Source organism: Streptomyces paludis (assembly GCF_003344965.1).
Lineage (GTDB): Bacteria > Actinomycetota > Actinomycetes > Streptomycetales > Streptomycetaceae > Streptomyces > Streptomyces paludis.
Map to the genome: position 1 here is coordinate 1,086,564 of NZ_CP031194.1, position 115,343 is coordinate 1,201,906.

Annotated in this window: 95 protein-coding genes, 3 rRNA genes and 3 pseudogenes (2 of these 101 cut by a window edge); 32 read left to right on the top strand and 69 right to left on the bottom strand. The window is 71.3% G+C overall.

The window, feature by feature from the left end; translation table 11 throughout:
- Nucleotides 1-147 carry the beginning of a DNA polymerase III subunit alpha gene (locus DVK44_RS04700; RefSeq protein ID WP_228446991.1) on the bottom strand. The gene continues 3,615 nt to the left of window position 1, outside the view, so 147 of the gene's 3,762 nt are visible here — the first part of the coding sequence; the start codon lies at nucleotides 145-147; its stop codon lies beyond the left edge, outside the window.
- Nucleotides 148-333: 186 nt separating this feature from the next.
- Nucleotides 334-1,767, bottom strand: a complete 1,434-nt coding sequence (locus DVK44_RS04705; protein WP_114658467.1) for a S1 family peptidase — start codon at nucleotides 1,765-1,767, stop codon at nucleotides 334-336.
- A gap of 392 nt (nucleotides 1,768-2,159) precedes the next feature.
- Between DVK44_RS04705 and DVK44_RS04710 the strand changes: the two genes are divergently transcribed.
- Entirely contained in the window at nucleotides 2,160-3,026 is an 867-nt protein-coding gene (locus DVK44_RS04710; protein WP_114658468.1) for an alpha/beta fold hydrolase, read from the top strand.
- Between the two features lie 114 nt (nucleotides 3,027-3,140).
- Here DVK44_RS04710 and fxsT read toward each other — a convergent pair whose 3' ends face one another.
- From fxsT to DVK44_RS04735, 5 genes are read right to left on the bottom strand one after another with little or no spacing between them, the layout of a single operon-like run.
- Complete coding sequence (gene fxsT / locus DVK44_RS04715) at nucleotides 3,141-7,226, bottom strand: FxSxx-COOH system tetratricopeptide repeat protein (RefSeq protein ID WP_114658469.1); 4,086 nt, start codon at nucleotides 7,224-7,226, stop codon at nucleotides 3,141-3,143.
- Complete coding sequence (gene fsxC, locus DVK44_RS04720) at nucleotides 7,210-8,604, bottom strand: FxsC protein (protein ID WP_114658470.1); 1,395 nt, start codon at nucleotides 8,602-8,604, stop codon at nucleotides 7,210-7,212. Before fsxC ends, fxsT begins: the two co-directional genes overlap by 17 nt.
- 40 nt (nucleotides 8,605-8,644) lie before the next feature.
- Nucleotides 8,645-9,421 carry an aminoglycoside N(3)-acetyltransferase gene (locus DVK44_RS04725; RefSeq protein ID WP_114658471.1) on the bottom strand — a complete coding sequence of 259 codons (777 nt, stop codon included), beginning with the start codon at nucleotides 9,419-9,421 and terminating at the stop codon, nucleotides 8,645-8,647.
- Entirely contained in the window at nucleotides 9,414-11,675 is a 2,262-nt protein-coding gene (fxsBH, locus tag DVK44_RS04730; protein ID WP_181957402.1) for a radical SAM/SPASM protein FxsBH, inactivated beta-hydroxylase extension form, read from the bottom strand. The genes DVK44_RS04725 and fxsBH overlap by 8 nt, the downstream gene beginning before the upstream one ends.
- Nucleotides 11,676-11,684: 9 nt before the next feature.
- Nucleotides 11,685-11,849: an FXSXX-COOH protein gene (locus DVK44_RS04735; protein WP_114658472.1), complete on the bottom strand. Its 165-nt coding sequence runs from the start codon at nucleotides 11,847-11,849 to the stop codon at nucleotides 11,685-11,687.
- Nucleotides 11,850-12,079: 230 nt separating this feature from the next.
- Here DVK44_RS04735 and DVK44_RS04740 point away from each other — a divergent pair, with 230 nt between their 5' ends.
- The gene (locus DVK44_RS04740; protein ID WP_114658473.1) at nucleotides 12,080-12,988 is read left to right on the top strand and encodes a DUF4231 domain-containing protein; all 909 of its coding nucleotides are present in this window, start codon (nucleotides 12,080-12,082) and stop codon (nucleotides 12,986-12,988) included.
- A 64-nt stretch (nucleotides 12,989-13,052) separates the two neighbouring features.
- Here DVK44_RS04740 and DVK44_RS04745 read toward each other — a convergent pair whose 3' ends face one another.
- From DVK44_RS04745 to DVK44_RS04775, 7 genes are all read right to left on the bottom strand, one after another.
- Nucleotides 13,053-13,532: a hypothetical protein gene (locus DVK44_RS04745; protein ID WP_114658474.1), complete on the bottom strand. Its 480-nt coding sequence runs from the start codon at nucleotides 13,530-13,532 to the stop codon at nucleotides 13,053-13,055.
- Between the two features lie 136 nt (nucleotides 13,533-13,668).
- On the bottom strand, nucleotides 13,669-14,568 hold the full coding sequence (locus DVK44_RS04750; RefSeq protein ID WP_114658475.1) for a S1 family peptidase: 900 nt from the start codon (nucleotides 14,566-14,568) through the stop codon (nucleotides 13,669-13,671).
- Nucleotides 14,569-14,752: 184 nt separating this feature from the next.
- On the bottom strand, nucleotides 14,753-15,553 hold the full coding sequence (locus DVK44_RS04755; protein ID WP_114658476.1) for a DUF1684 domain-containing protein: 801 nt from the start codon (nucleotides 15,551-15,553) through the stop codon (nucleotides 14,753-14,755).
- A 6-nt stretch (nucleotides 15,554-15,559) separates the two neighbouring features.
- On the bottom strand, nucleotides 15,560-16,867 hold the full coding sequence (locus DVK44_RS04760; RefSeq protein ID WP_228447564.1) for an NtaA/DmoA family FMN-dependent monooxygenase: 1,308 nt from the start codon (nucleotides 16,865-16,867) through the stop codon (nucleotides 15,560-15,562).
- 98 nt (nucleotides 16,868-16,965) lie between these two features.
- Nucleotides 16,966-18,051, bottom strand: coding sequence for an LLM class flavin-dependent oxidoreductase (locus DVK44_RS04765; protein ID WP_114658478.1), 1,086 nt, complete (start codon nucleotides 18,049-18,051; stop codon nucleotides 16,966-16,968).
- 8 nt (nucleotides 18,052-18,059) lie between these two features.
- The gene (locus tag DVK44_RS04770) at nucleotides 18,060-20,111 is read right to left on the bottom strand and encodes an FAD/NAD(P)-binding protein (protein ID WP_114658479.1); all 2,052 of its coding nucleotides are present in this window, start codon (nucleotides 20,109-20,111) and stop codon (nucleotides 18,060-18,062) included.
- Between the two features lie 364 nt (nucleotides 20,112-20,475).
- Nucleotides 20,476-21,687 (bottom strand): DUF5685 family protein, encoded by a 1,212-nt coding sequence (locus DVK44_RS04775; RefSeq protein ID WP_114658480.1) that lies wholly within the window; start codon nucleotides 21,685-21,687, stop codon nucleotides 20,476-20,478.
- A 260-nt stretch (nucleotides 21,688-21,947) separates the two neighbouring features.
- Here DVK44_RS04775 and DVK44_RS04780 point away from each other — a divergent pair, with 260 nt between their 5' ends.
- Nucleotides 21,948-22,382: a cell division protein SepF gene (locus DVK44_RS04780; protein ID WP_114658481.1), complete on the top strand. Its 435-nt coding sequence runs from the start codon at nucleotides 21,948-21,950 to the stop codon at nucleotides 22,380-22,382.
- A 68-nt stretch (nucleotides 22,383-22,450) separates the two neighbouring features.
- On the opposite strand, the gene DVK44_RS04785 is transcribed toward DVK44_RS04780, so the two are convergent.
- Nucleotides 22,451-23,668, bottom strand: coding sequence for an acyl-CoA dehydrogenase family protein (locus DVK44_RS04785; protein WP_114658482.1), 1,218 nt, complete (start codon nucleotides 23,666-23,668; stop codon nucleotides 22,451-22,453).
- A 123-nt stretch (nucleotides 23,669-23,791) separates the two neighbouring features.
- Nucleotides 23,792-25,543, bottom strand: a complete 1,752-nt coding sequence (locus DVK44_RS04790) for an MFS transporter (RefSeq protein WP_228446992.1) — start codon at nucleotides 25,541-25,543, stop codon at nucleotides 23,792-23,794.
- A 457-nt stretch (nucleotides 25,544-26,000) separates the two neighbouring features.
- Between DVK44_RS04790 and DVK44_RS04795 the strand changes: the two genes are divergently transcribed.
- Nucleotides 26,001-27,020 (top strand): phosphatase PAP2 family protein, encoded by a 1,020-nt coding sequence (locus DVK44_RS04795; protein WP_114658483.1) that lies wholly within the window; start codon nucleotides 26,001-26,003, stop codon nucleotides 27,018-27,020.
- 140 nt (nucleotides 27,021-27,160) lie between these two features.
- On the opposite strand, the gene DVK44_RS04800 is transcribed toward DVK44_RS04795, so the two are convergent.
- A complete protein-coding gene (locus tag DVK44_RS04800) occupies nucleotides 27,161-27,376 on the bottom strand; it encodes an I78 family peptidase inhibitor (RefSeq protein WP_114658484.1) in 216 nt (71 codons plus the stop codon).
- Between the two features lie 565 nt (nucleotides 27,377-27,941).
- On the opposite strand from DVK44_RS04800, the gene DVK44_RS04805 reads away from it, so the two are divergent.
- Together DVK44_RS04805 and DVK44_RS04810 are read left to right on the top strand one after the other, a co-directional pair.
- Nucleotides 27,942-28,730: a hypothetical protein gene (locus DVK44_RS04805; protein ID WP_114658485.1), complete on the top strand. Its 789-nt coding sequence runs from the start codon at nucleotides 27,942-27,944 to the stop codon at nucleotides 28,728-28,730.
- A 149-nt stretch (nucleotides 28,731-28,879) separates the two neighbouring features.
- Complete coding sequence (locus DVK44_RS04810; RefSeq protein WP_408055287.1) at nucleotides 28,880-29,176, top strand: hypothetical protein; 297 nt, start codon at nucleotides 28,880-28,882, stop codon at nucleotides 29,174-29,176.
- A gap of 106 nt (nucleotides 29,177-29,282) precedes the next feature.
- Here DVK44_RS04810 and der read toward each other — a convergent pair whose 3' ends face one another.
- The 5 genes from der to aroH all read right to left on the bottom strand — a co-directional run bounded on the left by der (nucleotide 29,283) and on the right by aroH (nucleotide 33,800).
- Complete coding sequence (der, locus tag DVK44_RS04815) at nucleotides 29,283-30,743, bottom strand: ribosome biogenesis GTPase Der (RefSeq protein WP_114658486.1); 1,461 nt, start codon at nucleotides 30,741-30,743, stop codon at nucleotides 29,283-29,285.
- Nucleotides 30,744-30,805: 62 nt separating this feature from the next.
- Entirely contained in the window at nucleotides 30,806-31,510 is a 705-nt protein-coding gene (locus DVK44_RS04820) for a lysophospholipid acyltransferase family protein (protein ID WP_408055288.1), read from the bottom strand.
- Nucleotides 31,468-32,181: a (d)CMP kinase gene (gene cmk, locus DVK44_RS04825; RefSeq protein WP_114658488.1), complete on the bottom strand. Its 714-nt coding sequence runs from the start codon at nucleotides 32,179-32,181 to the stop codon at nucleotides 31,468-31,470. Before cmk ends, DVK44_RS04820 begins: the two co-directional genes overlap by 43 nt.
- Before the next feature lie 174 nt (nucleotides 32,182-32,355).
- A complete protein-coding gene (locus tag DVK44_RS04830; RefSeq protein WP_114658489.1) occupies nucleotides 32,356-33,441 on the bottom strand; it encodes a prephenate dehydrogenase in 1,086 nt (361 codons plus the stop codon).
- Nucleotides 33,438-33,800: a chorismate mutase gene (gene aroH, locus DVK44_RS04835; protein ID WP_114658490.1), complete on the bottom strand. Its 363-nt coding sequence runs from the start codon at nucleotides 33,798-33,800 to the stop codon at nucleotides 33,438-33,440. The genes DVK44_RS04830 and aroH overlap by 4 nt, the downstream gene beginning before the upstream one ends.
- A gap of 117 nt (nucleotides 33,801-33,917) precedes the next feature.
- On the opposite strand from aroH, the pseudogene DVK44_RS04840 reads away from it, so the two are divergent.
- Nucleotides 33,918-34,674: pseudogene (locus tag DVK44_RS04840) on the top strand (nucleotidyltransferase domain-containing protein).
- Here DVK44_RS04840 and DVK44_RS04845 read toward each other — a convergent pair.
- From DVK44_RS04845 to DVK44_RS04905, 12 genes are all read right to left on the bottom strand, one after another.
- Nucleotides 34,594-35,361 carry a nucleotidyltransferase domain-containing protein gene (locus DVK44_RS04845; protein ID WP_114664905.1) on the bottom strand — a complete coding sequence of 256 codons (768 nt, stop codon included), beginning with the start codon at nucleotides 35,359-35,361 and terminating at the stop codon, nucleotides 34,594-34,596. The pseudogene DVK44_RS04840 and the gene DVK44_RS04845 sit on opposite strands and share 81 nt — an antisense overlap.
- An 18-nt stretch (nucleotides 35,362-35,379) precedes the next feature.
- Nucleotides 35,380-36,402: an ADP-ribosylglycohydrolase family protein gene (locus DVK44_RS04850; protein ID WP_162793663.1), complete on the bottom strand. Its 1,023-nt coding sequence runs from the start codon at nucleotides 36,400-36,402 to the stop codon at nucleotides 35,380-35,382.
- Nucleotides 36,399-37,163 carry an NUDIX hydrolase gene (locus DVK44_RS04855; protein ID WP_114658491.1) on the bottom strand — a complete coding sequence of 255 codons (765 nt, stop codon included), beginning with the start codon at nucleotides 37,161-37,163 and terminating at the stop codon, nucleotides 36,399-36,401. The genes DVK44_RS04850 and DVK44_RS04855 overlap by 4 nt, the downstream gene beginning before the upstream one ends.
- 139 nt (nucleotides 37,164-37,302) lie before the next feature.
- The gene (locus tag DVK44_RS04860) at nucleotides 37,303-38,712 is read right to left on the bottom strand and encodes a pseudouridine synthase (RefSeq protein WP_114658492.1); all 1,410 of its coding nucleotides are present in this window, start codon (nucleotides 38,710-38,712) and stop codon (nucleotides 37,303-37,305) included.
- The gene (gene scpB / locus DVK44_RS04865; RefSeq protein ID WP_408055289.1) at nucleotides 38,712-39,383 is read right to left on the bottom strand and encodes an SMC-Scp complex subunit ScpB; all 672 of its coding nucleotides are present in this window, start codon (nucleotides 39,381-39,383) and stop codon (nucleotides 38,712-38,714) included. The genes DVK44_RS04860 and scpB overlap by 1 nt, the downstream gene beginning before the upstream one ends.
- A 4-nt stretch (nucleotides 39,384-39,387) precedes the next feature.
- Nucleotides 39,388-40,368 (bottom strand): segregation and condensation protein A, encoded by a 981-nt coding sequence (locus DVK44_RS04870; RefSeq protein ID WP_114658493.1) that lies wholly within the window; start codon nucleotides 40,366-40,368, stop codon nucleotides 39,388-39,390.
- Nucleotides 40,369-40,485: 117 nt separating this feature from the next.
- Nucleotides 40,486-41,112 (bottom strand): hypothetical protein, encoded by a 627-nt coding sequence (locus DVK44_RS04875; RefSeq protein WP_228446993.1) that lies wholly within the window; start codon nucleotides 41,110-41,112, stop codon nucleotides 40,486-40,488.
- A complete protein-coding gene (locus DVK44_RS04880; protein ID WP_114658495.1) occupies nucleotides 41,097-42,218 on the bottom strand; it encodes a ParA family protein in 1,122 nt (373 codons plus the stop codon). The genes DVK44_RS04875 and DVK44_RS04880 overlap by 16 nt, the downstream gene beginning before the upstream one ends.
- Before the next feature lie 382 nt (nucleotides 42,219-42,600).
- Entirely contained in the window at nucleotides 42,601-43,716 is a 1,116-nt protein-coding gene (gene ald / locus DVK44_RS04885) for an alanine dehydrogenase (RefSeq protein ID WP_114664908.1), read from the bottom strand.
- A gap of 157 nt (nucleotides 43,717-43,873) precedes the next feature.
- A complete protein-coding gene (locus DVK44_RS04890; protein WP_114658496.1) occupies nucleotides 43,874-45,997 on the bottom strand; it encodes a tetratricopeptide repeat protein in 2,124 nt (707 codons plus the stop codon).
- A gap of 671 nt (nucleotides 45,998-46,668) precedes the next feature.
- Nucleotides 46,669-47,295: an NUDIX domain-containing protein gene (locus tag DVK44_RS04900; RefSeq protein ID WP_114658497.1), complete on the bottom strand. Its 627-nt coding sequence runs from the start codon at nucleotides 47,293-47,295 to the stop codon at nucleotides 46,669-46,671.
- 95 nt (nucleotides 47,296-47,390) lie between these two features.
- Nucleotides 47,391-49,088, bottom strand: coding sequence for a CTP synthase (locus tag DVK44_RS04905; RefSeq protein WP_114658498.1), 1,698 nt, complete (start codon nucleotides 49,086-49,088; stop codon nucleotides 47,391-47,393).
- Between the two features lie 436 nt (nucleotides 49,089-49,524).
- On the opposite strand from DVK44_RS04905, the gene DVK44_RS04910 reads away from it, so the two are divergent.
- Together DVK44_RS04910 and DVK44_RS04915 are read left to right on the top strand one after the other, a co-directional pair.
- Nucleotides 49,525-51,333, top strand: a complete 1,809-nt coding sequence (locus DVK44_RS04910) for a glycoside hydrolase family 15 protein (RefSeq protein WP_114658499.1) — start codon at nucleotides 49,525-49,527, stop codon at nucleotides 51,331-51,333.
- A gap of 141 nt (nucleotides 51,334-51,474) precedes the next feature.
- Nucleotides 51,475-53,109 (top strand): PucR family transcriptional regulator, encoded by a 1,635-nt coding sequence (locus DVK44_RS04915; RefSeq protein ID WP_114658500.1) that lies wholly within the window; start codon nucleotides 51,475-51,477, stop codon nucleotides 53,107-53,109.
- A 356-nt stretch (nucleotides 53,110-53,465) separates the two neighbouring features.
- Here DVK44_RS04915 and DVK44_RS04920 read toward each other — a convergent pair whose 3' ends face one another.
- From DVK44_RS04920 to DVK44_RS04940, 5 genes and pseudogenes are all read right to left on the bottom strand, one after another.
- On the bottom strand, nucleotides 53,466-54,557 hold the full coding sequence (locus tag DVK44_RS04920; protein ID WP_114658501.1) for a glycosyltransferase family 4 protein: 1,092 nt from the start codon (nucleotides 54,555-54,557) through the stop codon (nucleotides 53,466-53,468).
- A gap of 239 nt (nucleotides 54,558-54,796) precedes the next feature.
- The gene (recN, locus tag DVK44_RS04925; protein ID WP_114658502.1) at nucleotides 54,797-56,548 is read right to left on the bottom strand and encodes a DNA repair protein RecN; all 1,752 of its coding nucleotides are present in this window, start codon (nucleotides 56,546-56,548) and stop codon (nucleotides 54,797-54,799) included.
- Between the two features lie 166 nt (nucleotides 56,549-56,714).
- On the bottom strand, nucleotides 56,715-57,644 hold the full coding sequence (locus tag DVK44_RS04930) for an NAD kinase (protein WP_114658503.1): 930 nt from the start codon (nucleotides 57,642-57,644) through the stop codon (nucleotides 56,715-56,717).
- The gene (locus DVK44_RS04935) at nucleotides 57,641-58,456 is read right to left on the bottom strand and encodes a TlyA family RNA methyltransferase (protein ID WP_114658504.1); all 816 of its coding nucleotides are present in this window, start codon (nucleotides 58,454-58,456) and stop codon (nucleotides 57,641-57,643) included. Before DVK44_RS04935 ends, DVK44_RS04930 begins: the two co-directional genes overlap by 4 nt.
- 34 nt (nucleotides 58,457-58,490) lie before the next feature.
- Nucleotides 58,491-58,721 (bottom strand): annotated as a pseudogene (locus DVK44_RS04940) (hypothetical protein); the annotation flags it as partial.
- A 54-nt stretch (nucleotides 58,722-58,775) separates the two neighbouring features.
- Here DVK44_RS04940 and DVK44_RS04945 point away from each other — a divergent pair.
- Nucleotides 58,776-59,123, top strand: coding sequence for a sterol-binding protein (locus DVK44_RS04945; protein ID WP_114664909.1), 348 nt, complete (start codon nucleotides 58,776-58,778; stop codon nucleotides 59,121-59,123).
- Nucleotides 59,124-59,150: 27 nt separating this feature from the next.
- On the opposite strand, the gene DVK44_RS04950 is transcribed toward DVK44_RS04945, so the two are convergent.
- The 3 genes from DVK44_RS04950 to DVK44_RS04960 form a co-directional block, all read right to left on the bottom strand.
- Nucleotides 59,151-60,053 (bottom strand): ABC transporter ATP-binding protein, encoded by a 903-nt coding sequence (locus DVK44_RS04950; RefSeq protein WP_114658505.1) that lies wholly within the window; start codon nucleotides 60,051-60,053, stop codon nucleotides 59,151-59,153.
- A gap of 94 nt (nucleotides 60,054-60,147) precedes the next feature.
- Nucleotides 60,148-61,143, bottom strand: a complete 996-nt coding sequence (locus DVK44_RS04955; protein WP_228447565.1) for a FecCD family ABC transporter permease — start codon at nucleotides 61,141-61,143, stop codon at nucleotides 60,148-60,150.
- A 110-nt stretch (nucleotides 61,144-61,253) separates the two neighbouring features.
- Nucleotides 61,254-62,270: a FecCD family ABC transporter permease gene (locus tag DVK44_RS04960; protein WP_162794248.1), complete on the bottom strand. Its 1,017-nt coding sequence runs from the start codon at nucleotides 62,268-62,270 to the stop codon at nucleotides 61,254-61,256.
- Nucleotides 62,271-62,416: 146 nt separating this feature from the next.
- On the opposite strand from DVK44_RS04960, the gene DVK44_RS04965 reads away from it, so the two are divergent.
- A complete protein-coding gene (locus DVK44_RS04965; RefSeq protein WP_114658508.1) occupies nucleotides 62,417-63,289 on the top strand; it encodes a siderophore-interacting protein in 873 nt (290 codons plus the stop codon).
- Between the two features lie 94 nt (nucleotides 63,290-63,383).
- Here the strand turns inward: DVK44_RS04965 and DVK44_RS04970 are convergent, their stop codons facing one another.
- A complete protein-coding gene (locus DVK44_RS04970) occupies nucleotides 63,384-64,415 on the bottom strand; it encodes an HAD-IIA family hydrolase (RefSeq protein WP_114658509.1) in 1,032 nt (343 codons plus the stop codon).
- Nucleotides 64,416-64,489: 74 nt separating this feature from the next.
- On the opposite strand from DVK44_RS04970, the gene DVK44_RS04975 reads away from it, so the two are divergent.
- The gene (locus tag DVK44_RS04975) at nucleotides 64,490-65,857 is read left to right on the top strand and encodes a DUF1015 domain-containing protein (RefSeq protein ID WP_114658510.1); all 1,368 of its coding nucleotides are present in this window, start codon (nucleotides 64,490-64,492) and stop codon (nucleotides 65,855-65,857) included.
- A gap of 55 nt (nucleotides 65,858-65,912) precedes the next feature.
- Here DVK44_RS04975 and DVK44_RS36890 read toward each other — a convergent pair whose 3' ends face one another.
- From DVK44_RS36890 to DVK44_RS05000, 6 genes and pseudogenes are all read right to left on the bottom strand, one after another.
- A complete protein-coding gene (locus tag DVK44_RS36890; RefSeq protein WP_194295452.1) occupies nucleotides 65,913-66,644 on the bottom strand; it encodes a tetratricopeptide repeat protein in 732 nt (243 codons plus the stop codon).
- Between the two features lie 198 nt (nucleotides 66,645-66,842).
- Nucleotides 66,843-67,478, bottom strand: a pseudogene (locus DVK44_RS36895) (DEAD/DEAH box helicase); the annotation flags it as partial.
- A 414-nt stretch (nucleotides 67,479-67,892) separates the two neighbouring features.
- Nucleotides 67,893-68,009: ribosomal RNA gene (gene rrf / locus DVK44_RS04985) — 5S ribosomal RNA — on the bottom strand.
- Between the two features lie 133 nt (nucleotides 68,010-68,142).
- Nucleotides 68,143-71,285: ribosomal RNA gene (locus DVK44_RS04990) — 23S ribosomal RNA — on the bottom strand.
- A gap of 295 nt (nucleotides 71,286-71,580) precedes the next feature.
- Nucleotides 71,581-73,106 (bottom strand): 16S ribosomal RNA (locus DVK44_RS04995).
- The 16S, 23S and 5S rRNA genes sit together here, the layout of an rRNA operon.
- 538 nt (nucleotides 73,107-73,644) lie before the next feature.
- Complete coding sequence (locus DVK44_RS05000; RefSeq protein ID WP_114658512.1) at nucleotides 73,645-74,313, bottom strand: DNA-3-methyladenine glycosylase; 669 nt, start codon at nucleotides 74,311-74,313, stop codon at nucleotides 73,645-73,647.
- 105 nt (nucleotides 74,314-74,418) lie between these two features.
- Between DVK44_RS05000 and DVK44_RS05005 the strand changes: the two genes are divergently transcribed.
- The gene (locus DVK44_RS05005; protein WP_114658513.1) at nucleotides 74,419-75,204 is read left to right on the top strand and encodes a sporulation protein; all 786 of its coding nucleotides are present in this window, start codon (nucleotides 74,419-74,421) and stop codon (nucleotides 75,202-75,204) included.
- A 173-nt stretch (nucleotides 75,205-75,377) separates the two neighbouring features.
- Entirely contained in the window at nucleotides 75,378-75,893 is a 516-nt protein-coding gene (locus DVK44_RS05010; protein WP_114658514.1) for an HNH endonuclease, read from the top strand.
- Between the two features lie 68 nt (nucleotides 75,894-75,961).
- On the opposite strand, the gene DVK44_RS05015 is transcribed toward DVK44_RS05010, so the two are convergent.
- From DVK44_RS05015 to DVK44_RS05030, 4 genes are all read right to left on the bottom strand, one after another.
- A complete protein-coding gene (locus DVK44_RS05015) occupies nucleotides 75,962-76,738 on the bottom strand; it encodes a sulfite exporter TauE/SafE family protein (protein WP_114658515.1) in 777 nt (258 codons plus the stop codon).
- 125 nt (nucleotides 76,739-76,863) lie between these two features.
- The gene (locus DVK44_RS05020; protein WP_114658516.1) at nucleotides 76,864-77,793 is read right to left on the bottom strand and encodes an SPFH domain-containing protein; all 930 of its coding nucleotides are present in this window, start codon (nucleotides 77,791-77,793) and stop codon (nucleotides 76,864-76,866) included.
- A 198-nt stretch (nucleotides 77,794-77,991) separates the two neighbouring features.
- Nucleotides 77,992-78,423, bottom strand: a complete 432-nt coding sequence (locus DVK44_RS05025; RefSeq protein ID WP_114664910.1) for an NfeD family protein — start codon at nucleotides 78,421-78,423, stop codon at nucleotides 77,992-77,994.
- Between the two features lie 76 nt (nucleotides 78,424-78,499).
- Nucleotides 78,500-79,291, bottom strand: coding sequence for an ABC transporter ATP-binding protein (locus DVK44_RS05030; RefSeq protein WP_114658517.1), 792 nt, complete (start codon nucleotides 79,289-79,291; stop codon nucleotides 78,500-78,502).
- Between the two features lie 127 nt (nucleotides 79,292-79,418).
- Between DVK44_RS05030 and DVK44_RS05035 the strand changes: the two genes are divergently transcribed.
- Nucleotides 79,419-80,210, top strand: a complete 792-nt coding sequence (locus tag DVK44_RS05035) for a hypothetical protein (protein ID WP_114658518.1) — start codon at nucleotides 79,419-79,421, stop codon at nucleotides 80,208-80,210.
- A gap of 88 nt (nucleotides 80,211-80,298) precedes the next feature.
- On the opposite strand, the gene DVK44_RS05040 is transcribed toward DVK44_RS05035, so the two are convergent.
- From DVK44_RS05040 to DVK44_RS05050, 3 genes are all read right to left on the bottom strand, one after another.
- Nucleotides 80,299-80,547, bottom strand: coding sequence for a chaplin (locus DVK44_RS05040; protein WP_114658519.1), 249 nt, complete (start codon nucleotides 80,545-80,547; stop codon nucleotides 80,299-80,301).
- A 192-nt stretch (nucleotides 80,548-80,739) separates the two neighbouring features.
- The gene (locus tag DVK44_RS05045; protein WP_114658520.1) at nucleotides 80,740-81,384 is read right to left on the bottom strand and encodes a response regulator; all 645 of its coding nucleotides are present in this window, start codon (nucleotides 81,382-81,384) and stop codon (nucleotides 80,740-80,742) included.
- Nucleotides 81,377-82,534 carry a GAF domain-containing sensor histidine kinase gene (locus tag DVK44_RS05050; protein WP_114658521.1) on the bottom strand — a complete coding sequence of 386 codons (1,158 nt, stop codon included), beginning with the start codon at nucleotides 82,532-82,534 and terminating at the stop codon, nucleotides 81,377-81,379. The genes DVK44_RS05045 and DVK44_RS05050 overlap by 8 nt, the downstream gene beginning before the upstream one ends.
- Before the next feature lie 238 nt (nucleotides 82,535-82,772).
- On the opposite strand from DVK44_RS05050, the gene DVK44_RS05055 reads away from it, so the two are divergent.
- From DVK44_RS05055 to DVK44_RS05065, 3 genes are all read left to right on the top strand, one after another.
- Nucleotides 82,773-83,483 carry an SDR family NAD(P)-dependent oxidoreductase gene (locus DVK44_RS05055; RefSeq protein ID WP_114664911.1) on the top strand — a complete coding sequence of 237 codons (711 nt, stop codon included), beginning with the start codon at nucleotides 82,773-82,775 and terminating at the stop codon, nucleotides 83,481-83,483.
- Nucleotides 83,484-83,488: 5 nt separating this feature from the next.
- Complete coding sequence (locus DVK44_RS05060; protein ID WP_181957404.1) at nucleotides 83,489-84,622, top strand: S-adenosylmethionine:tRNA ribosyltransferase-isomerase; 1,134 nt, start codon at nucleotides 83,489-83,491, stop codon at nucleotides 84,620-84,622.
- 351 nt (nucleotides 84,623-84,973) lie between these two features.
- The gene (locus DVK44_RS05065; protein ID WP_114658523.1) at nucleotides 84,974-85,693 is read left to right on the top strand and encodes a transglycosylase SLT domain-containing protein; all 720 of its coding nucleotides are present in this window, start codon (nucleotides 84,974-84,976) and stop codon (nucleotides 85,691-85,693) included.
- Nucleotides 85,694-85,826: 133 nt separating this feature from the next.
- Here the strand turns inward: DVK44_RS05065 and DVK44_RS05070 are convergent, their stop codons facing one another.
- On the bottom strand, nucleotides 85,827-88,436 hold the full coding sequence (locus DVK44_RS05070) for an ABC transporter ATP-binding protein/permease (RefSeq protein ID WP_114658524.1): 2,610 nt from the start codon (nucleotides 88,434-88,436) through the stop codon (nucleotides 85,827-85,829).
- A gap of 269 nt (nucleotides 88,437-88,705) precedes the next feature.
- Here DVK44_RS05070 and serB point away from each other — a divergent pair, with 269 nt between their 5' ends.
- Nucleotides 88,706-89,935, top strand: a complete 1,230-nt coding sequence (gene serB / locus DVK44_RS05075; RefSeq protein ID WP_114658525.1) for a phosphoserine phosphatase SerB — start codon at nucleotides 88,706-88,708, stop codon at nucleotides 89,933-89,935.
- A gap of 156 nt (nucleotides 89,936-90,091) precedes the next feature.
- On the opposite strand, the gene DVK44_RS05080 is transcribed toward serB, so the two are convergent.
- The 4 genes from DVK44_RS05080 to DVK44_RS05090 form a co-directional block, all read right to left on the bottom strand.
- Entirely contained in the window at nucleotides 90,092-90,610 is a 519-nt protein-coding gene (locus DVK44_RS05080) for a SixA phosphatase family protein (protein ID WP_114658526.1), read from the bottom strand.
- Between the two features lie 59 nt (nucleotides 90,611-90,669).
- On the bottom strand, nucleotides 90,670-90,879 hold the full coding sequence (locus DVK44_RS05085) for a hypothetical protein (RefSeq protein ID WP_114664912.1): 210 nt from the start codon (nucleotides 90,877-90,879) through the stop codon (nucleotides 90,670-90,672).
- Nucleotides 90,880-91,088: 209 nt separating this feature from the next.
- A complete protein-coding gene (locus DVK44_RS37565) occupies nucleotides 91,089-91,205 on the bottom strand; it encodes an SGM_5486 family transporter-associated protein (protein WP_267899034.1) in 117 nt (38 codons plus the stop codon).
- A gap of 4 nt (nucleotides 91,206-91,209) precedes the next feature.
- Nucleotides 91,210-92,550, bottom strand: coding sequence for a CynX/NimT family MFS transporter (locus tag DVK44_RS05090; RefSeq protein ID WP_408055290.1), 1,341 nt, complete (start codon nucleotides 92,548-92,550; stop codon nucleotides 91,210-91,212).
- A gap of 93 nt (nucleotides 92,551-92,643) precedes the next feature.
- On the opposite strand from DVK44_RS05090, the gene DVK44_RS05095 reads away from it, so the two are divergent.
- Nucleotides 92,644-93,318, top strand: coding sequence for a FadR/GntR family transcriptional regulator (locus tag DVK44_RS05095; protein WP_114658528.1), 675 nt, complete (start codon nucleotides 92,644-92,646; stop codon nucleotides 93,316-93,318).
- Between the two features lie 76 nt (nucleotides 93,319-93,394).
- Here DVK44_RS05095 and fabI read toward each other — a convergent pair whose 3' ends face one another.
- Both fabI and fabG read right to left on the bottom strand, forming a co-directional pair.
- Nucleotides 93,395-94,165 carry an enoyl-ACP reductase FabI gene (gene fabI / locus DVK44_RS05100; protein WP_114658529.1) on the bottom strand — a complete coding sequence of 257 codons (771 nt, stop codon included), beginning with the start codon at nucleotides 94,163-94,165 and terminating at the stop codon, nucleotides 93,395-93,397.
- Between the two features lie 4 nt (nucleotides 94,166-94,169).
- Nucleotides 94,170-94,889, bottom strand: coding sequence for a 3-oxoacyl-[acyl-carrier-protein] reductase (gene fabG, locus DVK44_RS05105; protein WP_114658530.1), 720 nt, complete (start codon nucleotides 94,887-94,889; stop codon nucleotides 94,170-94,172).
- Nucleotides 94,890-95,199: 310 nt separating this feature from the next.
- On the opposite strand from fabG, the gene DVK44_RS05115 reads away from it, so the two are divergent.
- The 3 genes from DVK44_RS05115 to tyrS all read left to right on the top strand — a co-directional run bounded on the left by DVK44_RS05115 (nucleotide 95,200) and on the right by tyrS (nucleotide 99,529).
- Nucleotides 95,200-96,723, top strand: coding sequence for a TldD/PmbA family protein (locus tag DVK44_RS05115; protein ID WP_114658532.1), 1,524 nt, complete (start codon nucleotides 95,200-95,202; stop codon nucleotides 96,721-96,723).
- Nucleotides 96,724-96,805: 82 nt separating this feature from the next.
- Entirely contained in the window at nucleotides 96,806-98,206 is a 1,401-nt protein-coding gene (locus tag DVK44_RS05120; protein WP_114658533.1) for a metallopeptidase TldD-related protein, read from the top strand.
- A 54-nt stretch (nucleotides 98,207-98,260) separates the two neighbouring features.
- Nucleotides 98,261-99,529, top strand: coding sequence for a tyrosine--tRNA ligase (gene tyrS / locus DVK44_RS05125; RefSeq protein WP_114658534.1), 1,269 nt, complete (start codon nucleotides 98,261-98,263; stop codon nucleotides 99,527-99,529).
- A 90-nt stretch (nucleotides 99,530-99,619) separates the two neighbouring features.
- On the opposite strand, the gene DVK44_RS05130 is transcribed toward tyrS, so the two are convergent.
- The gene (locus DVK44_RS05130; protein ID WP_114658535.1) at nucleotides 99,620-99,913 is read right to left on the bottom strand and encodes a GlsB/YeaQ/YmgE family stress response membrane protein; all 294 of its coding nucleotides are present in this window, start codon (nucleotides 99,911-99,913) and stop codon (nucleotides 99,620-99,622) included.
- Nucleotides 99,914-100,118: 205 nt separating this feature from the next.
- On the opposite strand from DVK44_RS05130, the gene DVK44_RS05135 reads away from it, so the two are divergent.
- Together DVK44_RS05135 and DVK44_RS05140 are read left to right on the top strand one after the other, a co-directional pair.
- The gene (locus tag DVK44_RS05135; RefSeq protein WP_114658536.1) at nucleotides 100,119-100,502 is read left to right on the top strand and encodes a DUF3099 domain-containing protein; all 384 of its coding nucleotides are present in this window, start codon (nucleotides 100,119-100,121) and stop codon (nucleotides 100,500-100,502) included.
- Between the two features lie 189 nt (nucleotides 100,503-100,691).
- Entirely contained in the window at nucleotides 100,692-100,997 is a 306-nt protein-coding gene (locus tag DVK44_RS05140) for a hypothetical protein (protein WP_114658537.1), read from the top strand.
- Here the strand turns inward: DVK44_RS05140 and moaA are convergent.
- The 3 genes from moaA to DVK44_RS05155 all read right to left on the bottom strand — a co-directional run bounded on the left by moaA (nucleotide 100,980) and on the right by DVK44_RS05155 (nucleotide 104,160).
- A complete protein-coding gene (moaA, locus tag DVK44_RS05145) occupies nucleotides 100,980-101,969 on the bottom strand; it encodes a GTP 3',8-cyclase MoaA (protein WP_114658538.1) in 990 nt (329 codons plus the stop codon). The genes DVK44_RS05140 and moaA overlap by 18 nt on opposite strands.
- Nucleotides 101,970-102,103: 134 nt before the next feature.
- A complete protein-coding gene (locus tag DVK44_RS05150) occupies nucleotides 102,104-103,777 on the bottom strand; it encodes a solute symporter family protein (protein ID WP_114658539.1) in 1,674 nt (557 codons plus the stop codon).
- Nucleotides 103,774-104,160, bottom strand: a complete 387-nt coding sequence (locus tag DVK44_RS05155) for a DUF485 domain-containing protein (RefSeq protein ID WP_228446996.1) — start codon at nucleotides 104,158-104,160, stop codon at nucleotides 103,774-103,776. Before DVK44_RS05155 ends, DVK44_RS05150 begins: the two co-directional genes overlap by 4 nt.
- Before the next feature lie 266 nt (nucleotides 104,161-104,426).
- Between DVK44_RS05155 and DVK44_RS05160 the strand changes: the two genes are divergently transcribed.
- The 7 genes from DVK44_RS05160 to DVK44_RS05190 all read left to right on the top strand — a co-directional run bounded on the left by DVK44_RS05160 (nucleotide 104,427) and on the right by DVK44_RS05190 (nucleotide 114,272).
- Nucleotides 104,427-105,980 carry a S8 family peptidase gene (locus tag DVK44_RS05160; RefSeq protein WP_114658541.1) on the top strand — a complete coding sequence of 518 codons (1,554 nt, stop codon included), beginning with the start codon at nucleotides 104,427-104,429 and terminating at the stop codon, nucleotides 105,978-105,980.
- 219 nt (nucleotides 105,981-106,199) lie between these two features.
- A complete protein-coding gene (locus DVK44_RS05165; protein WP_228447567.1) occupies nucleotides 106,200-109,292 on the top strand; it encodes an NACHT domain-containing protein in 3,093 nt (1,030 codons plus the stop codon).
- Between the two features lie 57 nt (nucleotides 109,293-109,349).
- The gene (locus tag DVK44_RS05170; protein WP_114658543.1) at nucleotides 109,350-110,330 is read left to right on the top strand and encodes a DEDDh family exonuclease; all 981 of its coding nucleotides are present in this window, start codon (nucleotides 109,350-109,352) and stop codon (nucleotides 110,328-110,330) included.
- Between the two features lie 120 nt (nucleotides 110,331-110,450).
- Nucleotides 110,451-110,687, top strand: coding sequence for a hypothetical protein (locus DVK44_RS05175; protein ID WP_114658544.1), 237 nt, complete (start codon nucleotides 110,451-110,453; stop codon nucleotides 110,685-110,687).
- 91 nt (nucleotides 110,688-110,778) lie between these two features.
- Entirely contained in the window at nucleotides 110,779-111,594 is an 816-nt protein-coding gene (locus DVK44_RS05180; protein WP_114658545.1) for an SURF1 family cytochrome oxidase biogenesis protein, read from the top strand.
- A 115-nt stretch (nucleotides 111,595-111,709) separates the two neighbouring features.
- A complete protein-coding gene (locus tag DVK44_RS05185; RefSeq protein WP_114664913.1) occupies nucleotides 111,710-113,512 on the top strand; it encodes a glycoside hydrolase family 15 protein in 1,803 nt (600 codons plus the stop codon).
- Nucleotides 113,513-113,516: 4 nt separating this feature from the next.
- Nucleotides 113,517-114,272, top strand: coding sequence for an SDR family oxidoreductase (locus DVK44_RS05190; RefSeq protein WP_114658546.1), 756 nt, complete (start codon nucleotides 113,517-113,519; stop codon nucleotides 114,270-114,272).
- 40 nt (nucleotides 114,273-114,312) lie between these two features.
- On the opposite strand, the gene amaP is transcribed toward DVK44_RS05190, so the two are convergent.
- Together amaP and DVK44_RS05200 are read right to left on the bottom strand one after the other, a co-directional pair.
- Entirely contained in the window at nucleotides 114,313-114,891 is a 579-nt protein-coding gene (amaP, locus tag DVK44_RS05195) for an alkaline shock response membrane anchor protein AmaP (RefSeq protein ID WP_114658547.1), read from the bottom strand.
- A 4-nt stretch (nucleotides 114,892-114,895) separates the two neighbouring features.
- Nucleotides 114,896-115,343, bottom strand: partial view of a DUF6286 domain-containing protein gene (locus tag DVK44_RS05200; RefSeq protein ID WP_228446997.1) — the 3' portion only. It continues 218 nt past the right edge of the window; only the last 448 of its 666 coding nucleotides appear in the window; the start codon falls outside the window, past its right edge; it ends in the stop codon at nucleotides 114,896-114,898.

Genomic DNA, 115,343 nt, shown 5'->3' on the forward strand with positions numbered 1-115,343 from the left:
CGCGAGGGTGTCACGGTCGGTCAGCGCGAGCGCGTCCATCCCCCGCACGGCGGCGCGCTCCGCGAGCCGCTCCGGGTGGCTGGCCCCGTACCGCGCCGAGAATCCGGAGACGGTACGCAGATGCGTAAAGCCGGGCAAGCCGGGCATCCGTACCTCCTGGATTCCTGGATCAGTCCGTTCTCACCCCCCTCGTCTCCACACCATAGACCACTTCTCGAACATGCGTACGATTACTTACGGTGACCAGAACGCGGCCGAGCCCGGGCCCGCCTGTCGGAAAACAGGCGGGCCCGGGCTCGGTGCGGGTCGGTCGTGCTGCTACTGGTCGTGCTGCTACTGGTTGCTGCCCTGGCGGGAAGAGCCGTGGCCGTTGCCATTGCCGTTCCCGTTGCGGTTGCCGTTCGCGTTCTCATTCGCGTTCTCGTTGCCGACCGCGTCACCGACCGCGTCGCCGGCATCCCCGACCGCGTCCCCGGCCGCATCGCCGATGGCGTCACCAGCGCCGACACCCGCGTTGGCCGCACCCGCGTCACCGGCGTTACCGGCGCCCGCGTTGGCCGCACCGGCCTGGTCGCCGCCCGCGCCCGCGTTGGCCGCGCCCGCGTCGCCGTTGCCGTTACCCGCACCCGCGTTGCCGTTACCCGCGCCCGCGTTGCCGTTACCCGCGCCCGCTCCCGCGTCGCCCACCAGCTCCGCGCCGACCGCCGCCAGCGCCGTCGTCACCGGCTGGAAGAACGTCTCGCCGCCCACGGTGCAGTTACCGCTGCCGCCCGAGGTCAGCCCGAGCGCGAGGTCGTCCGCGAAGAGCGAGCCGCCGCTGTCGCCGGGCTCGGCGCAGACGGAGGTCTGGATCAGGCCGTTGACGATGTCACCGTTGCCGTAGTTCACCGTGGCGTTGAGCCCGGTGACCTGGCCGTCGGAGACCTGGGTGGTCGAGCCGCTGCGGACGACCTGCTGTCCCACGACCGCCTCGGCCACCTGCGAGATCGCCTGGACGTTGCCGTTGAAGAGGTTGACGTCGCTCGGCGGCTGGGTGGCCTCGTCGTCGTACTTGACCAGGCCGAAGTCACCCACCGGGAAGACGGAGGCGACGGTCGTGCCGATCTGGTTGCCGTCGGCGTCGGCCCACGTCTGGATGTCCTCGGTGCAGTGACCGGCGGTCAGGAAGTGCGGCGCGCCGTCCTTGACCACGTTGAAGCCGAGCGAGCAGCGCGCGCCGCCGCCCAGGATCGCGTCACCACCGGAGACGAAGGTCTTGAACTCCCCCGCCGTCTTCTTGAGTTCGGCCTTGCCCGCGAGCGTGTTCACCACCGCGCTGAGCTTCTCCCACGCGTCACCCGTGACCGTACGGTCGGCCGTGACGACCACCTTGTTGGTGACCGGGTCGGTCGTCCAGGACGTGCCCGGGATGGTCGCCCGGTCGGTCAGGGTCTGCCGGGCCGCCGTCAGCTGGGCGGTGGTGTTCTGGACGATTCTGGCCTTGCCGCCCGCCTGACGGACCGCCGCGGCGGCCTGCTCGTCGACGACGTTCATCACGAGGGACTTCGAAGCGGCCTCGTAGTACCAGCCGGCCGCGCTCTCGCCCAGGTTCCCGTTGAGCGTGGCCGCGAGCGCACCGGCCCCCGTCGCCGTCAGCGTCTTCAGCTCGGACTGAGGCTTGTCCTCGCTGGCGTTCGCGTTCTGGAGCGTGACACCCGCGATCGCCAGCGCCACCACGGCACCGCCCGCCATGGTCACACGCTTCTTGGATATACGCCGATGACTCAAGGTCAACCTCCTGTGGGGCCCGTGCCGGTGGCCTGTGGGGTGCCTGACACGGATGGTGAGGCCGCCCACTATTGCGAGCCCTGCCAACCGAACACAAGGTCGCTTTCCGGACGTTCGCGCGCCGAGAGGTGTTACCGCGAGAACATCCTCAACTCCGCTGGTCAGAGCGGGATTCCCCGGCCACCGAAAAGCGAAATCATGGGCCGGAACAACCCCCTGAGAGGTCTAGACCTGTCCTGAAAGTGCGCTACGTATGAAGTGCTTATTTTGTTCACGTTCAGCGATGTGACCTTACGGATCGGGGTCCGAGCCGGGACAATCATCGTGAAACCGGGCCCGCACACCGGTGATTTCGGCCGGTCGGGTACGAAGCACAAGGAAAGGGGCACGGGTTGCGACGTCGGGTGCGCGCGGCGGACGGGCGGCATCTGATGGTCGAGCGTCTGGGGGATCCGCGCGGCAGACCTGTCTTCCTGCTGCACGGCACGCCGGGCAGCAGGCTCGGGCCTGCCCCGCGCGGCATGGTGCTCTACCAGCGGGGGATGCAGCTGATCGCCTACGACCGTCCCGGATACGGCGGTTCGGACCGGCTCGAAGGGCGCAGTGTCGCCGATGTGGCCCAGGACGTGACGACGATCGCCGATGCCCTCGGGCTCGAACGGTTCGCCGTCGCCGGCCGCTCCGGCGGCGCTCCGCACGCCCTGGCCTGCGCGGCGCTGCTGCCCGACCGGGTGACCCGGACGGCCGCGCTGGTCACCCTCGCGCCGTGGGACGCGGTCGGGCTCGACTGGTTCGAGGGCATGGCCGCCTCCAACGTCCGGGAGTACACCACCGCGCACCAGGATCCGGCGGGGGTGGCGGCCCGGCTGATCCCGCGCGCCGCCGCCATCCGGGAGAACCCGGTGCGACTCCTGGACGATCTGCGCCTGGAGCTGACCGATTCCGACCGCATGGTGGTCTCCGATGCCGGGGTCAGAACGATGCTGCTGCGCAACTACCAGGAGGCGCTGCGCGGTTCGGCGTACGGCTGGATCGACGACGCGGTCGCCTTCGCCAGCCCCTGGGGGTTCGACCCGGCCGACATCCGGGGTCCGGTGCTGCTGTGGCACGGCGAGAAGGACGTTTTCTCGCCGGTCGGCCACTCGCGCTGGCTCGCGGAGCGCATCCCGGGCGCGACGGCCGTCCTGGAACCGGCCGCCGCGCACTTCGACGCCCTGCACGCGCTGCCCCGCATCCTGACCTGGCTGCTGGACGACTGAGACACCGGCGCGCAACCGGCGCGTACGCACGGTGGGTTGGCACCCCGCGCACCCACGGCGGGCGCCGCCCTCTCCCGAAAGGGGGCGGCAACCGTCACACCTGGCCGCGCCCCGTCACACCGCCAGCGGCTCCAGATCCCGGTAGACCCGCCGGTCGTCCCGCGCGAACCGGGTCAGTGTGTGGTCCTCGCCCAGCAGCCGTACCAGCTCCTCGACGGTGTCCACCCGCAGCTGCGCCGCGTCGCCCTTGCGCCCCAGCGCGCCCAGCGTGACGCACATGTTGGAGGCGATGGCGAGCGTCTCGGGGTGGTGCGCGCCCAGCGCCACCCGCAGCCCCGCGACCGCGCCCCGCTCGGTGACCAGCGCCTCGTCCAGCTCGCCCAGGTCCGCCTGCGCGCTGGCCAGCGCGACCGTGCAGAAGAGTGTGTGCGGATGCTCGTCCCCCAGCACCTCCCGCATCAACCGCAGCGTGGGCCGCAGCAGTTGCTCCGCCAGCTCGGGCGCGCCACAGCCCCAGTGGTAGATGCCGAGGTTGTTGATCGCGGCAAGGGTGTACGGGTGGTGCTCCCCCGGCACCCGCCGGTACTGGTCCACGACCTCCTGCGCCAGATCCCGCGCGGCGACCGGCTCGCCGGCGGCGAAATGGTCGGCCGCGAGATTCAGATCGCAGGAAAGTGAGTCGGGAGTGGCCTCCGATCCGTATTTGGTCCGGTAGCGCTTGCAGGTCGCGGTGGTCAGCCGGCGCGCGTCCTCCAGCCGGTCCGCCCGGCGCAGGGAGACGGCCAGGCTCTTGGCCGCCGCGAGGGTGCCGGGGAAGAGAGGTCCGAGGTGTTCCTTGTAGAGGCCGTACGTCCGGCTGAGCAGGTTGACCGAGTCCTCGTACCGGCCGATGTCCCGCAGATCGCGCGCCAGGTTGACCGCGGAGGCGAGGGTGTGCGGGTGGTTCGGGCCGAGGACGGCGGTCCTGCGGTCGAAGATGTCCTGGTCCGTCTCGCGCGCCTCGGTGTGCCGGCCGACCATCCGCAGGGCCAGCGCGCGGTTGTTGGCCGCGGCCAGGGTCCGCGGGTGGGACTCGTGGAAGATCCCGCTGAACCCCTCGTGCGCCTCGGTCGACAGCTCCATCGCCTTGGTGTACTCGCCGAGCGTCATGAAGTCGGTGGCCAGCCCGCTGGTGGTCATGTACGTGTGCGGGTGGGTGGGGCCGAGCACCCTGCGCTGCCGCGCCAGGGTCTCCTCGTCCAGCTCCCGCGCCTCCACGTAACGGCCCAGGGAGCGGTAGATGTTGGAGAGGTGGAAGCGCAGATACAGATACTGCGGGTCGTTGTTGCCGAGCGTCTCGCGCCACTCGTCGCGCAGCTCCCCGGCGAGTTCGAAGGCGGCCGGCCAGTCGCCGCGCTTCCACAGGTAGCGCACCCGGTCGATCATCAGCCGGCGGGTCTCGGGCCGGCGGCAGAAGCCGGCCTCGGAGACATCAAGATGCGGCCAGATCGTGGCGAACCGCTCCCAGGTGGCGGGGTTGTCGATCGGCTCGTCGCCGTCGGGCCGGGCGCCCGCGAGGATACGGTGCACGGCGTGCCGGGCGTCGCGCTGCTCCTGCTCGGTGAGCTGCGCGCGGATGATCGCCTGCACCAGCCGGTGCACCTGGATGCTGTTGCCGACCTGGTCCACCTTGGCCAGCGCGAACCGGCCGATCTCGCGGATGACCCGGCCGAGCACCAGGGTCTCCTGGAGGGAGACGTCGTAGGGCTTCAGCTCCTCGATCATCTCCTTGCTGTAGAGGAGGTTCGCGGAGATCGGCTCGGGCGCGAAGAAGGCACAGAGCTGGAGCAGCCGTACGGCGGCGGGCGAGCGCTCCTTGAGCCGCTCGATGGAGATGTTCCAGGTCGCGGCGACCGGTTCGGGGTAGCCGGCGGGCTGGTTGAGCGCGAGCACGCTGGGCGCCTGCTGCGCGAGCTGGTCCAGATACTCGGAGACGGGGGTGGCGGTCTCGGCGATCCAGGCCGCGGCCTGTTCGACGGCGAGCGGCAGATCCCCGACGGCGGTGGCGACCTTGTCGGCGTCCACGGCGGAGAGTCCGGGCGCGCGCCGCTGGAGATGCTCGACGGACTCCTCGCGCAGGAAGACATCGACGGGCAGGGCGTCGCCGTACTGCGACCAGCTCTGGTTGCGGGAGGTGACCAGGACATGGCCGGGGCCGCCCGGCGGGAAGAAGCGCTGGAGCTGCTCGGGGTCGTCGGCGTTGTCGAAGACCAGCAGCCAGCGCGGCGACGGCACCCCGCGCCGCAGCAGGTCGATGGCCTCCTGGGAGGCCGACGCGATGTCGTCGCCGCCCTGCGCCCCGAGCCGTACGGCCAGTTCGGCGAGGCCGGCGACCACATCGGCGACCCGCTCGGAGGAGATCCACCAGACCAGGTCGTAGTCGGCCATGAAGCGGTGGACGTACTCCAGCGCCACCTGTGTCTTGCCGATCCCGCCGAGCCCGTAGAGCGTCTGGGGCTGCGGGAGGACGACGGTCATTCCGCCGCCGAGCTGGTCGCGCATCCGCTCCAGTACGAGGGAGCGCCCGGTGAAGCCGGGGTTGCGGGCGGGCGCGTTCCAGATCTTGGGCACGGTGCCGGGGAAGCGCGGTCCGGGCGCGACGGAGTCCGCGAGCTGTACGTGCCGGTCCAGCGCGCGCAGCAGCATGGCTGTGGCGTGCGGCTCGTCCAGCCGGAAGAGGTCCACCGGGTTGAGGTCGATGTACGGGGCGGTGAGCCGGATGTCGCCGACCCGGACGGGGATCACCTGGCGCCGGGCGCCGCCCGGGTCCTCGGCCACGGCGCGCGACCACACCTCCACGGCCCGCGCGGACTTGAGGTAGGCGGCGGAGAGCAGGACGACGGTACGGACGGGGGGCTCGCCGCGGCGCAGCGAGAGCCCGGCGCCGCCGATCGTGTCGCCGGAGCCCCCGTATCCGCCGGAACCGCCGTACCCGCCGGAATTCCCGTATCCGCCGGAGCCGCCGAGGCCCCCGCCCCCGGAGCCGCCGAGGCCCGTGGAATCCCCGTACCCGCCGTATCCGCCGGCCGTGCCCACCGGTTCGGCGGCGACATCGCGCGGTACGACCCGGAACCCGGCCCGGGTGAGCACGGATTCGATCCAGTCGGCCCACATCCGGTTCTCGGCGACATAGCTGAGCTGGAGGTCGGCGGGCAGGGTGGGGCGGCGCCGGGTGAAGGCGTCCTTGATCCGCAGCCGGGACTCCTCGCCGACCGCGGGCATCGCGGTGATGGCGCCCTCGGTGACATAGCCGGTGAGCCGTTCGAACGCGGAGAGCAGGGAGTTGCTCAGCCCCGGCGCGTCACCGAAGGTCGCGAGGGTCTCCTCGTACGCGTAGTAGGGGCGGTACGGGATCTCCACCGCGCCCCAGTAGGCGGTGAGGCTCTCCCCGGCGAGGCCGCTGGGGAAGCGGTCGAACTTCACCCGGGCCAGCGCGCGGCCCGCGTCGGCCTTCTCCTTCTCGCCCTCGTCGATGCGCATCGGTACGGGGAAGATCCTGATGCCCCGGCCGCCGTAGCGCTCGTCGATCTGGCGGGCCACCGCGGCGGCGCCGTCGATGGACTGGTCGCTGAGGGTGAAGCAGTCGACGAGGACATCGGGGAGATGGACGGTGCAGATGTCGGCGATGTCGCTGAGCCCGGTCCTGCTGTCGATGAGGACGTAGTCGTAGTGGGCCTTCATGTCGTCGCGCAGCGCGTCGAAGAAGTGCCCGCCGCCGAGCCGGTCGTAGAAGTTGTCCCAGTCGAAGGTGGAGACGGTCGCGGAGTACTCGCGGTTCTGCCGCCCCGCGGAGACGAAGTCGAGGGTGCCGCCCTCGGGGAAGTCCCAGCCGAGATGGACCGGGGTGAGGGAGACGGCGTGCGGCTGGACGCGCGCGTAGTCGCGGTGCCAGTCGTCGGGGCGGTCCACGGGGCTGGTCGCGGCCCACGCGTACTCGGTGATCAGATCGATGACACCGGTGGTGGCGGCGAGGGTGGCGGGGTCCAGGAAGGGGTGGAAGAACCGGTGCAGCCCGGGGGCCTCCAGGTCCCAGTCGACGGCCAGCACCCGCTGCCCGTTGGCGGCGAGGATCCAGGCCGTGTTGGCCAGGGCCATGGTGCGGCCCGTACCGCCCTTGTACGAGTAGAAGGTGACGATGCGTCCGTCACGACGTGCTGTCATCCGTGTCCTCCGCATCGGGCGCCAGGTCGTGCGTCTGGGGAACATAGTGCGTCGTGGCGTACTCGGCGGCCATGGGGCCTCGCAGCCGGGGCCGTTCCATGGGGGTGCCGCCGGCCGGCGGGTAGACCGTAGCGTGTCTCAGGTACTGCTGGGCGGCGGCTTCGACGACCTGGGGCAGGAGCTGGCCGAACGCCTCCATGCTGGGGACGCCCCGGGCGGCGGCCCGGGAGGCGGTGCGGCCCTGTCCCGTCTTCTTCGGCATGGTGCGCTCCAGCCGCTCGCTGAGTTCGGCCTCCGCCTCCCGGCTCTGCTGGTCCGTACGGTTCCACGGGACGACGACGCTCACCCAGGGCCGGTGCTCGGCGTCGAACGCGGCGAGGCGCTTGCGCTGCTCCTCGTCGTGCAGGGCCCACCGGTCGACCAGCAGGATCTCCGGTCTGCCGGGCTCCTGCTTGCCCTCGTGCGGTATGGCCACCTCGTCGAACGAGACGATGTCCGCCTGGTAGTTGAGCGAGCGCACCAGGTCCCGGGCGACATAGGCCAGCGGCCGGGCGGAGTCGGGGTGGTACGGGTTCCAGTCCTGGGCCATGGAGCCGTAGTAGTGCGGGGTACGGCCCTCGGGCAGATCGTGGCGGGTGGGCGCGGCCACGGTGACCTGCATGGGGCGCGGTCCGCCGTTGGTGCCGAAGGCGCTGGGCGCGTTGCGGTAGTCGACGGGGCGCCCGGGGGCTATCGCGGCGGTGTCGGCGACGTTGACGATCCGTTTGGCGAGTTCGTAGACGGCCCGCTCGTACTCCCGCTCGAAGATACGGAGTTTGACCAGTCCGTAGAGTCCGTCGGTGACGTAGCGGTCGCCGAAGTCCCGGTGGTTGAACTGCAACCGCTCGGCGGGTCCCGGCAGTTGCTGGGGCGGTACGGGCACCCAGAGGGCCGGGACGATCGCTTCGGCGCTGGTGTTGTTCTTGGCCTGCTCGTAGATGACGCGCTGGGCGAAGGCGAACCACTCCTTGCCGCACATCTCGCTGGCGAAGTAGCGCGGCGAGAACAGCGGTACGAACACCCGGCAGGTGGCGAGGACTTCGGCGAGCCGCTCCGACCAGCCCTCGCCGGAGCGCATGTCCCGGTCGATGAAGCCGGCCTGGGCCCCGGCCGGGAGATCGGTCATGGCCATCACATGGCCGCACAGATCGCGGAAGAGCTTCTCCACCCACATGTCCGGATCGGGTCCCCCGGGTCCGTTCCGCGGTGTGTGCGCATAGCTGAGGAAGAAATACGGCCGATGGTCAGCCGCTCTCCGCTGCGATGACGCGTGCACACGACCCCCGTCCTGTGAGCACCCGCTTCCCTGTGTCTCCGAGGCAGCGAGCAAATTAATCATTCCGGAGCCGAACGGCCTTCTTCCCCCGACCTCCGGTCATTCAACGTCGCTTTTCGGCCATCCAACGTTCGGCGTGCGTGACCGCGTCCCGGATCGTGAACAGTCTTGTGACCGTTCCTCCCAGTTGTCCCTTCCGCTCCAGACCCCACGGGAAATCCGCGCCGATCGCCTCGAAATCGCTGTCGTCGAGGCTGACATCCTCATATTCCACCCAACGCGGCGTCCCGTCCGCCGCTTTCACCACACAGCGATAAGAACGCTGCTTGCCGTCCCGGCGGTATTCGGCGAGATGGAATGCGGTGCACGCGGCGAAACCCACATTGATCAGCAGCACCCGCGCGTCCGCCGCCTCCAGCGCGCCGAGCGGCGAGTCCGGTCCCAGATGGCTGTCGAGCGGGTGCCGGGCCATCAGTTCGGCGGCCCGCGCCCCGACCGCCGCGAAGGAGGACTGCGGATGCGCGCTGCGTACGGCGCCCTCGGCGGTCCGTACGGACTCCGCGAGCCGGCCCATCGACAGACACGGGGTGCGCGCCGGGTCGAAGGCGGGCATCCGGGAGCGGAAGACCGCGGCCTCGCGCCGGGTCATCCCCCGGACCCGGGCGAAGTGGGCGGCCGAGGTGTCGGAGTTCTCCTCCGTGAAGGCCGGGACGACCAGGGTGCCGTCCGGGCCCAGCGCTCTCAGCAGCGCGTCGCGCACCGTGTCGGGGGCCAGCCCGGTGGCGCGCAGGGAGGCGTGCACGAGCAGCGGAGCGCCGGGCGTGACCCCGAGCGCCGCCAGCTCGCGCGCCAGTGCGCCGGTCGGATCCTCGTCAGACATGGTCGGCCTCTTCTCTGAGGGCGGTCAGCAGGCTCTTGCCGCCGACGGTGAGTTCGGCCGCGTCCGCCATGGTGTCCAGGGCCCGCAGGGCCTGGTCCCGGTGGACGGGGTGGTGGGGCTCGTACGCGGCGAGTCCGACCCGTTCGTCCGCGCCGGCCAGCAGCGCCGACAGCGGGACCGGGCGCTCCGCCCAGGGCGCCGGGCGCGTCCACTCGCCGTCCAGCGCGTACAGGTCGGCGACCTCGGTGCGCGCCCGCAGCCGGGCCCGGCGGAAGCCGCGCAGCAGCGCCCGTGCCAGCGCGTCGGCGTCGCCCCGGACGGGGACGCCCAGCGCGCCGTAGCCGTGCCCGCGGACAGGGCCCGGTGGGCCGGTCGCCGCCAGGGGCGTCAGGGTGGTCAGCGCGTCGGCGGCCTCGGCGGCCTGCGCGGGCACCCGCTCCCTGAGCAGCCCCCAGGCCGCCGCCAGCCGGCCGCTCCAGTCGGCCGCCGCCGCCTCGTCGAGCCCCGGGTGGACGGGCGCGCCGAAGCAGTCGCGGTACGGGTCGAGGTCGTCCAGCGCGAGATCCGGGGCGCCGTCGCGGCCCAGCCGGCGCACCGGCCGCCACGCCGGGGTGGGCTCGTCGGGCCGTACGATCCGGTGCTCCGCGCCCGCCGTCCGCACCACGAAGCCCTTCTCGGCAACGCGCACTTCGGCCTCCCCGTGCTCGCCGGGCCCGCCGAGGCGCAGCGCGCCCAGGGTGGGCAGGAGGAGCGCGCCGTCCCGGTAGCCGACCCGTACGGGGGTGTCCACGGAGCCCCGGACCGCCGCCGCCGCGAGCAGCGGCGCGACGGCGCGGGCTGCGCGGGCGGGGGCGCCGGGCCGCTCCGCGCGGACGGCGGCGACGGAGTCGACGATCAGGGTGCGGGCGTACGGGTGGGCGAGGAGGTCGTCGAGGCCGTCGGAGCACGCCTCGACGGTGCCCGCCAGCTCCCACGCCTCCTGCCAGGCGGCGCCGCCCCGGCCGTCGAGCGCGGCGTGCAGTTCGGCGAGGAGCGAGCGGGTCAGCTCCTGCTGGGCGTAGAGCAGTTCGCCGGGGTCGGTGACGGCGGGCGGGACGGTGGCCGCCGCCGTACGGGCCTCGATGCCGCGGATCAGCGCGGCGAGATCGGCGCAGTAGACGGAGGGGTTGTCGAAGCCGGTCCCCGCGTTCCCGGAGCCGGCACCGTCCGCCGTGTCGGCGGACCGGTAGCGGTGGGTGTAGAGCCCGCCGCCGCAGGAGCGGACGACCGGGCAGCTCCGGCAGGTCTCGCTCACCCCGGCCAGCCCGAGCTGTCTGCTCCGTACCCCCGGATGGGCGGCGACCTCGTCGAAGGCGTGCGCGAACACGTCGAACCCGGTGGCCGCCGCGCCCTCGTAGGCGCTCTTGAGCGAGTCGACCTGCTCCAGGGTGCCGTCGGTCTCCACGACGACCAGGTCGGTGGGGGCGAGCCCGAGCGACTCGGTGAGGCTCGGGCCGCCGGCGAGGGTGGAGAGGACCGACTCGAAGAGCCGTACGGGCATCGGCCGGCCCCCGGCGTCCCAGCGGTCGAAGACGGCCAGCAGCCAGTCGGCGTAGGCGGTCGGGGAGCCGTCCGGGCGCGGCGGCGGATCGTCCCAGGTGGCGTGGGGCAGCAGGAAGTCGATCCGGGGCGGGTCGAGCGCGGCGAGCGCGTCGTACACGGCGAGCGGGTCGTTGGCCGCGTCGACGGTGCACAGGAGCCCGAGGTCGAGCGGGCGGTAGCGGTCCTCGCGCAGCAGCTCGACGGCCTTGAGGACCCGGGAGTGGCTGCTGCGTCCGTCGGCGTAGCGGCGGTGCCGGTCGTTGGCCGCGCGGTCGCCGTCGAGGGAGATACCCACCTTGACGCCGAACTCGGCGAAGAGGTCGAGATAGCGGGGGCTGAGCTGGAGCCCGTTGGTGTGGATGCGCAGATCGAGTTCGGCGACGGGGGCGAGGGCCCGGGTCAGCTCCTCGCAGACGCGGCGCAGCCGGGCGGGCCCGGCGAGCAGGGGCTCCCCTCCGTGCAGGATCACTGACACGGAGGGCAGGGCGTGCGCCTCGGCATGTTCGGCCAGTCGGACCGCGGTCCGGTGAATCGCTTCGTCGGAAATCGTCCGGGGGCGGGTGCGCCAGCTCTGATCCGCGTGTTCGTAGATGTAGCAGTGGTCACACGCGAGATCACATCTGCTGTGGACTTTCAGGACGATCTCGCGAAAAGGGACCAGGGGTCCTGTCATCGCCCCATTCTAGAGGGCGGAGTTGAAGCTCGAAACGCGCGCGACACGGCCGGTGGGCATGGGGAGTACGCGTCCGAGCTTCTTGGCGACACCCGCGTCGCGTACGTCGATCTCCGCGAGGGGGACCCGGTTCTTCTTCGCAGTGGCGAAGGTGACAGAGGTCTGATAGGTCACGACGGCCGTCCTTGATCACGTTGTCCGAACAGGAGACACGGCACCGTTGCAGTGTCAGCGGCTCGACTTTACTCTCATGAACTCCCGCGGCAACTCGACGCGTGGGGACGGGACAAAAGCGTTGCCAGGAATTCACGGCACGACTCGGAATAGATCATTCCGCTAATCGGGTGACAACAAAACAGCAGACGGGGGCGCGCATGGCCGACTCACGCGGACCACTGCACAGCATGGTCTTCCGCAACGCTGACCTGCCGGTTCTCTTCCATCACGCGGACGCGATCGCCATCGCCCGGCAGCGGCAGGCGGTGACCGCCACCCGGCGGACCCTGCTGCTCCTGGTGGTGGGCGCGCTGTTCGCGGCACTGCCCTGGCGGTGGCGGATCGGGGACTCGTTCCAACTCACCGGCGCACTCGCGGCGTCGGCGTACGCCGGAGTGCTTCTGGTCACGCTCCGTTCGGCGGGTCAGCGAGCAAAGTCGCACTGGCAACTCAACCGCTCGGCGGCGGAGTTCATCAAGTCGCTCTCGTGGCGTTACGCCGTGCACGGAGCGCCCTTCGACACCGCCGCCCCCGACGCCGGGAGCCTGTTCACCACCCGACTGGAGGCGGGGCTCGGCGAGTTGAGAAAGGTCGGCTGGGAGGATCCCCGGGACACCGGGGAGATCGGGCAGCGCGCGGCCGGGGAGCTGATCACGCCGGCCATGCGGATGCTGCGCGGAAAACCGTTCGACGCCCGCCGGGAGACCTATGTCCGGGACCGGCTGATCGAACAGCGCAACTGGTACCACCGCAGAATGGTGGTCTCCCGGCGCGCCACCGCGCTCTGGTCGGCCACCATCACCGCGCTGACCCTGCTGGCGCTCTTCCTGGCCCTGCTGCGGACGTTCTCGCTGACCGGAGCCTCCGCCGTGCTGGGGCTGCTGTCGGCGTCCGCCGCGGCCTGTCTGGCGTGGAGCGAGATACGCCGCCACCAACCCCTCATATCGGCCCACTCGTTGGTCGAGGAGGACCTCGCGGCGATGCACACCGCGATGGAGACGATGGTCACCGAGGAGCAGTGGGCCAACGCGGTGTACGAGACCGAGCGCATCGTCTCGCCGCAGCACACGGACTGGCTGGTACGGCACCGGAGTTGAGCCGGTACGGAGCGCGCCCGGGGCGGTCCGGCGGCACCCCCGCCGGACCACCGCCCGCACCGCCTCAGGCGCGCTCCACACCGTCGCACCAGATCACCGTGACCGGCTTGCCGCGCTCCCGCGCGTAGCGCACGATGTCGCCCGTACCGCCGAGTCCGCGGGCCGGGCGGCCGTCCCACACCGCCAGCAGCCGGTCGCAGTGGTCGGCGATATAGGTGCCCGCCGCGTAGTACGCCTCGTCGGTGGAGTGCGGGAAGGCCATCCGGACCTCCAGCGTGGCCCGGTCCTTGAGCCGCCGGTAGCCGTCGAGTTCCCCCGGGTCGTCGAAGCCGTCCTCGTAGTCCCCGCTGGGGATGACGACGGTCAGCCGCGCGCCCCGGTCCAGGGCGAGCACGGCGAAGAGCTGGTCCGCGCCCGCCGCCAGGCTGGAGAGCGCCTCCACCGACCCCGTCTGGGTACGGAGCACGGCCGCGATGGCGGCCTTGATGTGTCCGTACGCCTCGGCCGGGATGTCACGGTGGCCGGTCACTCCGATGCGTTTCACAGTCCGCGCTCCCCCGGTCCCTCTGCGCCGTTCCCCCCGGCCACATCTTTCCAGAAACACGGAGGCGAGCCCCCGCCCATGGCTCGGACGGAGGCTCGCCCCGGACGCTTTCCGGCCGCGTCCGGCCGGGGTGCGGTCAGACGAGGCTGACCCCGTACGCGCTCAGCGCCGCGTTCACCGGCTGGAAGTACGTCGTGCCGCCCGAAGTGCAGTTGCCGCTGCCGCCCGAGGTCAGCCCGATGGCGAGCGAACCGGAGTAGAGCGGACCGCCGCTGTCGCCGGGCTCGGCGCAGACGTTGGTGCGGATCAGACCGCTGACGATGTCACCGCCGCCGTAGTTCACCGTGTAGTTGAGGCCCGTCACCGTCCCGCTGTGGGTGCCGGTCGTCGAGCCGCGCCGGGTGACGGACAGCCCCACGGTGGCGTTGGCCGACCCCGTGATGGTCACACTGCCGACGGTCCCCGGGTGGGCCAGCGCGGTGTTCGCGTACCGCACGATGCCGTAGTCGTTGCCCGGGAAGCTGCTGCCGGCCGAGGGGCCGATGCTCGTGGTGCGGGCGGAGGTGGTGTACCAGGCCGGCAGGCCCTCGGTGCAGTGACCCGCCGTCAGGAAGTAGTACGTGGTGCCGCTGCGGACGTTGAACCCGGCCGAGCAGCGCCAGCTGGTGGCGTACACGGCGTCGCCGCCCGAGATCAGCTTGGAGATCGTGCCCGTGGTGCGCTCGACACGCACCGCGCCCGCGTTGGCGCCCGCGGCCTGCTTGATGCTGTCGATCTCGGCCTGGGTGACGGTCGAATCGGCCTGTACGACAACGGAGTTGTTCGCCTTGTCGACCGCCCAGGCGGTGCCCGCGACATCGGCCTCCAGGACCGCGTCGCCGACCGCGCCGAGCTGGCTCGCGCTGAACGTGGTGGTCTGGGCGGCGCTCGCGGTGGGTATCGCGAGTGCCACCGCGGCGGCGAGTCCGGTGGTGACGGCGAGCAGACGTACGCGTCTTGCCACACCGTTGAGGGGGGTTGTGCGCTTGATCCTCACTGGTCGTTCCTCCCGAGGGGAATCGGGGGCCCGTTTGTGGGGTTCCGGGGCCCGTGAGGCGCAGCCGGCGCGCGGCGGCCCGGGGGTCGCCCGGACACACCGCACGCCGACCGGCGCTGCACGGGAGTATTCGCCCGCCTCAACTCCGGCCGCAAGAGGGCCTTTTGGCCGTGAGGCGGCTTCCTCAGCCGGTACGGACGGAGCGCTCGCCCGCCGCGACGGCGAACGGCAGGGTGTTGCCCGGCGGCGGGAACGGGCAGATGAAGTGGTCCGCGAAGGCGCACGGCGGCAGCAGCGCGCGGTTGAAATCGACCGTCACCGTCCCGTCGGCGGCCGGGGCCGCGGGCCGCAGAAAACGGAACCGGAAGCTGCCGTGCCCGCTGGTGGTGTCCGCGAAGACCGCCCACAGCGAGCCGTCGGCCTCGACCGCCACCTGAAGGGTGTGTTCCGTGCCGTCGACGGTGAAGGCGATCTCGCCGCCGAGGCCGAGGCCGCGCTCCCGCCCGTCGGCGTTCTCGACCCGTACGCTCCGGGCCTCGGCGTACGGCCGGAAGCGGCCCGGCAGCGTCCAGCCCGCGTCGTACTCCGTGGCCTCGATCGCCCGGAACGCGCGCCGCGCGGCGGACTCCGGGTCGAAGTCCCGTACGGCCCAGAGCCCTTCGCGGCGCAGCACGACCAGCCGCCGGCCGCCCGCGGCGATCCGGGAGTCCCCGGGCGCGCCGGTGTCGGCGCCGAGCGCGACCTCACCGGTGACCGGCCGGCCGCCGTCGGTGAGCCCGTCCCCGGCCGCCGCCGTCAGCACCACCTCGTCCCCGGCCTCGCGCCACCCGCCGGGGATCCCGGGCAGCCGGCCCGCCGGGTGGTCGGCCAGCCAGTGGGTGCCGGTGAGCGCGAGCGGCCCGTACGGCGCGGCGACGGCGGCGGTGCGCCGCTCGTGCCACTCCTTCCACTCCGGGGCGGCGGTGGCGGATGGTTCGGTGGTCATGGCGGGTCAGCCTTTCGGTACGGGGTGCGGAAGCCCCAGGTGTGAGCGCAGGGTGGTGCCCGCGTATTCCGTGCGGAACACACCGCGCTCCTGGAGCAGCGGTACGACCCGGTCGACGACGTCGTCGAGGCCGCCCGGGGTGAGGTGGGGGACGAGGATGAAGCCGTCGGCCGCGTCGGTCCGTACGAAGGTGTCGAACGCCTCGGCGACGGTCTCCGGGGAGCCCACGAAGGACTGCCGGGTGGTCGTCTCGATGACGGTCCCCCGCAGCGACAGCCCCTTGGCCTCGGACAGCGCCCGCCACCGGGCCGCCTCGGCGAGCGGGTCGGCGTGCCGGACCCGGCCCTGGGCGAGACGGACGTCCGGGTCGGGATCGAAGGCGGGCAGCGGCCCGTCGGGGTCGTACGAGGAGAGGTCGCGGCCCCAGATCTGCTCGGCGGCCAGCAGCGCGGTCTGCCCGGAGACCTGCTGGCCGCGGATCTCGGCGGCCCGTTCCTGCGCCTCGGAGTCGGTGTCGCCGATGACGACGGTGACCCCCGGCATGATCTTGAGGTCGGCCGGTTTCCTGCCGTACGTCGCGAGCCTGCGCTTGGTGTCGGCGTAGAAGGCGCGGCCCGCCTCCAGGGTGCCGTGCCGGGTGAAGATCACATCGGCGGCCGCCGCGGCGAACTCCCGTCCCTCGTCCGAGTCACCGGCCTGGATGACCACGGGATGGCCCTGCGGCGGGCGCGCCACGGTGAACTCGCCCTCGATCCGGAACTGCGGTCCGGAGTGGGCGAACGGCCGGGGGCTGCCGTACGGCGCGTCGGGCCGGCCGGGCTCGGGCGGGGTCCAGGAGTCCCACAGCTCGCGGGCGGTGGCGACGAACTCGGCGGCGCGGGTGTAGCGGTCGGCGCGGTCGAGATAGCCGCCGCGCCGGAAGTTCTCGCCGGTGAAGGCGTCGGAGGAGGTCACCACGTTCCAGCCGGCCCGGCCGCCGCTGAGGTGGTCGAGGGTGGCGAGCCTGCGGGCCAGTTCGTACGGCTCGTTGAAGGTGGTGTTGACGGTGGCGGCCAGCCCGAGCCGGTCGGTGACGGCGGCCAGCGCGTTGAGCAGGGTGAGCGACTCGGGCCGGCCGACGACGTCCAGATCGTGGATGAGGCCCTTCTGTTCGCGCAGCCGCAGCCCCTCGGCGAGGAAGAAGAAGTCGAACCTGCCGCGCTCGGCGGTACGGGCGAGCGCCTCGAAGGAGGCGAAGTCGATCTGGGACCGGGAGCGGGGGTCGGTCCAGACGGTGGTGCTGTTGACCCCGGGGAAGTGCGCGGCGAGATGGATCTGCTTGCGCGCGGCGGGCGACGTGCCCGACGACGTGCCCGACGACGTGCCCGACGGCGTCGCCGGAGCCGTGGTCCGGTCCGTGGTCCGGTCCGTGCTCATGAGGTCCCCCCGGCGGACGCGTACTGGTTGGCGGGACGGGCGAGACCCAGGTGCTCCCGGAGCGTGCCGCCCGGATGGAAGGTGCGGAAGAGGCTGCGGTGCTGGAGCAGCGCGACCGTACCGTTGACCAGCCGTTCGAGATCGCGGCGCGGCTCGGCGGGGGTGAGGTGGAAGCCGTCCACGGCGCCGGCCGTGTGCCAGCCGGCGATCAGCTCGGCGAGATCGACGGGGCCGCCCCGGTAGTGCGGTCCGCCGGCACCGGTCGTGGTGTGCGGGGCGCCGACCAGGCCGTGTTCCAGGGGGTGTTCGCCGTCGCCGAGGTCGATGGTGAACGCGGCGAGGACGAGCGGGGTGCCGGCGGCGCGGCCGTGGGCGGCGGCGTGGGCGCGCAGCCGCGCGGCGACCGCGGCGGCCTCCTCGGGGCGGCGGGCCCGGATCAGTACGGCGTCCGCGTGGCGCGCGGCGGTCCGGGCGCGGGGGCCGTCCCCGTCGGCGCCGATGTCGACGAGGGTGACGGGGTGTCCCTGCGGGGGCCTGGGCACGATGGCCGGTCCGCGGACCGAGAAGTCCGTGCCCTCGAAGTCGACATAGTGCAGCTTGTCGCGGTCGATGAAGCGCCCTGTCGATACGTCCCGGATCTCTGCGCCGTCCTCCCAGCTGTCCCAGAGCCTGGCCGCGACCTCCGCGACCTCCCCGGCCTCGCGCCAGAGTTCCCCGGCGGGCGCGGCGGGCCGGCGGCCGAAGAGCCGCGCCTCGGCGGCCGTGGCCGACACCTCGACCCACCAGCCGGCCCGCCCCCGGCTCACCCAGTCCAGCGTGGCCACCGCCGACGACACATGGAACGGCTCGGTGTGCGTGGTCGTCACCACGGGCACCAGACCGACCCGCTCGGTCGCGGGCGCGACCCGGGCCAGCACGGCGAGCGCGTCGGGCCCTGGCCGCCCGAAGGAGTCCCGCAGGGTGACGAAGTCGAGGGCGCCGCGCTCGGCGAGCCGGGCGAGTTCGACATAGGGCGCGGCGTCGAACCCCGGCGGCCCGCCGCCGATCTCGGCGGCGAGATGCAGTGCTCGGGTGGCGGACATGGCGGCTTCTACCTTTCGACGGAGGAGACGGCGGACGGGGACACCCCGAGCGGCGGCGGCACGGACTCCGGCCGTACGGTCGCGGCGGGCGCGGCGGCCGTGACCGGCCCGGCGGGCGCGGCGGGCCTGACGGGCCCGACCGGCGCGGCGGGGCGCGGCCGGGCCAGCAGGGTCAGGGCGGCGCGCGCGGTGGCGTCGTTCTGCCGGAAGGCCGGGCCGCCGGTGCGGGGCCGGGTGAAGGCGCCGCTCGACCGGGCGGTGGTGAACGGGCCGAGCGCGAAGCGGCGCGGATGCGGGGTGCCGTCACGCTCCAGGAGGCGGCCGTCGTCGGGGTCGACCCGGACCAGACCGGCCGACGAGGTCACCGCCGCGCCCTCCTCGTACAGCGCGCGCAGCAGCGGGCTGCGGGTGCGCGCCGGTGACGGATCGGGCAGCCGCGCCTCGACAAGGGCGCGGGCCTCGACGTACTCCCCCGGTACGGCGGGGCTCGTGGCCCGGAAGACACCGCGCTCGTCGTCGGCCTCGATCGCCGTGTCCGGCCCGAGGAAGCGCACGACCCCGGCGCGGGAGAGCGCGAGGAGCTGCCGCAGCCGGGGCCCGGGCGGCCCGGAGGCGAGATAGCTGAAGAAGCCGTGCCACCGGCCGTCGGGGTCGCCCGCGTCACCGAGGCGGATCAGCTGGCCGTAGACCGACAGCAGCGCGTAGAAGACGGCGAGGTCCGCACTGTGGGACGGATCGTGCCGACGGGCGAGATCCGCCGCTATGTAGTCGCGCAGACCGTCCTGGAGTGCGTCGTACGAGGCGAAGCCGCGCCCGCGCAGCGGCCGGTCCAGCACGCCGAGGTCGAGCCGGTCGGCCGGGTCGGGCACGGCCCCGGCGACCAGCGCGGCCAGCTCCGGGCCGCCGGTAGCGGCGGCGTACGCCTTCTCGAAGGCGGTCCAGCCGCCGCGGGTGCGCTCGGGGTGCGCGTGGAAGAGCCGGTGGTAGTGGGCGAAGCCCAGCTCCTTGTCGATGAGCGGCCGGACATCGCGCCGGTGGTCGGCCGGCTCGTCCCGGGCGAGCAGGGCGTCGACCTGCGCGGGCCCGAGGAACCGGGGCAGCGGCGGCCGTTCGCCGTCCAGCGTGTACCCGATCTTGGAGTGGTACGGGACCCCGCGCCGCGACCCGACGTACAGGACGGGTTCGCGCCCGGAGGGGTGGTAGACGAGCCCGCCGCCGTCCTCCTGGTCGCTGCCGGTCCAGCGCCCGCCGCGGCCCTCGGTGACAAGCACCATCAGGTCGACGAAGGCGAGTCCGAAGCCGCGGGTGAGCACCGGTTCACCGGCGGGCAGGGCGGACAGATCGCTGTCGGAGGTGAAGTCGGGCGGCAGGTGGAGCAGCCCGTGCCGCCGCGCGAACTCCGCCAACTCCCGCTGCTGCGCGTCGGGTTCGCCGTCGAGATGGCCGAGGGTCAGCACCACGAGATCGGCGGTCAGCGGTTCGGCGCGGCCGGCCAGCCAGACGCGCTGCCGGCCGCCGCGCGGTCCGCTGACACGCAGGGCGCTGGTGGGGTGGAGGTGGACGGTGACACCGGGCGGCAGGGCGGCGACGGCCTGTTCGTAGACCCAGCCGAGATAGGCGCTCTGGAGCCGCCGGGTGGGGAAGGACTGCCCGGTGAGAGCGGCCCGCTCCGCGCCGAGCACGTCTTCGACGTCACCGCCGTCCCCCGACTCGGATCCGGCCGCCGCCGCCCACTCGTGCAGCGCGGGCCCCTCCCGTACGGGTCCGGCCAGGGCCACCGAGTCGTCGGTGTACATGGTGACGTCCTCGGCCATGGAGTTCATCCACAGGAGCGGCGACTGGTCCCGGCGCCAGATCCGGCCGCCGCCCGGCGGATACGGGTCGACGAGATGGATGTCGAGCCGCCGGCCGGCGTACAGCGACCGCGCGTTGGCGGCGATCCGCTCCAGGAATCCCGTACCGCGCGGCCCGGCCCCGATCACGACAAGGGACGGGGTCACGGCGGACGGGGAGGACGGTGCGGACGCGGAGGACGGCAGCGGCGGGGGCGACAGGGGCATACGAAGGCTCCGTGGATACAGAGATCGAACACGGGAAGTGCCTTCACGGAAAAAATGGCCGGACCGAGCCCCTCAGCACGGTCCACCGCCGACTTGAGGCTACGGGGCGCGCACGGCCCGCTGTCAAGCACGTCCACATGGTGAGCGGCCCGTCTCAGGCACGGTTGACGCGGAAACGGATGCCTGTTCCACTTACCTCATGCATCCGCAGCAGTGGCTGGTCACCCGCTCCCACATCGACTTCGGTCGAGTGTGGTCCGCGTCCTGTTGAGCTGACGCCCTGCCCGGCCTCCCGGAGCTTCTCCGGCGCTTGTGCGCCGTTTCCCGCGTGCCTTCACACGCAGCACCGCCCTGCTCGGCCCCCTCATGATCCGCAGTCGCAACAGCAGCAGCTGTCGCAGCCATCACAACCGCCGCAACAGTCGCAGCAATCACAGCAGTTATCGCACCCGTCCCTGTGGCAGAGGCCCTCCCGCTTCTTCCTCGACCACGGCCCCTCGTACTCGCCGGCGCAGCACAGCCGGCAGGTGCAGCAGAGCCCGACGAAGGCCGCGCACCCCGCCAGCAGACCGCGCGGTACGGGCGGCTTGCGCGGTGCGCCGGCCGGCAGTCCGGGGTGCCCGCTGCCTACCCCATGCCCCTCGCCCGCCCCATGGCCCTCGTCCGTCCCGTGCGCGCACACCGCCGTACCGAAGGCCCGGTCGACCGAGGCGCGCAGCTCGTGCGCCAGCAGTACGTGGGCCAGCCTGCCGTCGGTGAACTCGGCGTCGCGCAGCGCGAGCCGGATCCCGTGCACCGCGTCGTCGGCGAGCCGGCGCGCCTCGGCGCGTCCGGCGCCGGTCGCGGTGAGCGGGTTCCAGGCCCCCGAGGCGGCGTCGGCGGACTGGTCCTCGACCGCGTCCAGCAGATGCGCGAGCCGGCCGAAGAGCCGGCCCGCCTCGGCCAGCGGCGCCCGGTTCCCGGGCCGGCCCGCCAGCACCGCGGTATGGGCGAACGCGGCGGCCGTGGCCGTCTCGGTCGGTTCCGTGACGGTGAGCAGTGAGGTGCCGGGCCCGGCGAGCCGCTCGATGGCCGGCTGCCGGTCGACCGCGTCGACCAGGACCGCCGTGTCGAAGCCCAGTTCCGCGCCCGTCCGCGCGCCGGCCCGGTCCCAGCCGGTGGCGACCCGGCGCGCGGCGGCGGCCAGTGGCCGGCGTTTCAACAGCCCGTCGCGGTCGGCGACGTGGTCCCGTACCTTCGCCGAGGCCAGCACCAGCGACACGGTGGCCGCGAGCCGGGCGCCCTCCCCCCGGGCGACGGGCGCGGTGCGCATGCCGCGCAGCGGGCAGGGGCCCGCCGTCCGCCGTCCCTCGGGGACGCGTTCGGTCTGAGCCTCCGTCAGAACCGAGACGATCAGGCCATCATAGTTCGTGACAATCCGGGCAAACTGCCCGTGATCGGCCCGAAGTGCCAGGCAGAGCCCGCAGAGATGAGCCATCCACTCGGTTTTCAGCCCTTCGGTGAGCCGATGAGCGCAGGGTCTGACAATTCCGAACACAACGGTCCCCCAGGAGTCATTCGGCGGCGCGGCCCGCATCGTATCCAGCCATCGGCGCCGCCCGCCCGTTCACTCGTACGACCCCATCATCACCCATCTGGACGGAACATATTATTTTGGGCCGATAGGGAGGGTTTCAGGGGGCGTATCCTGTAGGAACCTTGACGAAACGCCACATCTTCTGCACCAGTCACGTCACGAATCCCCTGCGCGCCGACTATCCCCTTGGCGCGCGATCCGCATGATGGACGACCATAGGGACAGGGAACGTCATGTGACCGCGGTGAAAGGAGGCGTCCATGGGATCGGTGCGCAAGGCGAGCGCCTGGCTGGGCCTCGTCGAGGACAACGACGAGCGTTACTACGACGACGAGTACGCCGAGGGTGCGGAGAGTGCGGACAGCTGGAAGAGCGAGCCGCGCATGCGGGTCGCCCCGGAAGCCGCCCCGGAGCGGCAGCCCCGCAGGATCGCCACGGTCTCCCCGGAGAGCTTCCGGGACGCCCGGGCCATCGGCGAGCTGTTCCGGGCCGGCACCCCGGTCATCATGAACCTGACCCTCATGGAACCCGCCGACGCCAAGCGCGTGGTGGACTTCGCCGCCGGGCTGATCTTCGGACTGCGCGGCTCGATCGAGCGCGTGGCCACCCGGGTCTTCCTGCTCACCCCCGCCGACACCCAGATCGTCAACGGCGAGGCCACCGGGCCGCAGGACGGCTTCTTCAACCAGAGCTGAGCAAGGTGCTCACCGGTACCCGCCGCCCGGACCGCCGCCCCTCCCGGCACCCGTGAGCCGGCCGGCTCCTACCGGAAGGCGTCGAGGCCGGTGAGCGCCTTGCCCAGGACGAGTTGGTGCATCTCGACGGTGCCCTCGTACGTGAGCACCGACTCCAGGTTTGTCGCATGGCGCATGACCGGGTATTCGAGCGAGATCCCGTTGGCGCCGAGGACGGTCCGCGCGGTCCGGCAGATCCCGATCGCCTCCCGCACATTGTTGAGCTTGCCGAAACTGACCTGTTCCGGACGGAGCCGCCCCGCGTCCATCCGCCGCCCCAGATGATGGGCGAGCAGCAGCCCCTTGTGCAGTTCGAGCGCCATGTCCGCGAGCTTGGCCTGGGTGAGCTGGAAGCCCCCGATCGGCCGGCCGAACTGCTCCCGCGTCTTCGCGTACCCCAGCGCCGACTCGAAACAGGCGCGCGCCGCGCCCATCGCCCCCCACACGATTCCGTACCGCGCGTGGTTCAGACAGCCGAGCGGCCCGCCCAGCCCGGTCGCCGCCGGAAGGACCGCGTCGGCGGGCAGCCGTACCTCGTCGAGGACCAGTTCGCTGGTGACCGAGGCACGCAACGACCACTTATGGGTGATCTCCGGCGCCGAGAAACCGGGCGTGCCCGCCGGGACCAGAAAGCCCCTGATCCCCTCGTCCGTCCGCGCCCAGACCACGGCGACACCCGCCACCGAGCCATTGGTGATCCACATCTTGCGGCCGGTGAGCACCCAGTCGGAGCCGTCGCGCTTGGCGTACGTCCGCATCCCGGCCGGGTCCGAGCCGTGGTCCGGCTCGGTGAGCCCGAAGCAGCCGATGATCTCGCCCGCCGCCATCCCGGGCAGCCACCGCTCCTTCTGCTCGTCCGCACCGAACCGGTGGATCGCGTACATGGCGAGCGAGCCCTGTACGGAGACCAGCGAGCGGATGCCGGAGTCGGCGGCCTCCAGCTCCAGACAGGTGAGCCCGTACTGCACGGCGGTGGCGCCCGCGCAGCCGTACCCCGTCAGGGACATGCCGAGCGCGCCGAGCGAACCGAGTTCGCGCGCCAGCTCCCGGATGCCGGGCAGTTCGCCGCGCTCGTACCAGTCGGCGATGTGCGGCAGCACCCGGTCGGCGGCCCACGCCCGTACGGTGTCGCGGACCGCGAGGTCCTCGGGGGCGAGCAGCTCGTCGAGGCCGAGGGGATCCCGCGGGTCGAAGGGGGGCCGCCGCGCGGTGGAGGCGGTGGCGGGCGGGACGGACGAAGCGGACACGGCCAGACCTCCGGCGGCTCGCACGGCTGTGGACGTCGAACGCCGCCACGACCGGCACACCGGACCGGCGGCAGAACCGGAACCCGCGCCGCCGGTCACGGACGGCTGACGCGACGTTACGGGTCAGCCCGTCGCCCGTCCAGACCCGGCCGGCTCGGCGGGTCCCCGGCCGATCACCGGAACCGCGCCGTCCGGAGCACCGCGCGGCCGGGCGGCGCGCAGCTCGGGCAGGGGCCGCGGCCGTACGGTCACCGCCCGCGGCTCACGCGGACGTACGGCGACCGCGCTCCGGACCGGGGGCACCTCGGCGGCCTTCCCGGCCGTCCCGTCCGCAGCCGCCGCGCACTCCATGGCCCTCGGCAGCCGCAGCGCGGCCAGCGCGCCGAGCAGCAGCAGACCGGCGCTCACCAGCAGCGTCACATGCAGTCCTTGCACGAACGAGTGACGTGCGGCGAGCCGCAGTGACTCCCCCGCACTCCCGCCGAGCCGGGCCGCCACCTGGTACGCCTCGCCCAGCGAGTCGGCCGCGGCGGCGCCGGCGGCCGGCGGAACGCCCTTCGCGGAGGCCATGGCGGGCGCGTACACCGCGTTCATCACACTGCCGAGCAGCGCGATCCCGAGGCCCGCGCCGAGCTGGTACGAGGTCTCGCCGATGGCCGCCGCGCCGCCCGCCCGCTCGGCGGGGGCCTCGCTGAGCATCGACTCGTACGCGCCGAACAGCGTGGTCTGGAGGCCGAAGCCGAGCAGGACGAAGCACGAGGCGAGCAGCGCGGGCCGGTCGTGCTGGCCGAGCTGGACCAGCAGCAGTACGGCGACGGCGGTGAGGACGAAACCCCAGGACACCATCCGCCGGGGGCCGAACCGGCGCAGCGAGAGGGCCCCGGTGGCGCCCGCGGCCATGGCGGCGAAGGTCAGCGGCAGCAGCCGCAGCCCGGCCTCCAGCGGGCTGAGCCCCAGCACCAGTTGCAGATACTGGACGGCGATCAGCTCCAGGCCGACCAGCGCCAGCATGGCGAGGACGATGCAGCCGACGGAGGTGGCGAACGCGGGCCTGGCGAACATCCGCAGGTCTATGAGGGGGTCCTTACGGCGCCGCTGGCGGCGGACGAAGAGGACGAGGAGGGCCGCGCCGGCGCAGAGCGGGACCAGCGTCGAGGGGCCGAGCGGGGTCTCCCCGGCGCCCAGCCGCTTCACCCCGAGGACCACCCCGAGCACCCCGGCGGCGGCCAGGAGCGCGCCGAGGACGTCCCAGGGCCCGCCGTCGGGCCCCCGGGACTCGGGGAGCGCGAAGCGGCCGAGGGGCAGCAGGACCGCCAGCGCCGGAAGGTTGATCAGAAAGACCGAGCCCCACCAGAAGTGCTCGACCAGGAAGCCGCCCAGGACCGGGCCGAGGGCGGCGCCGACCGCCGCGACCGCCGTCCAGATCCCGATGGCCATGGCCCGCTCGCGCCGGTCGGGGAAGACCTCGCGCAGTACGGAGAGGGTCGCGGGCATGATCATCGCGCCGCCGACGCCCAGCAGCGCGCGGGCGCCGATCAGCACTTCGGGGGAGGGCGCGAAGGCGGCGGCGGCCGAGGCCACCGCGAAGATCCCGTACCCCATGAGCAGGATCCGGCGCCGTCCGATGCGGTCGCCGAGGGTGCCGAAGAGGATCAGCAGCGAGGCGCAGACCAGCGGGTAGGCGTCGACGATCCAGAGCAGTCCGACCCCGCTGGGGCGGAGATCGGCGGTGACGGCGGGGACGGCGACATGCAGCACGGTCGCGTCGAGCGCGACCAGCAGCAGGCTGACGCAGAGGACGGCCAGGACGACCCAGCGGTTGGCACCGTCACCGGCGGCACGTATCCGTGCTCCGGCCGTGGCGGTCCCGGACATCTGCCTACCTCCCGGTGTGTCCCTCGCGCGCGGCGGGCCCACGGCGCATGGGGCGCAGGGTGCTCGTGGGGTGGCCCGGCCTCGGCGGACGAGTGAGCCGACAGCGTACGCGAGTGATCGCAAGTGTCACGTGGTGCATGTCTCACCGCTCCGGCCGGGGAGTGTGGCGTACGCCACGCCGCCCGGGCCGGCGGGGTGCCGGTCCCGGGTCCGGGAGCGTGCGTGAGCGTCGGGGAAACTCCACGCGGCTCCACGGTGAACCATTTCCGTTCTTCACAAAGACAGTTCCCGAAACGGTGTGCCGCTGAATAGAGACCAAGGTCCCTTGCATTTCGGGAACCACCCATGGATAAGCGTCCGATAAAAGGGTGACCGAGACACACTCCACATCACATCGTCATCACGAAGAGACCGGATCCGACCGGTTCGGTTACTCACTCGCTGTAACGTCCATTGGGTGCGTACCGACATCTTTGCCCGACTGGACCGGGAGCCGGAACCGCCGAAGATAGAGATCCCGCGGATGAGCCGCACCCGTGCGGCTCTCTTCGGCGGGACCTTGGCGTTCTACATCGCCATCGTCGTCGCTGTGCTCGTCTCGTCCTCGCTGGTGATCCTGGACTGGAAGATCATGCTCTTCCGGCCCTATCAGCAGTGGCCGGACCTGCATGCCTTCCTCGACTACTTCGTGGTGCTCGGCCAGCGCGGTCCCACCGCCGTGATGATCGCGGCGTGGCTGGGCTGGCGCTCCTGGCGCCAGCACACGCTGCGCCCGCTGCTGGTGCTCGGCGCGGCGCTGCTGGCCCTCAATGTGACCGTGGGCGCGGTGAAGCTCGGCCTCGGGCGGCTCGGCCCGCACTACGCGACGCAGATCGGCTCGGCCGAACTCTTCGCCGGCGGCGATATATTTCCCTCCGGCCACACCGCGAACGCCGTCGTGACCTGGGGAATCCTCGCCTATCTGGCCACCACTCCACGGGCCAGGCGATATCTGTCGATCATGTCGTCGGTGGTGGCCCTGGGGGTCGGCGCGACGACGGTGTACCTCGGTACGCACTGGCTGAGCGATGTGCTGCTGGGCTGGGCCGCGGGGCTGCTGATCCTGCTGGGGCTGCCCTGGTTCGAGCCGCTGATCGGCCGGACCGAACGGACGGTCCTGGGCCTGCGCGACCGCCTCCGCGACCGCTGGCGAAACCGCCCTCGGCAGACCCCGGTGGTGCCGGTCGCCGTCGGCGGCGCGCCGTGGCCCGTGCCGGTCCCGCAGGAGGTGCCGCACACCGGCGAGGAGGTCTGCGAGCCGGTCGGCGCGGGGCATCCGGGCCGGGCGGGCGCGCCGGGCCGGCCGGTCGGACAGCTCGCCGCCGCGGCGCAGCTGACGGCCCAGCCGAGGCCGCACGGGGTCCGTTCGGAGCGCACCCCGGTCACCCCGGCGGGCAGCCGCCGTCCGCCGCGCTCACGGCCCCTGACGGGCGGCTGAGCGGGTCCGCCGGGCGGCGGGGAGGTGCGGGAGAGGTACGTACGGGAGCATGACGTGACCCCCGGTCCGGGCGGACCGGGGGTCACGTCGTACGGAAGGCGGGCCAATCGGGCGGGTCGCCGGGTCCGCGGGCGGCCGGGTCAGCCGAACCAGCAGCGGATCACCCGGTCGGCGTCCACCTCGAAGTTGATCCGGCCGGCCACGTACTCCATCGTGATGATCACGCCCGGCGGCAGCGCGCGCACATGGGTCCAGCCGCGCTGCCGGGCGCGCCGCTCGGCGCTCGCGGCGTCCAGGCCGGTATAGGAATCGGGGGCGTCGTCGGGCTGTCGGGGCGGAGTCGGTATCGGTGCCATACCACTCACCGTAAGCGGCCGGAGGCGGCGAAGGAAGCGGTACGGGATAGCCGTACAGAGGCCCGGGGTCCGTACGTGGTCACACTTGTGTCACAGGATGACGGCATGCGCCGGATGTGCCCGTCCTCACTCCGACGGCCCCTTCCCGGGATTCTTCGCGCATTTCCCCGACCCCGAAGATCACATAAATTTACCGTCACCGAATTCCCCTCGCCGGGTTATCCGGACGCTCCCCGGAAGGGTAATTACCGGCCACCCGGCGCCCCGCTTTTCCCGCCGTATCCGTCCGCGGACCCGCCACACGATTTCCGCCGGATCCGCACCGGCGCGGCGGGTCGCGCGTACCGGCGGAGGCGCGGATCGCGGGGGCGTACGGCGGCCGGCCGGAGACGGGAACGACTTCCGGCCACCGGACTGATTCATTCATTTCACGATTTACGACCCCGTCTCTCCCTCCCGGTTCGAATACGTGCGCTTCCGCGCGTGACCCCGGCCACGGCTCGCCCGTTGTCTCTGTACGAGCCGGGAACAGCCCGGCCCACGCACCGAGTTCGAGGAGCCACCCGTGCCGCGCATGCTCGATGTCAGCGAGGACGTCCGCGCCGAGATCGGCGACGAAGAAGCCGACCGGCTGCTCGCCGGCGAGAACTCCCCGGGCAGTTACGACTGCACCTCCTGCCGGACCCCCGGCGACTCCGATCAGGAACGGACCAGCACGGTCCTGTTCGTCGGTGAGGAGACCGCGGTTCTCGCCTTCGCCCACGCCACCTGCATTCCCTCCCAGGTCGTCCAGGTCGCCGAGGACCAGCTCAAGGGCGCGGTCCGGTCGATCACCGGCAGCGAGCCGCAGCCGTCGGGCGTCCCCGCCTCCGTCCCCGGCGGCCAGGCCGTCCTCGGCGTCACCAGCGGTCTGGTGCTGATCGAGGAGGAGCTGCACCCGGCCCTGGTGGTCGAGCCGACGGCGCCGATCGCCCGGCCGGGCTCGGAGGGCACCACCGACGAGTTCCTCCAGCTCCTGATCGAGCAGGGCTTCCAGCCGGTCGGTGACCTGGGCCGGGCGCCCGCCGGGCTGGGCGGCTGGTCGGTGCTGCTCGCCATGGGTCAGCTGCACGCCGTGCTCCAGCCCGGTACGGGCGGCGGGAGCCCGGTCGCCTGGTGGCAGGCCCACCAGCCGCTCCAGGTCACCGAGGGCTGGCGGTCCGCCGCCAACAAGTCGAAGACCGTACTGGTATTCGCCGCCCCGGTCGGCGCCATCGGCCAGCAGCCGCGCGAGGACCTGCTCCGTGACGCGCTGGAGAAGGCCGCGGCGAACGGAAAGCTGGTCGCGGCGGCGATGCCCCTGGCCGGCACGTGATCTGGGGCCCGTCGGCACAGCGGCACCGCCCGCCACCGGCGCGGGCGAATTCCGCCGTGCGCCCGCATCCGACGGGCGGCGGGGTCGTTGGCACATACGTGCACTCATACGACCCCTCCCGCCCGCAGTATCAGAGCCAGATCCCGTCCATGCGTCCCGCGCAGGACTTGGCCGACGGGTTCTCCACAACCCCGATCTACGACGCGCTGTACTCCGAGTTCCGCCGGTCGTTCCGGGCCCTGCCCGGCGACCGGAGCAATGAGGAGAATCTCGGCTTCACGGCCTTCGGCACCGGGCACGCCTCCCACAGCGGCTATGGCGGGTACGGCGGTGGCTATGGCGGCCTCGGCCACACCCCGCACCCGGGATCCTGGCAGCGCGACCCGCGCCAGCCCGCGCACCGCCCCCAGGCGGCGCTGCCCCCGGGACCCCGCCGGGGCGCCTGACGGCCTTAGGGGGGCAAGGGGCCGACGGCACGCAAGCGGTGGGGCCCGGTACGGATCGATCCGTACCGGGCCCCACCGCTTGCGTCTGTCACCCCGCCGGGTCAGCTCACTTCTTGCGCCCGCGCTTCTCGCGCACCCGCACGGAGATATGGATCGGGGTGCCCTCGAAGCCGAACTCCTCACGCAGCCGGCGCTCGATGAAGCGCCGGTAGCCGTGCTCGATGAAGCCCGAGGAGAAGAGCACGAAGCGCGGCGGCTTCGTGCCCGCCTGCGTACCGAACAGGATGCGCGGCTGCTTGCCGCCGCGGATCGGATGCGGGTGCGCGGCGACCAGCTCGCCGAGGAACGCGTTGAGCCGGCCCGTCGGGACCCGCGTCTCCCAGCCCGCCAGCGCCGTCTCGATCGCCGGGACCAGCTTCTCCATGTGCCGGCCGGTGCGCGCCGACACATTCACCCGGGGCGCCCAGGCGACCTGCGCCAGCTCCGTCTCGATCTCGCGCTCCAGGTAGTAGCGGCGCTCCTCGTCGAGGGTGTCCCACTTGTTGTACGCGATGACAAGCGCGCGGCCCGCCTCCACGGCCATGGTGATGATCCGCTGGTCCTGGACGCTGATGGAGTCGCTCGTGTCGATCAGGACGACCGCGACCTCCGCCTTCTCGACCGCGGCGGCGGTCCGCAGCGACGCGTAGTAGTCCGCGCCCTCCTGGAGGTGCACCTTGCGGCGGATGCCCGCCGTGTCGATGAACTTCCAGACCGTGCCGCCCAGCTCGATCAGCTCGTCGACCGGGTCCCGGGTGGTCCCGGCGATCTCGTTGACGACGACGCGCTCCTGGCCCGCCACCTTGTTCAGCAGGGACGACTTGCCGACGTTCGGCCGCCCGATGAGCGCGATCCGGCGGGGGCCGCCGATCGCCGTCCCGAAGGTCTGCTCCGGGGCCTCCGGCAGCGCTTCGAGGACCGCGTCCAGCATGTCGCCGGTGCCGCGGCCGTGCAGCGAGGAGACCGGGTGGGGCTCGCCGAGCCCCAGCGACCAGAGCGCCGTGGCGTCGGCCTCGCCGCTCTGCCCGTCGACCTTGTTGGCGCAGAGCACCACCGGCTTGCCCGCCTTGCGCAGCAGCCGGACCACGGCCTCGTCGGTGTCGGTGGCGCCGACCGTGGAGTCCACCACGAAGACCACCGCGTCGGACGCCTCGATCGCGTACTCGGCCTGGGCGGCGACGGAGGCGTCGATGCCCAGCACGTCCTGCTCCCAGCCGCCGGTGTCGACGACCTTGAAGCGGCGGCCCGCCCACTCGGCCTCGTAGGTGACGCGGTCGCGGGTGACGCCGGGCTTGTCCTCGACGACGGCCTCGCGACGGCCGATGATCCGGTTCACGAGGGTCGACTTGCCGACATTGGGCCGGCCGACGACGGCGAGGATCGGCAGCGGGCCGTGCCCGGCCTCGCCGATCGCGCCCTCCACCTCCTCGGCGTCGAAGCCCTCCTGAGCGGCAAGCTCCATGAAGTCCGCGTACTCGGCGTCGCCAAGCTCTCCGTGTTCGTCGCCGGAGTCGATCTGGTCGTTCATGAAGTCCGTACCTCGTTCATCGTGATCGGTGCGCCGCGGCAAGCGGCCCACTACTCAAGTCTCTACCGGCGCCCGGTCAGGCGCCCGGCGTTTTCCAGGTGGGCGGTCAGCCGCTCCTGGATCCGCACGGTGGCGTCGTCCATCGCCGTACGCGTACGGCGCCCGCTCCCGTCGCCCGCCGTGAAGGCGTCGCCGAAGACGACGTCCACGCGCCCGCGCAGCGGGGGCAGCGCCGGTATCAGCCGGCCGCGGCGGTCCGTGGAGCCCAGGACCGCGACCGGCACGATCGGCGCCCCGGACCGTACGGCGAAGTACGCCAGCCCGGCGCGCAGGGAGGCGAAGTCGCCCTCGCCCCTGCTGCCCTCCGGGAAGATGCCCAGCACCCCGCCGTCCCGGAGCACGGCGAGCGCGTCCGTCACCGCGGCGCGGTCGGTGGTCTCGCGGTCCACCTTCAGCTGTCCGATCCCCTTCAGGAACGGATCGAGCGGCCCGATGAACGCTTCCTTCTTGATCAGGAAGTGCACCGGCCGGGGCGCGGTGCCCATCAGCATCGGACCGTCGATGTTGTGCGCGTGGTTCACCGCCAGTATGACGGGCCCGCTCGCCGGCACCCGCCACGCGCCCAGCACCCGGGGCTTCCACAGGCCGTACATCAGCCCGATGCCGATACCGCGCCCGACCGCCGCGCCCCGTGGCGAGGGCGCGGCGCTCTTCGTGGCTCCGCTCACGCCGCCGCCCGCTTCTCCTCGACCAGGGTCACGACGCACTCGATGACCTGCTGGAGCGTGAGTTCGGTGGTGTCCACCTCGACCGCGTCACCGGCCTTGGCGAGCGGGGACGTCTTACGGCCGGAGTCGGCCGCGTCCCGCTTGATCAGGGCTTCCCTGGTGGCGGCGAGACCGGCCGCGTCCTTGCCGGTCAGCTCGCCGCTGCGGCGCGCGGCCCGGGCCTCCGGGGAGGCGGTGAGGAAGATCTTGAGGTCGGCGTCCGGCAGCACGGTCGTCCCGATGTCGCGGCCCTCGACGACGATGCCGCGCTCGGCCGCCGCCGCGATGGACCGCTGTAGTTCTGTGACGAGGGTCCGTACCTCGGGTACGGCGCTGACCGCGCTCACCCGGGAGGTGACCTCCTGCGTACGGATGGGGCCCGAGGCGTCCGCGCCGTCCACGGTGATCGTGGGGTGCGCCGGGTCGGTGCCGGAGACCAGGACGGGCTTGGCCGCGGCGGTGGCCACGGCGGCGGCGTCGGTCACGTCGATCCCGTTGGTGATCATCCACCAGGTCATCGCGCGGTACTGCGCGCCGGTGTCCAGGTAGCTCAGCCCGAGCTGGGCGGCCACCGCCTTGGAGGTGCTCGACTTGCCCGTACCGGAGGGCCCGTCGATGGCGACGACGACGGCGGCCGGGGCGGTCCGGGCGGGGGTTGCTCCGTTTTCCACGGGGGGCGGACACCTTCCTGGTTCACGGGGTGGATGTGCGGGGACGCGCACACGCCCCCGCACAAGGTTACCGAGTACTCGGCCGCGCCCGTGCCGCCGGTCGTACCGCCTCTGCGGACCCGCTCTCCGCCCGCCCGGACAACAGCCGATCGGCCCGCCGGCTGCTCCCTCCCCCTACTGCCGGATCGACCACCCGCGCTCGCGCAGCGCCGCCGCCAGGACGGGGGCCGCGGCCGGATCCACCATGACCTGGACCAGGCCCGCCTGCTGCCCGGTCGCGTGCTCGATCCGTACGTCCTCGACGTTGACCCCGGCGCGGCCGGCGTCCGCGAAGATCCGGGCCAGCTCGCCCGGCTGGTCGCTGACGTGGACGGCCACGATCTCGTACGCCGCCGGAGCGGCGCCGTGCTTGCCCGGCACCCGCTCCCGGCCCGCGTTGCCGCGCCGCAGGACGTCCTCGATACCGGCCGCCCCGCCCTGCCGCTTCTCGTCGTCGGCGGACTGGAGCGCGCGCAGCGACTCGACGGTCTCGGCGAGGTCGGCGGCGATCCCGGACAGTACGTCGGCGACCGGACCCGGGTTCGCGGAGAGGATCTCGACCCACATCGCGGGGTCGGAGGCGGCGATACGGGTGACATCGCGGATGCCCTGCCCGCACAGCCGTACATCCGTCTCATCGGCCGTCTCCAGCCGGGCGGCGACCATCGAGGAGATCAGCTGGGGGGTGTGCGAGACGAGCGCGACGGCGCGGTCGTGCGCGTCGGCGTCCATGACCACCGGGACGGCGCGGCAGAGCGCGACCAGTTCCAGGGCCAGATTGAGCACCTCGGTGTCGGTGTCCCGGGTGGGGGTCAGCACCCAGGGCCGGCCGTCGAAGAGGTCGGCGCTCCCGGCCAGCGGCCCGGAGCGCTCCTTGCCGGCCATCGGGTGCGTACCGATGTACGCGCTCAGGTCGGCGCCCAGCGCGGCCAGTTCGCGCCGGGGGCCGCCCTTGACGCTCGCCACGTCGAGATAGCCGCGGGCGGCGCCGGCCCGCATCTCCGCGGCGAGGGTCGCGGCGACATGGGTGGGCGGTACGGCGACGACGGCCAGGTCGACGGGGCCGGCGGGCTCCTCGTCGGTGCCGGCGCCGAGCGCGGCGGCGGTCCGGGCCCGGGTGGGGTCGTGGTCGCGGAGATGGACGGTGACCCCGCGGCCCGCGAGGGCGAGCGCGACGGAGGTGCCGATCAGGCCCGTACCGATGACGAGGGCGGTTCTCACTGGGCGATGTCCTTGCGGAGGGCCGCCGCCGCGCCGAGGTAGACATGCGCGATCGCGGACTTGGGGCGGTCGGACTCGATATGGGCGAGGACGCGCACGACGCGCGGCAGGGCGCCGGTGATGTCCAGCTCCTGGGCGCAGATCAGCGGCACGTCGACGATACCGAGCCCGCGGGCCGCGGCGGCCGGGAAGTCGCTGTGCAGATCGGGGGTGGCGGTGAACCAGACGCTGATGAGGTCGTCGGCGGTGAGCGCGTTGCGCTCCAGGACCGCGGTGAGGAGTTCCCTGACCCGCTCGTCCATGTGCGCGGCCTCGTCCCGCTCCAGCTGGACTGCCCCACGGACCGCTCGTACCGCCACGACGTTCTCCTCAGTGATCGACTGCTCCGACCAGGGTAATCAGCCGCCGGGGCGGCCCGCGCGGCGACGGGGCGCCCGGGCCGTAGGCTCGCCCGCATGCGCATGACACCGGAGCCCATGACCCCCGAGGCGCTCGTCCGCGACCACACCGTCTACGCGTGCGTGATGGGCTCGCGCGCCTTCGGTCTCGCGACGGCGGACAGCGACACCGACCGGCGCGGGGTCTTCCTGGCGCCGACCCCGCTGTTCTGGCGCTTCGAGAAGCCGCCGACCCATGTGGAGGGCCCGGCCGAGGAGCAGTTCTCCTGGGAGCTGGAGCACTTCTGCTCGCTCGCCCTGCGCGCCAATCCGAATGTCCTGGAGTGCCTGCACTCCCCGCTCGTCGAGCACGTCGACGACACCGGCCGCGAACTCCTCGCGCTGCGCGACGCGTTCCTCTCCCGCGAGGCGCACCGCACCTTCGTACGGTACGCGGAGGGGCAGCGCCGGAAGCTGGCGGCGGACGTCCGGCAGCACGGCGCACCGCGCTGGAAGCACGCGATGCACCTGCTGCGGCTGCTCGTCTCCTGCCGCGATCTGCTCCGCACCGGCGAACTGGTCATCGACGCCGGCCCGGAGCGCGAACGGCTTCTCGCGGTGAAGCGCGGCGAGATCCCCTGGCCCGAGATCGAACGCCGCCTCACCACCCTCACCGCCGAGGCCGACACGGCAGCCCCCCACTCCCCACTCCCCCCTCCCCACCACCCCCGACCACGCCCGAGTGGAAGACTTCCTGCTCCGCACCCGCCGCGCGTCAGCCTTCGGCGCGCACCCGTACGACGAAGTCGTGCAGCGCGTCGAACCCGCTGGGGGTGGCCGGCAGCCCCGTGGCTGACCGCGCCTCCTCCAGCGTGGTGCGCAACGCCTCGACGTCCGCCGCCAGCGCTTCGCGGCCGGGCCCCTTCGCCGGACCGTGCTCGGCTTCCGCCTTCGCCGCGATCAGCTCCGGCAGATAGCCCGGCGCGGACACCTCCCCGAGCAGCGTGGGCAGGTGCGCCTGTATCCCGCCGCCACGCATCAGGTGGATGCCCGTGAGCAGCGCGCGGAAGGTGTACAGGAGCGGCTTGAGTTCGCCGGTCCGGTCGAACAGCCGCCATTGGGTCTGCGCGAAACCCAGGTAGTGGTGGGCATGGTGGCTCGTCAGCACGCCGGGCGCCAGCGCCATCAGCTCCCGGTGCGCGTCGCCCGTACGGACGGCCAACGGGGAGAGGAGCTGCTCCAGTACGTACCCGTTGCGCCGCAGCATGAGCCGCGCGAACTTGCGCAGATCGTGCGTGACGAGATCCAGCTCCACCCCGTCCCGGTGCCACATCCGGGACCGGGTCTCGGCGGGCTCCCGCAGTCCGGTCAGGGCGGCGACCGGCAGGAGATGGACGCCTCGGAGATCCACGTCGGAGTCCTTGGACGGGAAGCCGTACAGATGCGCCCCCGACACCGTGGCGAACAGCAGCGGATCGGTCTCGTCCGCGAGGACCGGGGCGAGGTCGGTGACCGGCAGTCCGGCGTCCTGGAGACGGGTCATGGCCGTGGTCCGCATCGCTCAGGAGTCCCAGAGGGCGCCGAGTGACAGCAGGTCGCTGCGGTATTCGATGCGGTCGGTCCACTCCCGGGGCCAGGCGTTCGTGCCCAGGTGGGCGCCGGCGAAGGCGCCGGTGAGGCAGGCGAGGGAGTCGGAGTCGCCGCGGGTGCAGGCGGCGCGGCGCAGGGCGGTGAGGGGCTCGGTGGGGAAGAGCAGGAAGCAGAGCAGGCCGGTGGCGAACGCCTCCTCGGCGATCCAGCCGTCGCCGGTCACCAGGCAGGGGTCGGTCTCCGGCGAGGGGGTGCGCAGGGCCTCCTGGAGGCGGTCGAGGATCGCGATGCACTCGTCCCAGCCGCGCGAGATGTACGCCTCGGGCGTCGCGTCGTGGGACCGGGTCCACAGGTCGCCGAGCCAGCGCCGCCGGTAGTGCTCCCGGTGTTCGTACGCGTAGCTGCGCAACTGGCCGACCAGCAGCGGCGGTTCGCCACCGTGCGCGAGCAGGTAGACCGCGCGCGCCGTGAGGTCGGAGGCGGCCAGCGCGGTCGGGTGGCCATGGGTCAGCGCCGCCTGGAACTGCGCGGCGCCGGCCCGCTGTTCGTCGCTCAGGCCGGGTACGAGCCCGATCGGCGCGACCCGCATGTTGGCGCCGCAGCCCTTGGACCCCATCTGGCTGGCCTGCTGCCAGGGCCGTTCGCTGTCGAGCAGCCGGCACGCCGTCAGACAGGTGTTGCCGGGCGCACGGTTGTTCTCCGGCGAGTGGTACCAGGCGACGAACTCGTCGCGCACCGGCTGCTCCAGCCGCAGCGGACCGAGCACGCCCCGGTCCATGGCCGTCCTGATGCCCCGCGCGAAGGCCAGCGTCATCTGGGTGTCGTCCGTGACGAACGCCGGGTCCGGCAGGGCCATCTCGCGCCACGGCCCGAACTTCGCGAGAATCGAGGGCACATCGTTGAACTCGGTCGGGAAGCCGAGGGCGTCGCCGAGCGCGAGCCCGGTCAGCGCGCCCGTGGCGGCCTGTTTGGTGAGGGTCCTCGCGATGATCATGCGGTCCGTCCTTCCGGTCGTTCCGGTCGCAGAAGAGGTGGATGCAGTTGGGTGGCGGGCCCGGCGCGGTAGAGCGTGGCCGGCTTCCCGCGTCCGCCGGTGCGGCGCGGCGGTCCTTCCAGCGCCTGGACGAAGCCGGGCGTCGTGAGGACCTTGCGCCGGAAGTTGGGGCTGTCGAGCGGCACGCCCCAGACCGTCTCGTACACCTGCCGCAGCTCGCCGAGTGTGAACACCGGCGGGCAGAAGGCGGTGGCGAGACAGGTGTACTCCAGCCGCGCGCCGATCCGGTCGCACGCGTCGGCGAGGATCCGGCCGTGGTCGAAGGCGAGCGGCCCGCGGCCCGCGTACTCCGTCCACCGCGCCGCCGCCGCGTCCCCGCCGCCGCGCGGCTCCGGCAGATCCGGTACGAGCGCGGCGTACGCGACCGACACGACCCGCATCCGGGGGTCGCGGTCCGGATCGCTGTAGGTACGCAGCTGCTCCAGGTGGAGCGCGCCCGCCGTCGCCTCCGACAGCCCGGTCTCCTCGGCGAGTTCGCGCCGGGCGGCCTGCCCGGCGGACTCCTCGGGCCGTACGAAGCCACCGGGCAGCGCCCAGTCGCCCCGGTACGGGTCCTCGCCGCGCTCGACGAGCAGGACATGCAGCCGGTTCTCGCGGACGGTGAAGACCGCGAGGTCGACGGTGACCGCGAACGGCTCGAAGGCGGCGGGATCGTACCCCTCGGGGACCCGTGGCCCCCGTCCGGCGTCGGTGACGCTCACCCACCCACCCCCTTAATAGTCATACTGACTATAAACAGGAACGGGCCCGCCGGACAAGGGAGAAGCCCGCGGCCACCGGGCCGCGGGCTTCTTCTCGGTACGAACGCGCAGAGGCCGGCCTACCGGCGCCTGCCGGTGCTTACAGGCCGACTTCCTTCATCAGCATGCCGACCTCCGTGTTGGTGAGGCGGCGCAGCCAGCCCGACTTCTGGTCGCCCAGCGGGATCGGACCGAACGACGTACGCACGAGCCGGTCGACCGGGAAGCCCGCCTCGGCCAGCATGCGGCGGACGATGTGCTTGCGGCCCTCGTGCAGGGTGACCTCGACGAGGTAGTTCTTGCCGGTGTTCTCCACCACGCGGAAGTGGTCGGCCTTCGCGTAGCCGTCCTCCAGCTGGATACCGTCCTTGAGGCGCTTGCCCAGGTCGCGCGGGAGGGGCCCCTGGATGGCGGCGAGATAGATCTTCTTCACGCCGTACTTGGGGTGGGTCAGCCGGTGGGCCAGCTCGCCGTGGTTGGTGAGCAGGATGATGCCCTCGGTCTCCGTGTCGAGCCGGCCGACATGGAAGAGCCGGGTCTCGCGGTTGGTGACGTAGTCGCCCAGGTTCTGACGGCCGTCGGGGTCGCCCATCGTGGAGACGACACCGGCCGGCTTGTTCAGCGCGAAGAAGAGGTGCGACTGGGTGGCGACGGTCAGTCCGTCGACCTTGATCTCGTCCCGGTCCGGGTCGACCCGCATGCCCTGTTCAAGGACGATCTCGCCGTTGACCTCGACGCGCGACTGCTCGATCAGCTCCTCGCAGGCCCGCCGCGAGCCCATGCCGGCGCGGGCGAGGATCTTCTGAAGGCGCTCGCCCTCCTGCTCGGCGCCCGGGTTGGTACGGGGCGTCTTGACCGACGGCCGCTCCGAGTAACGGTCCCGGTTGCGCTGCTCGATCTTGGCGTCCAGCTCGCGCGGCCGGGCCGAGGCGCCGCGGCGCGGGCCGCCCCGGGGGCCGCCACCGCTCTGCGAGGGCTTCGGACCGCCCTTGGCACCGCCGCGGGCCGCCGCGCCGCGCGCGCCGCCGCCGACGCGGTTGCCGCCGGGCGCGCCGGACGCGGTGGAGCCGCCGGTCGGGCCGTCCGAGCGGCCGACATCGTAACGACGCTCCTCAGGACGCGGACGGGACGGACGCTTCGGCTCGCCGTCGCGCCCGGCACCGGCCGCCGCGCCGCGGGAACCCGCGCCGGAAGCACCCCGGCCGTCGCCCGCGCCCCAGCTGCCGCCGCCCGCGCCCCGGCCACCGCCGCCACCGGCGCCCCGGCCACCGGCTCCGGCACCACGCCCGCCGGCTCCGGCACCACGCCCGCCGGCTCCGGCTCCGGCACCCCGGCCGCCCGCCGCGCCCCGGCCGCCGCCGGCTCCGCCGCGGCCACCGCCCGTGGCTCCCCGGCCGCCCCCGGACGCGCCGCGGCCGCCGGCTCCGGCACCCCGGCCGTCCCGGCCGCCGCCCCCGCTTCCGCCGCCGCTCCGGTTGCCGCTGCCGCTGTTCCTGTCGTTGCTTCGCATCAAAGTTCCGTCTTGTCGTCTGCGTGGGTTTCCGGCGCGTACGGTGCGTCCGGATCGAACGACGGAACGCCTTCCTGGCTCTCGGCCTCGACCGCGTCCGCCTCGGGGAGGAAGGGAGCGAGCTGAGGCAGCTCGTCCAGGCCCCGCAGGCCCATCCGCTCCAAAAAGTAGTTCGTCGTCCTGTACAGGATCGCACCTGTTTCGGGTTCCGTTCCCGCTTCCGCGACGAGCCCGCGCTGGAGCAGGGTCCGCATGACCCCGTCACAGTTGACTCCGCGCACCGCGGAGACCCGTGACCGGCTCACCGGCTGGCGGTACGCGACGACCGCGAGGGTCTCCAGCGCCGCCTGCGTCAGCCGGGCCTGCTGGCCGTCGAGCACGAAGCTCTCGACCGCGTCCGCGTACGCGGCCCGGCTGTAGAGGCGCCAGCCGCCCGCGACCGCCCGCAGCTCGAATCCGCGGCCCTGGACGGTGTACTCGTCGGCCAGTTCGCGCAGCGCGTCGGCGACGGCCCGCCGCGGGCGGTCGAGGACCCGGGCGAGGTGCTCCTCGGTGGCGGGCTCGTCGACGACCATGAGGACGGCTTCGAGGGCGGGCTTGAGGGGCAGCGGCTCGACCGCGTCGTCGGGGTCCCCGTCCGTCCCTGGTGTTCCGTGCCGCTCACCGCTCACGCCCTCACTCCGTTCGTCTCTCGTCCGGACCTGCCTTATCGGCTCCGTCAGCCCTGTCGGCTCTGTCGAACTCGTCCGTCACGACCGCCACGGCGTCCGTGTCCCCGCCCGTCCAGCGGACCGTCAGCGGGCCGAGGGCCTCCTCCTGGTCCAGCGCCACGGCCCGCTCCCGGTACAGCTCCAGCAGCGCGAGAAAGCGGGCCACGACGGTCAGGGTGTCGGGGGCGTCCTCGGTGAGCGCCTGGAAGCTGGCCCCGCCCGACTCCCGCAGCCGGGCCACGACGAGCGCCGCCTGTTCCCGTACGGAGACCAGGGGCGCGTGGATGTGGTCCACGTACACCTGCGGCTCCGGCCGGACGCGGGCCGCCCGCGCCGCGAGCCGGGCCAGCCCCTCGCCGCCGATCCGGATCACGACCTCGGGGAGCAGCTCGGCGTGGTGCGGTTCGAGTCCGACGGTACGGGGATGACGCCGGGCCTCCGCCCCGAGGCGCGCGCCGAAGATCTCCGCGACGCGTTTGTACGCGCGGTACTGGAGCAGCCGCGCGAAGAGCAGGTCGCGCGCTTCGAGGAGGGCGAGGTCCGCCTCGTCCTCGACCTGGGCGGTGGGCAGCAGCCGGGCCGCCTTGAGGTCCAGCAGGGTCGCCGCGACGACGAGGAACTCGGTGGTCCGGTCGAGGTCCCAGTCGGGGCCCATGGCGCGCAGATGGGCCATGAACTCGTCGGTGACCGTGGAGAGCGCGACCTCGGTCACATCCATCTTGTGCTTCGAGATGAGCTGGAGCAGCAGATCGAAGGGGCCTTCGAAGTTCGCGAGCCGGACGGTGAAACGGCCGTCGTCCGGAACGGTTTCGGCGGCGGGCTCGGGCGCCGCCTCGGGCACGGACCCGACAGCCGTCTCCGCCGCCACCTCCCCCGCACCCCCCGCCGCCCCGCGCCCCAGCGCCCGGCGGCGGGGCGGACGGGCGGCGGCGGGCGGCGGGGTCATCACGGTGGGACGGTCCTGAGGACGGGGCGGGACGGAGCGAGGACGGCGCCACGCCGCGGAAGCGAAGCGCGGGGCCGCGGGCGGCCGGTACGACGGCCCGCCCGCGCCAGGCTACCGTCAGCGCCCGCGCAGCCGCCGTACGAGAATGCTCGCGTCGCCGCGCGATTCGAGGTCGGCGAGGACCACGGCGACGGCCTCACGGACGATGCGCCCGCGGTCCACCGCGAGACCGTGCTCACCGCGCAGCACCAGCCGCGCGTGTTCGAGGTCCATCAGCTCCTCGGCCGAGACATAGACCGTGATCTTCTCGTCGTGCCGTTCGCGCCCGCTGGGACGGCGGTTCGCCCCGCGCCCCCGGCGACGCTGCTGGCCGCCCTGCTGCTCCCGCTGGCCGCCCTGCGGTCCGCCGCCCATCTGCGGCTGGCCCATGGCTCCCGGCCCGCCGGACTCCGGCGGCCGGCGCCCCTTCACCGCGGCGGCGGCCTGCTCGGCGTCGGCCGTACGACTGCGCGAGGACTCCCCGGAGTTCGGCTCCGTGGCGGAGTGCTGCTCCGCCGGGCCGCCCTGGCCCGCGCCGCCCTGCTGGGGCTCGCCGGCCGGGTCGCTCTCCCCGGCCGGGCCGGGCACCCGCGGCTCGCCGCCCGCGGTCCGCCGCTGCCCGGCGGACGAGGCGGGCGTCAGCGCCATGCCACCGGTCGTACGGAACAGTTCGTCGGCGCCGGGCAGACTCACTCGGCGTGACACCGGGCGAGCACCTCCCTGGCGAGCTGGCGGTAGGCGGCGGCGCCGACGGAGTTCGAGGCGTACGTGGTGATGGGCTCACCGGCGACGGTGGTCTCCGGGAAGCGCACGGTCCGCCCGATCACGGTGTGGTAGACGTGATCGTCGAACGCCTCGACCACACGGGCGAGGACCTCGCGGCTGTGCACCGTACGGGAGTCGTACATGGTGGCGAGGATGCCGTCCAGTTCCAGCTCGGGGTTGAGCCGCTCCTGGACCTTCTCGATGGTCTCGGTGAGCAGGGCCACCCCGCGCAGCGCGAAGAACTCGCACTCCAGCGGCACGATCACCTTGTGCGCGGCGGTCAGCGCGTTCACGGTCAGCAGACCGAGCGAGGGCTGACAGTCGATCACGATGTAGTCGTAGTCCGGGAGGAGCGGCTTCAGGGCGCGCTGGAGCGTGGACTCCCGCGCGACCTCGCTGACGAGCTGCACCTCGGCGGCCGAGAGGTCGATATTGCTCGGCAGCAGGTCCATGTTGGGCACGGCGGTCTTCAGGAGGACCTCGTCGGCCGCCATGCCCCGCTCCATGAGCAGGTTGTAGACGGTGAGGTCCAGCTCCATCGGGTTCACCCCGAGCCCGACGGACAGGGCGCCCTGCGGGTCGAAGTCGACGAGCAGCACGCGCCGGCCGTACTCCGCGAGCGCGGCACCCAGGTTGATGGTCGACGTGGTCTTGCCGACGCCGCCCTTCTGGTTGCACATCGCGATGATCTTCGCGGGGCCGTGGTCGGTGAGCGGGCCCGGGATCGGGAAGTACGGCAGGGGACGCCCGGTCGGGCCGATCCGCTCGCGGCGCTGGCGTGCGGCGTCGGGTGCGAGGGTGGCCGCGTACTCGGGGTCGGGCTCGTACTCGGCGTCAGGGTCGTAGAAGTGCCCCTCGGGCACTTCGCTGTAGTCGGCGAATGGGCTGGACTCTCGCCCGCCCTCGTTGCCGGCCATGGCGTTCACGTGTGGGCCGTCCATCATCTGGTGGGCTGTCGTCATGTGCTGGTGGGTGGCGAAGGTGCGGACCGCTACGGAGCCGACAGCCTCGAACCCGGACGACGGGTTCTGGCCCCTCACCGGCATCCCCGGTTGACCACCCCCGGGAGTAAATGTCGACTCATTCACAAGTCGTCTTACCTCCTTGGACGGGACCAGGAAACTTTATCGATAGGTCAGCGTGGCACCATGCCGACGGTTGGCGACTCTATGGCGTGTCACCGCTTCGCAGCAACACAATCCGCCGGACCCGGCCCGATGTGTCGGTAATGAAACACCCCCCTGTCAAGAGCGCACACGCCTCTCACCAAGGCACGGCCCGCATGTTTTCCGTGCCCATCAAACGGTTGAAAACGTTACGTTCGAGGCGTGTTGACCGGGGGTTCGCCCCGCGCCGGCATGGCATCGGCCGGATCTCCGTGTGCAAGATCCGGCCGTTGGCGCGATGTTGACGACGCGCGTTGACGCCTCAGCCCAGAAGTGTGCCCAATTCGGCGTGATCCAGCCCATGGGCTTCGGCGACCTCACGGTAAACCACCTGGCCATCATGGGTGTTGAGCCCCTTGGCCAGCGCCGGGTCCCGGCGCAGCGCCTCGGTCCAGCCGTGGTTCGCCAGCTCCAGGATGTACGGCAGCGTGGCGTTGGTCAGCGCGTAGGTGGAGGTGTGCGGTACGGCACCCGGCATGTTGGCCACGCAGTAGAAGACCGACTCGTGGACCCGGAAGGTCGGTTCGGCGTGCGTCGTGGGGCGCGAGTCCTCGAAGCAGCCGCCCTGATCAATCGCAATGTCGACAAGTACACTTCCGGGCTTCATCCGGGCCACCAGCTCGTTGGTGACGAGCTTCGGCGCCTTCGCGCCGGGGATCAGCACCGCCCCTATGACGAGGTCCGCCTCGACGACCGCCTTCTCCAGTTCGAAGGAGTTGGAGACGATCGTCCGCACCCGGGTGCCGAAGATCCGGTCGGCCTCGCGCAGCTTGCTGATGTCGCGGTCGAGCAGGGTGACCTGGAAGCCCATGCCGACGGCGATCTGGGTCGCGTTCCAGCCGGAGACCCCGGCGCCGATGACGACGGCGTGGCCCGGCGCCGTACCGGGGACGCCGCCCGGCAGGACACCGCGTCCGCCGGCCGACCGCATCAGGTGGTACGCGCCGACCTGCGGCGCCAGCCGCCCGGCGACCTCGGACATCGGGGCGAGCAGCGGCAGCGCGCGGTTCGCGGTCTCGACGGTCTCGTACGCGATGGCGGTGGTGCCCGATTCCAGCAGGGCGTCCGTGCAGGCGCGGGAGGCGGCGAGGTGCAGGTAGGTGAAGAGCGTCTGGTCCTTGCGCAGCCGGTGGTACTCCTCGGCGACCGGCTCCTTGACCTTGAGCAGCAGATCGGCGGCGGCCCAGACCTCGTCGGCGGTGGCCAGGATCCGCGCGCCGGCGGCCGTGTACTCCTCGTCCGTGATGGACGAGCCGGCGCCGGCGTCCCGCTCGATGACGACCTGATGGCCCTGGCGCACCAGCTCGTGCACGCCGGCGGGTGTGATGGCCACCCGGAACTCGTTGTTCTTGACCTCGCGGGGGATTCCGACCAGCACGGCGATCACGGTCCTTGACTCAGTGGGCATGACGCGATGGGCAAGCCCATACAGACCCGGGCGAACGCGGCACGCGTGACACACGGGAAGACACCGCGGAAGAATGCGGCAAAGCCAGTCTAATGAAGGACTTCCCGCTGTCTAGCCTTGCAAAGCATCAATCTTCGAGCGAAGTGCTACGGATTTCGTAGGTGTTTCCTTCCGTTTCCAGCAGTCGATCCGCCGCGGCCCGGTGCAGCCCGGCCGCGGTCGGGTCACCGAGCCGGTCCAGCGTGTCCGCCAGCCGGAGCTGAAGCGCGGCCTGGAGCCGTACGTCACCGGCCTGCCGCGCCCATTCGACGGCCTCCTGGCAGGTACGCAGCGACTCGTGCGGCCGGCCGGCGTACTCCTGCACCCGGGCGGCCTCGCTCAGCGCCCTGGCCTGGCCTTCGAGGTCCTGGAGCCGGCGGTACGCGGCGGCGGCGGCCCGCCAGTTGCGCAGCGCCTCGCCGTAGCGCCCGGCGTAGGTGTGGACGGTGCCGAGGCGGCCGTAGAGCCGGGCCTCGTCGGCCCGCTCGCCCCGGCTCAGCCGCTGGGAGAGCGCCCGCCCGTACCAGTCGGCGGCCCGCTGCCAGTCTCCGAGGTCCTGGTGGGCGCCGCCGACGGATTCCATCGCGCGGCCGGTCGCGTAGAGGTCCCCGGCGGTCCGTCCGGCGTCCAGCGCGGCGCGGTAGCGGGCGAGCGCGTCGTGCGTCCGGCCGGTCCGCGCGTCCAGGTCACCGATGTTCAGCAGCGCGGCGGCCTGCTCGCGGTACAGCTCGTGGCGCTCCGCGATGTCCAGGACGAGCTGGTGCAGCCCGTACAGCTCGGGCGCCGCCGCCTCGGTCCCCCGGTGCGCGGCGAGCGCCCTGACCAGCGCGGCGACCAGCCGGCGGGCCAGGGTGTCCAGTTCGCCGTCGGCGACCGCGAGCCGGGCCGAGGCCAGCAGGGCGGGCTGCCGGGAGGTCAGCCACGCGTGCGCCGCGGCGGCCCCCGGAAAGCGCAGCGCGCGCGGCAGTCCGGCCAGCCGGCGCCGGGCCGCGGACCCCTCGGGCTCGGTGACCGCGCGGCAGGACTGGAGCAGCCGTACGGTCCGCTCCAGCATCCGGGCGCGGGCGAGCTGCACCTCGGCGGGCCGGTCCTCCGCCGTCATGACGGTCCGCAGCAGCGGAACGAGGCAGCCCGGCACGACGTACTGGGCCTCGGCCGCCCGGGAGTCCGCGTCCCGGCGGTCCCAGACAGCGGCCACCACCCGGAAGTCCGCGCGGTGCAGCAGCCCCCGGGTGGTGAAGTCGTCCAGCGTGGCGCGGGCGGCCGACACCGAGCAGCCGGCCAGCGCGGAGGCGGTGTGCGCGTCGGCGAGCCCGGCCGGGGCGAGGGCGAGCAGACGCAGTATCCGCGCGGCGGGCGCGGGCAGGCTCTCGTACACCAGCCGGAAGGCGCGGGCCAGCGGGCGGCCCCCGACGGGCAGTTCGGTGTCCGGCGGCAGCGCGCGCAGCCGCTTGGCGGCGTCGGCGACCGAGGCGGTGGGCCGGGCGGCGAGCCAGCCGCCCGCGAGGGCGAGTGCGGCGGGCTGGCCGCCGCACTCCTCCGCGAGGGACTCGGCGGCCTGCGGATCGACGGTGATGCGGACGGATCCGGCGAAGCACGCGAGGAGTTCGATGGCGGCCTTGGGATCCATGCCGCCGAGAGTGCACGGGCGTACGTCGGGGATCCCGGTGAGCGGCCCCTGCGCGACGGCGACCACCAGACAGTCCGGGTTGTCGGGAACCAGCGGGTCGACCTGCCCGGCGTCGGCCGCGTCGTCGAGGAGCAGCAGGACCCGCCGGACACCGAGCGCCTCGCGGACCATCGCGGACAGCTCGTCCTCCCCCGCGCCCGGCGGGGTGCCGATGCCGAAGACGCCGAGGATCTCGCGGGCGGTCCGCTCGGTGGGCACGGGGTCGCCGTCGGACTCGGTCAGCCGCGTCCGGACGACCCCGTCCGGGTAGCGGTCGGCAAGTCCCCGGGCCAGCTGCCGGGCGAGCGCGGTACGTCCGGAGCCCGGCCGGCCGGCGATCAGCAGGACGCGGGCGCGGGGCTCCTTGCGGCCGGAGATGGTGTTGAGCCCGGCGTGTTCGATGTCGTCGTGCAGGGACTTCAGCTCGCGCTGCCGGCCGAAGAACCGCGCCTCGGGCCCGGGCGGGACGGCGGGCGCGGCGGAAGTGGCGGGCGCGGCGGCGACCGCCGGAGCGGGCCCCGGCGGGGGCGCGGCGGCGAGCACCGCGGCGGGACCCGGCCCCCCGCCGCCGATGATCGCGGTGCCGGTGACCGTGGCGGTGGCGCCCGCGACCGCCGCCGGACCGGGCACGGCCTCCAGCGCCTCCCGCGCCTCCGCGGCCCCCGGCTCCGGCGGTTCGGGCGCATCGACCGTCACCGTCGCCACCGCCGCTGACTCCACCGGCGCGCCGCCACCCTGTGTCACCTTTCCGGGTACGGGGACGGGTGCCGTCTCCCGTACCGGATCGCTCACCGGACCGCCGTCCGCGGCGGTCCCGGCGTCTTCCCGGACGTTCACCCGGGCCGTCCCTTTCGTCGGGGAACTCCCCGTCGGCGGCTTCCGTGCCGCCGCGGCCGGACGGCGCCGCCGCTTATTGGACGGCGCGTCAATGTCCGCCGTTTCCACGGCGGTTGAATCGAATTCAAGGGCTTCGCGCTGCCCCGTAGCCCGCGCGCGGCCGGAGCCGCTCACATCCACCGCCTGATCCGTCACGGGCCACGCTCCGTCCGCCTGCGCACGAGCCGAGCCCGGTGGGTCTCCGCCCGGGCGCTCCGAGCGTAGTTCACTCTCTGCGACGGAATGGAGAGCACGTGGCCGGTAGATCCCCCAATCGGATCAGCATTTCTTCCGATCAGAGGATTAGCCGGTATCAGCCTCCAGCGCGACGGTCGGTCTCAGGAGGCGAACGGACGCGCGGGCCACGGTGCGTCGGCCGGCCGCAGCGCCTCGACACCGTCCCCCGCCAGCGCGGCGGTCAGCGCGAGCACCCCCACCGCGAGGCAGTTGTTGTGCAGCTCCCCCGCGAGCACACCCCGGACCAGCTCCGGCAGCGCGACCCGGGCCAGCTCCATGTCGGCCTCCTCCTCGGAGACCTCGAAGCGCTCGCCGTCGGCCTCCGACAGCTCACGGGCGAGGAAGATCCGTACCGCCTCGTCACAGCCGCCCGGCGTCGTGTACACGTCGGTGAGCACCCGCCAGTCCTCGGCCTTGACGTGCGCCTCCTCGTACAGCTCGCGCTGCGCCGCGTGCAGCGGGTTCTCGCCCGGGACATCGAGCAGCCCGGCCGGGATCTCCCAGAGCTTCTGCCGTACGGGATGGCGGTACTGACGCAGTACGAGGACCCGGCCGGCGCCGTCGAGGGCGAGAATCGCCACCGAGCCGGGGTGGACCTGGTAGTCCCGGGTGACGGAGGTGCCGTCGGGCATGACCACTTCATCCGTACGGACACTGGTCTTGTTGCCGCGGAAGGGCGTCGTGGTCGCGACCACGCGCCACTCCTCGGGGGCGTCCTTGATCGTCATGAAAGCGTCCTCCCACAGTGGCGCACAAGCGGAAACCGGGGTGATGGTCCCTCGACCCGCACCCCGGCTCCCACCGTATCGCCTGCGGCGGCGCCCTATGCCGGGTCGGCCACCTGCGCGGACGCCGCCCGGAGGGCCGCGCTCTCCCGGCGCTCGACGGCGGCCTTCACCAGCCCCGCGAAGAGCGGATGCGGACGCGTGGGACGGGAGCGCAGCTCCGGGTGGGCCTGGGTGGCCACGAGATACGGGTGGGTGTCGCGCCCGTACTCGACGTACTCGACCAGCTTGTTGTCGGGGGACGTGCCCGAGAAGACCAGACCCGCCTTCTTCTCCAGCTCCGCGCGGTACGAGTTGTTGACCTCGTAGCGGTGGCGGTGGCGCTCCTCCACATACGGCTGGTCGTCGTAGACCTCGCGCACGATCGACCCCTCGGCGAGCTTCGCCGGGTAGAGCCCGAGCCGCATCGTGCCGCCGAGGTCACCGGCGCCCTCGACGTAGGCGAGCTGCTCCTCCATGGTGGAGATCACCGGGTGCGCGGTGCCCGAGTCGAACTCGGTGGAGTTGGCCTCGGAAATCCCGGCCAGACTGCGCGCCGCCTCGATGACGATGCACTGGAGGCCCAGGCAGATCCCCAGCAGCGGGACCTTGTTCTCGCGGGCGTAGCGGATGGCGGCGACCTTGCCGGACACCCCGCGCTCGCCGAAGCCGCCGGGGATCAGGATCCCGTCGACATCGCCCAGCTGCTTCGCGGCGCCCGCCGGTGTCTTGCAGTCGTCCGACGCGACCCACTTGACGGTGGTCCGCGCCTTGTTGGCGAAGCCGCCGGCCCGGATCGCCTCGGTCACCGAGAGATACGCGTCCGGCAGGTCGATGTACTTGCCGACCAGCGCGATGGTGACCTCGTGGTCGGGGTTGTGGACCCGGTCCAGCAGGTCGTCCCAGACCGTCCAGTCCACATCGCGGAACGGCAGGTCCAGCTTGCGGACGACATAGGCGTCCAGTCCCTCGGTGTGCAGCACCTTGGGGATGTCGTAGATCGACTTGGCGTCCACACAGGCCACCACGGCCGCCTCGTCGACATCGCACATCAGCGAGATCTTGCGCTTGATGGAGAGCGGCACATCACGGTCGGCGCGGAGCACGATCGCGTCCGGCTGGATACCGATGTTCCGCAGGGCCGCCACCGAGTGCTGGGTCGGCTTGGTCTTCAGCTCGCCGGACGGGCCGATGTACGGCAGCAGAGAGATGTGCACGACGAAGACGTTGTCGCGGCCCACCTCGTGCCGTACCTGCCGGACGGTCTCCAGGAACGGCAGCGACTCGATGTCACCGACCGTGCCGCCGACCTCCGTGATGACCACGTCGACGTCGTCGGTGGCCATCCGCCGGATGCGGTGCTTGATCTCGTTGGTGATGTGCGGGATGACCTGGACCGTGTCGCCCAGATACTCCCCGCGCCGCTCCTTGGCGATGACCTGCGAGTAGACCTGGCCGGTGGTGACATTGGCCGAGCCGTCGAGGTCCACGTCGAGGAAACGCTCGTAGTGGCCGATGTCCAGGTCGGTCTCGGCGCCGTCGTTGGTGACGAACACCTCACCGTGCTGGAACGGGTTCATCGTGCCGGGGTCGACGTTCAGATACGGGTCGAGCTTCTGCATGGTGACCCGCAGACCGCGCGCCTTGAGCAGCGCGCCCAGGCTGGAGGCCGTCAGGCCCTTGCCGAGGGAGGATGCGACCCCCCCGGTGACGAAGATGTGCTTGGTCGTCGAGGAAGTCGAGGATCGGTTCGGCATGGCCAAGAGGGGGCTCCCGTGGTCGCGGTCTGAGGTGCTTACCGGTGCTCGGGCCCGTTGAGGGCCACTGGTGCCGGTCGCTGCGGTTTCGGGGCCTCTCAGCTTCGCCAGGGAGTCCACCGGTCCACGGGCTACCAGGGTATCAGCGCCAGGGGGAGGCTCGATCCGGCCACGCGCCGCAACCGCTTTCCCCCGAGTCCCGCTATTTCCCCCCGTCACCCCGGGCCCCACTCGTCCGGCGTACCGATTCGCCGACCGATCTTGCCGGGAGCGTGACACGGAAGCGCTGCGTGCGTCGTATCCTGCTCAAACATTCGCTGCCGAGTGCGGCCGGCAAACGGCACCATCCCCGCCCGATTTCCCGGAAAACCAGCTCGTCAACGACCCTTGACCTACGTACGCGCCCCACGGGGCGGACATGGCCGTTCGACTGGAGATGCACGTGGCCGGGCGCATCGAGGATTACGCACTCATCGGAGACATGCAGACCGCTGCCCTGGTCTGCCGGGACGGCACAGTCGACTGGCTGTGCCTGCCCCGCTTCGACTCGCACGCCGTGTTCGCGGCCCTGCTCGGTACGGAGGAGCACGGGTTCTGGCGTCTGGGCCCCGCGCACCCCGCGGGCGGCGAGGCACCGCCGGCCACCCGGCGCCGCTACCGGGGGGACTCCCTGATCCTGGAGTCCGAGTGGGACACCCCGCGCGGCACGGTCAGAGTGACCGATTTCATGCCCCCGCGTGACGGAGCGCCCCAGGTGATCCGGATCGTCGAGGGCATCAGCGGCCGGGTGCCGATGCGGTCCGCGCTGCGGATGCGCTTCAGCTACGGGCGGGTCGTGCCGTGGGTCCACAAGGTGGACAACCGCACGGTCGCCGTGGCCGGCCCCGACTCGGTCTGGCTCGACACCGACGCCGAGACGCACGGCAAGGACCTCACGACGTACTCCGACTTCACCGTCGCGCCGGGCGACCGCGTCGCCTTCACCATCAGCTGGCAGCCCTCCCACAACCGGCCGCCCGCGCTGCCGGACCCCGAGGGCTCGCTGGAGGCGACCTCGGACTTCTGGCAGGAGTGGATCGAGCACTGCACGTACCACGGCCCCTACCGGGAAGCCGTGATCCGCTCGCTGATCACGCTCAAGGCGCTGACCTACGCGCCGACGGGCGGCATCGTCGCCGCTCCCACCACCTCGCTGCCCGAGGAGATCGGCGGCAGCCGGAACTGGGACTACCGCTACACCTGGCTGCGCGACGCGGCGATCACCCTCTCCTCGCTGCTGCGCACCGGCTACCGCGAGGAGGCCCGCGCCTGGCGCGAGTGGCTGCTGCGCGCGGTCGCCGGGGACCCGGAGAACCTCCAGATCATGTACGGCATCGCCGGTGAGCGGGAGCTGGGCGAGGCGGAGCTGGACTGGCTGCCGGGGTACGAGAACTCCGGCCCGGTCCGGGTCGGCAACGGCGCGGCGCACCAGCTCCAGCTGGACGTGTACGGCGAGGTCACCGAAGCGCTGCACCTGGCGCACATGACCGGGCTCGCCCGCAACGACTACGCCTCGGTCCTCCAGCTCAAGCTGATCCAGTACCTGGAGAAGCACTGGGACCAGCCGGACGAGGGCATCTGGGAGGTCCGCGGACCGCGCCGGCACTTCGTGCACTCGAAGGTCATGGCCTGGGTCGCGGTCGACCGCACGATCAAGCTGATCGAGGCCGGGGACGCCGACGGACCCCTGGAGCGCTGGCGCGTCCTGCGCGACGACATCCACCGCGATGTCTGCGAGAAGGGGTACGACAAGGAGCGGAACACCTTCACGCAGTCCTACGGCTCGCAGGAGCTGGACGCGTCGCTGCTCCTCATCCCGCAGATGGGCTTCCTGCCGCCGGACGACAAGCGCGTCATCGGCACGATCGAGGCGATCCAGCGCGAGCTGTCCACCGAGGACGGCTTCGTCCTGCGCTACCCGACCTCGGGCGACGACGAGGGCGTCGACGGTCTGGCGGGCGACGAGGGCGCGTTCCTGGCCTGCTCGTTCTGGCTGGCCGACGACCTGGCGATGATCGGCCGCGTCGACGAGGCCCGCAAGCTCTTCGAGAAGCTGCTGTCGCTCCGCAACGACCTGGGGCTGCTGGCCGAGGAGTGGGACTCCAAGCACCAGCGCCAGGTGGGCAACTTCCCGCAGGCGTTCAGCCATGTGCCGCTGATCGACACGGCGCTGCGGCTGACGGCGTCGGGAGCGTACGGGGGCTGACCCCTGTCCCCTCCCGTACGACGGCACGTCCGCTCGGGGCACCCGGACCTGGTCCGGGTGCCCCGAGCCATGTCCGGGTGCGTCGGCCGGGGCGCTCGGGTGCCCCTGTCCGGGCGCTCGGGCCAGTAGCCTTTCGACCCCATGGACACTGAGGCCGGAATCACGGTGGCGCGGGCGCTCGAACTGCCGGCGCTGCGCGGCGGGCTGCCCGAGGTGGTCGCCTGCGCGGACCGGCTGGACCGTACGGTCCGCTGGGTCCACGCGGGCGAGGCCCCCAACATCGCCTCGCTGCTCAAGGGCGGCGAGCTGCTGCTGACGACCGGGCTGGGCCTCGGCACCCGCCCGGCCGAACAGCGGGCCTTCGTACGCGGACTGGCCGAGCGCGGGATCGTCGCGCTGGTCGTGGAGCTGGGGCCGCGCTTCGACCGGCTGCCCGCGGCCATCGTCGAGACGGCCCGCTCCGCCGGGCTGCCGCTGGTGCAGCTGCACCGCGAGGTGCCGTTCGTCTCGGTCACCGAAGAGATCCACACGGAGATCGTGAACGGCCACTACGCGCTGGTGCGCCGGGCCGAGGAAGTCCACCGCCGCTGTACGGAAGCCCTGCTGGACGGCGGCGGGGTGCCCGGGGTGCTGCGGATCCTCGCGGATTTCGCGGGCAATCCGGTCTTCCTGGAGACGGCGGAAGGCCGGCTGCTGTACGCGGCGGCCCCCGCCACGGGACCGGCCGCCGCCGATCCGCTCCAGATCTGGGACGGCCTGCGCGGCCGGCGCACCGCACGGGACACGGGCCCGCCGGCCGGCGCCGTACTGGTGGACGTGGCGGGCGGCGGCCACGGCACGGGCGCGGTACGGGCCCGGCTGGTGCTGCTCGCCGTATCCGCGCCGCCGCTGCCGGTCCACCGGATGGCCGCGGAGCGCACGGCCGGCATCCTCGCCGTCGTGCTCATGCAGGCCCGCCAGGACGAGGAACTGGCCGCGCGCGGCCGGGGCGACTTCCTCACCGATCTCGCCGAGGGCCGCATCCGCGCCGAGGACGCGCCCGCGCAGGCGAAGGTACTGGGCTTCGCGCCCGCCGAGGGCCCCCTGCTGCCCGTCGTGATGGGCCTGGCCCCGGAACCGCCGCCCGCCGGGAACTGGGCGCCCCTGGCGCGGACACTGCTGGAGGAGCTGGCGGCCGTGGGCGTACCGGCGCTGCTGGGCGTCCGCCCGGTGGAGGGCCGGGTGCCGCTGCTGCTGGGCCTGCGCGCCGAGACCGACCGTACGGCGGTGGCCGACCGGGTCGCCACGGCGCTACGGACGGGCGCCGCCCGCGCGGGCCTGGAGCGCCCGGGCGCGCCGCCCCCGGTGATCGTCGTCGGCGTCGCGGGCGGCTGGGCGGCGGCCAGCGCGGGCCTGCGCCACGCGGCGGAGACCGCGTCGGCGGCCCAGGGCCTGCCGGACCTCCCCTGGTACGACGCCCGGCGGCTGGACATCGACCTGCTGCTGTGGCGACTGCGCGAACACCCGGACCTGGCGGCCTTCGTCGACCGCGCGATCGGCCCCCTGCGCGCCCACGACCGGACGTCCCGCCCGGCGCTGCTGCCGACCCTGGAGGTCTTCCTGGCCCACGCGGGCCGCAAGGCGGAGACGGCGCGCGAGCTGCATCTGAACCGGCAGACGCTCTACAACCGCCTGGCGAGGATCTCCGAACTGCTCGGCACGGACCTGGACGACCCGCAGACGGTACTGGCGCTGGGGTTGGCGCTTCGGGCTCAGCGCCACGTACCTCCCGGATAGGGGCCGTGGTCTGTGGTTGTACGGGGTACGGCCGGTTCGTTCGGTGCGGCCGTGCCGGGGCCCGGGTGCGTGCCGGTGCGCACCGTGCGCGGGGCCGTGGTCTTTGACGTGCGGCCGGTGCGGCCCGTGCCGGGGGCCGGGGCACTCCGGAGGCGCATCCCCGGATGCATGCTGTGCCTTCCCGGGGGACACCCCCGGACCCCCGTACGCCGCGTGCGGCATATCGGCCGACTGCACGCGCGTACAGCGGCACAAATCACGCTCTACATCCGGGGACGTCACCTCCTGCGACCCCGGCCCCCTCCGGTCGTGGTCGGCCGGCGTACAGACAACTGGTGCCGGGCTGGGGCAGCGGGTCATCGTGGGCGGCGGGTCTCCGTCAGTTCGTCGTAGATCGCCAGCACTTGCGCGATCGTCTCGTCCTCGGTCGGCCAAGTCGCGGCCTGTGCGCGGCCCTGGGTTGTCAGGCGGTGGCGGCGGTCCGGGTCGGCGAGGAGGCGGGTTACCGCGTCGGACAGGGCGGGCGCGTTGCCGTACGGGACGAGTTCGGCCGCGTCGCCGACGAGTTCGGGGGTCGCGCCGACCGCCGTGGCGACCAGGGGGACCCCGAGCCGCAGCGCCTCCTGCGCCAGGACGGAGCGGGCCTCCCAGCGGCTGGTCAGTACGGCGACATCGGCCGCGGCGAGGAGTTCGGAGATGTCGTCGCGCCGGCCGACCAGCTGGACGGGGAGTTCCTCGGCCTCGATCCGGCGCTGGAGCCGGCCCCGTTCCCGGCCCTCGCCCGCGATGGTGAGGAGCGGTACGGGGTCGAGCCGGCGCCAGGCGCGGGCCGCGTCGAGCAGGGTGTCGTATCCCTGGTCGGGGACGAGGCTGCCGACGGCCATCAGTAACGGGCGTTCCACGGCGCCGAGTTCGGCGCGGGCCTTGTTCCTGGGGGCGTCGGCGGGGCCCGGCGGGGGTGCGGGCACGGCGACCGCCGCGAGCCGGGCGTCCCGCGCGCCCCGGCCGCGGGCCCGGTCGACGAGTTCGGAGGTCGTCCCGAGCACCACGTCCGCCGCCCTGACGGCCCGTCGCTCCAGCAGCCCCATCAACCGCGCCCGGGGGCCCTCGGCGTGCGCGCGGGTGTGCCAGGTGACCACCAACGGCACCCGCAGACCACCGATGGCGAGCGCGGTCCGTACGGCGGCGTGCAGGCCGTGCGCGTGCACCACGTCCGCTCCGGCGCACGCGGCGCGCAGCGCGGTGAGGGCCGCCGGATCACCGCGCCGGGGCACGGGCACATGGTGCGCGCCGGCGCCGCCGAAGTCGTAGGCGCGGTCGAGTTCGACGGGGGCGCACACGGTCACTCGTACCCCCCGGGCGACCAGCCCGGCCGCCAGCGACCGGACATGGGCGCTGCTGCCCGCGCTGCCGCCGCCCAGCACCTGGACCGTACGCAGCTGAGTCACGTGGCCAGGCTCCTGGGGGAAGGGGAAGGTCGAAACGGAGATACCTCTCAAGGATGCCAGTCAGTAAGCGCGTTCCGGCACCAGAGAGGCGTCGCTTCCTGCGCCGGCCGTCCCGGCTCCGCGCCCCGGATCACTCACACGGGTGAACGCACGCGAAGGCCGACCCTGTCACCGTACGCTGTCCGGGCGATAACTCCCAGTGCGTGAACGCCATCCGGCCACCGGCCGGCCCCGGAGCGTTACGCGTCCGCCCGCGCCGTCGCCAGCAGTTCCTCCGCGTGCGCCCGCGCCGTCTGCGAGTCCTCCTGCCCCGCCAGCATCCGGGACAGCTCCCGGACCCGCTCCTCGCCCTCCAGGACCGTCACCCCGGACCGGGTCACCGCCCCGTCGACCGTCTTCTCCACGAGGAGCTGCCGGTCGGCGAAGGCCGCGACCTGCGGCAGATGCGTGACCACCACCACCTGCGCGGACTTGGCGAGCTTCGCGAGCCGGCGGCCGACCTCGACCGCCGCCTTGCCGCCGACGCCCGCGTCGACCTCGTCGAAGAGATAGGTCGGTACGGGGTCGGAGCCGGCGAAGACGACCTCGACGGCGAGCATCACCCGTGACAGCTCGCCCCCGGACGCCCCCTTGGCGATCGGGCGGGGCTGCGCGCCGGGGTGCGGGGCGAGGAGCAGCTCGACCTCGTCGGCGCCGTGCGGCCCGTACACCACCGAGCGGCCGGCCACCTCGACGCCGGAGTGCTCGTCCGCCGCCTCGGTCTGCCGGATGTCGAAGGACACGCGCGCGTGCGGCATCGCCAGCGACGCCAGCTCCGCCGTGACGGCCCGCGCGAACCGCGCCGCCGCCTCGGTGCGGGCGCCGGTCAGCGTCTCGGCGAGGCCGGACAGTTCCGTACGCAGCGTCTCGTGTTCGGCCGCCAGTTCGGCGATCCGCTCGTCGTCGCCCTCCAGCTCGGTCAGCCGGGCGGCGCTCGTCTCCGCCCAGGCCAGCACGGCGGCGATGTCCGCGCCGTACTTGCGGGTGAGCCCGGTGAGCGCGGCCCGGCGCTCCTCCACCGCGGCGAGCCGCAGCGGATCGGCGTCCAGGTCGTCCGCGTAGCCGGACAGTTCGCCCGCCACGTCGGCGAGCAGGATGGCGATCTCCCCCATCCGCTCGGCGAGCCCGGCGAGCGCCGGATCGTGTGCCCGTACGGCGTCCAGCGCGCGGCCGGCGCCGCTGACGAGCGTGGTCGCGTCGACGGCCTCCGGGTCCTCGGGGTGGCCGGCGAGCGCGGCGTGCGCGACGGACGCGGCGGAGGCGAGGGCCTCGGCGTGGCCGAGCCGCTCGGCCTCGGCGGCGAGTTCGGTGTCCTCCCCCGCGACCGGCTCGACGGACGCGATCTCGGCCAGTCCGAAGCGCAGCAGATCCGCCTCCTGCGCCCGCTCGCGCGCCCGCGTGGTCAGGGTCTCCAGCTCGGTGGCGACGGCGCGCAGCCGCCGGTAGGCCGTCGCGTACGCCGCGAGGGGGACGGCGACGGCGTCGCCCGCGTACCGGTCGAGCGCCTTGCGCTGCCGGGCGGGGCGCAGCAGCCCCTGCTGGTCGGTCTGGCCGTGCACGGCGACGAGGTCGTCCGCCAGCTCGGCCAGCACCCCCATGGGCACCGCGCGTCCGCCGAGGTGCGCGCGTGAGCGCCCCTCGGCCGAGACGGTCCTGCTGATGAGCAGCGTCCCGTCCTCCAGCTCCGCGCCCGCCTCCTCGGCGCGCCGGGCCGCGGGCGCGTCGGCGGCCATCGTGACCCGCCCCTCCACGACCGCCGCTTTCGCGCCGATCCGCACCAGGGCGGGGTCGGCCCGTCCGCCGAGCAGCAGCCCGAGGCTGGTAACGACCATGGTCTTGCCCGCGCCGGTCTCACCGGTCACCGCAGTGAAGCCGGGTGACAGCTCCACCACGGCGTCGTCGATGACTCCGAGCGACCGTATCCGCATCTCCTCCAACACGGTGATGACCATACGAGGTCCGGGAGCCGCCGTGCGACGGCGCCCCACCCCCGGTTCCCGCCCGGTTCCCCCGGCCGGCCCGGTCCCGGGGGCCCACTCCTGTGGCACATACGCGGTGGAATCAGTCCCAAACCACCCGCGCGTGCGATATGCGTACGAGGGCTGCGCGACAACCCGCTCAGTGCGGTCGCCCGCGCCACCCCGAGACCGGCAGCGCGAACTTCGCCACCAGTCGGTCGGTGAACGACGCGTGGTGCAGCCGCGCGAGCCGTACGGGCGTGGCCCCGCGCCGTACCTCCACGCGCGCGCCGGGCGGCAGCTCGATGGTCCGGCGCCCGTCGCACCACAGGACGCCGTTGGGGGTGTCCGGCTGGATCTCCACGGCGAGCGTCGTGGTCGGCGAGGTCACCAGCGGCTTCGCGAAGAGCGCGTGTGCGCTGATCGGCACCATCAGCAGGGCCTCGACGTCCGGCCAGACGACCGGGCCGCCGGCCGAGAAGGCGTACGCGGTCGAGCCGGTGGGGGTGGCGCAGACGATGCCGTCGCAGCCGAAGCCGGTGACGGGCCGCTCGTCGATCTCCAGGACGACTTCGAGCATCCGCTCGGGCGACACCTTCTGTACGGCGGCCTCGTTGAGCGCCCAGTCCCGGTGGACGATGTCGCCGTTGCTGCGGACGACGACATCGATGGTCATCCGCTCCTCGACCTCATACGCACGGGTGACGACACGTTCGACGACCTTGTCCAGATCGTCCCGTTCGGCCTCGGCCAGGAAGCCGACCCTGCCCAGGTTGACACCGAGCATGGGGACGCCGGAGGCGCGGGCGAAGGCGGCGCCGCGCAGCAGCGTGCCGTCACCGCCGAGCACGATGAGCAGTTCACAGCCGGTGAGCGCGTCGGGGATCGCCTCGGGGACGGTCTCGACGGAGGACGGCAGCGGCAGATCGGCGGCCTCCATGGCGAGCACCCGTACGCCGAGGCCGTTGCGCAGCAGCCCTTCCACCACGAGTTCGGCGCTGCGGATCGCCGCGGGCCGGCCGGTGTGGGCCACCATGAAGACGGTCCGGTCGGACGGGGCGGGCTTCGGTGCGGTCACTGAAGTGGTCAACGGGGTCCCTCCGCCACTGCGCGGTCGACATCGGCCGGGTCCAGCTCGGGTGCCCCGGCACGGAGCCACAGAAAGTACTCGACATTCCCGGAGGGTCCGGGCAGCGGGCTGGCGGTGACGCCCCGGGCGCCGAGCCCGAGTTCACCCGCCTTGCGCGCCACGGTCCGGACCGCTTCCGCGCGCAGTTCGGGGCTGCGCACGACGCCACCGCTGCCGAGGCGCTCCTTGCCCACCTCGAACTGCGGCTTGACCATCAGCACGAGATCGGCGTCCGGGGCGGTGCATCTCACCAGAGCCGGCATGACCACCCCCAGCGGAATGAACGACAGATCCCCTACGACAAGATCCACGGGCTCCCCTTCGATCGCTTCCAACGTCAACTCACGTACGTTCGTACGGTCCTTGACGGTGACGCGTTCATCGCTCCGCAACGACCAGGCGAGTTGTCCGTATCCGACGTCCACGGCGACGACCTGGCGCACCCCGGCCCGGAGCAGGACATCGGTGAAACCGCCGGTGGAGGCACCGGCGTCGAGGGCCCGCCGGCCGCGTACCGCCAGGCCGAGCGGCATGAAGACGGCCAGCGCGCCGGCGAGTTTGTGCCCGCCGCGCGAGACGTAGTCGGGGTCGCCGTCGTCGGCCTTGACGACGACGGCGGCGCTGGTCTCCACCTGGGTGGCGGGTTTGGTCGCGGTGGCACCGCCGACCGTCACCCGGCCCGCGGCGATCAGCTGGCTCGCGTGCTCACGCGAGCGTGCGAGGTTACGGCGTACCAGCTCGGCATCGAGACGGCGGCGTGCCAGTCCAGCCACGTTCGGTTCAGCTCCTGTGGTCGTACGAGGGAAGTCACCGGGGCGCCGGCTGTCCCTGAGGTGCCGGGTGTCCCTGGGGTGCCGGACGGGCGTCGAGCGCGGTCAGCGCCTCGCGCAGCCCCCGGTGTACATCCTCGTACACCTCGGCGTGGGCGTCGGCGGGGAGGTGGTCGGCGTCGGCCAGCCGGGCCAGCCGTTCGTCCACCCCGGGATGCCCGGTCGGGGTGCGTGCCACGCCGAGGGGGCTCGGCGCGACCGGTTCGTACGGGTCGCTCATGCCGGAACGCTACCGCGAAGCCCTGCGGTAACGTCGGGCGTGATGGCAACGAAGGAGGAGTGCCGCGGCGCACTCGACAAGCTCTCCGAGAACCTGGCGCGGTCGGACGGCAAGGCCCGTACCGCCGCCGGTTTCAACCGTTCGCTCAGCTGCCACATCACCGATCTGGACGTGACGTTCGCCGGGCGGCTGGTGGACGGCGTGATCGAGGTGGCCGGCACGGAGGCCGGACCGCCGCGCGAAAAGGCGGAGATCCGGCTCGCCATGGCGGGGGACGACCTGGTGGCGCTGGTTGACGGCCAGTTGAATTTCGCCCGTGCGTGGAGCGCGGGGCGGGTCAGGCTGGAGGCGGGGTTCCGTGATCTGCTGCGGCTGAGATCGCTGCTCTAGGCGGCTGGCGCCGGGGACCTGGCGGTCTCAGACGCGGTCGGAGACGGCTTCGGCGTCTGCCTGAGCCCCGGCCTCGGCTTCGGTGTCGGCTGTCGCTTCGGCTTCCGCTTCGGCCGCGGCCGCCGCCGTCTCCTCGCGCGCCGCCCGCCGGGCCCGCGACGCCGGTACGACCAGGGGCGTGCCCGTCTCGGGGTCGTCGATGACCTGGCAGCGCAGCCCGAACACCTCCTCGACCCGGTCCGCCGTCACGACCTCGGCCGGAGTGCCCTCCGCGACGATCCGCCCGTCGCGCATCGCGATGAGGTGGGTCGCGTACCGCGCCGCGTGGTTGAGGTCGTGCAGTACGGCGACGAGCGTACGGCCCTGGGTCTCGTGCAGCTCGGCGCAGAGGTCGAGCACATCGATCTGGTGCTGGATGTCCAGGAAGGTGGTGGGCTCGTCCAGCAGCAGCAGCGGGGTCTGCTGGGCGAGCGCCATGGCGATCCAGACGCGCTGGCGCTGACCGCCCGACAGTTCGTCGACATAGCGACCGGCCAGCTCCCCGACGCCGGTCGCCTCCATCGACTCGCCGACAATGCGTTCGTCCTCGGGCGACCACTGGCGCAGCAGTCCCTGGTGCGGGTAGCGGCCGCGGGCCACCAGGTCGGCGACGGTGATGCCGTCGGGCGCGATGGAGGACTGCGGCAGCAGGCCGAGCGTACGGGCGACCTTCTTGGCCGGCATCGAGTGGATGACCGAGCCGTCGAGCAGGACCCGCCCGGCGGACGGCTTGAGCATCCGGGAGAGCGCGCGCAGCAAGGTGGACTTGCCGCAGGCGTTCGGGCCGACGATCACGGTGAACGAGTGGTCGGGTATCTCCACGGACAGATCGCTGGCGATGATCCGCTGGTCGTAGCCGAGGGTCACCGATTCCGCGGTGAGGCGCTGCATGGTCGTACTCCTGGTCTCCACGGGGTCCATCTGGTCCGGTTCTCCCTGTCTGGCCGTCATCTGCGTCGAGTCCCGCCGTCCCTGTCCCGGCCTGTCATATCCGGCCCGCCTTCCGTTCGGTGACGAGCAGCCAGAGCAGATAGCAGCCGCCCAGCACCCCCGTCACCACGCCGACGGGCAGTTGCCGCTCGCCGAACGCCGAAGTGGCGATCCAGTCGGCGACCAGGGTCAGCAGCGCGCCCATGACGGCGGCGGCGCCCAGGTTGGGGCCCGGGGAGCGGGTGAGTCTGCGGGCCAGCTGGGGGGCGCTCAGCGCGACGAAGGCGATGGGGCCCGCGGCGGCGGTCGCCGCGGCGACCAGCAGCACGGCGGACGCCATCAGGACGATCCGGGTGCTCTCGACCCGTACGCCCAGCGCGTGCGCCGCGTCGTCGCCCATCTCCAGCAGCCGCAGCGGCCGTCCGTACGCCAGGATCAGCGGGACGAGTACGGCGCAGACGGCGAGCAGCGGCCCGAACTGCGCCCAGTCGCGCCCGTCGAGCGAGCCGGTCATCCAGAGCACGGCGCGGGTCGCGTCGACCAGATTCGCCTTGGTGACCAGGTACTGGTTGACGGCGGTGAGCACCGCCGCCACCCCGATCCCGACGAGCACCAGCCGGTAGCCGTGCACCCCGCGCCGCCAGGCCAGCAGATAGACCCCGGCGCCGGTCGCCAGACCGCCGACGATCGCGCCGCCCGCGACGGCGGCCGGACCACCGTGGAGCAGAACGATCACGCAGAGGGCACCGACGGACGCGCCCTGGCCGAAACCGATCACATCCGGACTGCCGAGCGCGTTCCGGGTGACCGACTGGAAGACCGCGCCTCCGATCCCGAGAGCCACCCCGACCAGCAGCCCCACCAGGGCTCGCGGCAGCCGCAGATCGTTGACGATGAACTCCTGTGCCGGGGTGCCGCTCCCGGTGAGGGTGGCCAGCACATCGCCGGGCGACATCGGGTAGTCCCCGCTGCCGATCAGGACGACCCCGGCGGCGAGTACGGCCACCAGCAGCGCCGCTGTCACCAGCACGGCCCGGCGGTCGACGCGCAGCGAGAGCCCCCCGGCGGTACGGACGGCACGGACGCCGGAGGCGGCGGCCGGGGAGCCGGCCGGGGTCTTCTCCGAAGTCCGGGTGCGGGTGGGGGTGCGGGTGCTCGGGGTCACAGCTGGGCCATCCTCTTGCGGCGTACGAGCTGGATGAACACGGGTCCGCCGATCAGCGCGGTGACGATACCGACCTGGAGTTCGGAGGGCCGGGCGACGATCCGGCCGACCACGTCGGAGCCCAGCAGCAGCACGGGCGACAGCACGGCGGCGTACGGCAGGACCCAGCGCATGTCGGGGCCGGTGAGCGAGCGGACCAGATGCGGCACCATCAGCCCGATGAAGACGATCGGCCCACAGGCCGCCGTCGCGGCGCCGCACAGCAGGGTGATGGCCACCATCGCGAGCACCCGCGTACGGGCCGGGCTCGCGCCCAGCGCGCGGGCGGTCTCGTCGCCCATCTCCAGGGCGTTCAGCGGACGGGCGATCACCAGGGTGAGCAGCACCCCGGCGGCGATGAAGGGCCACACCTTCCCCACGGTCGCCATATCGGCCGAGGCGAGCGACCCGACGGTCCAGAAGCGCAGCCGGTCCAGCGCCGCCGAGTCCAGCAGCTGTACGGCGTTGACGTACCCGAACAGCGCGGCCGTCATGGCCGTACCGGCCAGCGCGAGCCGTACGGGAGTGGCGCCGCGGCTGCCGCCGAGGGCGTAGACGAGGACGGAGACGACCGCCGCGCCCAGGAAGGCGAACCACACATAGCCGGTGAGCGAGGTGACACCGAGAAAGCTGATGGCGGAGACGACCGCGGCGGCGGCGCCCGCGTTGACACCGAGCAGCCCCGGCTCGGCCAGCGGGTTGCGGGTGAGCGCCTGCATGACGGCCCCGGCGAGCCCGAGGGCACAGCCGACGAGCAGTCCGAGGACGGTTCTGGGCAGCCGGACATCGGCCACGATCACATCGTCCCCGGTGCCGGCGGAGTGGAACAGACCGTGCCACACCCCGTCGAGGGGAATCGATTTCGCGCCGATCGCGATGCTGGCGACACAGACCAGCAGCAGCACGGCGACGGCGAGAAGCAGCCCGGCGGCGCGGGCGGCGGCCCGGCGCGCGGGCGGCGGTTCGGCGGGGATCGGTTCCGCGCGGGACTTGGTGGGGCTGTCAGGCAACACCAGGTTAGGTTAGCCTACCCTCGCATTCCAGCCTCCCGCATGAGACAGGCGCGTCCCGGTGAGAGCCCCTGAGAGAGCCCCAACACCCCCATGAGAAAGGTGTCCTCGTGACCGACGCACCGTTCCAGTTCTTCGTCGTCGAGGTGCTCCGCACGGAGCGCGTCACCCCCGCCATGCTCCGTGTCGTCCTCGGCGGCCCCGCCGTGTCCCGGATGGCCTCGGCCGGCCGCGACCAGCGCGTCAAGCTGCTCTTCCCGCAGGCCGGTCAGAGCGAACCGGTCATGCCGGACACCACCCGCCCCGACTGGTACGACGCGTACCGCGAGATGGACCCGGCCGTCCGCGCCATCATGCGTACGTACACGGTGCGCGACCTGCGTCACGCCCCGGACCAGGACGAGCTGGTCATCGACTTCGCCCTGCACGGCGGCGACGGCAGTGACGGCGGTCCCCCGGCGGGGCCCGCCACCCGCTGGGCCCGCGCGGCGGCCCCCGGCGACCGGATCGGCATCTTCGGCCCGGTCCAGGAGGAGAACGCCGGATACGACTTCCGGCCGCCGGAGGACACGGACTGGGTCCTGCTGACCGCCGACGACTCGGCGCTCCCCGCCGTCGCCGCCATCCTCGAAACCCTCCCGCCGGGCATGCCCGCCCGGGTCTGGGTCGAGGCCCACGACCGGGCCGACCGCCAGGAACTGGCCACGAAGGCCGACGCCGAGATCACCTGGCTCGTACCGGACCACGCACCGGACCGCCCCTCCGGCCCGTCCGCCGTGGCCACCGCCGAGGCCCTCCGCACCGCCGAACTGCCGGACGGCACCCCGTACGCCTGGATCGCCGGGGAGTCCGCGACGGTCAAGGCCGTACGCCGCCATCTCGTGAGCGAGCGCGGACTCGACCGCAGGCGGGTCAAGTTCAGCGGCTACTGGCGGCGCGGCACCTCCGAGGACCACCTGATGAACACCGGAGAGCCCGCGTAGCCCGCGCCTCCGGCACACAGGTCACCAGCACGAGATCAGCAGCGCAGGGCGGCGCGCGAACACGGAATCGGCGCCGCCCCGCGAGCACACCGGCTCAGAGCCCGAGCCGCGCCAGCGCCTTCCCCGCGTCCCGCCCGCACGCGCCGTCGCCCGCGTCCGTCCAGGCCGCCGCGCACAGCGCCCGCAGCCCGTCCAGCGGATCGCCGTCCCCGTCGAGCACCAGCGCGTCCCCGCCGACGGAGGCGGTCCAGCCGCCGCAGCCGAAGCCGCCGCCCACCCGCTCGGTGACCTCCGGCTGCCCGGTCAGCAGCCCCCGCAGATCCGCGTCGACATACGTCGGCCGGTGCCGGGGCTCGGCGGCCAGCAGCCCCGCCCCGTCCGTCACCCCGGTCAGCACGAGCAGCGAGTCGACCCCGCCGTTGAACGCGCCCTCGATGTCCGTGTCCAGCCGGTCCCCGACCACCAGCGCCCGCCGCGCCCCCGTCCGCAGGATCGTCTCCCGGTGCATCGGGGGCAGCGGCTTCCCCGCCACCTGCGGCTCGGCGCCCGTCGCGATCCGTACGACCTCGACCGCCGCGCCGTTGCCGGGCATGATCCCGCGCGCGCTGGGAATCGTCAGATCCGTGTTGGACGCGAACCACGGCACCCCGTGGTTGATCGCGTAGCACGCCTCGGCGAACCGCCCCCACGCCAGCTCGGGACCGCCGTACCCCTGCACCACCGCGGCCGGCCCGTCCGCCGCCGACTCCACCGGTACGAGCCCGCGCTCGCGCAGCGCCACCCGCAGCCCCTCGCCGCCGATGACCAGCACCTTGGACCCGGCGGGGAACTGCTCGGAGATCAGCCGGGCGACCGCCTGGGCCGAGGTGATCACCTCGTCGGGCTCGGCGGGGACACCGAGTTCGGTCAGATGCTCCGCGACGGCGAGCGGCGGACGCAGGGCGTTGTTCGTCACATACGCGAGACGCATCCCGCCGCCCCGGGCCGTACGGAGCGACTCCACCGCGTACGCGATGGCCTCCCCGCCCGCGTAGACCACCCCGTCGAGATCGAGCAGGGCGGTGTCGTACGCCTCGTTCAGCGCGGTGGCACTCCCGCTCGGCCTGGTCCTGCTCTGCTGGCTCATCCTTCGTACGCTCCTCGCTGGGGACTTCTTCAACGATCATCCCCCATCACGTGTCGCACACATACGATGCGTCAATGAACACAACAGGTCCCGCGGCCAAGGGGCTGCGCCTGATCCCGTTCAGCGGACTGCGGTACGTCCCCGAGCGGGTCGGCAGTCTGTCGGCGGTCACTTCGCCGCCGTACGACGTGGTGGTCAGGCCCGACGGACTGCTCGAACTGGAGTCGGCGGACCCGTACAACATCGTCCGGCTGATCCTGCCGCAGGCCGCCACGGCCGAGGAGCGGCACTGCCAGGCCGCGCGGACGCTGCGCCGCTGGCAGGCGGAGGGCGTACTCGCGCCGGATCCGGAACCGGCGCTGTACGTGTACGAACAGCGCCGGGGCGAGATGCTGCAACGGGGCGTCATCGGGGCGCTGGCGCTCTCCGCGCCGGCCGACGGCATCGTGCTGCCGCACGAGGACGTGATGCCCGATGTCGTCGCGGACCGCGCCGCGCTGATGCGGACGACCGCGGCGAATCTGGAACCGCTGCTCCTGACGTACCGCAGCGAACCGGACATATCCAAAGCGGCCACGGGCACCGCGGCCGACGCCGTGACCGGTACGGCGGCGGTCATCGAGCGCACCCTGCGCCGCCCCCCGCTGCTCACGACGACCACCGAGGACGGCTTCCACCACCGGCTGTGGTCGGTCACGGACCCCTGCGAACTCGCCGAGATCTCCGGCGATCTCGCCCGCCACCAGGCCCTGATCGCCGACGGCCACCACCGCTGGGCGACCTATCTGCGGCTGGGCGCCGAACACGCGGCGGCCCGCGAGCACGGCCCGGCGGACCGGGCGGCCCCGGCGAATCAGGCGACCCCGGCGGACCCATGGGGCTTCGGGCTGGTCCTGCTGATCGACACCGCCCGCTATCCGCTCCAGGTCCGCGCCATCCACCGGCTGCTCCACCAACTCCCGGTCGGGCGCGCGCTGGAGGCCCTCGCCGACGCCTTCCGGATCCGTACGGTCGAGGGCCCGCTGCCCCGGGCGCTGGACACCCTGGCCGAGACGGCCCGCGCGGGAAACGCGTTCCTGCTCGCCGGTGACGGCCGCTTCCACCTGGTCGACCGCCCGGACGAGGACCTGCTGGCGCGTACGGTACGGACCGACCGGCCGCCGGCCTGGCGCCGGCTGGACGCGACGGTCCTGCACGCCACCCTGCTCGACCACCTCTGGCGGATCCCGGACACCCCGGAGCACATCGCCTACATCCACGACGCCGAGGCCGCGGTCGCCCAGGCGGAACGCCGCGGCGGTACGGCGGTCCTGCTGCACCCGGTGCGCGAGGAGGTCGTACGGGACCTGGCCCGCCAGGGCGTCACGATGCCCCGCAAGTCGACATCGTTCGGCCCGAAACCGGCGACGGGCCTGGTGCTGCGCGACCTGACGACGAACTGAAAAAGGGCGGTATCCCGTGGGGGATACCGCCCTTTGTTCTCTGCTTACGGCTCACTCAGCGGGCGTCGGCGTCCTTGCCGCCGGCGCCATCAGAGTCTGCCGAGCCTTCCACGTCTTCCGGACCTACGGTGTCGTCGGTGTCGTCGTCCGCGCTGTCGGCCCCGTCGTCGGCCATGGCGTCGACGAACTCGACCCCGTCCAGCTCGGCGAGCCGGTCGGAGGCGTCCGTGGCACCGTCCTTGTCCGCCTCGACGGTCTTGCCGAACCACTCCCGCGCCTCGTCCTCGCGCCCGGCCGACAGCAGGGCGTCGGCGTACGCGTAACGGAGCCGGGCGGTCCAGGGCTGCACGGAGTGCGCCGCCAGCTCGGGGCCCTGAAGGGTCACGATGGCCGCGTCGATCTGGCCCATGTCCCGGCGCGCACCGGCCGCGACGAGCCGCATCTCGACCTGTCCCGCCTTGTCGAGCTTCTGCACCTCGGGCTCACCGGCCATCGCCATCGCCCGCTCGGGACGGCCGAGGCCGCGCTCGCAGTCCGCCATGACGGGCCACAGGTCGACGCTCCCGGTCATCCGCCGCGCCGCCCGGAACTCGGCCAGCGCCTCGGCGTACTTCTGGGTGGCGTACGCGGCGAAGCCGGCGGCCTCGCGCACGGCGGCGACCCGGGAGGCCAGCCGCAGGGCGATACGCGAGTACGCGTACGCCTGCTCGGGGTCCTCGTCGATGAGCTGGGCGACCATGACGAGGTTCCTGGCGACGTCCTCGGCGAGCGTCTTCGGCAGGCTCATCAGCTCCTGGCGCACGCTCTTGTCGATCTCGTCACCGGTGACGTCCTCCGGGATCGGCAGCCGCTTGATCGGCTCGCGGTCCCGGTCCCGGTCATCACGGCGCTCGTAGCCGCCGCCACCGCCACGGTTGTCGTCCCGCCCCCGGTACCCGCCACCACTGGGCCGGCCACCACGGTCGTCCCGACGGGGTCCGCCGGTACGGGGACGGTCATCACGGCGGTCATCACGGCGGTCGTCACGGCGCGGAGCGCTGCTGGGCCGGTCGTCGCGCCGGAAACCGCCACCACTGGGACGATCGTCACGCCGGTCGTCACGACGGAAGCCACCACCGGCGGGCCGGTCGTCACGACGGAAGCCACCACCACTGGGACGGTCATCACGACGGGGTCCGCCGGTACGGGGCCGGTCATCACGCCGGTCATCACGACGCGGACCATCCGTACGGGGACGGTCATCGCGCGGACGGTCATCGCGACGCGCGTATCCACCACCGGCCGGCCGGTCATCACGACGCGGACCACTGGGGCGGTCGTCGCGCCGGTCATCGCGGCGGAAGCCACCACCGGTGGGACGATCGTCACGCCGGTCGTCACGGCGCGGAGCGCTGCTGGGCCGGTCGTCGCGCCGGAAACCGCCACCACTGGGACGATCGTCAAGCCGGTCATCGCGCCGGAAGCCACCACCGGTAGGACGGTCATCGCGACGGTCGTCCCGACGGAAGCCACCACCGCTGGGCCGGTCATCCCGACGGTCGTCCCGACGAGGCCCACCACTGACAGGCCGGCCACCACGGTCATCCCGACGCGGACCGTCGGTACGGGGACGGTCATCCCGACGCGCGTACCCGCCACCGCTGGAACCGGTGTGGGGACGGCCACCGCGGCTGTCGCCTCGGTTGTCGCCACGACTGTCATCACGACGCGGTCCCGCGGGCCGGCCACCGGACCGGTCGTCGCGCCCACCGCGGAACCCGCCGCCACCGCGATTGTCGTCACGTCGCGGTCCACGATCGCGATCGTCACGGCCTCCGCGGAAGCCGCCCCGGTCACCGCTGTCACTGCGGCGCGGGTCGCGCTCAGGACGGTCGTCGGAGGAGTTGGGGGACATCTGGTGGCGCTCCTGTCTTCGGGTACCGCAGTCATTCTCGCGCAGTCGGGCGTCCGATGCGCTTCGAGCAAAAGCAAGGGTACAAAACAAAAAAGACCCCTGGTCCAGCGTGAACGCTGGACCAGGGGTCCATGAAAGATTGTTCGGCGGCGTCCTACTCTCCCACAGGGTCCCCCCTGCAGTACCATCGGCGCTGTGAGGCTTAGCTTCCGGGTTCGGAATGTAACCGGGCGTTTCCCTCACGCTATGACCACCGAAACCCTATCGGGCCATTCCGCACAGGCGGAATATCGGCACTTAGCGAACAAGCACGCTCTTCAATTAAAGACATACTGGTTCAACCGGTGCGACTGTTCGCAACCCGGGAACCACACAGTGGACGCGAGCAACTGAGGACAAGCCCTCGGCCTATTAGTACCAGTCAGCTCCAACCGTTACCGGTCTTCCACATCTGGCCTATCAACCCAGTCGTCTACTGGGAGCCTTAACCCCTCAAAGGGGGTGGGAGTCCTCATCTCGAAGCAGGCTTCCCGCTTAGATGCTTTCAGCGGTTATCCTTTCCGAACGTAGCCAACCAGCCATGCCCTTGGCAGAACAACTGGCACACCAGAGGTTCGTCCGTCCCGGTCCTCTCGTACTAGGGACAGCCCTTCTCAAGACTCCTGCGCGCGCAGCGGATAGGGACCGAACTGTCTCACGACGTTCTAAACCCAGCTCGCGTACCGCTTTAATGGGCGAACAGCCCAACCCTTGGGACCGACTCCAGCCCCAGGATGCGACGAGCCGACATCGAGGTGCCAAACCATCCCGTCGATATGGACTCTTGGGGAAGATCAGCCTGTTATCCCCGGGGTACCTTTTATCCGTTGAGCGACGGCGCTTCCACAAGCCACCGCCGGATCACTAGTCCCGACTTTCGTCCCTGCTCGACCCGTCGGTCTCACAGTCAAGCTCCCTTGTGCACTTACACTCAACACCTGATTACCAACCAGGCTGAGGGAACCTTTGGGCGCCTCCGTTACTCTTTAGGAGGCAACCGCCCCAGTTAAACTACCCATCAGACACTGTCCCTGATCCGGATCACGGACCCAGGTTAGACATCCAGCACGACCAGAGTGGTATTTCAACGACGACTCCACCTGAACTGGCGTCCAAGCTTCAAAGTCTCCCACCTATCCTACACAAGCCGAACCGAACACCAATATCAAACTATAGTAAAGGTCCCGGGGTCTTTCCGTCCTGCTGCGCGAAACGAGCATCTTTACTCGTAGTGCAATTTCACCGGGCCTATGGTTGAGACAGTCGAGAAGTCGTTACGCCATTCGTGCAGGTCGGAACTTACCCGACAAGGAATTTCGCTACCTTAGGATGGTTATAGTTACCACCGCCGTTTACTGGCGCTTAAGTTCTCAGCTTCGCCAACCCGAAAGTCAGCTAACCGGTCCCCTTAACGTTCCAGCACCGGGCAGGCGTCAGTCCGTATACATCGCCTTACGGCTTCGCACGGACCTGTGTTTTTAGTAAACAGTCGCTTCTCGCTGGTCTCTGCGGCCACCCCAAGCTCAGAGTGCAAGACTCATCACCCAGAATGGCCCCCCTTCTCCCGAAGTTACGGGGGCATTTTGCCGAGTTCCTTAACCATAGTTCACCCGAACGCCTCGGTATTCTCTACCTGACCACCTGAGTCGGTTTAGGGTACGGGCCGCCATGAAACTCGCTAGAGGCTTTTCTCGACAGCATAGGATCATCCACTTCACCACAATCGGCTCGGCATCAGGTCTCAGGCTCAATGTCATCCGGATTTACCTGGACAACGCCCTACACCCTTACCCCGGGACAACCACCGCCCGGGCTGGACTACCTTCCTGCGTCACCCCATCGCTTACCTACTACCACCTTGGTTCAGCGGCTCCACCACTCCCCTTCACCCGAAGGATCCAGGACGGCTTCACGGCCTTAGCATCAATGGATTCGATACTGGGCGTTTCAAAGCGGGTACCGGAATATCAACCGGTTGTCCATCGACTACGCCTGTCGGCCTCGCCTTAGGTCCCGACTTACCCTGGGCAGATCAGCTTGACCCAGGAACCCTTAGTCAATCGGCGCACACGTTTCCCACGTGTGTATCGCTACTCATGCCTGCATTCTCACTCGTGAACCGTCCACAACTAGCTTCCGCTGCTGCTTCACCCGGCACACGACGCTCCCCTACCCATCACAGTCCCCGTTGGGGGTATGTACTGCAATGACACGACTTCGGCGGTACGCTTGAGCCCCGCTACATTGTCGGCGCGGAATCACTTGACCAGTGAGCTATTACGCACTCTTTCAAGGATGGCTGCTTCTAAGCCAACCTCCTGGTTGTCTCTGCGACTCCACATCCTTTCCCACTTAGCGTACGCTTAGGGGCCTTAGTCGATGCTCTGGGCTGTTTCCCTCTCGACCATGGAGCTTATCCCCCACAGTCTCACTGCCGCGCTCTCACTTACCGGCATTCGGAGTTTGGCTAAGGTCAGTAACCCGGTAGGGCCCATCGCCTATCCAGTGCTCTACCTCCGGCAAGAAACACACGACGCTGCACCTAAATGCATTTCGGGGAGAACCAGCTATCACGGAGTTTGATTGGCCTTTCACCCCTAACCACAGGTCATCCCCCAGGTTTTCAACCCTGGTGGGTTCGGTCCTCCACGAAGTCTTACCTCCGCTTCAACCTGCCCATGGCTAGATCACTCCGCTTCGGGTCTTGAGCGCGCTACTCAGTATCTAATTAAAGACACAACGCCCTATTCGGACTCGCTTTCGCTACGGCTTCCCCACACGGGTTAACCTCGCAACACACCGCAAACTCGCAGGCTCATTCTTCAAAAGGCACGCAGTCACGACGCACCGAGTAAACTCGGCGCGCGACGCTCCCACGGCTTGTAGGCACACGGTTTCAGGTACTATTTCACTCCGCTCCCGCGGTACTTTTCACCATTCCCTCACGGTACTATCCGCTATCGGTCACCAGGGAATATTTAGGCTTAGCGGGTGGTCCCGCCAGATTCACACGGGATTTCTCGGGCCCCGTGCTACTTGGGTGTCACACAAACGAGCCGTACAGATTTCAGCTACGGGGGTCTTACCCTCTACGCCGGACCTTTCGCATGTCCTTCGCCTATCCATACGGTTTCTGACTCGCCCAACAGCCGGCAGACTGTTGAAGTGCAATCCCACAACCCCGCATGCGCAACCCCTGCCGGGTATCACACGCATACGGTTTGGCCTCATCCGGTTTCGCTCGCCACTACTCCCGGAATCACGGTTGTTTTCTCTTCCTGAGGGTACTGAGATGTTTCACTTCCCCTCGTTCCCTCCACACTGCCTATGTGTTCAGCAGCGGGTGACAGCCCATGACGACTGCCGGGTTTCCCCATTCGGACACCCCCGGATCAAAGCTCGGTTGACAGCTCCCCGGGGCCTATCGCGGCCTCCCACGTCCTTCATCGGTTCCTGGTACCAAGGCATCCACCGTGCGCCCTTAAAAACTTGGCCACAGATGCTCGCGTCCACTGTGCAGTTCTCAAGCAACGACCAGTCACCCGTCACCCCCACCAGAGTGGAGTGCACCGGGGCCGGCATCGCGAAGGGCGAGCAACGCTCGCACCCTCAGATACCCAACAGCGCGCCCGGCACGATCCTCGAACCCTTACGTTCCACGCCGAAGCAGTACTTGTAAGAATCAGAAAACCGTGCCGAATAGTCAACGTTCCACCCATGAGCTGACCACCGTCGAACATTTGCCGACGTAGTGGCTCTGGATTCCTTGCGGAATCTAGATGCTCCTTAGAAAGGAGGTGATCCAGCCGCACCTTCCGGTACGGCTACCTTGTTACGACTTCGTCCCAATCGCCAGTCCCACCTTCGACAGCTCCCTCCCGCAAGGGGTTGGGCCACCGGCTTCGGGTGTTACCGACTTTCGTGACGTGACGGGCGGTGTGTACAAGGCCCGGGAACGTATTCACCGCAGCAATGCTGATCTGCGATTACTAGCAACTCCGACTTCATGGGGTCGAGTTGCAGACCCCAATCCGAACTGAGACCGGCTTTTTGAGATTCGCTCCGCCTCGCGGCATCGCAGCTCATTGTACCGGCCATTGTAGCACGTGTGCAGCCCAAGACATAAGGGGCATGATGACTTGACGTCGTCCCCACCTTCCTCCGAGTTGACCCCGGCAGTCTCCTGTGAGTCCCCATCACCCCGAAAGGCATGCTGGCAACACAGAACAAGGGTTGCGCTCGTTGCGGGACTTAACCCAACATCTCACGACACGAGCTGACGACAGCCATGCACCACCTGTACACCGACCACAAGGGGGCGACCATCTCTGGCCGTTTCCGGTGTATGTCAAGCCTTGGTAAGGTTCTTCGCGTTGCGTCGAATTAAGCCACATGCTCCGCTGCTTGTGCGGGCCCCCGTCAATTCCTTTGAGTTTTAGCCTTGCGGCCGTACTCCCCAGGCGGGGAACTTAATGCGTTAGCTGCGGCACCGACGACGTGGAATGTCGCCAACACCTAGTTCCCAACGTTTACGGCGTGGACTACCAGGGTATCTAATCCTGTTCGCTCCCCACGCTTTCGCTCCTCAGCGTCAGTAATGGCCCAGAGATCCGCCTTCGCCACCGGTGTTCCTCCTGATATCTGCGCATTTCACCGCTACACCAGGAATTCCGATCTCCCCTACCACACTCTAGCCTGCCCGTATCGAATGCAGACCCGGGGTTAAGCCCCGGGCTTTCACATCCGACGCGACAAGCCGCCTACGAGCTCTTTACGCCCAATAATTCCGGACAACGCTCGCACCCTACGTATTACCGCGGCTGCTGGCACGTAGTTAGCCGGTGCTTCTTCTGCAGGTACCGTCACTTGCGCTTCTTCCCTGCTGAAAGAGGTTTACAACCCGAAGGCCGTCATCCCTCACGCGGCGTCGCTGCATCAGGCTTTCGCCCATTGTGCAATATTCCCCACTGCTGCCTCCCGTAGGAGTCTGGGCCGTGTCTCAGTCCCAGTGTGGCCGGTCGCCCTCTCAGGCCGGCTACCCGTCGTCGCCTTGGTAGGCCATCACCCCACCAACAAGCTGATAGGCCGCGGGCTCATCCTTCACCGCCGGAGCTTTCAACCTTCCCCCATGCGGAGAAAAGTATTATCCGGTATTAGACCCCGTTTCCAGGGCTTGTCCCAGAGTGAAGGGCAGATTGCCCACGTGTTACTCACCCGTTCGCCACTAATCCACCCCGAAAGGCTTCATCGTTCGACTTGCATGTGTTAAGCACGCCGCCAGCGTTCGTCCTGAGCCAGGATCAAACTCTCCGTGAATGTTTACCCGTAATCGGGTGACACCACGAGAGCGGAACCACCGGCCGGAATAAGACCAGTGGTTCACAGCGTCCTCGCTGTGTTTTTCTTCAAAGGAACCTCAACCCACCGATTATTCGGTAGGTCGGGGTATCAACATATCTGGCGTTGACTTTTGGCACGCTGTTGAGTTCTCAAGGAACGGACGCTTCCTTCGTACTCACCCTCATCGGGCTTTCCTCCGGGCGCTTTCCCTTCGGTGTTTCTTGTTTTGTTTCCGTCTTGCGTTTCCGACTCTATCAGACTCTGTCTGCGGTGTTTCTCTTCGCTTTCAGAATTCCGATGGCCTTTGGATTGGCCTTTGCCTTTCGGCGTGTTCACTACTTTAGCCGAATCCTCGTCCGCCTCATAATCGAGTCGGTGAATACGGTTTTCGGCATGCCGAAAGCCATACCCGTAAGGGTGTGAGCTGAGTAGTGGGTGGCCGCTGCGGAGGCTGCTGAACAGCAGGCTCCGTTGAAAGCGGCTCGGGCTACGTTAGGCGTCCGTGCCGGACGAGTCAAGTTCGGCGGCGGCGCGGGACATGGGCCCGGTACGGGCTGACCGACGGGTCGCCGTCGATCCAGAAGCGCCAGGGGTGGCGGGTGCCGTCGCCGCCGTCGCCCGCTACTCCCGTACGGGGACCGCTGCGGACCTGGGGTTTGGGAGTGGGGGTGCCCGTGAGGATGGACAGGGGTTCATCGGGGCCGGCGCAGACGTCCGTTCCGTTGAGGGCGCGGTCCACGTCTAGGGCGGTGGCCAGGCGGGCCGGGCCTTTGGCGAGTTCCCTGTCGTGGCGGGCCGAAAGTCGGCGTTTACGGGTGTGCTCGGCGCCCACGAGGATCTCTCCTCCCCGGAGCAGTACCCCGCTCGCCGTCCCCTCGGGTCCGCACACCAGGTTGAGGCAGTGCCACATCCCGTAGGTGAAGTAGACGTACGCGTGGCCGGGCGGGCCGAACATCACCGCGTTGCGGGCCGTGCGGCCCCGGAAGGCGTGGGATCCCGGGTCGATCTCGCCCGCGTACGCCTCGACCTCGGTGAGCCGGAGTTCGATCGGGCCGTCGGCCGTCGTCCGTACCAGCGTGCGGCCCAGCAGATCGGGGGCGACCTCCAGGACCGGGCGGTCGAAGAACTCCCTGGGCAGCGGTGCCCGGTCGGGGCGGTGGGGACGGTCGGGGCTCACGGTCATGGCGTACGAGCGTACCGGTGGAACCGGCTACGGTCAGGGCGCGTATACACCGTCAGGACCCTGCGGAACCCCGGCAGAACGGGGGCCGCGAGAAGGAGTGGACACATGGGCTTCAAGAAGCTGCTCGCGAGCCTCGGCGCCGGCGGTGCGACCGTCGAGACCGAACTGACCGAGCCGAACGTCGTTCCCGGCGGTGTGGTCCAGGGTGAGGTGCGGCTGACGGGCGGCTCCGTGAACCAGCAGATCCAGGGGCTGACGGTCGGGCTCCGGGCGCGGGTCGAGGTCGAGGGCGGTGACCAGCAGGAGGTCAAGCAGGACATCGACTTCACCACTCTGAGCCTCGGCGGCGCCTTCGAGGTGCAGGCGGGCGCGGCCCATGTGGTCCCGTTCGGCCTGGAGATTCCCTGGGAGACGCCGATCACCACCATCGAGGGCCAGCAGCTGCGCGGGATGCATGTCGGGGTGACCACCGATCTGGATATCGCGCGGGCGGTGGACAACAGCGATCTGGACGCGATCCACGTCCATCCGCTGCCGGCGCAGCAGGCGATCCTGGACGCCTTCACCCATCTGGGCTTCCGGTTCAAGAGCGCGGACATGGAGCGCGGGCACATCCAGGGGACCCGGCAGCGGCTGCCGTTCTACCAGGAGATCGAGTTCTACGCGCCGGAGCAGTACCGCGGACTGAACCAGGTCGAGCTGACCTTCGTCGCGGACGACCGGGAGATGGACGTCATTCTGGAGATGGACAAGAAGCCGGGGCTGTTCTCCGAGGGAAGCGACTCGTTCCGGGTGTTCCAGATGGGGCTGCACGACTTCCAGGGCACGGACTGGCCCGGGTATCTGCACCAGTGGCTCGCCGAGGTCGGCGGCCGGCGCAACTGGTTCTAGTAGGGGCGCCGGCCGGGTCACTGTCAGCCGGACGTTCGCCTTTTGTTTGCCCTGCCCTGGTCTTGGAGAGATCAGGGCAGGGCATTTTTTATTGTGTTGTCCCCCTCGGCGCGCCCGGCCAGAGTTGATCCAAGCCCGTCGTGCGGCGGGTCGGCACACGGGAGGTGGGCGTTATGCGGGACACACTGGTGCTGAATGCGAGCTTCGAGCCGCTGTCGACGGTGACACTCAACCGTGCGGTGGTGCTGGTGCTTCAGGACAAGGCCGTGGTCGAGCAGGCCCACCCCGGTCTCCGAGTGCGGGCCGCCGCCGTGGAGCTGCCGGTGCCCCGGGTCATCAGGCTCTGCCGGTTCGTCCGGGTGCCCTTCCGAAGACATGCGCCCTGGTCGCGGCGGGGGGTCCTGATACGGGACCAGCACCGGTGCGCGTACTGCGGAGGGCGTGCCTCGACCGTGGACCATGTGGTGCCGCGGTCTCGGGGCGGCGGGGACAGCTGGCTGAATACGGTCGCTTCATGCGCGGAGGACAACCACCGCAAGGCGGACCGTACGCCGGATCAGGCGGGGATGCCGCTGCTGTTCCAGCCGTTCGTGCCGTCGCCCGCCGACGCGATGCTGCTGTCGCTGCGGGCCGGTGAGCGTACGGAGCTGCCGCACTGGCTGGCCGGGATGCGGCCGGCCGCCGCGTAACGGAAGAGCGCGCGGCGCAGGTGAGCCCGGCCGGTGGATTCGCCCGGCCGGGCTCTGCCGTATCCGCCTCAGCCGTATTTGCGTACGAGCAGCTGCACGATGGCGACCACGCCGACCAGCACGACAAGCGCGCGCAGCGCGGTGGGTGGCAGTCTGCGGCCGACCTTGGCGCCGAGCTGGCCGCCCAGTGCCGAGCCGACGGCGATGAGGACGACGGCCGTCCAGTCGAAGTCGGCGACGAAGAGGAAGAAGAGCGCGGCGACGCTGTTGACGACGGCGGCGAGCACGTTCTTGGCCGCGTTGAGGCGTTGCATGCTGTCGTCGACCAGCATGCCCATCAGGGAGAGGTAGATGATTCCCTGGGCCGCGGTGAAGTAGCCCCCGTAGACGCTGGCGCAGAGGATCCCGGCGAGCAGGAGCGGTCCGCCGTTGGCACTGGCGCTGGTGCCGGTACGTTCACGGCGGGCCTGGACGGCGGCGGCCAGCCGGGGCTGGATGATCACGAGGACGAGCGCGAGGGTGACCAGGACGGGCACGATCGTCTCGAAGGCCGAGGACGGCAGGAGCAGCAGCAGGGTCGCGCCGGTGAAGCCGCCGATGAGCGCGGCGACGCTGAGGCGCAGGATGCGGTCGCGCTGTCCGGCGAGTTCGGCGCGGTAGCCGATGGCGCCGCTGATCGAACCGGGTATCAGGCCAAGGGCGTTGGAGACCGTGGCGGTGACCGGCGGGAGTCCCGTCGCCAGGAGGACGGGGAAGGTGATCAGTGTGCCGGAGCCGACGATGGTGTTGATCGTGCCGGCGCTGATGCCCGCCACGAAGACGGCGAGCATCTCCCAGATGGTCACGGTGGCTTGCCCTTCGGAGATCGATGCTGGTTGCACCGATCATGCCCGAAGGTGGGGCCGGCTCTGACGGTGGCCGGGCCGGAAGCGGCGCGGCCACCGGCCACCGGACGAGTCGAGGAGCCGGATCAGTCGAGGGGCGGGTTCTGCCGGCGCTCCTTGCCGGTGTTGAAGCCGGGCATGCCGCCGCCGAGGTTGTCGAAGGCGCCGCTGAGGCCCTTGAGGGCGTCGCCGATCTCGCTGGGCACGATCCAGAGCTTGTTGGCGTCGCCTTCGGCGATCTTGGGGAGCATCTGGAGGTACTGGTAGGCGAGGAGCTTCTGGTCGGGGTCGCCCGCGTGGATGGACTCGAAGACCGTACGGATGGCCTGGGCCTCACCCTCGGCGCGCAGGGCCGCGGCCTTGGCCTCACCTTCGGCGCGCAGGATCTGGGACTGCTTCTCGCCCTCGGCGGTGAGGATGGCGGCCTGCCGCGTACCTTCGGCGGTGAGGATGGCGGCGCGCTTGTCACGGTCGGCGCGCATCTGCTTCTCCATCGAGTCCTGGATGGAGGTGGGCGGTTCGATCGCCTTCAGCTCGACACGGTTGACGCGGATGCCCCACTTGCCGGTCGCCTCGTCGAGGACGCCGCGCAGGGCCGCGTTGATCTCCTCGCGGGAGGTGAGGGTCCGCTCCAGGTCCATGCCACCGATGATGTTGCGCAGGGTGGTGACGGTGAGCTGCTCGATCGCCTGGATGTAGCTGGCGACCTCGTAGGTCGCGGCCCTGGCGTCGGTCACCTGGTAGTAGATGACGGTGTCGATGTTGACGACCAGGTTGTCCTGGGTGATCACCGGCTGGGGCGGGAACGGCACGACCTGCTCACGCAGGTCGATGCGGTTGCGGATGGAGTCGATGAACGGGACCACGATGTTGAGGCCCGCGTTGAGAGTGCGTGTGTAGCGGCCGAACCGCTCCACGATGGCGGCGCTCGCCTGGGGGATGACCTGGATGGTCTTGATCAGGGCGATGAATACAAGCACCACCAGGATGACCAGGACGATGATGATTGCTGGCATCGCGTTCCACGGGCCCTTCGCTGCCGGATGTTCCGATGATCGAGTTTCTCAGACCTGGGGCCAACTTGGTGACCGTTCGGCCGGGTTGTCTCAGATGACGCTGTCTCATATGACGTCGACTCACGTCACACCGCGTCCCGTTGCGACGTCCACATCGCGGCGTACGCGTACGTATCGCGACGTTCACGTCACGACGGCTCACATGACGATCGCCGTCGCTCCGTCGATCTCGACCACATCGACCTTCTGGCCCGGCTCGAACGAGTTCTCCTCGTCGTAACTGCGCGCGGACCAGATCTCGCCGGCCAGCTTGATCCGGCCACCGGAGCGGTCCACCCGTTCCAGGACGACCGCTTGACGGCCCTTCAGGGCGTCGATCCCGGTGGCGGCGCCGGCGGGGGCCGCGTTGCGCTGCCGGACCGCGTACGGCCGGACTACGGCAATCAGCGCGACGGACACCACCACGAACACCAGGACCTGGGCCACCACTCCGCCGCCCAGCGCCGCCGTGATCGCGGCCGCGACCGCTCCGGCGGAGAACATGCCGAACTCGGGCATCGCCGTGATGACGAGCGGAATACCCAGTCCGACGGCCCCGATCAGCCACCACACCCACGCGTCGATTTCCACACGTCCCATGGTAGGGCGGGCGTGCGTCTCCCGACAGGGGTCATATCGGTCCCGCGCAGGGGCAGTCGGCGCCGGATCAGCCGAGCGGGAGTCCGTGCGCGGTCCAGCGCTCGCCGTTCCGCTCGACCAGGAGCGGGAGTCCGAAGCAGAGCGACAGGTTGCGGGAGGTCAGTTCGGTCTCCATGGGACCGGCGGCGAGCACCTTGCCCTGCCGGATCATGAGGACGTGGGTGAAGCCCGGCGCGATCTCCTCGACATGGTGGGTGACCATGATCATGGAGGGGGCGTACGGGTCCCGGGCGAGCCTGCCGAGCCGGCGCACCAGGTCCTCGCGGCCACCGAGGTCGAGTCCGGCGGCGGGCTCGTCCAGGAGCAGGAGTTCGGGGTCGGTCATCATCGCGCGGGCGATCAGGGTGCGCTTGCGCTCGCCCTCGGAGAGGGTGCCGAACCGGCGGTCCAGGAAGTCGGTCATGCCGAGCCGGTCGAGGAAGGCGCGGGCGCGCCGCTCGTCGACGGCGTCGTAGTCCTCGTGCCAGGTGGCGGTCATGCCGTACGCGGCCGTCAGGACGGTCTGGAGGACGGTCTGGCGCTTGGGCAGCTTCTCGGCCATCGCGATGCCCGCCACACCGATGCGCGGGCGGAGGTCGAAGACGTCGACCTTGCCGAGCCGCTCACCGAGGATGGTGACGTCACCGGTGGTCGGGAAGAGGTAGCTGGAGGCGAGGTTGAGCACGGTGGTCTTGCCGGCGCCGTTGGGGCCGAGGATCACCCAGCGCTCCCCCTCCTTCACCGACCAGGAGACATCGTCCACCAGAGCGCGTCCGTCGCGGACCACGGATACGTCCACCAGCTCCAGTACATCGCTCATGAGCGCGTTGTCTCCCCATGCAATCGTCTTGAGGTCTCGGGTGCGCCTGTAGGCGCGGGCCCCAGGAGAAAACCTACGCCACCGGTCGAGTGGTCCGGCCCCGAGGTCCGTTCCCTAGGCTGGGCCCATGCTTTCGCAACCACGTTCAGGATTGCTGGCCGCTTGGGGAAATGCCCTTTTGGCCGGTTTCGTATCGCCGGACGACGCCGTGCTCGCCGTGGTCGGCCAGGACGCGTCGCACCGGGTGGAGGGGCTGCCGGGCGAGACCGGGCCGGTCGGGCTGACGCTGGGGCTGGGCCGGCTGCGGGCGCTCGGGGTGACCGGATTCCGGGTGGCGCTGCCCGTGCCCGGGCATCCGCTGGGGCTCAGCGGGCCGCCGGAGTTCAACGCCCGCGCGCTGGACGCCGGGGAGGCCGTGGTGGCCGTGGGAGCGCCGTACGGGCTGGTGCCGGAGGTGTCGGCGGTGGGGCCCGACGGGGATCTGCATGTGGAGGTGCGCTGGCACTGTCTGCCCGTACGGGAGGCGCCGCCGGCGGACGTGCCCTCGCTCGGCGAGGCGGAGCGGGAGCTGGCGGAGGCGCTGCGGGACGCGACGGAGGTGCTGTCCCGGCTCGATGTGGCGGCGTCCGGGCCGGTGGCGGAGGCGGCGCTCGACGCGTACCGGGCCCGGTCGGAGCGCGGGCGGGAGGTGCTGGCGCCCGGCTACCCGCCGCGGGCGGTCCGGGTGCTGGAGCTGGCGCAGCGGATCGGGCTGCTGGTCTCGCTGGCGTACGAGCACGGGCACGGCGGCGCGGTGAGCGCGGCGGAGATGGCGGCGCGGCACGAGGCGCTGCGTCCGGTGGAGCGGTGTGCGCGGCGGGCGCTGGTGGCGGCGTACAACGCGTATGTGGAGGAGCGGGAGCGGCGGGACGCGCCGTGAGGCGGTGGCGGCGGGCGGCGGGTCCGTGCCCACCGCCCGCCGCCCGCCACTGGCTGCTCGCTGCTCGCTGCTCGCTGCCGCAGGGTGGCTAGAAGTTCGTCGACTCGTTGCCGAACGCCGGGTTGAGCAGGCCGATCACATTGATCGTGTTGCCGGTCAGGTTGACCGGAATGTGCACCGGGACCTGGACCACATTGCCGGAGGCGACGCCCGGGGAGTGCTCGGCCTTGCCGTCGGCGTGGGCGCCGCCGGTGGTGGCGAACGCGGCGCCGGCGGAGGCGCCCGCCGCGAGGCCGGCGGTGACGACGACCAGGGCGGCCTTCTTGGCGATCTTCATGGAGTGTTCCTCACATCGTGAATCGGAATCGTGTGATCAATGACCGCGGCGGTTCACCGCGGCACTCCATGGAGAACGTCCGCCCGGCCGGACGGATACGCCGTGTGGGTGACATACACACGACCGTATGAATCTCTGATCAGAAGTATGAATGGATCGGGGAGAAGACCGGCGACGGGAGCGGGGCCGGGATCAGGTCGTCATGCCGTGCCGGACGGCCCAGAGCGCCGCCTGCGTACGGTCCGAGAGGTCCAGCTTCATCAGGATGTTCGACACATGGGTCTTGACCGTCTTCTCGGAGAGCACCAGCGCACGGGCGATCTCCCTGTTCGAACGGCCGTCCGCGATCAGCCCGAGCACCTCGCGCTCGCGCTCGGTGAGGGTGGTGCCCCGGCCCGTACCGCCGCCCGCCGGGTCCTGCGCGAGCAGCGCGCCCGCGACCTCCGGCTGGAGCAGGACATGCCCCGCGTGTACGGAGCGGATCGCGCCGGCCAGCGCCTCGGGGTCGACGTCCTTGTACACGTAACCGCACGCCCCGGCGCGCAGCGCGGGGACGACGGTGCGCTGCTCGGTGAAGCTGGTGACGATCAGCACCCGCGCCGGATTCGCCAGCTCGCGGAGCCGGCGCAGCGCCTGGATGCCGTCGGTGCCGGGCATCTTGATGTCCATCAGGACGACATCGGGGCGCAGCTCCTCCGTACGCGCGACGCCTTCGGTGCCGTCGGCCGCCTCGCCGACCACTTCTATGTCGTCCTGGATCTCCAGGAACGTCCGCAGCCCCCGCCGGACGACCTGGTGGTCGTCCACGATCAGCACCCGGATCGTCTTGTCAGCCACCCGGCACCTCCATCTCGATCGTCGTGCCCCGGCCGGGCGCCGATCGCACCTTGAGTCTGCCGCCCACCCCGCTCGCCCGGTCCCGCATGGAGACCAGCCCCAGATGGCGGCCGGCGCTGCGGACCGTACGGGGTTCGAAGCCCGCTCCGTTGTCGGTGACGCTGAGTACCGCGCCCGGGCCCTGACGGGCGAGGGTGACCTCGACGCGGTCGCCGCCGGAGTGCCGCAGCGCGTTGTGGAGGGCTTCCTGCGCCACCCGCAGCAGCGCCTCCTCCTGGGCGGCGGGCAGCGCCCGGACGCCCGAGCTGCCGAAGGTGACCCGGGCGGAGTGGGCGCGGTCCAAGACCTGGATCTGGGTACGGAGCGTGTGCACCAGGCCGTCCTCGTCGAGCGCGGCGGGGCGCAGCTCGACGACGGCGGCGCGCAGTTCCTCGGCGGCCTCGGCGGCGAGGGCGGCGACCTGCTGGAGTTCGCCCTTGGCGCGGGCCGGGTCGCGGTCGACCAGGGCGGCGGCGGCCTGGGCGGTCAGCCGCAGCGAGAAGAGCTTCTGGCTGACGGCGTCGTGCAGCTCGTGGGCCAGCCGGGAGCGCTCCTCGGCGATGGTCAGCTCGCGGCTGCGCTCGTACAGCCGGGCGTTGGTCAGGGCGATGGCGGCGTGCTGGGCGAGGATCGTGACGAGTTCCTCGTCCTCCTCGGTGAACGCGCAGCCGCTGCCCCGGGAGGCGGCCGGCCGGGGGCAGCGCTTGTTGGCGAGGAAGAGCGCGGCGATGGTGGCGTCGCCGTCCCTGACGGGCACGCCGAGGAAGTCCGACATCTCGGGGTGGGCCTTGGGCCAGCCCTCGAAGCGCGGATCGAGGCGTACGTCGGCGAGGCGCTCGGGTTTCTCCTCGTGGAGCATCGCGGCGAGGATGCCGTGCTGGCGGGGCAGCGGGCCGATGGCCTTCCACTGTTCGTCGCTGACCCCGTCCACGACGAACTGGGCGAAGCCTCCGTGGTCGTCCGGCACGCCCAGCGCCGCGTACTCGGCGTCGAGCAGTTCGCGGGCGGAGACGACGATCGTCTTGAGGACGTCGCGTACTTCCAGGTGCCTGCTCATGGCGAGGAGCGCGGTGCTCACGGCCGCGAGGCCGGAGCCGGTGCGGTGGCTCATGTCCTCACGGTACCGGCGGGTCCCCGCCGCGCGTATCGGGCCGGGGACGGGCCGTGACCGGGGCGAAGGGCCTAGGCCGAAGGGCCCGGACTAGGGCGAAGGGACCTGGCGGGACGGGGCCCGCGTCCGAGGCGGCGGCGGGCGCCGGGTTATTGGCTTGGCCGTATCCGAGGCGCCGGGGCACCACGCGGCGCTCGGGACAGGGATACGGACAAGAACACGACGGGGAGTGGACATCATGCCGGTGGCGATCATCACGGGGGCGTCGAAGGGGCTGGGGCGGGCGCTGGCCGCGGGCCTTGCCGCGCGGGGCTGGGATCTGGTGCTGGACGCCAGGACCGGGACCGTACTGGAGGAGACGGCGCGGGCGGTCGGGAAGCGGGGGACGGCCGGGACCAGGGTGGTCCCGCTCGCCGGGGATGTGACGGACGCCGCGCACCGGGCGGCGCTCGTGGCGGCGGCGGCCGGGCTCGGCGGGCTCGACCTGCTGGTGAGCAACGCCAGCGCGCTGGGCGCGGAGCCGCTCGTACGGCTGGAGGCGCTGCCGGAGGCCGGGCTGCGGGCGGCGCTGGAGACCAATGTGGTGGCGGCGCTCGGGCTGGTGCGGGAGGCGCTGCCGCTGCTGCGGGCGAGCGCGGCGGGCACGGTGATCGCGGTCAGCTCGGACGCGGCGGCCGAGCCGTACGAGACCTGGGGCGGGTACGGGGCGTCCAAGGCGGCGCTGGACCATCTGGCGGCCGTGCTGGCGGTCGAGGAGCCGGAGCTGCGGGTGTGGGCGGTCGACCCGGGCGACATGGCGACGGATCTGTACGCGGCGGCCGTGCCGGACGACGCGGAGCCGCGGCCCGGCCCGGAGTCGGTGGTGCCGGGCTTCCTGCGGCTGCTGGAGCGCCGTCCGCCGAGCGGCCGGTACACGGCGCCGGCGCTGCTGGACGAGGGGCCGAGGTGAGCGCCGTGGACACGACAGGCTCGGCGTCCGTGCCCGCGTCCGCGCTCGCGGAGCTGCGGGTCCCCGAGGATCTGTCCGCCAGGGTCCCGGCCGAGCAGCGCGGGAGCGGCCGGGACGACGTACGGCTGTTGGTGTCCCGGGGGACGCGGGTGTCGCACCACGCGTTCCGGGAGCTGCCGGAGCTGCTGCGGGCCGGGGACGTGCTGGTGGTCAACACGTCCACGACGCTGCCCGCGGCGGTCAGCGGCCGGCTGGGGGACGCGCGGGTCGTGGCGCACTTCTCGACGCTCGGTGACGACGGGCGGTGGGCGGTCGAGCTGCGCACCCCGCATATAGGGGAGGGCGCGGGCACCACGCTGCCCCGGGCCGGTGGTCCGGCGGGGGCGCAGGTGCGGCTGCCGGGCGGGGAGCGGCTCGTCCTGGAGGAGCCGCTGACCGCCGGGAGCGCGCGGCTGTGGTGGGCGAGGGTCTCGTGCCCGGTGCCGGGGCTGCTGCGCCGCCACGGGCGGCCGATCCGGTACGCGTACACGGAGCGGGACCAGCCGCTCACCGCGTACCAGTCGGTCTTCGCGCTGCCCTCCCCCGACGGCGCGGGCTCGGCGGAGATGCCGAGCGCCGGGCGGCCCTTCACGGCCGGGCTGGTGACGGCGCTGGTGCGGCGGGGCGTGCTGTTCGCGCCGCTGACGCTGCATACGGGGGTGGCGTCGGCGGAGGCCCACGAGCCGCCGTACCCGGAGCGCTTCGAGGTGCCGGAGACCACGGCCCGGCTGGTGAACGCGGCGCGGGCGGGCGGGGGCCGGGTGATCGCGGTCGGTACGACGGCGGTACGGGCCCTGGAGTCGGCGGGCCGGGGCGACGGGAGCGTACGGGCTCCTGGGACCGTACGAGCCCGTGGGACCGTACGGGCGGCCTCGGGCTGGACGGATCTGGTGATCACGCCCCGGCGCGGGGTGCGGACCGTGGACGGGCTGCTGACCGGGCTGCACGAGCCCCGCGCGTCGCATCTGCTGATGCTGGAGGCGATCGCCGGCGGGGCGGCGCTGGCCCGGGGGTACGGGGAGGCCCTGCGCCGGCGCTACCTCTGGCACGAGTTCGGGGACGTCCATCTCCTGCTTCCGTCCGAGACCCCGCCCGCGTAGGCCCCGTAAGGGAAAAGGAGGACGAAGGCGGGAGAAGGCGGATGAAGGGCGGAAAACGCTCACAGCGTGCATTGCTTGAGCAACGCATGGTCAGGTCGTTACCCGCCGGGTGTGAGGCCCGGCATAGGACCCAGATCACTTACGAACAGCGGTAGTCGACGGATGAGGCGGTTGTGAGCACGGGATAAGTGGTCGGCGGGGCGTCCGGGAGGCGCCCCGCTCCACTACCCGGGGTCGTACGTCACACCTTTGCCAGGGCATTTTGCGGCAGCTAACAATTGCCGACGTCGCCGCCGAGCAGGCTGGCCGTCCGGCCTCCGCGACTTCCGCTATTCGAAGAGGTACGTCTCTATGTTCTCGTCACGCACCCCTGGCCTCAGTCGCCTGAACAAGACCCAGAAGGCTTCCATGGCCGGCGTCGCCGCCGCCGGAGTCGCCGCGGTCACGTTCTCGCTGGTTCCCGGTGGCAACGGCGGCACCGCCGAAGCCGGGTCCTCCTCGCAGTCGAAGCCCGCCACCGCCTCCCAGGTGGCGTGGAACACGACCACGAACGGCTCCCAGGCCGCTGCCGTGCACGCGATCATCGCCAAGCAGCACACCACCGTCGTCTCCAAGGCCGACGCCTCGGCGAAGACGAAGATCGAGGCCAAGACCAAGGCCGAGGAGAAGGCCAAGGAGAAGGCCAAGGCCGAGGAGAAGCGCTCCGCCAAGACGGCCGCCAGCCGCTCCGCCATCCGCAAGCCCGTCTACCCGAACAACCTGGACGGCTGGATCCGCGAGTCGCTGTCGATCATGAAGAAGCACGGCATCCCCGGCTCGTACGACGGCATCCACCGCAACATCATCCGCGAGTCGAGCGGTAACCCGAAGGCGATCAACCTCTGGGACATCAACGCCCAGAACGGCATCCCGTCGAAGGGCCTGCTCCAGGTCATCCCGCCGACCTTCAAGGCGTACCACGTCAAGGGCACGTCGACCGACATCTACAACCCGGTCGCCAACATCGTGGCCGCGTGCAACTACGCCGCCGACAAGTACGGATCGATGGACAACGTCAACAGCGCCTACTGATCCGGGCAGACAGACGGAAGGGCGGCACCCCGCGGGGGTGCCGCCCTCCGGCGTGTCCGGGACGGTTCAGACGGTCAGGCGGTTCAGGCGGTCCGGCGCCCGTGCTTTTCTCAGGTCTCCGGGCCGCCCGGTCTCACTTGCGCATGACCTCCGGCTCGTGCCGGCGCAGCAGCCGCGCCACCACGAAGCCGAGCGCGACGGCCATGACGACCAGCACCGAGACATCCATGATCCACTGGCCCGCCGAGTGCTTCCACAGCGGGTCCAGGTTGTTCGGGTTGTTCAGGTCGAACGGCGCCATCAGACGTCCGAGGTCGAGCGTCGTGCCCGCGCCCGCGATGGCCCAGCGGGCCGGCATCAGCCAGGCGAACTGCTCCAGGCCCGGCGAGTCGTAGAGCTGGAAGAGGACGCCGGTGAAGACGACCTGGACGATCGCGAACATGACCAGCAGCGGCATGGTCTTCTCGGAGGTCTTCACCAGCGAGGAGATGACCAGGCCGAACATCATCGAGGTCAGGCCCAGCGCGATCACGACCACACACAGCTCGACCGCCGGCGGCATGATCAGGCCCTCGGCGGGCATCTTGCGCGGTGCGAACCCGATGGCGCAGATGATGACGCCCTGGAGCGCGGTGATCAGACCGAGGGTGACCACCTTGGACATCAGATAGGCGGAGCGGGACAGACCGGTGGCCCGTTCCCGTTCGTAGATGACCCGTTCCTTGATCAGTTCACGTACGGAGTTGGCCGCGCCGGTGAAGCACATACCGACGATCAGGACGAGCATGATCGTGCCCGAGGCGGTGTTGAACCGGGACGGTGCCTCGGGAACGCCGAGTCCGAACTTCGCCGGGATGACGGTGCTGACCACTCCGAGTACGGCGGGCAGCGCCACCAGCAGCGCCATGAAGCCCTTGTCGGAGGCGATCACGGAGACATAGCGGCGGATCAGCGTCCAGAGCTGCGATCCCCAGCTCTGCGCCTTCGGCGCGCGCATCTGCTGCGCCGGCGGCATGTGGACGGACTGTGCGGCGACGGCGTCGATGTCGGCCGCGTACATCTGGTAGTGCTGCGAGCCGCGCCAGCGGCCCGCCCAGTCGTAGTCGCGGTAGTTCTCGAAGGCCGAGAAGACATCGGCCCAGCTGGTGTAGCCGAAGAAGTTGAGCGCCTCCTCGGGCGGACCGAAGTACGCGACGGAGCCGCCGGGGGCCAGCACGAGGAGCTTGTCGCAGATCGCCAGCTCGGCCACGGAGTGGGTGACGACCAGGACCGTACGGCCGTCGTCGGCGAGGGCGCGCAGCAGCTGCATCACATCGCGGTCCATGCCCGGGTCGAGGCCGGAGGTCGGCTCGTCCAGGAAGATCAGCGACGGCTTGGTGAGCAGCTCCAGGGCGACGGACACGCGCTTGCGCTGGCCGCCGGAGAGCGCGGTGATCTTCTTGTCCTTGTGGACGTCGAGCTTCAGCTCGCCCAGCACCTCACCGATCCGGGCCTCGCGCTCGGCCACGGCGGTGTCACCGGGGAAGCGGAGCTTGGCCGCGTACTTGAGGGCCTTCTTGACGGTCAGCTCCTTGTGCAGGATGTCGTCCTGCGGGACCAGACCGATGCGCTGGCGCAGCTCGGCGAACTGCTTGTAGAGGTTCCGGTTGTCGTAGAGGACATCGCCCTGGTCGGCGGGGCGGTAGCCGGTGAGCGCCTTGAGCAGGGTGGACTTGCCGGAGCCGGACGGGCCGATGACGGCGATCAGCGACTTCTCGGGGACACCGAAGGAGACGTCCTTGAGGATCTGCTTGCCGCCGTCGACCGTCACCGTGAGATGGCGGGCGGAGAAGGAGACCTCACCGGTGTCGACGAACTCTTCGAGACGGTCGCCGACGAGCCGGAACGTTGAGTGGCCGACGCCGACGATGTCGCTCGGGCCGAGCAGGACCGTCGCGGACTTGGCGATCGGCTGGCCGTTGACGTACGTGCCGTTGTGGGAGCCGAGGTCGCGGATCTCGAAGCGGCCGTCGGGGGTGGCGGTGAACTCGGCGTGGTGGCGGGAGACCTGGAGGTCGGAGACAACCAGCTCGTTCTCCAGCGCACGGCCGATGCGCATGACCCGGCCCAGCGAGAAGTGGTGGAACGTGGTGGGGCTGCGGTCGCCGTACACCTGCGGGGCCCCCGCGCCACCGTCCGCGCCCGGGGCCGCCTGCTGGTGCGGGATGTGCGCCTGGTGCTGCGGGGCGGATATCTGCTGGCCCGCCTGCTGACCCGGCTGTTGTCCCGGCTGCTGCTGGTGCTGCTGTTGTTGCTGCGACTGCTGCTGTGACTGCTGCGGGTAGCCCTGCTGCTGGACGGGGGCCTGCTGCGACGCCCAGCCGGGAGCGCTCTGCTGCTGAGGCGCCGGCGCCTGGTGGGCCTGCTGCGCCTGCTGGGGCGCGGCGGCGCCCCCGGCTCCTCCCCCGGTGAGACTCACCCGGGGGCCGTCGGTGGCGTTCCCGAGATGCACGGCCGAGCCGGCGCCGATCTCCAGCTGCTGGATCCGCCGGCCCTGCGCATAGGTGCCGTTGGTGGAACCGTGGTCTTCGATGACCCAACCGCGGCCGCCCCAGCTGATGGTGGCGTGCCGCCAGGACACTCTGGCGTCATCGATCACCAGATCACCCTGCGGATCCCTCCCCAGGGTGTACGACCTGGACGGATCGAGTGTCCAGGTCCTTCCGTTCAATTCAAGTACGAGTTCCGGCACTCCACGCCCCACTGGTTTTCCCCCGAGTTTTCCCCATCGCAGGGAGTCTAGGGATGGCGAACATCGGGGGGAACTATTTCAGGCTCGCTCACCTCTTTGAAACCCGGGCCTGGTGCAGTAGGGGCACAAGCGTGTAACAGCGCGCGCGGAGGGGCCCCTGGTGCGGGCCCCGGCGCCGGGGGCGTAACGGACGATCCCGGCCGTACCGCCGCTCGTGATGTCCGGATACGCGGGACCCTCGGGGGATATCCGAGCCCCGCCCGACTACGGTGGGAACCACCATGAGCGCATCTCAGCCACCCCGGACCGCCGACGTCCCCACTCTTCTGGTCAAGATCTTCGGGAAGGACCGCCCCGGAATCACCGCCGGCCTCTTCGACACCCTCGCCGCCTACTCCGTCGATGTGATCGACATCGAGCAGGTCGTCACCCGCGGCCGTATCGTCCTGTGCGCGCTGATCACCTCGCCGACCGCGGAGGGCACGAGCGAGGGCGCACTGCGGGCGACCGTGCACAGCTGGACCGAATCGCTCAACCTCCAGACCGAAATCATCTCCGGCACCGGCGACAACCGGCCACGTGGCAGTGGCCGTTCCCATGTCACCGTCCTCGGCAATCCGCTGACCTCGGAGTCGACCGCCGCCATAGCCGCCAGCATCACCGCCACGGGCGGCAATATCGACCGGATCTTCCGGCTCGCGAAGTACCCGGTCACCGCCGTGGAGTTCGCGGTCTCCGGTGTGGAGACCGAACCGCTGCGCACCGCGCTGGCCACCGCGGGCGCCCAGATCGGGATCGATGTCGCGGTGGTCTCGGCCGGGCTGCACCGGCGGGCCCAGCGGCTGGTGATCATGGATGTGGACTCGACCCTCATCCAGGACGAGGTCATCGAGCTGTTCGCGGCGCACGCCGGCTGCGAGGCCGAGGTGGCCGAGGTGACCGCCCGGGCCATGCGCGGTGAGCTGGACTTCGAGCAGTCCCTGCACGCCCGGGTGGAGCTGCTGGCCGGGCTCGACGCGTCGGTCGTGGACAAGGTGCGGTCCGAGGTACGGCTGACACCCGGCGCCCGCACCCTGGTCCGTACCCTCAAGCGGCTGGGCTACCAGGTGGGGGTCGTATCGGGTGGATTCACCCAGGTCACAGACGCTCTCCAGGTTCAGCTGGGGCTTGATTTCGCCGCTGCCAACACGCTGGAGATCGTGGACGGGAAGTTCACCGGACGCGTGGTGGGCGAGATCGTGGACCGGGCCGGCAAGGCGCGGCTGCTGCGCCGGTTCGCCGCCGAGGCGGGGGTGCCGCTGGCGCAGACCGTCGCGATCGGTGACGGCGCCAATGACCTGGACATGCTGAACGCGGCGGGGCTGGGGGTGGCCTTTAACGCCAAGCCCGTGGTCCGCGAGGCCGTGCACACGGCGGTGAACGTGCCGTTCCTCGACACCGTGCTGTATCTGCTGGGCATCACACGGGAAGAGGTCGAGGCGGCGGACTGGGAGGACGGGACGCTCGACTGACCTCGCGGCTCTCCCGTAGGGGGAGAAGTACGACGGGACGGCCCCGGCACCGGCGCATCGCGCCCACGGTGCCGGGGCCGTCCCCGTGCGGTCCCGCTGTCTCTCCGTACCGTCCCTGCCGTACCCGTACCCGTACGGGTACGCGTACCCGTACCGTCAGTCGCGCGGGGTCCAGAACGCGTCGAGCCTGCCGACGCCGTGCTCGACCGACTTCCAGCCGCCGGTGAAGCCGATCACGGCGTACGCGGAGGTGGGGAAGCCGCTGCGGTTCATCCGCGGCAGAAGATCGCCGGAGGTCTGGCCCGCGAGGGCGTCGGCGAGCGCGTGCATACCGGGGTTGTGGCCGATCAGAATCAGGTCGTTCACCGTGTCGGGCGTCTCGTTGATCACGGCGATCAGCTCGCCGAGCGACGCGTCGTAGAGCCGCTCCTCGTAGACGGTCCGGGGGCGCTGGGACAGCTCCGGCACGACGAGCTTCCAGGTCTCCCGCGTTCTGGCCGAGGTCGAGCAGAGAGCCAGATCGAAGACGATGCCGGTCGCGGCGAGACTGCGGCCCGCGCCGGGCGCGTCCGCGCGGCCTCTGTCGGCGAGCGGACGCTCGTGGTCGGACACCTCGGGCCAGTCGGCCTTCGCGTGCCGGAGTAGGACGATCCTTCGGGGTGTATCGACGCTCATACGATCCAGCTTCGCACGAACCACGCCACGCGGCGCAGGGTGTTGACACGTACCACCCGCTACCGGGCGAGCGTGACCTGAAGGCGCTCCAGGATCCGCACGACCGCCGGGTCGCCCGTCGCCGCGTGCGCCGGGCCGGGCTCGGCCACCAGCAGGAACAGCACACCGAAGGCGAGCGCCGGGAGCGCCAGGGACCACCACGGCAGCCGTATCGCGCCGCCGGAGCGTGATGCCTGGGCGTGCGTGCGGGAGTGCGGGTGGGCCGCCATGGCCGCCTCCGTGAGGTCGGTGGATCCGTGGGTCGCCGGATCCCGTGGGTCGGTGCGTCCGTCGCGTGGTGTCGACGTACTCACAACCTACGGATCACCGGCTCCGGTTCCCATCCGGCAACCCACCCACTTCACCCTGACCCCTGCCCCCTAGGGGTCCGGGTGCCGGCCCTCTTGCGCCCGGGGCGTTGTTGGTCTAGCGAGGTCGTCTATGGGCTGGCGATCGTGGCCACAATGCTGATGATCACCATGATGCCGATGATCGTGCCGAAGACGAGGAGCAGCTTCCGCTGCCCGTTCTGGGGGTTCGGGTCAAGGACAGGCATGACGTCAGTCTCGCATCAGGGCCTCGTCCTCGATCGTCCGGTCCCGTCCCGCGAACGTACCGGCCAGCATCTGCGGTACGAGGAACGCGGCCATCAGCGCGATCGGCAGCCCCCAGCCGCCGGTGTGCTGGTAGAGGACGCCGACCAGCAGCGGTCCGGGGATGGAGAGCAGATAGCCGAAGCTCTGGGTGAACGCGGAGAGCCGGACGACACCCGCGCCGGACCGCGACCGCATCCCGATCATGGTGAGGGCCAGCGGGAACGAGCAGTTCGAGATCCCGAGGAGCACCGCCCAGAGCCAGGCGCCGGCGGCCGGGGCGAAGTACAGGCCCGCGTAGGCGGTCAGTCCGCAGAGCCCGAGGGCGACGACGATCGGCCCCTGGTGCCGCATCCGGGCGGCCATGCGCGGGATCACGAAGGCCAGCGGCACCCCCATGGCCATGATCAGCGCGAGCAGCAGCCCCGCCGTACCGGCGGAGACCCCGGCGTCGCGGAAGATCTGCGGCATCCAGCCCATGGTGATGTACGCGCCGGTGGCCTGGAGGCCGAAGAAGCAGGCCAGGCTCCAGGCGGTACGGCTGCGCCCGAGCCGCAGCCCGGCACCGGGCTCCGCGGCCGCGGTGTCCGCTCCGGCGGCGACGGCCGGGGCGGCGGACCGCTCCGCCGACCGGTCGCGTACGAGGACGAGCCCCAGCCAGGGCAGTACGGCCACAGCGGCGAGCACCGCCCACACGCCGAGCCCCAGGCGCCAGTCGCCGCCCATCGCGCCGGTCATCGGGACGGTCACGGCGGCGGCGCCGGCGGTACCGAGGGCGAGGGACATGGAGTACAGCCCGGTCATGGTGCCGACCCGGTCGGGGAAGTACCGCTTGACGATCACCGGCATCAGTACGTTGCTGACGGCGATGCCCATGAGCGCGCACGCGCTGGCGGCGAGGAAGAGCGGCGCGCCGCCGGCGAAGGAGCGCAGTGCCACGCCCGCCGTGATCGCGACCATGCCCGCGAGGACGACGGCACCGGGCCCGAAGCGCCGGGCCAGCCGGGGCGCGGCGAAGCCGAAGACCGCGAAGCACAGGGGCGGTACGGAGGTGAGGACGCCGGCGGCGGTACCGCTCATGTGCAGTCCGGTCCGCACCTCTTCGAGCAGCGCGCCGAGGCTGGTGATGGCGGGGCGGAGGTTGAGCGCGGCGAGGACGAGCCCGGCGACCAGGAGCCGGGTGCGCCAGACAGCCGTTCCGCTCGAGGCGGAGGAGGGCGAGGCCGGTATCGGTGTCGGCATCGCGGTCGGCATCGGGGTCGGGGAGAGTGTCCGGGGCTGTGTCGGACGCTGCGGCTCGTCAATCATGAGCCCATCATAGAATCATGGGATGATTAGCGGGACCCGGCCCTCCTCCTCTCCACCGACTCCACCGACTCCACCCGACCGTTTGGGAGCATCATGGCGTTGACCTCACCCCGGCGTACCGCACTCTCCGACCAGGTGATCACCGAGCTGCGGAGCCAGATCACCTCGGGCGTATGGCCGGTGGGCTCCCGTATCCCGACCGAACCCGAGCTGGTCGAGCAGCTGGGGGTGGCCCGTAACACCGTCCGCGAGGCGGTGCGCGCGCTGGCGCACAACGGGCTGCTGGACATCCGGCAGGGCTCGGGAACCTATGTCGTCGCGACCAGCGAGCTGGCCGGGGTGATGCACCGGCGGTTCGCCGACGCCGATCCCCGGCACATCGCCGAACTGCGTTCGACGCTGGAGTCCTCGGCGGCGCGGCTGGCCGCACAGCGGCGTACGGACCGGGATCTGCGGCAGCTGGAGAGCCTGCTCGCCCGGCGTGAGGCGGCGTGGGCGGCGGGCGAGGCGGAGCCGTTCGTCGCGGCCGACGGCGCGCTGCACATGGCGGTCGTCGCGGCCTCGCACAACGAGGTGCTGACCGCCGTCTACGCGGACCTCGGCCATGTGATGCGCGACTGGCTCCGCGACGATGTGGGCCCGGAGCTGCGCCCGGAGAACCACGTGGACCACGCGCGGCTGGTCGCGGCGATCCGGGCGGGTGACGCGGAGGCGGCGGCGCGGGAGGCGGAGAGCTACGCGCCGGCCTGCCTGGCCGACCGGACCTGAACCTGGGTGCACGCAAAAAGGCCGTGTGCCCGTCCGAGGACGGTCACACGGCCTTCGCGTGGTGAGTGCTGGCCGGTCAGGCGCCCATGATGTGCACGCCGGCGTCGACGTGCACGATCTCGCCGGTGGTCTTCGGGAAGAAGTCCGACAGCAGACCGACGACACCGCGTCCGGCCGGCTCCGCGTCGGACATGTCCCACTCCATCGGGGCGCGGTGGTTCCAGACGTCCGCGAGCGACTCGAAGCCCGGGATGGACTTGGCGGCCATCGACTTGAGCGGTCCGGCCGAGATCAGGTTGCAGCGGATGTTCCGCCGGCCCAGATCGCGGGCGAGGTAGCGGTTCGTGGACTCCAGGGCCGCCTTGGCGACACCCATCCAGTCGTACTTCGGCCAGGCGAACTGCGCGTCGAAGGTGAGGCCGACGACCGAGCCGCCGCGCTCCATCAGCGGCAGGCAGGCCGTCGTCAGCGACTTGAGGGAGTACGCGGAGACGTGCACCGCCGTCGAGACGTCCTCCCAGCTGCCTTCGAGGAAGTTGAAGGCGCCCTGCGGGCCGAAGGCGATCGAGTGCACGACACCGTCGAGCCCGGCGCCCTCGCCCTGGATCTCGCGCACCTTGTCGGCCAGGCCGTCCAGGTGCTCCTGGTTGGTGACGTCCAGCTCGATGACCGGGGCGGTCTTGGGCAGCCGCTTGGCGATGCGCTCGACAAGCGTGAGCCGGCCGAAGCCGGTCAGGATGACCTCGGCGCCCTCCTCCTGGGCCACCTTGGCGGCCTGGAAGGCGATGGAGGACTCCGTGAGGACGCCCGTCACGAGAATGCGCTTGCCGGCGAGGATTCCACTCATGTGATCAGTGACCCATGCCCAATCCGCCGTCAACGGGAATGACGGCTCCAGTGATGTACGAGGCGTCGTCGGAGGCGAGGAACCGCACCGTCGCGGCGATCTCCTCCGGCTGCGCGTAACGGCCGAGCGGCACCTGCGAGACGATGCCCGCGCGCTGCTCGTCGGTGAGGACCTTCGTCATGTCGGTGTCCACGAAGCCGGGCGCGACGACATTGAAGGTGATGTTGCGCGAGCCCAGCTCACGCGCCAGCGAGCGGGCGAAACCGACCAGCCCCGCCTTGGAGGCGGCGTAGTTCGCCTGCCCCGCCGAGCCGAGCAGCCCGACGACCGAGGAGATGAGTACGACCCGGCCCTTCTTGGCCCGCAGCATGGCACGGTTGGCGCGCTTGACGACACGGAAGGTGCCGGTGAGGTTGGTGTCGAGTACGGAGGTGAAGTCGTCCTCGGACATCCGCATCAGCAACTGGTCCTTGGTGACACCGGCGTTGGCCACCAGCACCTCCACGGGACCGTGCTTCTCCTCGATCTCCTTGTATGCCTGCTCCACCTGCTCGGCATCGGTGATGTCGCAGCGGACCGCCAGGCACCCCAGCTCCACCAGAGCCTCGGGCGGCTCACCGGAACGGTAGGTGATGGCGACCTTGTCGCCGTTGTCGGCGAAGGCGCGGGCGATGGCGAGGCCGATGCCCCGGTTTCCTCCGGTTACGAGAACCGAGCGGCTCAACGGATCAGCCTTTCCCTAGCGGTCTTGTATCGCTAGAAACCTATCGGCCCCGATCCGGCCATGAGCGATCGCCCCCTGACAGCGCCCGACGACGGACCCTGTTGGATCCCTACAGAACCGGCGTCCCCTCCAAGGCGTCCGCGGCGCGCCTTCGCCGTCGGACAGGAGTGAGAAGTGGGCACAAAGACATGTGGGGCGGTCGGAGTCGGCCGAGACAGATCTTCGCCGCCCGCGTTGTCGGTGCCGCGTGATTCACTGCGAGGAGCTGTCACGTCCCGAGAGCCCGAGAGTGAGAGAAGGGGAGGCATCCGTGCCCCACGAGGTGGATCAGTCGTTCCTGGCGCTGCCGCTACGGGCGCTCGCCGACGCCGCGCTGGCCCGGGCGCGGGCGCTCGGTGCCGAGCATGCCGATTTCCGGTTCGAGCGGGTGCGCAGCGCGTCCTGGCGGCTGCGTGACGCGAAGCCGGCCGGTTCTTCGGACACCACGGATGTGGGGTACGCGGTCCGGGTGGTGCACAGCGGCTCCTGGGGTTTCGCCTCCGGGGTGGATCTGTCGATGGACGCGGCGGCGCGGGTGGCCGGGCAGGCCGTGGCGATGGCGCGGCTGTCCGCGAAGGTGATCGCCGCCGCCGGTTCGGACGAGCGGGTCGAGCTGGCCGCGGAGCCGGTGCACGCCGAGAAGACCTGGGTGTCGGCGTACGGCATCGACCCGTTCGAGGTGCCCGACGAGGAGAAGGCCGCGCTGCTGGCCGAGTGGAGCGGGCGGCTGCTGCGGGCCGAGGGTGTGGCGCATGTGGACGCGTCGCTGGTGACCGTCCATGAGAACAAGTTCTACGCGGACACGGCGGGTACGGTCACCACCCAGCAGCGGGTCCGGCTGCATCCGCAGCTGACGGCGGTCGCGGTGGACGGCGACAGCGGCGGGTTCGACTCGATGCGGACGATCGCGCCGCCGGCCGGCCGCGGCTGGGAGTATCTGACGGGCACCGGCTGGGACTGGGACGCGGAGCTGGAGCGGATACCGGAGCTGCTCGCGGAGAAGATGCGCGCGCCGAGCGTCGAGGCGGGGACGTACGACCTGGTGGTCGACCCGTCCAACCTCTGGCTGACGATCCACGAGTCGATCGGCCACGCCACGGAGCTGGACCGGGCGCTGGGGTACGAGGCGGCGTACGCGGGCACGTCGTTCGCGACCTTCGACCAGCTGGGCAAGCTGGCGTACGGCTCCTCTGTGATGAATGTGACGGGCGACCGCACCGCCGAGCACGGGCTCGCGACCATCGGGTACGACGACGAGGGCGTCGAGGCGCAGTCGTGGGACCTGGTGAAGGACGGCACCCTGGTCGGGTATCAGCTGGACCGCAGGATCGCGAAGCTGACGGGCCTCGGCCGCTCCAACGGCTGCGCGTTCGCGGACTCGCCGGGGCATGTGCCGGTGCAGCGGATGGCGAACGTGTCGCTGAAGCCGGATCCCGGCGGGCTCGCGACGGAGGATCTGATCGGCGGGGTGGAGCGCGGCATCTATGTGGTCGGCGACCGGTCCTGGTCGATCGACATGCAGCGGTACAACTTCCAGTTCACGGGCCAGCGCTTCTTCCGGATCGAGAACGGCCGGCTGGCGGGCCAGTTGCGCGATGTCGCCTACCAGGCGACGACAACGGACTTCTGGGGCTCGATGGAGGCGGTCGGCGGACCGCAGACGTATGTCCTGGGCGGTGCCTTCAACTGCGGCAAGGCCCAGCCGGGCCAGGTCGCGGCGGTCTCGCACGGCTGCCCGTCCGCACTGTTCCGCGGCGTCAACATCCTTAATACGACTCAGGAGGCCGGACGATGACGGCGACCACCTCCCCCGGCCGGGGGTCCGGGGGTCGTCCCCCGGGACAGCACAGCCTTAATACGACTCAGGAGGCGGGACGATGAGCGGCGCGATCAGGAGCAGCAGGCCGCACGAGATAGTCGAGCGCGCGCTCGAACTGTCCACCGCCGACGGCTGTGTGGTCATCGCGGACGAGCAGTCGTCGGCCAATCTCCGCTGGGCGGGCAACGCGCTGACCACCAACGGGGTCACCCGGGGCCGTACGCTCACCGTCGTCGCGACCGTCGACGGCGCGCGGGGCACCGCGTCAGGGGTGGTGTCGCGGGCCGCGGTGACGGCCGACGAGCTGGAGCCGCTGGTCCGGGCCGCCGAGGCCGCCGCGCGCGGGGCCGGGCCGGCCGAGGACGCGGGGCCGCTGGTGGCGGCCGGAGAGGCGTCGGGCGACTTCACGGACGCGCCCCTGGAGACGACCTCCGCCGTCTTCGCGGACTTCGCGCCGGCGCTCGGCGAGGCGTTCGCCCGGGCCCGGGCGGGCGGCCGTGAGCTGTACGGCTTCGCGAACCACGAGCTGACGTCGACGTATCTGGGGACGTCGACGGGGGTGCGGCTGCGCCACGACCAGCCCAACGGCACCCTTGAGGTGAACGCCAAGTCGCCGGACCGTACGCGGTCGGCGTGGGCGGGCCGGGCCACCCGCGACTTCAAGGACGTCGACCCCGGCGCGCTCGACGCGGAGCTGGCCCGCCGGCTGGCCTGGGCCGAGCGGAGGATCGAGCTGCCCGCCGGGCGGTACGAGACGCTGCTGCCGCCGACCGCCGTGGCCGATCTGCTGATCTACCAGCTGTGGTCCTCGGCGGCCCGGGACGCGGTGGAGGGCCGTACGGTCTTCTCCCGCCCCGGCGGCGGCACCCGTGTCGGGGAGACCCTCTCCCCGCTGCCGCTCACGCTCCGCTCGGACCCGGCCGAGCCGGGGCTGGAGTCCGCGCCGTTCGTGATCGCGCACGCGTCCGGCGACGACGCGTCCGTCTTCGACAACGGTCTGCCGCTGTCCCCGACGGACTGGGTACGGGACGGCAAGCTGGACCGGCTGGTCACCACCCGGCACAGCGCCGCCCTGACCGGCCTCCCGGTCGCGCCGGGCATCGGGAACCTGATCCTGGACGGCGCCGGTGAGCGGTCGCTGGAGGAGATGGTGGCGGGCACCGCGCGCGGGCTGCTGCTGACCTGCCTCTGGTACATCCGCGAGGTCGACCCGGCGACGCTGCTGCTCACCGGGCTGACCCGGGACGGGGTGTATCTGGTGGAGAACGGCGAGGTCGTCGGCGAGGTGAACAATTTCCGGTTCAACGAGTCGCCGGTCGATCTGCTGTCCCGGGCCACCGAGGCGGGGCGTACGGAGAAGACGCTGCCGCGCGAGTGGGGCGACTGGTTCACCCGGGCCGCGATGCCCGCGCTGCGGGTGCCCGACTTCAATATGAGTTCGGTCAGCCGGGGCGTATGACCCCCATAGACTGACCGGTGGTACATCCATTGACGTGCGAGGAGAGACCCGACCGTGACGGACATCGTCGACGAGCTGAAGTGGCGCGGGCTGTTCGCCCAGTCCACTGACGAGGACGCTTTGCGCAAGGCGCTCGCGGACGGTCCTGTCACGTTCTATTGCGGCTTCGACCCGACGGCGCCCAGCCTGCACGTGGGCCATCTGGTGCAGGTGCTGACCGTGCGCAGGCTCCAGCAGGCCGGACACCGGCCGCTGGCGCTGGTCGGCGGGGCGACGGGGCAGATCGGTGACCCGCGCCCGACGGCCGAGCGGACGCTGAACGATCCGGAGACGGTGGCCGGCTGGGTGGCCCGGCTGCGGTCGCAGATCGAGCCGTTCCTCGCCTTCGACGGGCCGAACGCGGCGACGATGGTCAACAACCTGGACTGGACCGCGGGCCTGTCCGCGATCGAGTTCCTGCGGGACATCGGCAAGCACTTCCGGGTGAACAAGATGCTCACGAAGGACTCGATCGCCCGCCGGCTGGAGTCCGACGAGGGCATCAGCTACACCGAGTTCAGCTACCAGCTCCTCCAGAGCATGGACTTCCTGGAGCTGTACCGGCGCTACGGCTGCGTCCTCCAGCAGGGCGGCAGCGACCAGTGGGGCAATCTCACCGCCGGTCTCGATCTGATCCACCGGGTCGAGCCGGGCGCCGAGGTGCACGCGCTGGCGACACCGCTGATGGTGAAGGCGGACGGCACGAAGTTCGGCAAGACGGAGGGCGGGGCGGTCTGGCTCGACCCGGCCATGACCACGCCGTACGCGTTCTACCAGTTCTGGCTGAATGTGGACGACCGCGACATCTCCGCCTACAGCCGCATCCTCAGCTTCAGGTCGCGGGCCGAGCTGACCGAGCTGGAGGCGCTCACCGCGGAGCGTCCGCAGGCCCGCGCGGCCCAGCGGGCGCTGGCCGAGGAGCTGACGACGCTCGTGCACGGCGCGGACCAGTGCGCGGCGGTCGTCGCCGCGTCCCGGGCGCTCTTCGGCCAGGGCGAGCTGACGGAGCTGGACGAGGCGACGCTCGGCGCCGCGCTCTCCGAGGTGCCGCACGCCACGGTCGCCGCTCCGGCGCCGGTGGTGGACCTGCTGGTCGAGACGGGTCTGGCGGCGAGCAAGTCGGCCGCGCGCCGTACGGTCAAGGAGGGCGGCGCGTACGTGAACAACGTGAAGGTCGCCGACGCGGACGCGGTCCCGGACCGGTCGGAGCTGCTGCACGGCCGCTGGCTGGTGCTGCGCCGCGGCAAGAAGAACCTGGCCGCGATCGAGATCGCCCAGGGCTGACCGCCCGACCGTACCTACGGACAACTGCCGGGCTGTACGGGAAGAAGCCTTCCCGTACAGCCCGGCAGCCGTGTGTCCTGTTTTCGGGGGCTAGATTCTCTCGCGATGGTTCTCGGTGCCCCTGCCGCCCCTGATCGCACTCCAGAGTTTCGCGCCCAGGGCGACCACGACGATGGCCCCGATCAGCTGGAGCACATGGCGGGTCCAGTCGATGCCACTGGTGTGGCGGACACCTATCCATCCCGCGACGGCATTGCCGAGAATGCTGCCCAGGATGCCGAACACAGCCGTCAGCCACAGCGGGATCTGCTGCTTGCCGGGGATGATCGCACGGGCGATCAGACCGAGCACCAGCCCCACGACGATGACCCACAACCAACTCATGGTCGCCTCCTCACGCGGCGCGATATGCGCATGACCGACAGTCTGTGCCGGTCGGCCATTCGGCGCATGTCGGGCAGGGCCGTACGAGGTGGACCGGCGGGGGCGCGAGGGCGACCCCCTCTCGTTCCCGGGAGAGCCGCGGCGTACCGTGGTGGGGCCCCGGTCCGGGGCGAGCCGGCACAGCTGAATCGGGTGGTGGGTCGGGATGCGGAAGAAGAGCGGCTCCGAGGTCTTCCAGATCACGGGAGCGCGCCGGGGACTGGCCGAGGATGTGCGCGGGCGGCAGCGCCGCTATGTGATCTCCATGTCGCTGCGGACCGTCGCGGTGATCGCGACCGCCGCGCTGTGGAACGTCCAGCGGCCGATCGCGATCGTGGCCCTGGCGCTGGGTGTGCTGCTGCCCTATGTGGCGGTGGTGATCGCCAACGGCGGCCGGGAGAACGTCACTTCGCTCCCGTCCACCTTTGTGACCGTCGAGCCGCGTACGATGATCGCGCCGCCCGCCGAGCAGGTCGCGCCCGCCGCGGCGCCGACCGGCGACGGAGCCGGGGAGCGCGGCCGGGACGATATCCAGAACGGCCGGGGATAGACCAAGCTCAAGAAAACCTCAGATCAATCGTGAAGTTCTTGTGCACGACACCCCCCTGTCCGTGACATACTTTGCAGGCGCTCCGCATCCCCCGTCGGAGCGACAGACCGACGCCGGGCAGCTCCCCCCGTGGCTGCCCGGCGTCGTTTTTTTCGGTCGGCGTCGTTTTCTCGGCCGTAGGGTGGAGAGGTGAACTTCCCCCTCTTCGACGGCCCCGCCCAGAGCGGCCCCGATGGCGCCGCCACCGCCCCCGTCTGCTCCGCCAAGGGGTGCCGCGTCGCCGCCGTATGGGTCCTGGCCTGGAACAATCCCAAGCTGCACACGCCGGAGCGGCGCAAGACATGGCTGGCCTGCGAGGAGCACCGGGAGCATCTCTCCTCGTTCCTCGGGGTACGCGGCTTCCTCAAGGACGTGGTGACGCTGGACGCGTGGGAGCGGTCCGCGGCGGACGGCGACCCGGCGGGCGGTGTGTCCGGCTCAGCCGCCGATGGCTGACATGGGGCGGTCCGGCTGGAGGAACTCCGGGTCGTCCAGACCCGATCCGGCCTTCTTTCCCCACATCGCGGTCTTCCAGAGGCCGGCTATCTCGTCGTCGGACGCGCCGGAGCGCAGCGCGCCGCGCAGATCCGTCTCCTCCTGGGCGAAGAGGCAGTTGCGCACCTGGCCGTCGGCCGTGAGCCGCGTACGGTCGCAGGCTCCGCAGAACGGGCGGGTGACGGAGCCGATGACGCCGACCCGGTACGGCCCGCCGTCCACCGTCCAGCGCTCGGCCGGGGCGGAGCCCCGCTCCTCGGCGCCCTCGTCGGTGAGCGTGAAGCGCGTACGCAGCGAGGCGAGGATGTCACCGGCCGTGATCATGCCCGCGCGCTTCCAGCCGTGCTGGGCGTCGAGGGGCATCTGCTCGATGAACCGCAGCTCGTAGCCGTGCTCCAGCGCCCAGGCCAGCAGGTCGGGGGCCTCGTCCTCGTTGAGCCCCGGCATCAGTACGGCGTTGATCTTGACCGGGGTCAGTCCCGCCTCGTGCGCGGCGCGCAGTCCGGCGAGGACGTCCGCGTGCCGGTCGCGGCGGGTGAGGGTCTTGAAGGCGGCGGGGCGCAGGGTGTCCAGCGAGACATTGACCCGGTCGAGCCCGGCCTCCTTCAGCGCGGCGGCCGTACGCCCGAGCCCGATGCCGTTGGTCGTCAGGGATATCTCGGGGCGCGGCGCCAGCCCGGCGCAGCGCGCCACGATCCCGACGAGGCCGGGGCGGAGCAGCGGCTCACCGCCGGTGAAGCGGACCTCGGTGATCCCGAGGCGGCCGACGGCGATGTCGATCAGCCGGATGATCTCGTCATCGCTCAGCAGGTCGGACTTGGTGAGCCACTGGAGGCCCTCCTCCGGCATGCAGTACGTGCACCGCAGATTGCAGCGGTCCGTGAGCGAGACACGGAGATCGGTGGCGACGCGGCCGAAGGTGTCGATAAGCACGGTGAGCCTCCTCCCGAGTGGTGATCCGAACGTACTGACCGAACACGTTCGAGCCTACGTCAGACCACTGACACCGACGTGGCCGCGCCGCGGGGAACGCGGCGCGGCCACGGAGGGCGTGGGGAACGACCGGCTCAGTGCGCCCCCGTGCCCGTCAGGGATTTGACCTCCAGCTCCGCGTACTTGCCCGTGTCCGGCTCCTCCTTCGACAGGACGGTGCCCAGCCAGCCGAGCAGGAAGCCCAGCGGGATCGAGATCAGCCCGGGGTTCTCCAGCGGGAAGAAGTGGAAGTCGACGTCCGGGAACATCGACGTGGGCTTCCCCGAGACGACCGGCGAGAAGAGCACCAGCAGCACCGAGGAGGTCAGCCCGCCGTAGATCGACCACAGCGCGCCCTGGGTGGTGAATCTCTTCCAGAACAGGCTGTACAGGATCGTCGGCAGGTTGGCGGAGGCCGCGACGGCGAAGGCGAGCGCGACCAGACCGGCCACGTTCAGATCGCGGGCGAGGGCGCCGAGCGCGATGGAGACGACGCCGATGGCGACGGTCGCCCAGCGGGCCGCCCGTACCTCTTCCTTCTCGGTGGCTTCACCCTTACGGATGACGTTTGCGTAGATGTCGTGCGCGAAGGACGACGAGGACGCCAGGGTCAAGCCCGCGACCACGGCGAGGATGGTGGCGAAGGCGACCGCGGAGATCACGGCGAGCAGGATCGCGCCCCCGGTCGACCCCGCGCCGCCGCCGATCTCCAAGGCGGTCAGCGGTGCCGCCGTGTTGCCGGACTTGTTGGAGGCGATGATGTCGGCGGGCTTGAGCAGGGCCGCGGCGCCGAAGCCGAGCACGATGGTCATCAGGTAGAAGGAGCCGATGATGCCGATCGCCCAGATGACCGACTTCCGGGCGGCCTGCGCGGTCGGAACGGTGTAGAAGCGGATCAGGATGTGCGGCAGTCCCGCCGTACCGAGCACCAGCGCGATGCCGAGCGAGATGAAGTCCAGCTTCGAGGTCGCCGTGGCTCCGTACTTCAGCCCCGGCTCCAGGAAGGCCGAGCCCTTGCCGCTGTTGCTCGCGGCCGTACCGAGCAGGTCGGAGAGGTTGAAGTGGAACTTCCACAGGATCAGGAACGTGATCAGCAACGTACCCGCGATGAGCAGGACGGCCTTGACCATCTGGACCCAGGTGGTGCCCTTCATCCCGCCGATCGTGACGTAGAGGATCATGAGCAGCCCGACCAGCGCGACGATGACGATCTTCCCCGCGTCGCTGGTGATGCCGAGCAGCAGCGAGACCAGCACGCCCGCGCCGGCCATCTGCGCCAGCAGATAGAAGATCGACACGACGATGGTGGAGGTGCCGGCGGCGGTACGGACCGGACGCTGGCGCATGCGGTACGCGAGGACGTCGCCCATCGTGTACCGGCCGGAGTTGCGCAGCGGCTCCGCGACCAGCAGCAGCGCCACCAGCCAGGCGACCAGGAAGCCGATCGAGTACAGGAAGCCGTCGTAGCCGAAGAGGGCGATGGCTCCGGCGATGCCGAGGAACGACGCGGCGGACATGTAGTCGCCGGAGACCGCGAGGCCGTTCTGGAAGCCGGTGAACTGACGGCCGCCCGCGTAGAAGTCGGAGGCGTTCTTGGTCTGCCGGCCGGCCCAGACCGTGATGATCAGGGTGGCCACCACGAAGAGCCCGAAGAGCGTGATGATCAGCGGCCGGTGCTCGCTGGCGTCGCCGGTGGCGGCGAGCTGGACGGGCACGAGCTGGAGCGGCACATCGACAGGCCCGCTCAGGAGTGCGACCGAGTGGCTCATGCGTCCGCCTCCATACGGGACTTGATGGCTTCGGCGCCCGGGTCGAGCCGGCGGGACGCGTGCCGCGCGTAGATCCAGGCGATCAGGAAGGTGGTGGCGAACTGCGCGAGACCGAACACCAGGGCGACATTGATGTTGCCGAAGAGCTTGGTGCCCATGAATCCGCCCGCGTAGTTGGACAGCAGGACGTACAGCAGGTACCAGGCGATGAAGGCGATGGTCAGCGGGAAGGCGAAGGCGCGGTACGTACGCCGCAGTTCGGCGAATTCCGCGCTCTCCTGCACCGCGACGAACTGAGCCGTCGTGGGCTGGGCCCTCGTGGGCGGTTCGGGTGCCGGGGGCTCGGCGGCCTGCGGCTCGGGCGGCGGTACGTCGGAAGCCACGGAATCTCCTCGTGACGCGGGTGCGGTGGAGTGGGACATGGCGCGGGGAACCTCACAAGGGGGGTGGGCGGATGCTCGTCCCCCTGACAACGGCACGGAGGGCACGGCGAAGCGGTTCACCCCAGGGCTTTTTCTTCCGGAATCAATCCGGAATTGACGCCGGGAACGATTGAAGAGCACCGATGATCAGCGATAGCTTCACTGGTCATGTACCCGTCCAGCGCAGCCCGCGCGGGGACGGCACTCACGGATGATGTGGAGAACCCATGGCTCATCTGGGATCCAGAAGGCGGCGCGCACTGGCGCTGCCCGTAGGTCTGGCGCTCACGGTCTCGCTCGGCTTCCTGCCGGGCACGGCCTCGGCCGCTCAGACGGGCGGACCCACGCCGGTCGTGACGGACGGTCCGAAGCTCTCGTACGTCGTCAACACGTACGGCGGGGCCCTGACGGCCACATCGGTCAAGAAGGCGATAGACCGGGCCGGCGGCACGGTGGTGACCTCCTACGACAAGATAGGTGTCATCGTCGCCACCTCGCAGAACCCCGAGTTCGCGAAGACCGTGCGCAAGGCCGGCGGGGTCTTCTCGGCCGGAGCCACCCGCACCGCACCGCTCCCCTCGCAGTCCACGACGGACATCGGCGCGCCCGTGGAGCTGACGGCCGAGCAGGTCGAGGCGGTGACGGCGGCGACGGCGAAGGCGTCTTCCTCCGCTTCCGCCGCGGCGGCCGAGCCGGACCCGCTGGAGCCCCTCCAGTGGGACCTGCCCGCCATCAAGGCGGACAAGGCGCACCTGAAGACGCTCGGCAGCTCGAAGGTCACCGTCGGTGTCATCGACACGGGTGTCGACGACACCCACCCGGACCTCGCGCCGAACTTCAACCGCGCGGCCTCGGTCAACTGCGTCAGCGGCAAGCCCGACACGACGGACGGCGCCTGGCGGCCGACCGCCGCGGAGAGCCCGCACGGCACCCATGTCGCGGGTGAGATAGCCGCGGCGAAGAACGGCATCGGCGTCACCGGCGTGGCGCCGGGCGTCCAGGTCGCGGGCATCAAGGCGTCCACCCCGGCCGGCTACTTCTACGCCGAGGCCGTCGTGTGCAGCTTCGTCTGGGCGGCCGACCACGGCATCGACGTGACGAACAACAGCTATTACACCGACCCGTGGTACTTCAACTGCGTGACCGACCCCGATCAGAAGGCCCTGGTCGACGCCCTCACCCGGGCCACCCGGTACGCGGAGAGCAAGGGCACGGTCAACATCGCCGCGGCGGGCAACGAGAACTACGACCTCGCCGCCCGTACGATCGACGACTCCTCCAGCCCGAACGACTCGACCCCGGTCGACCGCACCATCGACACGTCGAAGTGCTTCGACATCCCGACCGAGCTGCCGGGTGTCGTCACCGTCTCGGCCACCGGTGCGAAGGGCCTGAAGTCCTCGTTCTCGAACCACGGTCTCGGCGTCATCGACCTGACGGCCCCGGGCGGCGACGCCACCCGCTACCAGACCCCGGAACCCCCGGCGACCAGCGGTCTGATCCTCGGCCCGCTGCCGGGCGCCCGGTGGGGCTACATGGCCGGTACGTCGATGGCCTCCCCGCATGTCGCGGGCGTGGCCGCGCTGCTGAAGTCGACGCACCCGCACGCCTCGGCCGCCGCCATCAAGGCGCTGCTCAAGGTCCAGGCGACGAAGGTGGCCTGCCCCGAGACGTACGACCTCAACGGTGACGGCGTCGCCGACGCCGAGTGCACCGGAAGCAAGTACTACAACAGCTTCTACGGGGCGGGGCTTGTCGACGCCCTGGCCGCGGTGAAGTAGCGACGGACGAACGAAGGCGTGGACCGTACCCCCGAGGGCCGGGGTACGGCCCACGCCCGTACGCCCGTCCCCCCATAGCGGCCAACCGTCCAACCGCGCAAACCGGCCTCCCGGCGGACCCGTCCGCCGTACGATCCTGTGCACGGTGAACGGTGCGTGCCCGCGGACGGTGCGTGAGGCGGCCAGGGCGGCCAGAGGGCGGGCAATTCCGTGACGGGTATGGAAATGGCGCTGGTCCGGCTCGCGGGCGCGGTCGGCGGCGCCGTCGCGAAGTCGCTGCTCTCCCCGAGGCCGGGCGCCGCCCTGGTCCCCGACCCGCTCCGCCCGCTCCCCCGCCCGGCGAGCCCCGACCGGCTGGCGAAGGTGCTGGCGCGGCGCCTCTCCCCCTCGTACGCCTCGTACGCCGCCCTGCCCGAGCACGAACGGCTGGCGGCCGTCGATTCCGTACGGGACACCTTCGCGGCGGCGGGCGACCTGGGCGCCGAGCGGTTGTTCGCGCTGGATCTCGACCCGGCGCGGCTCCGCGACGAGCTGCGCTCCCCGGCGGCAGGGCTGGGTGAGCGGGCGCGGGGACTGTACGACGAGTTGCTCGGGCTGTGCTGCGCGCATCTGGTGGAGCAGCTGACGGCGCATCCCTCCTTCCCGGCGCGGGCGGCGGTGGAGCAGACGCGGGCGGCGGGGCGTACGCGCGAGCTGGTGGCGGACGTACGGGAGAGGCTGGGGCCGCGCGCGGACGCGGTGGCGCTCGACTTCGAGGCGCGGTACGCGGCCTATGTGACCGCCACCCACGGCCGGCTGGAGCTGTTCGGGCTGACGCTGGGCCGATCGAGCCGCGAACTTCCCCTGGACACCGCCTACATCAGCCTCGCCATGAGCGGCGAGCGGGAGATCCCGGGGCTGCCGCGCGTCGGCCCCGCGACGCTCACCACCGAACAGGCGCTGGCGGGCGCGGACCGGCTGCTGCTGCGCGGAGCGGCCGGTTCCGGCAAGAGCACACTGGTGCAATGGCTGGCCGTGACCGCGGCCCGACGCGGCTTCCTGCCCGAACTGGCGGACCTGAACCGGTGCGTCCCCTTCGTCCTGCGGCTGCGCGCCTTCACCGCGGCGGAGGCTCTCCCGCTGCCGGAGGACTTCCTGCGGGCGGCGGGCGTCCCGCTGACCCCGGCAGGAGGCTGGGCGGAGTCCCTGCTGACGGAGGGCCGGGCGCTGGTCCTGGTCGACGGTGTGGACGAGGTGCCGACAAGGCTGCGGGCGCGTACGGAAGCCTGGCTGAAGTCCCTGGTGGCGGCGTTCCCCCGGGCACGGTACGTGGTGACGACCCGCCCGTCCGCCGTCCCCGTGGACTGGCTGTCCGGGCTGAGCTTCGTGGCGCACTCGCTGCTGCCGATGGAGCGGGAGACCATCGGCTCGTTCGTCGGCCACTGGCACGACGCGGCACGGCTGGAGTGCCAGGCGGCCGACGAACGCGCGCGGCTCGACACGTACGAGACCTCCCTCATGCACGCCGTGACCACACGCCGGGACCTGGGCCGGCTGGCAACAAATCCGCTGATGTGCGCGCTGCTCTGCGCCTTGAACCGGGACCGCCGGATGCAACTCCCGCGAGCCCGGAAGGAGTTGTACGACGCGGCACTGGAAATGCTGCTCGTGCGGAGGGACACGGAACGCGAGATCCAGGGAGTCGAGGGCGTCACCCTCACCCGCGACGAACAGACGGCCCTGCTCCAGCGCCTCGCGTACTGGCTGATCCGCAACGGCCAGGTGGAGGCGGCACGGGACGAGGCCGTGGAGATGGTCGGCGCATGGCTGGCCGCGATGCCCCAGGTGGCGGGCGCGGCGGAGCACGTCTTCCAGCACCTGCTGATCCGCAGCGGCCTGCTCCGCGAACCGGTCCCGGGCGCCGTCGACTTCGTCCACCGCACCTTCCAGGACTACCTGGGCGCGAAGGCGGCGGTCGAGGCGCGCGACTTCGGCGTACTGGTGAAGAACGCGCACGACGACCAGTGGGACGACGTGGTACGGATGGCGGTCGGCCACGCCCGCGTGGACGAACGGGCGCGCCTGCTCAAGCAGTTGCTCCGCCGCGCGGACCGCGCACCCCGGCTGCGCAACCGGCTGGTACTGCTGGCGGCGACCTGCCTGGAACACGCACCGGAGCTGGATCCGGAGGTACGGGGCGAGGTGGAGCGGCGGACGGAGGAGCTGGTGCCGCCGCGTGGAAGGCAGGACGCGGAGGAGCTGGCGAAGGTCGGGGAGCTGGTCATCGAACTGCTGCCGGGGCCGGAGGGACTGGACGAGAGCACGGCGGCAGCGGTGGTGCGGACTGCGGGACTCATCAAGGGGGATGCCGCCCTCGCCGTGATCTCACGGTTCCGGGAGGACGTGCGGCCGTGGGTGGTCGACGAGGTGTCCGAGGCGTGGGGTTCGTTTGACAGTGAGTCGTATGCGAAAGCGATTCTGTCCGGCCAGGACTGGAGGGAGTGCTATCTGACCGTCTACTCCCCGGAACAGCTGCTGGCCTTACGTCACGTTCCCCAGGCCCAAAACGTGGGTGTGATCGGCAACCATCGCGATCTGACGCCTGTGCTTACCCTGGAACAGCTGAACGGGGTACAGCTAGTGGTCAACGATGTGCTCACCGACCTCTCCGTTCTCACGGCGCTCCCTCACCTCACCAGCGTGAGCCTGAACCGCTGTCTCGGGGTACGGGATCTGAAGGCTCTGGCCAGGCCCGGGCTCACCCATCTAAGTCTGACTGAGCTGCATCACGAGATTCAGTTGGACTCTCTGAGCGAGATGCCGGATCTCCAATTCGCCCATCTCGCCTCTCCCTTACTCATGGAGGGCGTCGGCGAACTGCCGATCGGCCCGCAGCTGACCAGCCTCTCGCTCGGCCTCCAGGCCCGCTACCTCGACTTGGCAGGCATCGAGCGCTGGCCACATCTCACAGAACTTACGCTGCGCGGATCGACACAGATCCGGCAGCTGGCCGGAATGCCATCGCTCAGCGGACTACGCGTATTGGACCTCCACCTCCAGGATCCGCTGGATCTCAGAGATATCAGCCATCTTGCTGAGCTTCAGACACTCATGCTGTGGAACTGCGAAGTGCCTGACGGGCTGGACCCGCTGCGCGATCTGCCGGCCCTTACCACTCTGCGGTTCTTCGACTGTGGCCAGTCGGGATCTCCGCTTGACCTGAGCCCGCTGGCCGATCTGGAGCAACTCACCATCACACTGTGGGAGAACGACACCCCCGCGACCGGCGCAGACCTCTTCCCGCCCGGCCGCATCATCCGCGACCCCAACTGAACCCGGCCGCAGCGGAGGACCGGACTACGGGTCTGTCAGCCCCGGCCCGTATTCTCTGTGACCATGCTTGACGACCAGACGACAGCAGTGACGTGGCCGGCCGCCTATCCCGAGGGGTACGCGGTCGTCGACGTCGAGACCACCGGCCTCGCCCGCGACGACCGGATAGTGTCGGCTGCCGTCTACCGCCTGGACGCCCGGGGCAATGTCGAGGACCACTGGTACACCCTGGTCAATCCGGAGCGCGATCCCGGGCCGGTGTGGATCCACGGGCTGACGACCGATGTGCTGGCCGATGCCCCGCTCTTCCCCGAGATCGCCGGTGCGCTGGCCGAACGGCTCGACGGCCGGGTGCTCGTGGCGCACAACGCGATCTTCGACTGGTCGATGATCTCCCGGGAGTACGCACGGGCGGAGCGGACCGCGCCCACCCGGCAGCGGCTGTGCACCATCGCGCTCTCCAAGGAGTTGGGGCTGCCGCTGCCCAACCACAAGCTGGAGACGCTCGCCGCGCACTTCGGTGTCGTACAGCAGCGCGCGCACCACGCGCTGGACGACGCGCGGGTGCTGGCCGAGTCGTTCCGGCCGAGTCTGCACGCGGCGGCCCGGGACGGCGTACGGCTGCCGCTGCTGGAGTGCCGGCCGCTCACCGAGTGGTCCGACGGGCCCGCGACGCCCCGGGTCGGCTATCAGGCGTCGTACCGGCAGTCGAGCTGGCGGCCCTCGCGCAAGCGGCCCGCGTGCCCGTATCCGAACCCCGGGCGGTATGTCGTGGGCGGGCGGCTGACACAGGGGATGCGGGTGGCGTTCTCGGGTGACACCTCCGTCGACCGCGAACTGCTGGAGGACCGGGCCGTGGAGGCGGGGCTGCATGTCGCGACGAGCATCTCGCGGCTGACCAGCCTGCTGGTGACCAACGACCCGGACTCGTCCACGTCCAAGACGGTCAAGGCCGCGTCGTTCGGCACACCGGTGATCGACGAGGCGGCCTTCACCCAGCTGCTGCGGGACGTGGCACCGGCCGACACGTCCCCCTGACGGCACATCGGGGCGGCTCCGGCGGTACGCGGGCGGCGGATACCGCCGCTCGGGTGCCCCGTCCGCGACCCGCCCCGGGGAGCCTTGCCAGCACCGTCCGCGCCACCGACCATCCAGCGCATGGCACGTTGCGAGGTATGCGGCAATGACTACGAGCTGGCGTTCTACGTGGAGACGCAGGACGGCGCGCGGCACGTCTTCGACTCGTTCTCCTGCGCCATCCACCGTATGGCGCCCATCTGTGAACACTGCCGGGTCCAGATCATCGGACAGGGCGTCGAGGCCGATGGCCACTGGTACTGCGGCGGGCACTGCGCCCGCGCGGACGGACGGGTGGGCATCGTAGACCGGGTGTGAGGCGGGCACACGCTCCCGCGCCGCAGCAGGGTCACGCGAAATGTCCACCCCCCGTCCGTGCCTCCGACGCCCCCCGAGTACCGTCGGAGGCGTGTACCGCTTCCTGTTGTCCCGGCAGTGGGTGATCCTCACCCTCCTCGGCCTCGCCCTCATTCCCACGATGATCGAGCTGGGCTTCTGGCAGTTCCACCGCCATGAGCACAAGGTCGCCCAGAACGCGCTGATCGCGGACAACCTCGATGCGAAGCCCGTCCCGGTCACCGAGCTGACCTCCCCGGGACACACCGTCCCGCGCGCCGACTACTGGCGTACGGTCACGGCCACCGGCCGGTTCGACCCGGCGCACGAGGTGGTCGTCCGGCGCAGGACCTCCAGCGACGACCGGATCGGCTACCACGTCCTCATCCCGCTGATCCTCAAGGACGGCCGCGCGGTCATCGTCAACCGCGGCTGGATCCCGGCGGGCGACGACCAGTACGCCTTCCCCCGCATTCCCGCCACGCCCAAGGGCGAGGTGACCATCACCGGCCGGCTCAAGGCCGACGAGACGGCGGCGGCCAGCGGTATCAAGGATCTGCGGGATCTGCCGCCGCGCCAGGTGATGCTGATCAACAGCGAGCAGCAGCAGGAGCTGGTGGGCCGTACGGTCCTCGGCGGCTATATCGAGCTGACCTCGCCCGTCCCCTCCGGCGGCAGCCCCCAGGCCGTCCCGACCCCCGACCACAGCGAGATCGGGCCGCACATGGCGTACGCGGTCCAGTGGTGGCTGTTCGTCGCCGCCGTGCCCGTGGGCTGGCTGATCCTCGTACGCAACGAGCGGCGCGACCGGATCGCCGCCGCGAAGAAGAAGGCCGACGACGAGGCGGCGGCGCGGTCCGAGCCGGAGCCCGTCCCCGCCGGAGCCTGACGCGCGGGAGCCCGGCACAACAACGCCCGGCACGACCGCGCGCCTGACGCGACAGCGTCACCCGACGCGCCGATGCCCTGCTTAGCGGCGCCGCGCCGAGGGAACAGCCATGGGCGTGACCCAACGCATCGAGGACTACGCGCTCATCGGCGACCTCCAGACCTCCGCCCTGGTCGGCAGGAACGGCTCCATCGACTGGCTGTGCCTTCCTCGCTTCGACTCGCCCGCCTGCTTCGCCGCGCTGCTCGGCACCGACGACAACGGCCACTGGCGCCTCGCCCCCACCGGCGCGGGCGACTGCACCCGGCGCGGCTACGCGGGTGACTCGCTCGTGCTGGAGTCCGTGTGGGAGACCCGGACCGGCACCGTCAAGGTCACCGACTTCATGCCGCAGCGCGATGCCGCCCCCGAGATCATGCGGATCGTCGAGGGCGTCAGCGGCCGGGTCGAGATGAGCGCCACCCTTCGGCTGCGCTTCGACTTCGGCTCCGTCGTGCCGTGGATGCGGCGCTCGCAGGGGCACCGGGTGGCGGTCGCCGGGCCCGACTCCGTCTGGCTGCGCAGCGAGCCCAAGGTCAAGACGTGGGGGCAGCACTACAGCACCTGTTCGTCGTTCACCGTCGAGGCGGGCGAGAAGGTCGCCTTCGTCCTCACCTGGCATCCCTCGCACGAACCCCGCCCGCCGCGCGTCGATCCGTACAAGTCCCTGGCGCGGAGCCTGAAGGACTGGCACAAGTGGTCGGCGCGCTGCCGTTACCAGGGGCCGCACCGCGAGGCCGTGATGCGCTCGCTCATCACCCTCAAGGCGCTCACGTACGGTCCGACGGGCGGGATCGTCGCCGCGCCCACCACCTCTCTGCCCGAGGAGCTGGGCGGGGTGCGGAACTGGGACTACCGCTACTGCTGGCTGCGCGACTCCACCTTGGCGCTGGGGGCGCTGGTCTCCGCCGGCTATCTGACCGAGGCGGCGGCCTGGCGGGACTGGCTGCTGCGCGCGGTCGCCGGGGATCCGGCCGATCTTCAGATCATGTACGGGCTCGGTGGCGAGCGGCGGCTGCCGGAGACCGAGCTGCCGTGGCTGGCCGGTTACGCGCGCTCCGCCCCGGTGCGTACCGGCAACGACGCGGTCAAGCAGCTCCAGCTGGATGTGTACGGCGAGGTCATGGACACCCTCGACCTCGCGCGGACGGCCGGGCTCGCGCCCAAGCCGCACGCGTGGAACATCCAGCTCAGTCTGCTGGGCTTCCTGGAGTCGAAGTGGCGCGAGCCGGACGAGGGGCTGTGGGAGATCCGGGGGCCGCGCCGGCACTTCACGCACTCCAAGGTGATGGTGTGGGTGGCCGCCGACCGGGCCGTACGGACGCTGGAGGCCGATCCGTCGCTCAGCGGCGACGTGGGGCGGTGGCGTGCGATGCGGGACGCCGTCCACCAGGAGGTGTGCGAGAAGGCGTACGACCCGGTGCGCAACACCTTCACCCAGTCGTACGGCTCCACCGAGCTGGACGCGGCGACGCTGCTGATCCCCCGGGTCGGCTTTCTGCCGCCGGACGATCCCCGGGTGGTCGGCACGGTCGACGCGGTACGGGCGGAGCTGGGCCACGAGGGGTTCGTCCGCCGCTACAGCACGGCCTCGGCGTACGGGGTGGACGGGCTGCCGGGCCGTGAGGGAACGTTTCTGGTGTGCTCGTTCTGGCTCGCGGACGCCCTGTACGCGACGGGGCGGCCGGCCGAGGCGGCCGAGCTGTTCCACCGGCTGCTGGCGCTCCGTAACGACGTGGGGCTGCTCTCCGAGGAGTACGACCCGGTGGCCCGGCGCCAACTCGGCAACTACCCGCAGGCGTTCAGCCATATCGGGCTGGTCGTGACCGCCCTCACGCTGGCGGGCCATGCCCTGGCCGGCGACGGCACGGCAGGATAGCCCCATGGATCTTGGACTGAAGGACCGTGTGTACATCGTCACCGGCGCCTCGCGGGGGCTGGGCCGGGCGACGGCTCAGGCGCTCGTCGCGGACGGCGCGAAGGTCGTCGTCTCCGGCCGCCACGAGGAGAGCGTCGCCAAGGCCGTGGCGGAACTCGGCCCCGGCGCCCACGGGGTGAGCGCCGACAACGCCGACCCGGCCGCCGCCGGCCGGCTGGTCGCCGCGGCCCGCGAGCACTTCGGCCGCCTCGACGGCATCCTGATCAGCGTCGGCGGGCCGGCGCCCGGCACGGCCGAGTCGAACACCGACGAGCAGTGGCAGTCGGCGTTCGAGTCGGTGTTCCTGGGCGCGGTACGGCTGGCCCGCGCGGCGGTGGCCGAGCTGGGCGAGGGCGGGGTCGTCGGCTTCGTCCTCTCCGGCTCCGTACACGAACCCATCGGGGGCCTGACCATCTCCAACGGGCTGCGCCCCGGGCTGGCCGGCTTCGCGAAGTCCCTGGCCGACGAGGTCGGCCCGCGCGGTATCCGGGTGGTCGGTCTGCTGCCGTCCCGGATCGACACCGACCGGGTGCGGGAGCTGGACGCGCTGTCGGGCGACCCGGTGGCGGCCCGGGAGGCGAACGAGGCCCGGATCCCGCTGCGGCGGTACGGCACCCCGGAGGAGTTCGGCGCGACGGCCGCGTTCCTGCTCTCCCCGGCGGCCTCGTATCTGACGGGTCTGATGATCCCGGTGGACGGCGGCACCCGCCGGGGCTTCTGACCGCGTACGGCCGCTGTGCCCTTGTCCGGCCCGGCCGCCGTCAGCTGACGCGTTCCGCCCGGTGCCGCGCCGCCCGCAGCCGTACCTCCGCCGGGAGGGACGCGAGGCCCGCCGAGTCGCGGGCCCGCGCCAGGGTCTCGTCGGTGAGGCGGTGCAGGACACCGCCCGGCACCGCGTGCGGTTCCAGCAGCAGCCGTACGCGGGCGCCGGGGCCGGTGCGGCGGCCGGTCAGCCGTACGTCGGCGCGCGCCACCCCGTCCATGGACTCCGCGTCGTCCGCCAGAGCGTTCTCCAGCGCCCGGCCGCGCAGTACGGCGGCCTCGCCGTCGCCGCTGTCGATCAGCACCTCCGCCGACCGGGCGCGCCGGAACTGCGCCAGCAGCCACCACAGGGCGAGGACGACCACGACCGCGAGGACGGCGATGACCACCGGCCACCACCAGCCGTCGCCGCGCCAGCGCTCGCGGTTCGCGCGGGTCAGCAGCGCGTCGTGCGGGCCGCCGTACGGCCACCAGGAGGGCACCGCCCAGCCCAGTCCCTGCGCCAGCACCACCCCGCCCGCGCAGAGCAGGATCAGGCCGACGAGGGCCAGCAGTAGCCGGTTGACCAGCCGGAGCATCGTGTCATCCCTTCCTGGCGGGCCTGCGGACACGCACCGTCAGCGCGGGCCGTCTGTCGAGGCCGAGGCCACGGACGCCGTCACCGAGCGCCCGCTCCAGATCGGCCCGTACGTCGTCCAGCGGACGGAAGTGGGACTGGACCCGGACCCGCACCCTCGACCGCCGCATCCGCACCCGCGCGGAGCGCACCCCGGAGACCTCCATCGCCCGGTCGCGCAGCGCGAGTTCGGCCGCCTCCCGGTCGAGTCCGGCCCGGACATGCGTGAACTCCCGGCGCATCGGCAGCAGTCGGCGCAGCCCGGGGGTGAGGGCGAGGGCCAGCAGCCACAGCCCGAGGGCCATGGCGAGGGCGGCGGCGGCCAGCACCCAGGTCCGGTCGAGCGGCTGCCGCTCCAGCTGGCGGGCGAGCTGGCGGCGCCAGGACATCGCCTCATGTCCCGCCCGGACGGCG

Excerpts from the sequence above, each read along its gene's own strand:
- DVK44_RS04870 (WP_114658493.1), bottom strand. The coding sequence starts at position 40,368 with ATGACCCCGCCGCCCGCCGCCGCCCGTCCGCCCCGCCGCCGGGCGCTG.
- DVK44_RS05090 (WP_408055290.1), bottom strand. The coding sequence starts at position 92,550 with ATGATTGACGAGCCGCAGCGTCCGACACAGCCCCGGACACTCTCCCCG.
- DVK44_RS05120 (WP_114658533.1), top strand. The coding sequence starts at position 96,806 with ATGAGCGGCGCGATCAGGAGCAGCAGGCCGCACGAGATAGTCGAGCGC.
- DVK44_RS05005 (WP_114658513.1), top strand. The coding sequence starts at position 74,419 with ATGGGCTTCAAGAAGCTGCTCGCGAGCCTCGGCGCCGGCGGTGCGACC.
- DVK44_RS05000 (WP_114658512.1), bottom strand. The coding sequence starts at position 74,313 with ATGACCGTGAGCCCCGACCGTCCCCACCGCCCCGACCGGGCACCGCTG.
- DVK44_RS05135 (WP_114658536.1), top strand. The coding sequence starts at position 100,119 with ATGCGGAAGAAGAGCGGCTCCGAGGTCTTCCAGATCACGGGAGCGCGC.
- DVK44_RS05020 (WP_114658516.1), bottom strand. The coding sequence starts at position 77,793 with ATGCCAGCAATCATCATCGTCCTGGTCATCCTGGTGGTGCTTGTATTC.
- DVK44_RS05080 (WP_114658526.1), bottom strand. The coding sequence starts at position 90,610 with ATGAGCGTCGATACACCCCGAAGGATCGTCCTACTCCGGCACGCGAAG.
- DVK44_RS04765 (WP_114658478.1), bottom strand. The coding sequence starts at position 18,051 with ATGTCCGCCACCCGAGCACTGCATCTCGCCGCCGAGATCGGCGGCGGG.
- fxsBH (WP_181957402.1), bottom strand. The coding sequence starts at position 11,675 with ATGACAGGACCCCTGGTCCCTTTTCGCGAGATCGTCCTGAAAGTCCAC.
- DVK44_RS05190 (WP_114658546.1), top strand. The coding sequence starts at position 113,517 with ATGGATCTTGGACTGAAGGACCGTGTGTACATCGTCACCGGCGCCTCG.
- DVK44_RS05050 (WP_114658521.1), bottom strand. The coding sequence starts at position 82,534 with ATGAGCCACCGCACCGGCTCCGGCCTCGCGGCCGTGAGCACCGCGCTC.
- DVK44_RS04740 (WP_114658473.1), top strand. The coding sequence starts at position 12,080 with ATGGTCTTCCGCAACGCTGACCTGCCGGTTCTCTTCCATCACGCGGAC.
- DVK44_RS05010 (WP_114658514.1), top strand. The coding sequence starts at position 75,378 with ATGCGGGACACACTGGTGCTGAATGCGAGCTTCGAGCCGCTGTCGACG.
- DVK44_RS04880 (WP_114658495.1), bottom strand. The coding sequence starts at position 42,218 with ATGCCGGTGAGGGGCCAGAACCCGTCGTCCGGGTTCGAGGCTGTCGGC.
- DVK44_RS36890 (WP_194295452.1), bottom strand. The coding sequence starts at position 66,644 with ATGAGCCTGCCGAAGACGCTCGCCGAGGACGTCGCCAGGAACCTCGTC.
- der (WP_114658486.1), bottom strand. The coding sequence starts at position 30,743 with ATGAACGACCAGATCGACTCCGGCGACGAACACGGAGAGCTTGGCGAC.
- DVK44_RS05030 (WP_114658517.1), bottom strand. The coding sequence starts at position 79,291 with ATGAGCGATGTACTGGAGCTGGTGGACGTATCCGTGGTCCGCGACGGA.
- DVK44_RS37565 (WP_267899034.1), bottom strand. The coding sequence starts at position 91,205 with ATGCCTGTCCTTGACCCGAACCCCCAGAACGGGCAGCGGAAGCTGCTC.
- fabI (WP_114658529.1), bottom strand. The coding sequence starts at position 94,165 with ATGAGTGGAATCCTCGCCGGCAAGCGCATTCTCGTGACGGGCGTCCTC.
- DVK44_RS04770 (WP_114658479.1), bottom strand. The coding sequence starts at position 20,111 with ATGCCCCTGTCGCCCCCGCCGCTGCCGTCCTCCGCGTCCGCACCGTCC.
- DVK44_RS05035 (WP_114658518.1), top strand. The coding sequence starts at position 79,419 with ATGCTTTCGCAACCACGTTCAGGATTGCTGGCCGCTTGGGGAAATGCC.
- recN (WP_114658502.1), bottom strand. The coding sequence starts at position 56,548 with ATGGTCATCACCGTGTTGGAGGAGATGCGGATACGGTCGCTCGGAGTC.
- DVK44_RS04850 (WP_162793663.1), bottom strand. The coding sequence starts at position 36,402 with ATGATCATCGCGAGGACCCTCACCAAACAGGCCGCCACGGGCGCGCTG.
- DVK44_RS05085 (WP_114664912.1), bottom strand. The coding sequence starts at position 90,879 with ATGGCGGCCCACCCGCACTCCCGCACGCACGCCCAGGCATCACGCTCC.
- DVK44_RS04950 (WP_114658505.1), bottom strand. The coding sequence starts at position 60,053 with ATGCAGCGCCTCACCGCGGAATCGGTGACCCTCGGCTACGACCAGCGG.
- DVK44_RS04970 (WP_114658509.1), bottom strand. The coding sequence starts at position 64,415 with ATGAGCCAGCAGAGCAGGACCAGGCCGAGCGGGAGTGCCACCGCGCTG.
- fxsT (WP_114658469.1), bottom strand. The coding sequence starts at position 7,226 with ATGACAGCACGTCGTGACGGACGCATCGTCACCTTCTACTCGTACAAG.
- DVK44_RS04915 (WP_114658500.1), top strand. The coding sequence starts at position 51,475 with ATGGACACTGAGGCCGGAATCACGGTGGCGCGGGCGCTCGAACTGCCG.
- DVK44_RS04775 (WP_114658480.1), bottom strand. The coding sequence starts at position 21,687 with ATGCGGGCCGCGCCGCCGAATGACTCCTGGGGGACCGTTGTGTTCGGA.
- serB (WP_114658525.1), top strand. The coding sequence starts at position 88,706 with ATGAGCGCATCTCAGCCACCCCGGACCGCCGACGTCCCCACTCTTCTG.
- DVK44_RS04725 (WP_114658471.1), bottom strand. The coding sequence starts at position 9,421 with ATGTCTGACGAGGATCCGACCGGCGCACTGGCGCGCGAGCTGGCGGCG.
- DVK44_RS05040 (WP_114658519.1), bottom strand. The coding sequence starts at position 80,547 with ATGAAGATCGCCAAGAAGGCCGCCCTGGTCGTCGTCACCGCCGGCCTC.
- DVK44_RS04790 (WP_228446992.1), bottom strand. The coding sequence starts at position 25,543 with ATGTCCGGGACCGCCACGGCCGGAGCACGGATACGTGCCGCCGGTGAC.
- DVK44_RS05165 (WP_228447567.1), top strand. The coding sequence starts at position 106,200 with ATGGAAATGGCGCTGGTCCGGCTCGCGGGCGCGGTCGGCGGCGCCGTC.
- amaP (WP_114658547.1), bottom strand. The coding sequence starts at position 114,891 with ATGCTCCGGCTGGTCAACCGGCTACTGCTGGCCCTCGTCGGCCTGATC.
- DVK44_RS04755 (WP_114658476.1), bottom strand. The coding sequence starts at position 15,553 with ATGACCACCGAACCATCCGCCACCGCCGCCCCGGAGTGGAAGGAGTGG.
- DVK44_RS04900 (WP_114658497.1), bottom strand. The coding sequence starts at position 47,295 with ATGACGATCAAGGACGCCCCCGAGGAGTGGCGCGTGGTCGCGACCACG.
- DVK44_RS04945 (WP_114664909.1), top strand. The coding sequence starts at position 58,776 with ATGGCAACGAAGGAGGAGTGCCGCGGCGCACTCGACAAGCTCTCCGAG.
- DVK44_RS04810 (WP_408055287.1), top strand. The coding sequence starts at position 28,880 with ATGCGTCCCGCGCAGGACTTGGCCGACGGGTTCTCCACAACCCCGATC.
- DVK44_RS04905 (WP_114658498.1), bottom strand. The coding sequence starts at position 49,088 with ATGCCGAACCGATCCTCGACTTCCTCGACGACCAAGCACATCTTCGTC.
- DVK44_RS04910 (WP_114658499.1), top strand. The coding sequence starts at position 49,525 with ATGCACGTGGCCGGGCGCATCGAGGATTACGCACTCATCGGAGACATG.
- DVK44_RS04800 (WP_114658484.1), bottom strand. The coding sequence starts at position 27,376 with ATGGCACCGATACCGACTCCGCCCCGACAGCCCGACGACGCCCCCGAT.
- DVK44_RS04975 (WP_114658510.1), top strand. The coding sequence starts at position 64,490 with ATGAACACAACAGGTCCCGCGGCCAAGGGGCTGCGCCTGATCCCGTTC.
- DVK44_RS05160 (WP_114658541.1), top strand. The coding sequence starts at position 104,427 with ATGGCTCATCTGGGATCCAGAAGGCGGCGCGCACTGGCGCTGCCCGTA.
- DVK44_RS04780 (WP_114658481.1), top strand. The coding sequence starts at position 21,948 with ATGGGATCGGTGCGCAAGGCGAGCGCCTGGCTGGGCCTCGTCGAGGAC.
- fsxC (WP_114658470.1), bottom strand. The coding sequence starts at position 8,604 with ATGATTAATTTGCTCGCTGCCTCGGAGACACAGGGAAGCGGGTGCTCA.
- DVK44_RS05065 (WP_114658523.1), top strand. The coding sequence starts at position 84,974 with ATGTTCTCGTCACGCACCCCTGGCCTCAGTCGCCTGAACAAGACCCAG.
- DVK44_RS05175 (WP_114658544.1), top strand. The coding sequence starts at position 110,451 with ATGGCACGTTGCGAGGTATGCGGCAATGACTACGAGCTGGCGTTCTAC.
- DVK44_RS05150 (WP_114658539.1), bottom strand. The coding sequence starts at position 103,777 with ATGAGCCACTCGGTCGCACTCCTGAGCGGGCCTGTCGATGTGCCGCTC.
- DVK44_RS04860 (WP_114658492.1), bottom strand. The coding sequence starts at position 38,712 with ATGCGAAGCAACGACAGGAACAGCGGCAGCGGCAACCGGAGCGGCGGC.
- DVK44_RS05095 (WP_114658528.1), top strand. The coding sequence starts at position 92,644 with ATGGCGTTGACCTCACCCCGGCGTACCGCACTCTCCGACCAGGTGATC.
- DVK44_RS05130 (WP_114658535.1), bottom strand. The coding sequence starts at position 99,913 with ATGAGTTGGTTGTGGGTCATCGTCGTGGGGCTGGTGCTCGGTCTGATC.
- DVK44_RS04845 (WP_114664905.1), bottom strand. The coding sequence starts at position 35,361 with ATGACCCGTCTCCAGGACGCCGGACTGCCGGTCACCGACCTCGCCCCG.
- DVK44_RS05055 (WP_114664911.1), top strand. The coding sequence starts at position 82,773 with ATGCCGGTGGCGATCATCACGGGGGCGTCGAAGGGGCTGGGGCGGGCG.